This is a genomic window from Streptomyces laurentii, assembly GCF_040635425.1.
GTDB classification, from domain to species: domain Bacteria; phylum Actinomycetota; class Actinomycetes; order Streptomycetales; family Streptomycetaceae; genus Streptomyces; species Streptomyces laurentii.
Genome location: NZ_JBEYHT010000003.1, coordinates 1 through 109,652, shown reverse-complemented (window position 1 = coordinate 109,652; position 109,652 = coordinate 1). Strand labels below are relative to the sequence as shown.

Annotated in this window: 124 protein-coding genes, 4 tRNA genes and 1 pseudogene (1 of these 129 running past the window's edge); 46 read left to right on the top strand and 83 right to left on the bottom strand. The window is 70.6% G+C overall.

Annotated features, from left to right (window positions below):
* Window positions 1–163: the start of a glutamine--fructose-6-phosphate transaminase (isomerizing) gene (gene glmS, locus ABZ693_RS03150; RefSeq protein ID WP_359872723.1), read on the bottom strand. 1,685 nt of this gene lie to the left of the window's left edge; the window shows 163 of its 1,848 coding nt (coding positions 1–163); the start codon lies at window positions 161–163; its stop codon lies off the left edge, out of view.
* A 163-nt stretch (window positions 164–326) separates the two neighbouring features.
* Here glmS and ABZ693_RS03145 point away from each other — a divergent pair, with 163 nt between their 5' ends.
* The 3 genes from ABZ693_RS03145 (at window position 327) to ABZ693_RS03135 (ending at window position 1,980) form a co-directional block, all read left to right on the top strand.
* Complete coding sequence (locus tag ABZ693_RS03145) at window positions 327–548, top strand: type II toxin-antitoxin system RelE/ParE family toxin (RefSeq protein ID WP_359872909.1); 222 nt, start codon at window positions 327–329, stop codon at window positions 546–548.
* The gene (locus ABZ693_RS03140; protein ID WP_359872721.1) at window positions 545–859 is read left to right on the top strand and encodes a helix-turn-helix domain-containing protein; all 315 of its coding nucleotides are present in this window, start codon (window positions 545–547) and stop codon (window positions 857–859) included. The genes ABZ693_RS03145 and ABZ693_RS03140 overlap by 4 nt, the downstream gene beginning before the upstream one ends.
* A gap of 143 nt (window positions 860–1,002) precedes the next feature.
* The gene (locus tag ABZ693_RS03135) at window positions 1,003–1,980 is read left to right on the top strand and encodes a DUF3710 domain-containing protein (RefSeq protein WP_359872719.1); all 978 of its coding nucleotides are present in this window, start codon (window positions 1,003–1,005) and stop codon (window positions 1,978–1,980) included.
* An 83-nt stretch (window positions 1,981–2,063) separates the two neighbouring features.
* Here ABZ693_RS03135 and ABZ693_RS03130 read toward each other — a convergent pair whose 3' ends face one another.
* Window positions 2,064–2,819, bottom strand: a complete 756-nt coding sequence (locus ABZ693_RS03130) for a sensor domain-containing protein (protein WP_359872716.1) — start codon at window positions 2,817–2,819, stop codon at window positions 2,064–2,066.
* Between the two features lie 183 nt (window positions 2,820–3,002).
* On the opposite strand from ABZ693_RS03130, the gene coaA reads away from it, so the two are divergent.
* A complete protein-coding gene (gene coaA, locus ABZ693_RS03125; RefSeq protein ID WP_359872714.1) occupies window positions 3,003–4,049 on the top strand; it encodes a type I pantothenate kinase in 1,047 nt (348 codons plus the stop codon).
* A 115-nt stretch (window positions 4,050–4,164) separates the two neighbouring features.
* On the opposite strand, the gene glmM is transcribed toward coaA, so the two are convergent.
* The 5 genes from glmM to ABZ693_RS03100 all read right to left on the bottom strand — a co-directional run bounded on the left by glmM (window position 4,165) and on the right by ABZ693_RS03100 (window position 10,179).
* Window positions 4,165–5,523 (bottom strand): phosphoglucosamine mutase, encoded by a 1,359-nt coding sequence (gene glmM / locus ABZ693_RS03120; RefSeq protein ID WP_359872712.1) that lies wholly within the window; start codon window positions 5,521–5,523, stop codon window positions 4,165–4,167.
* A gap of 206 nt (window positions 5,524–5,729) precedes the next feature.
* Window positions 5,730–6,242 (bottom strand): 30S ribosomal protein S9, encoded by a 513-nt coding sequence (gene rpsI / locus ABZ693_RS03115; RefSeq protein ID WP_359872710.1) that lies wholly within the window; start codon window positions 6,240–6,242, stop codon window positions 5,730–5,732.
* 41 nt (window positions 6,243–6,283) lie between these two features.
* Window positions 6,284–6,727 (bottom strand): 50S ribosomal protein L13, encoded by a 444-nt coding sequence (gene rplM / locus ABZ693_RS03110; protein ID WP_359872708.1) that lies wholly within the window; start codon window positions 6,725–6,727, stop codon window positions 6,284–6,286.
* 225 nt (window positions 6,728–6,952) lie between these two features.
* Window positions 6,953–8,575 carry an ABC-F family ATP-binding cassette domain-containing protein gene (locus tag ABZ693_RS03105; protein WP_359872706.1) on the bottom strand — a complete coding sequence of 541 codons (1,623 nt, stop codon included), beginning with the start codon at window positions 8,573–8,575 and terminating at the stop codon, window positions 6,953–6,955.
* A 194-nt stretch (window positions 8,576–8,769) separates the two neighbouring features.
* Window positions 8,770–10,179, bottom strand: a complete 1,410-nt coding sequence (locus tag ABZ693_RS03100) for a glycoside hydrolase family 10 protein (protein WP_359872704.1) — start codon at window positions 10,177–10,179, stop codon at window positions 8,770–8,772.
* A gap of 286 nt (window positions 10,180–10,465) precedes the next feature.
* Between ABZ693_RS03100 and ABZ693_RS03095 the strand changes: the two genes are divergently transcribed.
* Entirely contained in the window at window positions 10,466–11,458 is a 993-nt protein-coding gene (locus ABZ693_RS03095) for a hypothetical protein (RefSeq protein WP_359872702.1), read from the top strand.
* On the opposite strand, the gene truA is transcribed toward ABZ693_RS03095, so the two are convergent.
* From truA to ABZ693_RS02935, 32 genes are all read right to left on the bottom strand, one after another.
* Window positions 11,429–12,295, bottom strand: a complete 867-nt coding sequence (truA, locus tag ABZ693_RS03090; RefSeq protein ID WP_359872700.1) for a tRNA pseudouridine(38-40) synthase TruA — start codon at window positions 12,293–12,295, stop codon at window positions 11,429–11,431. The two genes, ABZ693_RS03095 and truA, sit on opposite strands and share 30 nt — an antisense overlap.
* Before the next feature lie 78 nt (window positions 12,296–12,373).
* Complete coding sequence (rplQ, locus tag ABZ693_RS03085) at window positions 12,374–12,817, bottom strand: 50S ribosomal protein L17 (RefSeq protein WP_359872698.1); 444 nt, start codon at window positions 12,815–12,817, stop codon at window positions 12,374–12,376.
* Between the two features lie 165 nt (window positions 12,818–12,982).
* A complete protein-coding gene (locus ABZ693_RS03080; protein WP_003966937.1) occupies window positions 12,983–14,005 on the bottom strand; it encodes a DNA-directed RNA polymerase subunit alpha in 1,023 nt (340 codons plus the stop codon).
* A 162-nt stretch (window positions 14,006–14,167) separates the two neighbouring features.
* Window positions 14,168–14,572: a 30S ribosomal protein S11 gene (gene rpsK / locus ABZ693_RS03075; RefSeq protein WP_006376016.1), complete on the bottom strand. Its 405-nt coding sequence runs from the start codon at window positions 14,570–14,572 to the stop codon at window positions 14,168–14,170.
* 66 nt (window positions 14,573–14,638) lie between these two features.
* Window positions 14,639–15,019: a 30S ribosomal protein S13 gene (gene rpsM / locus ABZ693_RS03070; RefSeq protein ID WP_359872694.1), complete on the bottom strand. Its 381-nt coding sequence runs from the start codon at window positions 15,017–15,019 to the stop codon at window positions 14,639–14,641.
* A 188-nt stretch (window positions 15,020–15,207) separates the two neighbouring features.
* Complete coding sequence (gene rpmJ, locus ABZ693_RS03065) at window positions 15,208–15,321, bottom strand: 50S ribosomal protein L36 (RefSeq protein ID WP_003956441.1); 114 nt, start codon at window positions 15,319–15,321, stop codon at window positions 15,208–15,210.
* Window positions 15,322–15,383: 62 nt separating this feature from the next.
* A complete protein-coding gene (infA, locus tag ABZ693_RS03060) occupies window positions 15,384–15,605 on the bottom strand; it encodes a translation initiation factor IF-1 (protein WP_003956442.1) in 222 nt (73 codons plus the stop codon).
* Between the two features lie 220 nt (window positions 15,606–15,825).
* Window positions 15,826–16,677, bottom strand: a complete 852-nt coding sequence (gene map / locus ABZ693_RS03055; protein WP_359872692.1) for a type I methionyl aminopeptidase — start codon at window positions 16,675–16,677, stop codon at window positions 15,826–15,828.
* Between the two features lie 114 nt (window positions 16,678–16,791).
* Window positions 16,792–17,439 (bottom strand): adenylate kinase, encoded by a 648-nt coding sequence (locus ABZ693_RS03050; protein WP_359872690.1) that lies wholly within the window; start codon window positions 17,437–17,439, stop codon window positions 16,792–16,794.
* Window positions 17,439–18,752 (bottom strand): preprotein translocase subunit SecY, encoded by a 1,314-nt coding sequence (secY, locus tag ABZ693_RS03045; protein WP_359872688.1) that lies wholly within the window; start codon window positions 18,750–18,752, stop codon window positions 17,439–17,441. The genes ABZ693_RS03050 and secY overlap by 1 nt, the downstream gene beginning before the upstream one ends.
* A 214-nt stretch (window positions 18,753–18,966) precedes the next feature.
* On the bottom strand, window positions 18,967–19,422 hold the full coding sequence (gene rplO, locus ABZ693_RS03040; RefSeq protein WP_359872686.1) for a 50S ribosomal protein L15: 456 nt from the start codon (window positions 19,420–19,422) through the stop codon (window positions 18,967–18,969).
* A gap of 1 nt (window position 19,423) precedes the next feature.
* Window positions 19,424–19,606 (bottom strand): 50S ribosomal protein L30, encoded by a 183-nt coding sequence (gene rpmD, locus ABZ693_RS03035; RefSeq protein ID WP_018550611.1) that lies wholly within the window; start codon window positions 19,604–19,606, stop codon window positions 19,424–19,426.
* Window positions 19,606–20,211 (bottom strand): 30S ribosomal protein S5, encoded by a 606-nt coding sequence (gene rpsE, locus ABZ693_RS03030; RefSeq protein WP_005313527.1) that lies wholly within the window; start codon window positions 20,209–20,211, stop codon window positions 19,606–19,608. Before rpsE ends, rpmD begins: the two co-directional genes overlap by 1 nt.
* A 45-nt stretch (window positions 20,212–20,256) precedes the next feature.
* Window positions 20,257–20,640, bottom strand: a complete 384-nt coding sequence (rplR, locus tag ABZ693_RS03025) for a 50S ribosomal protein L18 (RefSeq protein ID WP_359872682.1) — start codon at window positions 20,638–20,640, stop codon at window positions 20,257–20,259.
* 3 nt (window positions 20,641–20,643) lie between these two features.
* A complete protein-coding gene (gene rplF, locus ABZ693_RS03020; RefSeq protein ID WP_359872680.1) occupies window positions 20,644–21,183 on the bottom strand; it encodes a 50S ribosomal protein L6 in 540 nt (179 codons plus the stop codon).
* Window positions 21,184–21,203: 20 nt separating this feature from the next.
* Window positions 21,204–21,602: a 30S ribosomal protein S8 gene (rpsH, locus tag ABZ693_RS03015; protein ID WP_359872678.1), complete on the bottom strand. Its 399-nt coding sequence runs from the start codon at window positions 21,600–21,602 to the stop codon at window positions 21,204–21,206.
* A 223-nt stretch (window positions 21,603–21,825) separates the two neighbouring features.
* The gene (locus tag ABZ693_RS03010) at window positions 21,826–22,011 is read right to left on the bottom strand and encodes a type Z 30S ribosomal protein S14 (RefSeq protein WP_003948630.1); all 186 of its coding nucleotides are present in this window, start codon (window positions 22,009–22,011) and stop codon (window positions 21,826–21,828) included.
* A 5-nt stretch (window positions 22,012–22,016) separates the two neighbouring features.
* On the bottom strand, window positions 22,017–22,568 hold the full coding sequence (gene rplE / locus ABZ693_RS03005; RefSeq protein ID WP_359872676.1) for a 50S ribosomal protein L5: 552 nt from the start codon (window positions 22,566–22,568) through the stop codon (window positions 22,017–22,019).
* Window positions 22,568–22,879 carry a 50S ribosomal protein L24 gene (gene rplX / locus ABZ693_RS03000; RefSeq protein WP_359872674.1) on the bottom strand — a complete coding sequence of 104 codons (312 nt, stop codon included), beginning with the start codon at window positions 22,877–22,879 and terminating at the stop codon, window positions 22,568–22,570. Before rplX ends, rplE begins: the two co-directional genes overlap by 1 nt.
* 2 nt (window positions 22,880–22,881) lie before the next feature.
* A complete protein-coding gene (gene rplN, locus ABZ693_RS02995) occupies window positions 22,882–23,250 on the bottom strand; it encodes a 50S ribosomal protein L14 (RefSeq protein WP_003956455.1) in 369 nt (122 codons plus the stop codon).
* A 133-nt stretch (window positions 23,251–23,383) separates the two neighbouring features.
* Window positions 23,384–23,662 (bottom strand): 30S ribosomal protein S17, encoded by a 279-nt coding sequence (rpsQ, locus tag ABZ693_RS02990; RefSeq protein WP_359872672.1) that lies wholly within the window; start codon window positions 23,660–23,662, stop codon window positions 23,384–23,386.
* Window positions 23,662–23,886 carry a 50S ribosomal protein L29 gene (gene rpmC / locus ABZ693_RS02985; protein WP_030494258.1) on the bottom strand — a complete coding sequence of 75 codons (225 nt, stop codon included), beginning with the start codon at window positions 23,884–23,886 and terminating at the stop codon, window positions 23,662–23,664. The genes rpsQ and rpmC overlap by 1 nt, the downstream gene beginning before the upstream one ends.
* A complete protein-coding gene (rplP, locus tag ABZ693_RS02980) occupies window positions 23,886–24,305 on the bottom strand; it encodes a 50S ribosomal protein L16 (protein ID WP_015035580.1) in 420 nt (139 codons plus the stop codon). Before rplP ends, rpmC begins: the two co-directional genes overlap by 1 nt.
* Before the next feature lie 5 nt (window positions 24,306–24,310).
* Complete coding sequence (gene rpsC, locus ABZ693_RS02975) at window positions 24,311–25,138, bottom strand: 30S ribosomal protein S3 (RefSeq protein WP_356063786.1); 828 nt, start codon at window positions 25,136–25,138, stop codon at window positions 24,311–24,313.
* Window positions 25,138–25,485 (bottom strand): 50S ribosomal protein L22, encoded by a 348-nt coding sequence (rplV, locus tag ABZ693_RS02970; protein ID WP_058848120.1) that lies wholly within the window; start codon window positions 25,483–25,485, stop codon window positions 25,138–25,140. The genes rpsC and rplV overlap by 1 nt, the downstream gene beginning before the upstream one ends.
* A 44-nt stretch (window positions 25,486–25,529) precedes the next feature.
* Entirely contained in the window at window positions 25,530–25,811 is a 282-nt protein-coding gene (gene rpsS, locus ABZ693_RS02965) for a 30S ribosomal protein S19 (protein ID WP_030154697.1), read from the bottom strand.
* Between the two features lie 12 nt (window positions 25,812–25,823).
* Complete coding sequence (gene rplB, locus ABZ693_RS02960; RefSeq protein ID WP_359872669.1) at window positions 25,824–26,660, bottom strand: 50S ribosomal protein L2; 837 nt, start codon at window positions 26,658–26,660, stop codon at window positions 25,824–25,826.
* Window positions 26,661–26,699: 39 nt separating this feature from the next.
* A complete protein-coding gene (rplW, locus tag ABZ693_RS02955; protein WP_282694359.1) occupies window positions 26,700–27,017 on the bottom strand; it encodes a 50S ribosomal protein L23 in 318 nt (105 codons plus the stop codon).
* On the bottom strand, window positions 27,017–27,667 hold the full coding sequence (gene rplD / locus ABZ693_RS02950; RefSeq protein ID WP_359872667.1) for a 50S ribosomal protein L4: 651 nt from the start codon (window positions 27,665–27,667) through the stop codon (window positions 27,017–27,019). The genes rplW and rplD overlap by 1 nt, the downstream gene beginning before the upstream one ends.
* Window positions 27,668–27,671: 4 nt before the next feature.
* Complete coding sequence (gene rplC / locus ABZ693_RS02945; protein WP_359872665.1) at window positions 27,672–28,316, bottom strand: 50S ribosomal protein L3; 645 nt, start codon at window positions 28,314–28,316, stop codon at window positions 27,672–27,674.
* 13 nt (window positions 28,317–28,329) lie between these two features.
* Window positions 28,330–28,638: a 30S ribosomal protein S10 gene (rpsJ, locus tag ABZ693_RS02940; RefSeq protein ID WP_003948644.1), complete on the bottom strand. Its 309-nt coding sequence runs from the start codon at window positions 28,636–28,638 to the stop codon at window positions 28,330–28,332.
* A gap of 535 nt (window positions 28,639–29,173) precedes the next feature.
* Window positions 29,174–30,028, bottom strand: coding sequence for an endo alpha-1,4 polygalactosaminidase (locus ABZ693_RS02935; RefSeq protein WP_359872663.1), 855 nt, complete (start codon window positions 30,026–30,028; stop codon window positions 29,174–29,176).
* 359 nt (window positions 30,029–30,387) lie between these two features.
* On the opposite strand from ABZ693_RS02935, the gene ABZ693_RS02930 reads away from it, so the two are divergent.
* Window positions 30,388–30,963, top strand: coding sequence for a 2'-5' RNA ligase family protein (locus ABZ693_RS02930; protein ID WP_359872661.1), 576 nt, complete (start codon window positions 30,388–30,390; stop codon window positions 30,961–30,963).
* Window positions 30,964–31,223: 260 nt separating this feature from the next.
* On the top strand, window positions 31,224–33,233 hold the full coding sequence (locus tag ABZ693_RS02925) for a PIG-L family deacetylase (protein ID WP_359872659.1): 2,010 nt from the start codon (window positions 31,224–31,226) through the stop codon (window positions 33,231–33,233).
* Between the two features lie 42 nt (window positions 33,234–33,275).
* On the opposite strand, the gene ABZ693_RS02920 is transcribed toward ABZ693_RS02925, so the two are convergent.
* From ABZ693_RS02920 to ABZ693_RS02890, 7 genes are all read right to left on the bottom strand, one after another.
* Window positions 33,276–34,700, bottom strand: a complete 1,425-nt coding sequence (locus ABZ693_RS02920; RefSeq protein ID WP_359872657.1) for a peptidoglycan recognition protein family protein — start codon at window positions 34,698–34,700, stop codon at window positions 33,276–33,278.
* Window positions 34,701–34,964: 264 nt separating this feature from the next.
* Window positions 34,965–35,780: an NshR/TsnR family 23S rRNA methyltransferase gene (gene nshR, locus ABZ693_RS02915; RefSeq protein ID WP_359872655.1), complete on the bottom strand. Its 816-nt coding sequence runs from the start codon at window positions 35,778–35,780 to the stop codon at window positions 34,965–34,967.
* A gap of 249 nt (window positions 35,781–36,029) precedes the next feature.
* The gene (gene tuf / locus ABZ693_RS02910) at window positions 36,030–37,223 is read right to left on the bottom strand and encodes an elongation factor Tu (RefSeq protein ID WP_359872653.1); all 1,194 of its coding nucleotides are present in this window, start codon (window positions 37,221–37,223) and stop codon (window positions 36,030–36,032) included.
* A 146-nt stretch (window positions 37,224–37,369) separates the two neighbouring features.
* Entirely contained in the window at window positions 37,370–39,496 is a 2,127-nt protein-coding gene (fusA, locus tag ABZ693_RS02905) for an elongation factor G (protein WP_359872651.1), read from the bottom strand.
* Between the two features lie 39 nt (window positions 39,497–39,535).
* A complete protein-coding gene (gene rpsG / locus ABZ693_RS02900; protein WP_359872649.1) occupies window positions 39,536–40,006 on the bottom strand; it encodes a 30S ribosomal protein S7 in 471 nt (156 codons plus the stop codon).
* 2 nt (window positions 40,007–40,008) lie between these two features.
* The gene (gene rpsL, locus ABZ693_RS02895; protein WP_003948652.1) at window positions 40,009–40,380 is read right to left on the bottom strand and encodes a 30S ribosomal protein S12; all 372 of its coding nucleotides are present in this window, start codon (window positions 40,378–40,380) and stop codon (window positions 40,009–40,011) included.
* 515 nt (window positions 40,381–40,895) lie between these two features.
* Window positions 40,896–41,327 (bottom strand): helix-turn-helix domain-containing protein, encoded by a 432-nt coding sequence (locus ABZ693_RS02890; RefSeq protein WP_359872647.1) that lies wholly within the window; start codon window positions 41,325–41,327, stop codon window positions 40,896–40,898.
* A gap of 275 nt (window positions 41,328–41,602) precedes the next feature.
* On the opposite strand from ABZ693_RS02890, the gene ABZ693_RS02885 reads away from it, so the two are divergent.
* The 3 genes from ABZ693_RS02885 (at window position 41,603) to ABZ693_RS02875 (ending at window position 42,970) form a co-directional block, all read left to right on the top strand.
* Window positions 41,603–41,911 (top strand): WhiB family transcriptional regulator, encoded by a 309-nt coding sequence (locus ABZ693_RS02885; protein ID WP_359872644.1) that lies wholly within the window; start codon window positions 41,603–41,605, stop codon window positions 41,909–41,911.
* A gap of 130 nt (window positions 41,912–42,041) precedes the next feature.
* Complete coding sequence (locus ABZ693_RS02880) at window positions 42,042–42,743, top strand: hypothetical protein (RefSeq protein ID WP_359872907.1); 702 nt, start codon at window positions 42,042–42,044, stop codon at window positions 42,741–42,743.
* Complete coding sequence (locus ABZ693_RS02875) at window positions 42,737–42,970, top strand: MerR family transcriptional regulator (RefSeq protein ID WP_359872642.1); 234 nt, start codon at window positions 42,737–42,739, stop codon at window positions 42,968–42,970. The genes ABZ693_RS02880 and ABZ693_RS02875 overlap by 7 nt, the downstream gene beginning before the upstream one ends.
* Window positions 42,971–43,040: 70 nt before the next feature.
* Here the strand turns inward: ABZ693_RS02875 and ABZ693_RS02870 are convergent, their stop codons facing one another.
* Window positions 43,041–43,889, bottom strand: coding sequence for an ATP-grasp domain-containing protein (locus ABZ693_RS02870; protein ID WP_359872905.1), 849 nt, complete (start codon window positions 43,887–43,889; stop codon window positions 43,041–43,043).
* A 409-nt stretch (window positions 43,890–44,298) separates the two neighbouring features.
* Here ABZ693_RS02870 and ABZ693_RS02865 point away from each other — a divergent pair, with 409 nt between their 5' ends.
* The 4 genes from ABZ693_RS02865 to ABZ693_RS02850 all read left to right on the top strand — a co-directional run bounded on the left by ABZ693_RS02865 (window position 44,299) and on the right by ABZ693_RS02850 (window position 46,444).
* Complete coding sequence (locus tag ABZ693_RS02865; protein ID WP_359872640.1) at window positions 44,299–44,709, top strand: phage tail termination protein; 411 nt, start codon at window positions 44,299–44,301, stop codon at window positions 44,707–44,709.
* A 229-nt stretch (window positions 44,710–44,938) separates the two neighbouring features.
* On the top strand, window positions 44,939–45,541 hold the full coding sequence (locus ABZ693_RS02860; RefSeq protein WP_359872638.1) for a phage tail tube protein: 603 nt from the start codon (window positions 44,939–44,941) through the stop codon (window positions 45,539–45,541).
* A 154-nt stretch (window positions 45,542–45,695) separates the two neighbouring features.
* Window positions 45,696–45,986 (top strand): hypothetical protein, encoded by a 291-nt coding sequence (locus ABZ693_RS02855; protein ID WP_359872636.1) that lies wholly within the window; start codon window positions 45,696–45,698, stop codon window positions 45,984–45,986.
* Between the two features lie 116 nt (window positions 45,987–46,102).
* Window positions 46,103–46,444: a hypothetical protein gene (locus ABZ693_RS02850; protein ID WP_435842327.1), complete on the top strand. Its 342-nt coding sequence runs from the start codon at window positions 46,103–46,105 to the stop codon at window positions 46,442–46,444.
* 25 nt (window positions 46,445–46,469) lie between these two features.
* On the opposite strand, the gene ABZ693_RS02845 is transcribed toward ABZ693_RS02850, so the two are convergent.
* Window positions 46,470–47,246: a hypothetical protein gene (locus tag ABZ693_RS02845; RefSeq protein ID WP_359872634.1), complete on the bottom strand. Its 777-nt coding sequence runs from the start codon at window positions 47,244–47,246 to the stop codon at window positions 46,470–46,472.
* 249 nt (window positions 47,247–47,495) lie between these two features.
* Here ABZ693_RS02845 and ABZ693_RS02840 point away from each other — a divergent pair, with 249 nt between their 5' ends.
* The 15 genes from ABZ693_RS02840 (at window position 47,496) to ABZ693_RS02770 (ending at window position 60,460) form a co-directional block, all read left to right on the top strand.
* Window positions 47,496–47,693 (top strand): hypothetical protein, encoded by a 198-nt coding sequence (locus ABZ693_RS02840; protein WP_359872632.1) that lies wholly within the window; start codon window positions 47,496–47,498, stop codon window positions 47,691–47,693.
* Window positions 47,694–47,765: 72 nt separating this feature from the next.
* On the top strand, window positions 47,766–48,164 hold the full coding sequence (locus tag ABZ693_RS02835; protein WP_359872630.1) for a DUF3592 domain-containing protein: 399 nt from the start codon (window positions 47,766–47,768) through the stop codon (window positions 48,162–48,164).
* 134 nt (window positions 48,165–48,298) lie between these two features.
* Window positions 48,299–49,285, top strand: coding sequence for a hypothetical protein (locus ABZ693_RS02830; protein WP_359872629.1), 987 nt, complete (start codon window positions 48,299–48,301; stop codon window positions 49,283–49,285).
* Window positions 49,286–49,314: 29 nt separating this feature from the next.
* Window positions 49,315–50,517, top strand: coding sequence for a phage tail protein (locus tag ABZ693_RS02825; RefSeq protein WP_359872627.1), 1,203 nt, complete (start codon window positions 49,315–49,317; stop codon window positions 50,515–50,517).
* Window positions 50,514–51,764 carry a tape-measure protein gene (locus ABZ693_RS02820; protein WP_359872625.1) on the top strand — a complete coding sequence of 417 codons (1,251 nt, stop codon included), beginning with the start codon at window positions 50,514–50,516 and terminating at the stop codon, window positions 51,762–51,764. Before ABZ693_RS02825 ends, ABZ693_RS02820 begins: the two co-directional genes overlap by 4 nt.
* Window positions 51,765–51,937: 173 nt before the next feature.
* Window positions 51,938–52,861, top strand: a complete 924-nt coding sequence (locus ABZ693_RS02815) for a phage distal tail protein (protein ID WP_359872623.1) — start codon at window positions 51,938–51,940, stop codon at window positions 52,859–52,861.
* 56 nt (window positions 52,862–52,917) lie between these two features.
* Window positions 52,918–54,105 carry a hypothetical protein gene (locus ABZ693_RS02810; protein WP_359872621.1) on the top strand — a complete coding sequence of 396 codons (1,188 nt, stop codon included), beginning with the start codon at window positions 52,918–52,920 and terminating at the stop codon, window positions 54,103–54,105.
* A gap of 85 nt (window positions 54,106–54,190) precedes the next feature.
* The gene (locus ABZ693_RS02805; RefSeq protein WP_359872619.1) at window positions 54,191–55,372 is read left to right on the top strand and encodes a hypothetical protein; all 1,182 of its coding nucleotides are present in this window, start codon (window positions 54,191–54,193) and stop codon (window positions 55,370–55,372) included.
* Window positions 55,373–55,571: 199 nt separating this feature from the next.
* The gene (locus tag ABZ693_RS02800) at window positions 55,572–56,717 is read left to right on the top strand and encodes a hypothetical protein (RefSeq protein WP_359872617.1); all 1,146 of its coding nucleotides are present in this window, start codon (window positions 55,572–55,574) and stop codon (window positions 56,715–56,717) included.
* Between the two features lie 11 nt (window positions 56,718–56,728).
* Window positions 56,729–57,859 carry a hypothetical protein gene (locus tag ABZ693_RS02795; protein ID WP_359872615.1) on the top strand — a complete coding sequence of 377 codons (1,131 nt, stop codon included), beginning with the start codon at window positions 56,729–56,731 and terminating at the stop codon, window positions 57,857–57,859.
* The gene (locus tag ABZ693_RS02790) at window positions 57,856–58,485 is read left to right on the top strand and encodes a hypothetical protein (protein WP_359872613.1); all 630 of its coding nucleotides are present in this window, start codon (window positions 57,856–57,858) and stop codon (window positions 58,483–58,485) included. The genes ABZ693_RS02795 and ABZ693_RS02790 overlap by 4 nt, the downstream gene beginning before the upstream one ends.
* Before the next feature lie 37 nt (window positions 58,486–58,522).
* Complete coding sequence (locus ABZ693_RS02785; RefSeq protein ID WP_359872610.1) at window positions 58,523–58,942, top strand: ATP-binding protein; 420 nt, start codon at window positions 58,523–58,525, stop codon at window positions 58,940–58,942.
* Window positions 58,943–59,045: 103 nt separating this feature from the next.
* Complete coding sequence (locus ABZ693_RS02780; protein ID WP_359872608.1) at window positions 59,046–59,957, top strand: peptidoglycan-binding protein; 912 nt, start codon at window positions 59,046–59,048, stop codon at window positions 59,955–59,957.
* Window positions 59,958–59,976: 19 nt separating this feature from the next.
* Window positions 59,977–60,210 carry a hypothetical protein gene (locus ABZ693_RS02775; protein WP_359872606.1) on the top strand — a complete coding sequence of 78 codons (234 nt, stop codon included), beginning with the start codon at window positions 59,977–59,979 and terminating at the stop codon, window positions 60,208–60,210.
* Entirely contained in the window at window positions 60,197–60,460 is a 264-nt protein-coding gene (locus ABZ693_RS02770; protein ID WP_359872604.1) for a hypothetical protein, read from the top strand. Before ABZ693_RS02775 ends, ABZ693_RS02770 begins: the two co-directional genes overlap by 14 nt.
* Before the next feature lie 379 nt (window positions 60,461–60,839).
* Here ABZ693_RS02770 and ABZ693_RS02765 read toward each other — a convergent pair whose 3' ends face one another.
* The 10 genes from ABZ693_RS02765 to ABZ693_RS02720 all read right to left on the bottom strand — a co-directional run bounded on the left by ABZ693_RS02765 (window position 60,840) and on the right by ABZ693_RS02720 (window position 74,113).
* On the bottom strand, window positions 60,840–64,739 hold the full coding sequence (locus tag ABZ693_RS02765; RefSeq protein ID WP_359872602.1) for a DNA-directed RNA polymerase subunit beta': 3,900 nt from the start codon (window positions 64,737–64,739) through the stop codon (window positions 60,840–60,842).
* A 100-nt stretch (window positions 64,740–64,839) separates the two neighbouring features.
* Window positions 64,840–68,322 carry a DNA-directed RNA polymerase subunit beta gene (gene rpoB, locus ABZ693_RS02760; RefSeq protein ID WP_359872600.1) on the bottom strand — a complete coding sequence of 1,161 codons (3,483 nt, stop codon included), beginning with the start codon at window positions 68,320–68,322 and terminating at the stop codon, window positions 64,840–64,842.
* A gap of 547 nt (window positions 68,323–68,869) precedes the next feature.
* Window positions 68,870–69,256 (bottom strand): 50S ribosomal protein L7/L12, encoded by a 387-nt coding sequence (gene rplL / locus ABZ693_RS02755; RefSeq protein ID WP_359872598.1) that lies wholly within the window; start codon window positions 69,254–69,256, stop codon window positions 68,870–68,872.
* A 119-nt stretch (window positions 69,257–69,375) separates the two neighbouring features.
* Window positions 69,376–69,906 carry a 50S ribosomal protein L10 gene (rplJ, locus tag ABZ693_RS02750; protein ID WP_359872596.1) on the bottom strand — a complete coding sequence of 177 codons (531 nt, stop codon included), beginning with the start codon at window positions 69,904–69,906 and terminating at the stop codon, window positions 69,376–69,378.
* A gap of 283 nt (window positions 69,907–70,189) precedes the next feature.
* Window positions 70,190–71,155: an SCO4651 family lipoprotein gene (locus ABZ693_RS02745; RefSeq protein ID WP_359872594.1), complete on the bottom strand. Its 966-nt coding sequence runs from the start codon at window positions 71,153–71,155 to the stop codon at window positions 70,190–70,192.
* A gap of 156 nt (window positions 71,156–71,311) precedes the next feature.
* Entirely contained in the window at window positions 71,312–72,040 is a 729-nt protein-coding gene (gene rplA, locus ABZ693_RS02740; RefSeq protein WP_359872592.1) for a 50S ribosomal protein L1, read from the bottom strand.
* A 79-nt stretch (window positions 72,041–72,119) separates the two neighbouring features.
* Entirely contained in the window at window positions 72,120–72,554 is a 435-nt protein-coding gene (gene rplK, locus ABZ693_RS02735; protein ID WP_359872590.1) for a 50S ribosomal protein L11, read from the bottom strand.
* Between the two features lie 159 nt (window positions 72,555–72,713).
* Window positions 72,714–73,604, bottom strand: coding sequence for a transcription termination/antitermination protein NusG (gene nusG / locus ABZ693_RS02730; protein ID WP_359872588.1), 891 nt, complete (start codon window positions 73,602–73,604; stop codon window positions 72,714–72,716).
* Between the two features lie 44 nt (window positions 73,605–73,648).
* Window positions 73,649–73,936: a preprotein translocase subunit SecE gene (gene secE / locus ABZ693_RS02725; protein WP_359872586.1), complete on the bottom strand. Its 288-nt coding sequence runs from the start codon at window positions 73,934–73,936 to the stop codon at window positions 73,649–73,651.
* Window positions 73,937–74,040: 104 nt separating this feature from the next.
* A tRNA-Trp gene (locus ABZ693_RS02720) sits at window positions 74,041–74,113 on the bottom strand.
* Between the two features lie 259 nt (window positions 74,114–74,372).
* Here ABZ693_RS02720 and ABZ693_RS02715 point away from each other — a divergent pair.
* Window positions 74,373–75,599, top strand: a complete 1,227-nt coding sequence (locus ABZ693_RS02715) for a pyridoxal phosphate-dependent aminotransferase (RefSeq protein ID WP_359872584.1) — start codon at window positions 74,373–74,375, stop codon at window positions 75,597–75,599.
* Between the two features lie 185 nt (window positions 75,600–75,784).
* Window positions 75,785–76,819 (top strand): adenosine deaminase, encoded by a 1,035-nt coding sequence (locus ABZ693_RS02710; RefSeq protein ID WP_359872582.1) that lies wholly within the window; start codon window positions 75,785–75,787, stop codon window positions 76,817–76,819.
* 39 nt (window positions 76,820–76,858) lie between these two features.
* Here the strand turns inward: ABZ693_RS02710 and ABZ693_RS02705 are convergent, their stop codons facing one another.
* Window positions 76,859–77,473, bottom strand: a complete 615-nt coding sequence (locus tag ABZ693_RS02705) for a TetR/AcrR family transcriptional regulator (RefSeq protein WP_359872580.1) — start codon at window positions 77,471–77,473, stop codon at window positions 76,859–76,861.
* An 89-nt stretch (window positions 77,474–77,562) separates the two neighbouring features.
* Here ABZ693_RS02705 and ABZ693_RS02700 point away from each other — a divergent pair, with 89 nt between their 5' ends.
* The gene (locus tag ABZ693_RS02700; protein ID WP_359872578.1) at window positions 77,563–78,195 is read left to right on the top strand and encodes an NAD(P)-dependent oxidoreductase; all 633 of its coding nucleotides are present in this window, start codon (window positions 77,563–77,565) and stop codon (window positions 78,193–78,195) included.
* Between the two features lie 20 nt (window positions 78,196–78,215).
* On the opposite strand, the gene ABZ693_RS02695 is transcribed toward ABZ693_RS02700, so the two are convergent.
* The 6 genes from ABZ693_RS02695 to ABZ693_RS02670 form a co-directional block, all read right to left on the bottom strand.
* Entirely contained in the window at window positions 78,216–79,271 is a 1,056-nt protein-coding gene (locus ABZ693_RS02695; RefSeq protein ID WP_359872575.1) for a UDP-N-acetylmuramate dehydrogenase, read from the bottom strand.
* Between the two features lie 135 nt (window positions 79,272–79,406).
* Window positions 79,407–79,835, bottom strand: a complete 429-nt coding sequence (locus ABZ693_RS02690; RefSeq protein ID WP_359872573.1) for a MaoC family dehydratase — start codon at window positions 79,833–79,835, stop codon at window positions 79,407–79,409.
* Between the two features lie 2 nt (window positions 79,836–79,837).
* On the bottom strand, window positions 79,838–80,290 hold the full coding sequence (locus tag ABZ693_RS02685; RefSeq protein ID WP_359872571.1) for a MaoC family dehydratase N-terminal domain-containing protein: 453 nt from the start codon (window positions 80,288–80,290) through the stop codon (window positions 79,838–79,840).
* A 119-nt stretch (window positions 80,291–80,409) separates the two neighbouring features.
* Window positions 80,410–80,574, bottom strand: a complete 165-nt coding sequence (rpmG, locus tag ABZ693_RS02680) for a 50S ribosomal protein L33 (protein WP_003948671.1) — start codon at window positions 80,572–80,574, stop codon at window positions 80,410–80,412.
* 88 nt (window positions 80,575–80,662) lie between these two features.
* A tRNA-Met gene (locus ABZ693_RS02675) sits at window positions 80,663–80,735 on the bottom strand.
* 42 nt (window positions 80,736–80,777) lie between these two features.
* Window positions 80,778–80,850 (bottom strand) — tRNA-Thr (locus ABZ693_RS02670).
* Window positions 80,851–81,295: 445 nt separating this feature from the next.
* Between ABZ693_RS02670 and ABZ693_RS02665 the strand changes: the two genes are divergently transcribed.
* From ABZ693_RS02665 to ABZ693_RS02655, 3 genes are all read left to right on the top strand, one after another.
* Window positions 81,296–82,630, top strand: coding sequence for an amidohydrolase family protein (locus ABZ693_RS02665; protein WP_359872569.1), 1,335 nt, complete (start codon window positions 81,296–81,298; stop codon window positions 82,628–82,630).
* A gap of 2 nt (window positions 82,631–82,632) precedes the next feature.
* Window positions 82,633–83,289, top strand: a complete 657-nt coding sequence (locus ABZ693_RS02660; protein ID WP_359872567.1) for an NAD(P)H-binding protein — start codon at window positions 82,633–82,635, stop codon at window positions 83,287–83,289.
* Window positions 83,290–83,435: 146 nt separating this feature from the next.
* Window positions 83,436–84,425: a pentapeptide repeat-containing protein gene (locus ABZ693_RS02655; RefSeq protein WP_359872564.1), complete on the top strand. Its 990-nt coding sequence runs from the start codon at window positions 83,436–83,438 to the stop codon at window positions 84,423–84,425.
* A 64-nt stretch (window positions 84,426–84,489) separates the two neighbouring features.
* On the opposite strand, the gene ABZ693_RS02650 is transcribed toward ABZ693_RS02655, so the two are convergent.
* Window positions 84,490–84,571: transfer RNA gene (locus ABZ693_RS02650), tRNA-Tyr, on the bottom strand.
* Window positions 84,572–84,743: 172 nt separating this feature from the next.
* Between ABZ693_RS02650 and ABZ693_RS02645 the strand changes: the two genes are divergently transcribed.
* Window positions 84,744–85,235, top strand: coding sequence for a YajQ family cyclic di-GMP-binding protein (locus ABZ693_RS02645; RefSeq protein WP_359872562.1), 492 nt, complete (start codon window positions 84,744–84,746; stop codon window positions 85,233–85,235).
* A gap of 131 nt (window positions 85,236–85,366) precedes the next feature.
* Here ABZ693_RS02645 and ABZ693_RS02640 read toward each other — a convergent pair whose 3' ends face one another.
* Entirely contained in the window at window positions 85,367–85,921 is a 555-nt protein-coding gene (locus ABZ693_RS02640; RefSeq protein ID WP_359872560.1) for a GNAT family N-acetyltransferase, read from the bottom strand.
* Between the two features lie 11 nt (window positions 85,922–85,932).
* Entirely contained in the window at window positions 85,933–87,207 is a 1,275-nt protein-coding gene (locus ABZ693_RS02635; protein WP_359872558.1) for an NsdA family TPR-like regulatory protein, read from the bottom strand.
* Window positions 87,208–87,395: 188 nt separating this feature from the next.
* Between ABZ693_RS02635 and ABZ693_RS02630 the strand changes: the two genes are divergently transcribed.
* From ABZ693_RS02630 to ABZ693_RS02610, 5 genes are all read left to right on the top strand, one after another.
* On the top strand, window positions 87,396–87,560 hold the full coding sequence (locus tag ABZ693_RS02630) for a hypothetical protein (protein WP_359872556.1): 165 nt from the start codon (window positions 87,396–87,398) through the stop codon (window positions 87,558–87,560).
* A gap of 185 nt (window positions 87,561–87,745) precedes the next feature.
* Entirely contained in the window at window positions 87,746–88,204 is a 459-nt protein-coding gene (locus ABZ693_RS02625) for an NUDIX domain-containing protein (protein WP_359872554.1), read from the top strand.
* A gap of 14 nt (window positions 88,205–88,218) precedes the next feature.
* Window positions 88,219–89,244, top strand: coding sequence for a hypothetical protein (locus tag ABZ693_RS02620; RefSeq protein WP_359872552.1), 1,026 nt, complete (start codon window positions 88,219–88,221; stop codon window positions 89,242–89,244).
* A gap of 143 nt (window positions 89,245–89,387) precedes the next feature.
* Entirely contained in the window at window positions 89,388–89,900 is a 513-nt protein-coding gene (locus ABZ693_RS02615; protein ID WP_359872550.1) for a methylated-DNA--[protein]-cysteine S-methyltransferase, read from the top strand.
* Window positions 89,893–90,516: an alpha-ketoglutarate-dependent dioxygenase AlkB family protein gene (locus ABZ693_RS02610; protein WP_359872548.1), complete on the top strand. Its 624-nt coding sequence runs from the start codon at window positions 89,893–89,895 to the stop codon at window positions 90,514–90,516. The genes ABZ693_RS02615 and ABZ693_RS02610 overlap by 8 nt, the downstream gene beginning before the upstream one ends.
* 88 nt (window positions 90,517–90,604) lie before the next feature.
* Here the strand turns inward: ABZ693_RS02610 and ABZ693_RS02605 are convergent, their stop codons facing one another.
* The gene (locus ABZ693_RS02605) at window positions 90,605–90,874 is read right to left on the bottom strand and encodes a GlsB/YeaQ/YmgE family stress response membrane protein (RefSeq protein ID WP_359872546.1); all 270 of its coding nucleotides are present in this window, start codon (window positions 90,872–90,874) and stop codon (window positions 90,605–90,607) included.
* A 58-nt stretch (window positions 90,875–90,932) separates the two neighbouring features.
* Here ABZ693_RS02605 and ABZ693_RS02600 point away from each other — a divergent pair, with 58 nt between their 5' ends.
* On the top strand, window positions 90,933–92,165 hold the full coding sequence (locus ABZ693_RS02600; protein WP_359872544.1) for an APC family permease: 1,233 nt from the start codon (window positions 90,933–90,935) through the stop codon (window positions 92,163–92,165).
* Here the strand turns inward: ABZ693_RS02600 and ABZ693_RS02595 are convergent.
* The 14 genes from ABZ693_RS02595 to ABZ693_RS02530 form a co-directional block, all read right to left on the bottom strand.
* Window positions 92,131–93,162 carry a barstar family protein gene (locus tag ABZ693_RS02595; protein ID WP_359872542.1) on the bottom strand — a complete coding sequence of 344 codons (1,032 nt, stop codon included), beginning with the start codon at window positions 93,160–93,162 and terminating at the stop codon, window positions 92,131–92,133. The two genes, ABZ693_RS02600 and ABZ693_RS02595, sit on opposite strands and share 35 nt — an antisense overlap.
* Window positions 93,163–93,173: 11 nt before the next feature.
* Window positions 93,174–93,584, bottom strand: a complete 411-nt coding sequence (locus ABZ693_RS02590; RefSeq protein WP_359872540.1) for a YccF domain-containing protein — start codon at window positions 93,582–93,584, stop codon at window positions 93,174–93,176.
* Entirely contained in the window at window positions 93,581–94,444 is an 864-nt protein-coding gene (gene htpX / locus ABZ693_RS02585; RefSeq protein WP_359872538.1) for a zinc metalloprotease HtpX, read from the bottom strand. The genes ABZ693_RS02590 and htpX overlap by 4 nt, the downstream gene beginning before the upstream one ends.
* Before the next feature lie 241 nt (window positions 94,445–94,685).
* On the bottom strand, window positions 94,686–95,156 hold the full coding sequence (mscL, locus tag ABZ693_RS02580) for a large conductance mechanosensitive channel protein MscL (RefSeq protein ID WP_359872536.1): 471 nt from the start codon (window positions 95,154–95,156) through the stop codon (window positions 94,686–94,688).
* Between the two features lie 52 nt (window positions 95,157–95,208).
* A complete protein-coding gene (locus ABZ693_RS02575) occupies window positions 95,209–96,789 on the bottom strand; it encodes an NADH-quinone oxidoreductase subunit N (RefSeq protein WP_359872534.1) in 1,581 nt (526 codons plus the stop codon).
* Window positions 96,786–98,339: a complex I subunit 4 family protein gene (locus ABZ693_RS02570; protein WP_359872901.1), complete on the bottom strand. Its 1,554-nt coding sequence runs from the start codon at window positions 98,337–98,339 to the stop codon at window positions 96,786–96,788. Before ABZ693_RS02570 ends, ABZ693_RS02575 begins: the two co-directional genes overlap by 4 nt.
* A gap of 27 nt (window positions 98,340–98,366) precedes the next feature.
* Window positions 98,367–100,406 (bottom strand): NADH-quinone oxidoreductase subunit 5 family protein, encoded by a 2,040-nt coding sequence (locus ABZ693_RS02565; protein ID WP_359872532.1) that lies wholly within the window; start codon window positions 100,404–100,406, stop codon window positions 98,367–98,369.
* Window positions 100,403–100,795, bottom strand: a complete 393-nt coding sequence (gene nuoK, locus ABZ693_RS02560) for an NADH-quinone oxidoreductase subunit NuoK (RefSeq protein ID WP_359872530.1) — start codon at window positions 100,793–100,795, stop codon at window positions 100,403–100,405. The genes ABZ693_RS02565 and nuoK overlap by 4 nt, the downstream gene beginning before the upstream one ends.
* Window positions 100,795–101,430, bottom strand: a complete 636-nt coding sequence (locus tag ABZ693_RS02555; RefSeq protein ID WP_359872528.1) for an NADH-quinone oxidoreductase subunit J family protein — start codon at window positions 101,428–101,430, stop codon at window positions 100,795–100,797. Before ABZ693_RS02555 ends, nuoK begins: the two co-directional genes overlap by 1 nt.
* Entirely contained in the window at window positions 101,427–102,020 is a 594-nt protein-coding gene (locus ABZ693_RS02550) for a NuoI/complex I 23 kDa subunit family protein (RefSeq protein ID WP_359872526.1), read from the bottom strand. Before ABZ693_RS02550 ends, ABZ693_RS02555 begins: the two co-directional genes overlap by 4 nt.
* Window positions 102,020–102,988, bottom strand: coding sequence for a complex I subunit 1/NuoH family protein (locus ABZ693_RS02545; RefSeq protein ID WP_359872523.1), 969 nt, complete (start codon window positions 102,986–102,988; stop codon window positions 102,020–102,022). Before ABZ693_RS02545 ends, ABZ693_RS02550 begins: the two co-directional genes overlap by 1 nt.
* A complete protein-coding gene (locus ABZ693_RS02540) occupies window positions 102,985–104,181 on the bottom strand; it encodes an NADH-quinone oxidoreductase subunit C (RefSeq protein ID WP_359872521.1) in 1,197 nt (398 codons plus the stop codon). The genes ABZ693_RS02545 and ABZ693_RS02540 overlap by 4 nt, the downstream gene beginning before the upstream one ends.
* Window positions 104,178–104,828: an NADH-quinone oxidoreductase subunit B gene (locus ABZ693_RS02535; RefSeq protein WP_359872519.1), complete on the bottom strand. Its 651-nt coding sequence runs from the start codon at window positions 104,826–104,828 to the stop codon at window positions 104,178–104,180. Before ABZ693_RS02535 ends, ABZ693_RS02540 begins: the two co-directional genes overlap by 4 nt.
* Window positions 104,819–105,223, bottom strand: coding sequence for an NADH-quinone oxidoreductase subunit A (locus ABZ693_RS02530; RefSeq protein WP_435842326.1), 405 nt, complete (start codon window positions 105,221–105,223; stop codon window positions 104,819–104,821). Before ABZ693_RS02530 ends, ABZ693_RS02535 begins: the two co-directional genes overlap by 10 nt.
* 132 nt (window positions 105,224–105,355) lie before the next feature.
* Here ABZ693_RS02530 and ABZ693_RS02525 point away from each other — a divergent pair, with 132 nt between their 5' ends.
* The 4 genes and pseudogenes from ABZ693_RS02525 to ABZ693_RS02510 all read left to right on the top strand — a co-directional run.
* Window positions 105,356–106,510, top strand: coding sequence for a sensor histidine kinase (locus ABZ693_RS02525; protein ID WP_359872515.1), 1,155 nt, complete (start codon window positions 105,356–105,358; stop codon window positions 106,508–106,510).
* A gap of 189 nt (window positions 106,511–106,699) precedes the next feature.
* Window positions 106,700–108,031 (top strand): sensor histidine kinase, encoded by a 1,332-nt coding sequence (locus tag ABZ693_RS02520; protein ID WP_435842325.1) that lies wholly within the window; start codon window positions 106,700–106,702, stop codon window positions 108,029–108,031.
* A gap of 268 nt (window positions 108,032–108,299) precedes the next feature.
* Window positions 108,300–108,959 carry a LuxR C-terminal-related transcriptional regulator gene (locus tag ABZ693_RS02515; RefSeq protein ID WP_359872899.1) on the top strand — a complete coding sequence of 220 codons (660 nt, stop codon included), beginning with the start codon at window positions 108,300–108,302 and terminating at the stop codon, window positions 108,957–108,959.
* A gap of 483 nt (window positions 108,960–109,442) precedes the next feature.
* Window positions 109,443–109,652, top strand: a pseudogene (locus ABZ693_RS02510) (2-oxoacid:acceptor oxidoreductase subunit alpha); the annotation flags it as partial.

Below are 109,652 nucleotides of genomic sequence, written 5' to 3'. Positions count from 1 at the left end.
CCAGGTTGACGAGCTTTCCGGCCTTCTTCGCGGCGGCGAGCCCGCCGTCACTGAGCACCGCGACCCCGGCCGAGTCGTAGCCGCGGTATTCGAGCCGCTTCAGACCGGCGACGACCACATCGAGCGCCGACTGCCCGCCGGCGTAACCCACGATTCCGCACATGTCGGCACCTTACGGCGGACCACCCCGAATCGGGTGGAACGCACACGGAGGCCCACCCGTACCGGGCCGGTTCGGCGCAGCCGCACGACCGGGCACCGGCCCGGGCGGACCGAGTCGGGCACCGGCGAACCGACGCCGCCGTCGCCGCGCCTGAAGTCCGCTTCTGGAGCTCCGCTTCGACATCGACGGCAACGCCCAGCGCATCACCTACTGGATCGCGCCCGGCCGCCGCATCGTGCTTCTGACAGTGTTCAGGAAGGCCAGAATGTGCGAGACCGCGCCGCTGGAACGCACGCGTACCGCCCAGGCCCTCCACGAGGCCCACCCCGAACCAATCGCCGAACACGCCGTCCGTAGCCGCGACATCAAGGAGGAACCGCGATGAACCACGCCGAGTGGAAGACCCGCCGCCACCGCAGACTCCTGGGCGAAGCGGCAGAGGAAAACCCCGAGTACGACCGCCTCTACGAAGAGGCCGAACTGGCCCACGACCTCGGCCAGATGGTCTACGACCGGCGCACCGCTCTCGGCCTGTCGCAGGCCGAACTCGCCCATCGCTGCGGCATGCAGCAGCCCCAGATCTCGCGCATCGAAGGCGGTGGCACTGTCCCCACCATCCCCCTGCTGCGACGCCTCGCCCGCGCCCTCGACGCCGACCTGACGATCAACCTCACCCCTCACGGCAACGCCGCCTGAACGAACACCCGGGAATTCCGGAGCGGAGGCGCTTGGCGGCATGGTGCACGCCTTGCCGGATCGGATGACGAGGAAGTGGTGGGGTGAACAGCGTTCGCAGGTCCGCGAGGCAAAAGCTGGACGAGTTCCGCAGTCAGGGAAGCTTGTCCTCCGGCCCGCCGGAGGACAGCGGCTGGGACAGCCCGGGAGGAAGTCCCGGCCCGGCAAATGTCCTGCTCTTCGCGGTCAAGGCCGTGCTGCGGTTGCGCCAGGAGGCGGGGGCCGATGTCCAGGAGGTGCTGAGCGCGGTCGCCGGTGGCGCTTCGGAGCGCTCCGACATGGAGACCCTCGTCCGCGCGCTCGGCGGCGACATGGCCGCCGCTCGCGCGCTGGACTGGCTCGGGACCGGCCCCCTTGAGTCCGTGGTGGCCCTGCTCGACGCCCTGATCCGACTGGCGGGCCTGCGCGAGGAGGAGATCGACGAACTCCTCGTCCACGCCCAGTCGCTCGCCGACGAATGGGCACAGGCGGGAGGAGGGCTTCTCCCGGGGCTCCGTGGCATCGAAACGGGTCCGTGGGACGAGTCGGAACAGGGCGGCCGGCACGCAAAGGGCCTGCTCGATCTCGGCGGTCTGAGGATCCCGGACGATCCGGGCCTCGACCTCCGGATGGACAGAGGCGGAACTCCGCCCCGGCTCTGGGGCGTCACCCTTGTCCGCGGCAAGGAGACCGCACTGCAGCTCCAGGCGTTCCGCTCGCCGGATGGACCGCAGTGGGCGGACACCAGAGCTCGTCTCGCGCGGGACATACGCGCGCGGGGCGGCGAGGCCACGGAGTGGGCCGGCCGGCTCGGTCCAGAGCTGAGGTGCGTGATTCCCACCGAGGGGCCGGACCTGCGCAGGCGCCGCATGCCGGTTCTGATGCTGGGCTGCGACGGGCCGAACTGGCTGCTGCGGGGCGTGGTGACGGGGACGGACGCGGAGTCGGGGAACCCGGATTCCTGGGTCTACTCGTACGTCGAACGCGTCGTCGTCGTGCCGTCGTACGTACCGCCGTCGGCGGCCTCGCCGTCGGCGACGGACTTCGGGTTCGCGCTCCTCCGCCCGGCCGACGGCCCCATCCCGCTGCGCATGCCCGGGTGACACGAGGCAGAAAGAACGGGCCTCCGGCGGAGTGATCCGCCGGAGGCCCGTTCGCGCGTGCGGCCGAACCGGAAGAGCCGCGATCAGCCCAGCTTCTTCGCCTGGGTGTCGATGATGACCTGCGGCTGCTCCTTGACCTCGCCCGTGATGCTCAGCGTGGCGAAGGTCGCGAGGTTGTTGCCCTTGCGGAGGACGGCGAGCTTGGTGAGGAAGGGCTCGCCCTCCATGTCGCGGGTGACCGTCCAGGCCAGGGCCTCGTCGCCGGCGGTCACGGAGTCGGCGGCGACCTTGTTGATCTTGCTCTTCACGCCACCGGTGATGATGGTGAAGCCGCCCGTGCAGGACTCGCCCGCGGCCTTGAGGGAGGCCAGCGCCTTCTCGGCGCCGTCGGCGTCGTAGGAGCCGAGCGCCAGGGAGGTCACCGGCGCGCCGAGGGCGGCCATGGGGTCGGTGCCCTTCGTCGGGATCTCGACGGCCTTGCGCTGCGCCGTGGCGCCCGGGGTGCCCGTGGAGACGGCGGTCAGGGCCTCGGCCAGCGGCTCGCACTCCGGCTTGTCGGAGGAGACGGCGTCGGCGGCCAGGCTCTCCCCCGCCTTGAACTTCTGGACCTTGTGCCCCTTGAGGTCCGTCTGCTCGACGATCAGCTTCTCCAGCTCGGCCGCCGACAGCGCCTTCGCGTTCGGGTCGGCCTTGGGGGCGGCGGAGGCGGACGCGGGGGCGTCGGTCTTCTTCGCGTCGTCCTTGGCCGGCTTGTCGCTTCCGCCGCAGGCGGCGAGCAGCAGCGCGAGGGATCCGGCGGCGGTGGCGGCGGCGGTACGGCGGAGCAGGGTGCGGGGCATCGATCGACTCTCGGTTCGACTGTGTGATTCCTGTGAGGAGCTTATGGACGACACGCATCCTCTTGTCCGTGTACGGACGGTTCGGTACAAGATCGAGATCCGCACGGGGCCGTTCGGCACCCCGCGCCGCCGAGTGACCCACCCCACGCCCCGCCCGGGCCGGAGAGCCGGGACAATGTCCGGGTGATCGATTCTCCGTCCGGAAGCGCCAACGGGACCGTCCAGGGGACCGCCCGCGAGACAGCCCCCGGTAAGACCTCCGGCACCGGCGCGCCCTCGCGCCGGACCTCCGAGGCGACGCCGTACGTCGACCTCACCCGCGCCGAGTGGAGCGCCCTGCGCGACAAGACGCCGCTGCCGCTGACCGCCGAGGAGGTCGAGCGGCTCCAAGGCCTCGGGGACGTGATCGACCTCGACGAGGTGCGGGACATCTACCTGCCGCTGTCCCGGCTGCTCAACCTGTACGTCCAGGCCACCAGCGGCCTGCGCGGGGCTCTGAACACCTTCCTCGGCGAGCGCGGCGAGCAGCGCGGCACGCCCTTCGTCATAGGGGTCGCCGGCTCCGTCGCCGTCGGCAAGTCCACCGTGGCCCGCCTCCTCCAGGCGCTGCTCGCGCGCTGGCCGGAGCACCCGCGGGTGGAGCGGATCACCACCGACGGGTTCCTGTACCCGATGGAGGAGCTGAAGGCGCGCGGCCTGATGTCCCGCAAGGGCTTCCCCGAGTCGTACGACCGGCGCGCCCTCACCCGCTTCGTCGCCGACATCAAGGCGGGCAAGGAGGAGGTCACCGCGCCCGTCTACTCGCACCTGATCTACGACCGGGTGCCCGACGAGCAGCTGGTCGTGCGACGTCCCGACATCCTCATCGTGGAGGGCCTGAACGTCCTCCAGCCGGCCCTGCCCGGCAAGGACGGCCGCACCCGGGTGGGTCTCGCCGACTACTTCGACTTCTCCGTGTACGTGGACGCGCGCCCCGAGGACATCGAGGGCTGGTACCTCAACCGGTTCCGGAAGCTGCGTCAGACCGCGTTCCAGAACCCCGACTCGTACTTCCAGCGCTACACGCAGGTCTCCGAGGAGGAGGCCCTGGAGTACGCCCGCACCATGTGGCGGACCATCAACCGGGTGAACCTGCTGGAGAACGTGGCGCCGACCCGGGGCCGGGCCACGCTGGTGGTGCGCAAGGGACCGGACCACAAGGTGCAGCGGCTGAGCCTGCGCAAGCTCTGACCGGAGCCGGACGCCCCACGCGGACCCGGCATAGGACAGGTCCCCCGGGCCCATGGAACGGGTGCGGGGGACCTGTCATATGCCTGTACGTCGGTACGTGCCCTGGCGCCCGGCCTCAGCCCAGCGCGGCCTTCACCGCGTCCGCGAGCCGGCCCGCCACCGCGCCCGCCTGCTCCGTGTCCGCGGCCTCGACCATGACCCGCACCAGCGGCTCCGTGCCCGAGGGGCGCAGCAGGACGCGGCCGGTGGAGCCCAGCTCGCGCTCGGCCTCGCCGACGGCCTGGGCCAGCTCGGCGGAGGTGGACACGCGCGACTTGTCGACGTCCGGCACGTTGATGAGGACCTGCGGCAGCCGCTCCATCACGCCGGCGAGCTCCGCGAGCGGCTTGCCGGTGGCGGCGACCCGGGCCGCGAGCATCAGACCCGTCAGGGTGCCGTCGCCCGTGGTGGCGTGGTCGAGCACGATGACGTGGCCGGACTGCTCGCCGCCGAGGGCGTAGCCGTGCTCCTTCATGGCCTCCAGGACGTAACGGTCGCCGACCGCCGTCTGGACGAAGTGCAGGCCCGCGCGCTCCATGGCGAGCTTGAAGCCGAGGTTGGACATCACCGTGGCGACGACCGTGTCGCCGCGCAGCGTGCCGGCCTCGCGCATGGCGAGGGCGAGGACGGCGAGGATCTGGTCGCCGTCGACCTCGTTGCCGGCCGCGTCGACCGCGAGGCAGCGGTCGGCGTCGCCGTCGTGGGCGATGCCGAGGTCGGCGCCGTGCTCGACGACGGCGGCCTTGAGCAGGTCCAGGTGGGTGGAGCCGCAGCCGTCGTTGATGTTGAGGCCGTCGGGCGAGGCGCCGATGGTGACGATCTCGGCACCGGCGCGGGTGAACGCCTCCGGCGACACCCAGGCGGCGGCGCCGTGCGCCTCGTCGAGGACGATCTTGAGACCGTCGAGGCGGTTGGGCAGGACGGCGACGAGGTGGGCGACGTACTTGTCGAAGCCCTCGTCGTAGTCGCGCACCCGGCCGACGCCCGCGCCGGTGGGCCGGTCCCAGGGAGCGCCGGTGCGGTGCTCCTCGTACACGGCCTCGATCCGGTCCTCCAGGTCGTCGGCGAGCTTGTGGCCGCCGCGCGCGAAGAACTTGACGCCGTTGTCGGGCATCGCGTTGTGCGAGGCGGACAGCATCACGCCGAGGTCGGCGCCGAGCGCGCCGGTGAGGTACGCGACGGCCGGGGTGGGCAGCACGCCGACCCGGAGCACGTCGACGCCCGCGCTGGCGAGGCCGGCGACGACCGCGGCCTCCAGGAACTCGCCCGAGGCGCGTGGGTCGCGCCCCACCACGGCGGTCGGCCGATGGCCCTCGAAGGTGCCCGCTTCGGCGAGCACGTGCGCGGCCGCGACCGACAGGCCGAGTGCCAGCTCAGCCGTCAGGCCCGCGTTGGCCACGCCACGCACGCCGTCCGTGCCGAAGAGTCGTCCCACAGCTGTCCTCCGAAAGTGCTCCGAAAATGCGATGCCCTGACCGGCTGATGCCCGCTTCCGCATCCGAACCGTTCAGAAGGTGCCCAGGTTCGCGCCCAGGTGTGTTCCCAAGACTATGAAACAAAGGTTTGGAAAAGCCGAACGCCCCGGCGGCACGGGAGTGCCGCCGGGGCGCGCGGACCGGCCGAGCAGGCCGAGCAGGCGATTTAGCGCTTGCTGTACTGCGGAGCCTTACGGGCCTTCTTGAGACCGGCCTTCTTCCGCTCGACCGCACGGTCGTCACGGGAGAGGAAGCCGGCCTTCTTCAGCGGGCCGCGGTTGTTCTCGACGTCGGCCTCGTTGAGGGCGCGGGCCACGCCGAGGCGCAGGGCGCCGGCCTGGCCGGACACGCCGCCACCCGCGATGCGGGCGATGACGTCGTAGCGGTTGTCGAGCTCGAGCACCTTGAAGGGCTCGTTGACTTCCTGCTGGTGCACCTTGTTCGGGAAGTAGTCCTCGAGGGTGCGACCGTTGATCTTCCACTTGCCGGTGCCCGGAACGATCCGGACGCGGGCGATGGCGTTCTTGCGACGGCCCAGGCCGGCGGCCGGCTGCGGGTCGCCGAAGCGGGAGGCGAGGGACTCGGAGGTGTACTCACCCTCGAAGGCCTCGGTCTCGGTCGTGTACTCCTCGACGCCGTCGAACTCTTCGATGGTCGTCTCGGGGGTGGTCTCGGCCACGATGCTCCTCAGATTCTTTTCGTCTTAGGGGGTGGCCGGAACTACTGCGCGACCTGGGTGATCTCGAACGGAACCGGCTGCTGGGCAGCGTGCGGGTGGTTCTCGCCCGAGTAGACCTTCAGCTTCGAGATCATCTGACGGCCCAGGGTGTTCTTGGGGATCATGCCCTTGATGGCCTTCTCGACGGCCTTCTCAGGGTTCTTCTCGAGCAGCTCGTCGTAGCGCATGGAGCGCAGACCACCCGGGTAGCCAGAGTGGCGGTAGGCCATCTTCTGGGTCTTCTTGTTACCCGACAGGTGGACCTTGTCAGCATTGATGATGATGACGAAGTCGCCCATGTCCATGTGGGGGGCGTAGACGGGCTTGTGCTTGCCTCGCAGGAGGTTCGCAGCCGTCGTCGCGAGACGACCCAGGACGACGTCCCGCGCGTCAATGATGTGCCACTGGCGAGTGACATCGCCGGGCTTGGGGCTGTACGTACGCACTTCGTAGCCTTCGCTTCTTCAGTGGATGGAGTCCAGACACGCCTGAAGCGATCATGCAGCTGGGGCCCGCACTGCCGGGTCATCGCCCGTATGCGAGCCACTGGTAACTGCTCCAGGGAACCTGCGCAGGCTCCTTCGCATGAGAACGACGAAGCCACTACGCATAACAGACCGCAACACTACCCGCGCCACCCCCGACGGTTCAAATCGAGCGGAAGCGCCAGGTCAGCGTGCCCGCTCGACCCGCCGCTCGTCCCACACCGGCTCGCTCGTCTCCCGGACGACCCCGTCCGAACCGAAGACCAGGTAGCGGTCGAAGGAGCGGGCGAACCAGCGGTCGTGGGTGACCGCGAGGACCGTGCCCTCGTAGGACTCCAGGCCGTCCTGGAGGGCCTCCGCCGACTCCAGGTCCAGGTTGTCCGTGGGCTCGTCCAGGAGCAGCGCGGTGGTGCCGGCGAGCTCCAGGAGGAGGATCTGGAAGCGGGCCTGCTGGCCGCCGGAGAGCTTCTCGAAGGGCTGGTCGCCCTGCCGCTCCAGCTCGTAGCGGCGCAGGATGGACATCGCGCCGCCGCGGTCCTTGGCGTGCTCCGTCCACAGGATGTCGACGAGCGAGCGGCCGAAGAGCTCGGGGTGCGCGTGGGTCTGGGCGAAGTGGCCCGGCACGACGCGCGCGCCCAGCTTCCAGGCACCCGTGTGGGCCACCGACTCGTCGCCCGCGAGCAGCCGCAGGAAGTGCGACTTCCCGGAGCCGTTCGAGCCGAGGACGGCCACCCGCTCGCCGTAGAAGATCTCCAGCGAGAACGGCTTCATCAGGCCGGTGAGCTCCAGGTTCTCCACGGTCACCGCCCGCACGCCGGTCCGGCCGCCGCGCAGCCGCATCCGGATGTCCTGCTCGCGCGGCGGCTCCGGGGGCGGGCCCGCCTCCTCGAACTTCCGCAGCCGGGTCTGCGCCGCCGCGTACCGCGAGGCCATCTCGTGGCTGACCGCGGCCGCCTGCCGCAGCGTGAGCACCAGCTTCTTCAGCTGCGCGTGCTTCTCCTCCCAGCGCCGCTTCAGCTCCTCGAAGCGCGCGAAGCGCTCCCGCCTCGCCTCGTGGAAGGTGTCGAAGCCGCCGCCGTGCACCCAGACGTCCGAGCCGCCCGGGCCCGGCTCCACGGCCACGATCTTCTGCGCGGCGCGGGACAGCAGCTCCCGGTCATGGGAGATGAAGAGCACGGTCTTGCGGGTCTCCCGCAGCCGCTCCTCCAGCCAGCGCTTGCCGGGGACGTCCAGATAGTTGTCCGGCTCGTCGAGCAGCAGCACCTCGTCGTTGCCGCGCAGCAGGTACTCCAGGACCAGCCGCTTCTGCTCGCCGCCGCTGAGGGTGGTCACCTGCCGGAACTGCGCCTTGTCGTACGGGACGCCCATGGCCGCCATCGTGCACATGTCCCACAAGGTCTCGAACTCGTACCCCTGCGCCTCCGCCCAGTCGCTCAGCGCCTGGGCATATGCCATCTGAGCGGCCTCGTCGTCGACCGTCATGATGCGCTCCTCCGCCGCGTCGACCGCCTTCGCGGCCTCCCGGATGCGCGCCGGGGCGACGGAGACCAGCAGGTCGCGGACGGTGGAGCCGTCCCGTACGGAGCCGACGAACTGCGGCATCACGCCGAGCCCGCCACTGACGGTGACGGTGCCGCCGTGCGGCTGGAGCTCGCCGGCGATCATCCGGAGCAGCGTGGTCTTGCCGGCGCCGTTGGCGCCGACCAAGGCGACCACCGCGCCCTCGCCGACCCGGAAGGAGACGTCCCCGAGCAGGACCCTCCCGTCCGGCAGGTAGTACTCCAGATGTGCGGCCTCGACATGTCCCATAGGGGGCATTGTCACCGCCCGCGCGGCCCGATCCCAACCAAATATGCCCGACCTCATATCCGCGGACCCGGCGACGGACCCGCGTCGGCCCTCCGGCGGACCGACAGCGGACCGACGGCGGACCGACGGCGGCCGACCCCTCGGCATATGCCGCCGAAGGGCCGGCCGGACCCGTCACACCCGCGCTTCCCGGGTCAGGAGGCCGTGCAGGCGCCCACCGCGGGAGGCGTGGCGTCCGTGCTGGTGACCGTGAAGCCGAAGCTGGTGGAGGCCCCGGCCCCGACCGAGCCGTTGTGGGCCGCGTTCGTCACCGTCACCACGTTCCCGCTGGTGGAGCCGGTCCCGTTCCAGACGGTGGAGACGGTCTGCCCGGACGTGAAGGTCAGCGGCACCTTCCAGCCGCTGATCGCCGCGCCGCCGGCCGTGATGGTGACCGTGCCGTTGTACCCGCCGTTCCAGGACTGCGCCGTGGTGTACGTCGCCGTGCACGACTTGGTGCCGCCGGGCGGAGTCGTCGGAGGCGTCGTGGGAGGAGTCGTGGGGGGCGTGGTCGGCGGTGTCGTGGGCGGGGTGGTGCCGCCGTTCAGCACGTCGAGGACCGAGGTGTACGCGGGCTTCTTCTGGTACGAGCCGTCGAAGAGCAGCGGGGTGCCGCTGGAGCGCCACGAGTACTTGTCGGTGACGCCCCACACGGTGATGCCCGTGCAGCGGGTCACCGCGAGGCAGCCCCGGACCACGGTGGCGTAGTTGTTCGCCTGCGCGGTGCCCGACCCCTCGATGTCCAGCTCGGTCAGCTGCACGTCGACGCCGAGGTCGGCGAAGCGCTGCAGGTTGGCCTGGAAGTCGGAGGGCACCGGCGAGTTGGGGTTGAAGTGCCCCTGGAAGCCGACGCAGTCGATCGGCACGCCGCGGGTCTTGAAGTCCTTGACCATGTTGTACACGGCGGTGGACTTCGCGTTGACCCCGTCGGTGTTGTAGTCGTTGTAGCAGAGCTTGGCCGCGGGGTCGGCGGCCCGCGCGGTGCGGAACGCCTCCTCGATGAAGCCGTTGCCCAGCTTGTCCTGGAACGGCGAGCTGCGCCGGGCGCCGCTGGAGCCGTCCTGGAACGCCTCGTTCACCACGTCCCAGGCGGCGATCTGGCCCTTGTAGTGGGTCATCACCGAGGTGATGTGGTTGTTCATCGCCGTCCGCAGCTCGTCGGCGCCGAGCGAGCCCACCCAGCCCGGCAGCTGGGAGTGCCACACCAGGGTGTGCCCGCGCACCTGCATGTTGTGGCTCTTGGCGTGGGTGACGATCTTGTCGGCGTTGGTGTACGAGAAGCTGCCGCGGTTCGGCTCGACCGCGTCCCACTTCATCTCGTTCTCGGGCGTCACCGAGTTGAACTCCGCGTTCAGCGTGGCGGCGTAGTCCGTCTCGCCGAGGTGGTTGTTGGCGACGGCCGTACCGAAGTACCGGCCCTTCGCCGACGCGGCCGCGCCGAGGCTGCTCGCCGCCTCCGCCGTACCGGCCAGGGCGACGACCGCCCCGCCGGCGGCCAGGGCACTCGCGGTCCCGACGACGAGTGCCTTTCTCGCGGCCGTATGCCATAAGGCCTTGATGCTCATCGACTTGCGATCCTTCCGCTCGTTGGGGGGTGGAGCAGGATCGAACGAGCAGCGGACGACTCCGAGCGATACCCCGCCCGAAACTTTCGATAGGAAGAATCCATGCCGGGCGGCGCTCACCGCTGCGAACGCAGAAATTAGCGAAACAGAGGGGACGCTGGCGCCACCCTGAGCATTCTTTGTTACGAAACTCTGCCGAAAGTTTCGAGCACGGCGAGGTCCCGAGGATGTCCCGGTACCGCCCGCTCAGCCGATCCGCCGTGAACGCGGTATTAGGATGCGCCGCATGAGCTTTGGGGGGCCTCAGTGGCCGCAGCAGGGCCCGGGACAGCAGCCGTACGGGCAGGGGCAGGGGCAGGGGCAGCAGGGATACGGGCAGGGGCCACAGGCGTCACCGCCCCCGCAGCCCCCGTGGCAGCAGCCTCAGCAGCAGCCGGGGGCGTTCCCGGGCGCGCCCGCCGCACAGCCCGCCCAGCCCGACGGCACCCCGGACTGGGGCGCCCTCGCCGACGCGTCGAACGCCCGTTCCCGCCGCAAGCGCCGGCTGATGATCGGCGGCGGCGCGGTCGCCGCGCTCGCCGTGGGGGCCGTCGTCGCCACCGCGATCGTCGCCACCAACAAGAGCAACGACGAGGCCAAGAACGGCGGCACCACCGCGACCGGCCCGGCGACCCCCTCGGACACCACCACCCCGTCGCCGGCGTTCTCCTCCGTCGCCCCGCTGCCGCCGCCGAACCCGCGCGACTACATCTCCGACGAGAAGAAGGACACGGCGCCGCTGTCCGCCGAGGGCCTGTTCCCCGGCAAGAAGCTGACCATGAGCGGCCGCGTCTACCTCAAGGGGGCGACCGCCTCCACCACGAACTGCGCCGCCGTCACGGTCGGCGGCCTCGGCTCGGCCCTCGCGGACAACGGCTGCACGCGCGTCCTGCGCGCCACCTACGTCAAGGACGGCGTCGCCGTCACCGTCGGCGTGGCCGTCTTCCCCACCGAGAAGCAGGCCACCCAGGCGAAGAAGCAGGCCACCGGCGGCATCGCCACGCTCTCCGGCGCCGGCGTCGCCGACTTCTGCCACGCCACGGTCTGCCTGCGGCGCACCAACGCGATCGGCCGCTACGTCTATCTCACCCAGGCCGGCTTCCAGAACGGCCGCAAGGTCACCTCCGGCGACCAGGCCGTCTTCCAGACCAGCGGCGACCTGGGCACCTTCGCCTTCAACCAGATCTACGCCCGCGGCAAGAGCCAGGCCTCAGCAGCAGCCCGCGCTCCCGGGGAGTGACCGCTTGTTGCGCGCCTCCCGGCTGCGGGTGGCGAGCAGCTCGTCGGCCGGGTAGCCGACCTCTTCGAGGGTGAGGCCGTGCGGCCGTACGACGTGCACGGCCGAGTCCCGTACGCCCGCGGCCAGCACCTTGCCGGGCCACTCCACCGGCCGGTGCCCGTCACCGACGAACAGAAGGGCGCCCACCAGCGAGCGCACCATGTTGTGGCAGAAGGCGTCGGCCTTGACCGTGGCCTCCAGGATCCCGTCGGAGCGGCGCTCCCAGCGCAGCTCCTGCAGGGTGCGGATGGTGGTGGCGCCCTCGCGCTTCTTGCAGTACGCGGCGAAGTCGTGCTCGCCGACGAGGTGCTCGGCGGCGGCGTTCATGGCGTCCATGTCGAGGGTCCAGTCGTGCCACAGCACATGGCCGCGCAGCAGCGGGTCGACACCGCCGGGGTGGTCGGTGACCCGGTACGCGTACCGGCGCCAGATCGCCGAGAACCGGGCGTTGAAGCCCGCCGGCGCCTCCTCGGCCGACCAGATCCGCACATCGTGCGAGAGCCGCCCGGCGAGCCGCCTGAGCAGCTTCTCGCGGTGCTCCTCCCACAGCGCGCCCGGCAGGTCGACGTGCGCGACCTGGCCGCGCGCGTGCACCCCGGCGTCCGTACGGCCGGCGACCGTCAGCTCGTACGTCTCGGTGGAGCGGGTGACGGTACGCAGGGCGTCCTCGATCTCGCCCTGGACGGTGCGCTGCCCGCGGGCCTGCTTGGCCCAGCCGGAGAAGTCCTTGCCGTCGTACGACAGGTCGAGCCTGACCCGTACGAAACCGTCCGCTACCTCGTCGCTCACGCCGTCCATCCTCTCAAAACCCGGTATACGCGGAACGGGCCCGCACCCCGAAGGGTGCGGGCCCGCCCACGAGATCGTTCAGAACGCTCAGGCGTCCTGCGCGGCCTCGTCGGCCTCCTTGACGGCGCGCTTGGTGGCGGCCTCGGCCTCGGCGACGGTCGCCTTCTTGGCGATCTCGCCCTCGACCAGCTCGATCACGGCCATCGGGGCGTTGTCGCCACGACGGTTGCCGATCTTGGTGATACGGGTGTAACCACCCGGACGCTCCGAGTAACGCGGGGCGATCTCGGTGAAGAGGGTGTGGACGATGCCCTTGTCGGTGATCGTCTGCAGCACCAGGCGACGGTTGTGGATGTCGCCCTTCTTCGCCTTGGTGATCAGGCGCTCGGCGACCGGACGCAGACGGCGGGCCTTGGCCTCGGTCGTCGTGATGCGGCCGTGCTCGAACAGCGCCTTCGCCAGGTTGGCGAGGAGCAGCTTCTCGTGAGCGGCGGAACCGCCGAGGCGGGCACCCTTCGCGGGACGCGGCATGGTGTTTCTCCTAGGTGTCTGCCCTGGCCGTATGAGGTACCGGGGTCAGTATCCGAGCAGGCGGTTACCTGTCGGAGACCCGCGCTCCCGAAGGAGCGCGGGGAACCGCGGGGCCGGCCGAAGCCGGCCCGCGGCGCGATCGGGACGGGCCGTGAGGCCCGGCGATCAGTACTGCTCGGTCTCGACGAAGCCCGCGTCCGCGTCGTCGTCGGCGCCGAAGGCGTCGGCGGCGGCGGTCGGGTCGAATCCGGGCGGGCTGTCCTTGAGGGCCAGGCCCATGCCGGCCAGCTTCGCCTTGACCTCGTCGATCGACTTCGCACCGAAGTTGCGGATGTCGAGCAGGTCGGCCTCGGAACGCGCCACGAGCTCACCCACGGAGTGGATGCCCTCGCGCTTGAGGCAGTTGTAGGAGCGGACCGTGAGCTCCAGCTCCTCGATCGGCAGCGCCAGGTCGGCGGCCAGGGCGGCGTCCGTCGGGGACGGACCCATGTCGATGCCCTCGGCGTCGATGTTCAGCTCGCGGGCGAGACCGAACAGCTCGACCAGGGTCTTGCCGGCGGACGCCATGGCGTCACGCGGGCGCATGGCCTGCTTGGTCTCGACGTCGACGATGAGCTTGTCGAAGTCGGTGCGCTGCTCGACTCGGGTCGCCTCGACCTTGTAGGTGACCTTCAGCACGGGGCTGTAGATGGAGTCGACCGGGATACGGCCGATCTCCTGGCCCACCTGCTTGTTCTGGACGGCGGAGACGTAGCCGCGACCGCGCTCGACGGTCAGCTCCATCTCCAGCTTGCCCTTGCCGTTGAGCGTGGCGAGGACCAGGTCGGGGTTGTGCACCTCGACACCGGCCGGCGGGGCGATGTCGGCGGCGGTGACCAGACCCGGGCCCTGCTTGCGCAGGTACATCACGACCGGCTCGTCGTGCTCCGAGGAGACGACCAGCTGCTTGATGTTCAGGATGAGGTCGGTGACGTCCTCCTTGACGCCCGGCACGGTGGTGAACTCGTGCAGGACACCGTCGATGCGGATGCTGGTGACAGCAGCGCCGGGGATCGACGAGAGGAGCGTGCGGCGGAGCGAGTTGCCGAGGGTGTAGCCGAAGCCCGGCTCCAGCGGCTCGATGACGAACCGGGAGCGGAACTCGTCGACGACCTCTTCGGTCAGCGACGGACGCTGAGCGATAAGCATGTCTTCGTTTCCTTCAGTCGTGGACGCCCACTATTTGACGTCCGCTGATACTGCAAGGGTACGGGCGGCACCGCCCCATGGGAGCCGTACCGCCCGGACACTCGAGAACGCACAGGTGCGTCCGCTGCGGCCTGACCGCGAGGTCAGGTCCTGACCACAGGGTCAGACGCGGCGGCGCTTCGGCGGACGGCAGCCGTTGTGCGGGGTGGGGGTGACGTCCTGGATCGAGCCGACCTCGAGGCCGGTGGCCTGGAGGGAGCGGATCGCGGTCTCACGGCCGGAGCCGGGACCCTTGACGAAGACGTCGACCTTGCGCATGCCGTGCTCCTGCGCGCGGCGAGCGGCCGACTCGGCGGCCATCTGCGCGGCGAACGGGGTGGACTTGCGCGAGCCCTTGAAGCCGACGTGGCCGGCGGAGGCCCAGGAGATCACGTTGCCCGCGGGGTCCGTGATCGAGACGATCGTGTTGTTGAACGTGCTCTTGATGTGCGCGTGGCCGTGAGCGACGTTCTTCTTTTCCTTGCGGCGCACCTTCTTGGCAGCGCCCTGACGACCCTTGGGGGGCATCTCTTACTCCTACGGGAGGTGGTCGGTCCTACAGCGAAGACCGCTTGGTCAAGCGTCCGCTGAGGACTACTTCTTGCCCGGCTTCTTCTTACCGGCGATGGCGCGACGCGGGCCCTTGCGGGTACGAGCGTTCGTGCTGGTGCGCTGGCCGCGGACGGGCAGGCCACGACGGTGGCGCAGACCCTGGTAGCAGCCGATCTCGACCTTGCGGCGGATGTCGGCGGCGATCTCGCGGCGGAGGTCACCCTCGGTCTGGAGGTTGGCGTCCACGTACTCGCGGATCTTGACGAGGTCTTCCTCGGCAAGGTCGCGGACACGGATGGACTGGTCCACGCCGGTCGCGGCGAGGATCTCCTCGGACCGGGTACGCCCGATGCCGAAGACGTAGGTGAGTGCGACCACCACGCGCTTTTCGCGCGGGATGTCAACACCGGAAACGCGTGCCATTCAATGGCTCCTGTGTTCTCGGGGGTCTGCTGCAGAACCGCTCCCGGCTGCCGTATCAGGTACAGGTCGGGTCCCCGGCCCCCGCCGGAGGTGCCGTCAGCCGTGGATCACGACCGGACGGGTTCTGCGTATGTACGTGTTGCTATGCGTCGCGCGAAGACTGCGAGATGCAGGTCGGTCGGCGTGCGTCAGCCCTGGCGCTGCTTGTGGCGCAGGTTGTCGCAGATGACCATGACCCGGCCGTGGCGGCGGATCACCTTGCACTTGTCGCAGATCTTCTTGACGCTCGGCTTGACCTTCATGGGATGTGAGGTTCTCCGGGTCAGTGCCATCACCCGCGCGCGAAGCGGGGTGCGGGCAAGATCTACTTGTACCGGTAGACGATCCGGCCACGCGTCAGGTCGTACGGAGACAGCTCCACGACGACCCGGTCGTCCGGAAGGATACGGATGTAGTGCATCCGCATCTTGCCGGAGATGTGCGCGAGGACCTTGTGACCGTTCTGGAGTTCCACCTTGAACATGGCGTTCGGCAGGGACTCGATCACGGTGCCCTCGATTTCGATGGCACCTTGCTTCTTGGCCACGCTTCGCCCTTCGAATCGGCTACCTTGATCGACTCTCGCCGCCGTGTGCGGACACACGGGTATACGAGAGCCGACGCGTCAGTCTACGCCAGCCGCCAGGAAAACACGAATCCGGACAGTCTGCCCCAAGCGGAAGATCGTTACGCGGAGCTTCGCGGAACTCCCGCGCGGCGGGATCCCGGCCCCGCCGCGCCGTCGGTCCGCCGTCGGTCCGGTCCCGCTACGCCAGCGGGTCCGGCGCGGCGGTGACGCCCAGCTCCGCCAGCTTCGCCTTGCCGCCGTCCACCGCGGTCAGGACCAGCGGGCCCTCCTCGGTGAGGGCGATGCTGTGCTCCCAGTGCGAGGACCAGGTGCCGTCCGTCGTGATGACGGTCCAGTCGTCGGCGAGGACCTCGGTCCTCGGGGTGCCGAGGGAGACCATCGGCTCGATCGCCAGGCAGAAGCCGGGGACCAGCTTCGGGCCCTTGCCGCGCTTGCGGGCGACGTAGTTCAGCAGGTGCGGGTCCATGTGCATCTCGGTGCCGATGCCGTGGCCGCCGTAGTCCTCGATGATCCCGTACCGGCCGAGGCTGTGGTCGCCCACGGCCGGCCGCGGCTGGCGCTTGATGTACGACTCGATCGCCCGGGAGACGTCGACCAGACGGGCGCCGACGCGCATGGCGGCGATGCCGGCCCACATCGACTCTTCGGTCACCCGCGACAGCTCGATCAGTTCCGGTGCGTGACCGGTGCCGACGAAGGCGGTGTACGCGGCGTCGCCGTGCCAGCCGTCGACGATCGCGCCGCAGTCGATGGAGATGATGTCGCCGTCCTTGAGGACGGTCTTCTCGTCCGGGATGCCGTGGACGACGACCTCGTTCACCGAGGTGCAGATGGTGGCGGGGAAGCCGCCGTACCCGAGGAAGTTCGACTTCGCCCCGTGGTCCGCGATCACCTTGCGCGCGACCTCGTCCAGGTCCCGGGTGGTCGCGCCGGGCACGGCCACCTCGCGGGTCGCCGCGTGGATGGCCGCGACGACCAGCCCCGCCTCGCGCATCTTCGCGATCTGCTCGGGGGTCTTGATCTGCACCATCGTGGCCGCGGCCTTTCCTTCGGGAAACAAGGGGTCGGAACAACGATACGGCCGCGGTGCCCCCTCGGGGGAACCGCGGCCGTATCGCACCAGCCGGCCGGAGCCGGCGGGCGGTTACTTCTTCAGGGCTTCCATGGCACGGGCCGTGACCTCGTCCACCTTGCCGAGCGCCGAGATCGTCGCGACCAGGCCCTGGGCCCGGTAGTAGTCGATGATCGGCTCGGTCTGCTTGTGGTAGACCTCCAGGCGACGGCGGACCGTCTCCTCGGAGTCGTCCTCGCGCTGGAAGAGCTCGCCACCGCAGACGTCGCAGACGCCCTCGGTCTTCGGAGCGTTGTACGTCACGTGGAACACGTGCGCGGAGTCGTTGCGGCAGATGCGGCGGCCCGCGATCCGCTTCACGACCTCGTCCTCGGGAACCTCGAGGTCCAGGACCGCGTCGAGCTGCATGTCCTCGGCCTTGAGGGCCTCGTCCAGAGCCTCGGCCTGGGCCACGTTGCGCGGGAAACCGTCGAGCAGGAAGCCGTTGACGGCGTCCGGCTGCTCCATGCGGTCCTTGGCCATCCCGATGGTGACCTCGTCGGGCACCAGATCGCCGGCGTCCATGAACGCCTTCGCCTTCAGGCCCAGCTCGGTGCCCTGCGAGATGTTGGCACGGAACAGGTCACCCGTGGAGATGTGCGGGATGTCCAGGTTCTTGGCAAGGAACGCGGCCTGCGTTCCCTTGCCGGCCCCGGGCGGTCCGACGAGGACGATTCGCATCAGCGGAGGAACCCTTCGTAATTGCGCTGCTGGAGCTGGCTCTCGATCTGCTTCACGGTCTCGAGACCGACACCCACGATGATGAGGATGCTGGTGCCACCGAACGGGAAGTTCTGGTTCGCACCGCCGAAGCCCGCCAACGCCATCGTCGGCACAAGAGCGATCAGACCCAGATACAGCGAGCCCGGCCAAGTGATCCGGTTGAGCACGTAGCTCAGATACTCGGCAGTAGGTCGACCAGCCCGGATACCCGGGATGAAGCCACCATACTTCTTCATGTTGTCGGCGACTTCCTCGGGGTTGAACGAGATCGCCACGTAGAAGAAGGCGAAGAACACGATCAGAAGGAAGTACGCGGCGATGTAGTAGGGGTGGTCACCCTTGACGAAGTGCGCTTCGATCCAGGTCTTCCAGCCGGCCGTCGAGTTCGAGAACTGCGCGACGAGCGCCGGGATGTAGAGCAGCGACGAGGCAAAGATGACGGGAATCACACCCGCCTGGTTCACCTTGAGCGGGATGTACGTGGACGTTCCGCCGTAGGAGCGGCGGCCGATCATGCGCTTCGCGTACTGCACCGGGATCCGGCGCTGGGCCTGCTCGACGAAGACGACGAGAGCCACCATCACGAAGCCGATGAGGATGACGGTGCCGAACTCGATCCAGCCCTTGGCGAGCTTGCCGCTGGTCTTGATGGCCCACAGGGCGCCGGGGAAGCCGGCCGCGATCGAGATGAACATCAGGATCGACATGCCGTTGCCGATGCCGCGGTCGGTGATGAGCTCACCGAGCCACATGACCATGCCGGTGCCCGCGGTCATCGTGATGACCATGGTGACGGTGGTGAAGATCGAGTTGTCCGGAACGATCTGGTTCGCGACCGAGCAGCCGCTGAAGAGCGAGCCGGTACGGGCGGTGGCGACGAGACCGGTGCCCTGGAGGATGGCGAGGGCGACCGTCAGATAACGCGTGTACTGCGTGATCTTGGCGGTGCCGGCCTGACCCTCCTTCTTGAGGGCTTCCAGGCGCGGGATCACGACGGTCAGCAGCTGCAGGATGATGCTCGCCGTGATGTACGGCATGATGCCGAGCGCGAAGATGGTGATCTGCAGCAGGGCGCCGCCACTGAACATCTGCATCAGACCGAGCAGGCCGCCGGACTGCGCCTGGTCGATGCACAGCTGCACGTTCTTATAGCTGACACCCGGAACCGGGATGTGCGCGCCAAGTCGGTAGATGACAATGATGGCGAGTGTGAAGAGCAGCTTCTTGCGCAGGTCAGGCGTCTTGAACGCCTGGGCGAACGCGGTGAGCACGGTGCCTCCTGCGACCCCCGCGCACGTGCGTCAGAGGTGACGGTCTTGAGGTTCGACTGGATATGGATCCATCCACAGCGCACACGGGCATACCGCACGCACTCTAGACAGTGGACGCCACCTTACCGGCGACCATGGCCCCCTAGGAACGACCAACCGGGGATGCCCCTTTTGAGGAGCATCCCCGGTCGGATGTTCAAGCCATCGAGTCGTCTCAGACGAGCTCGGTGACGGTGCCGCCCGCGGCGGCGATCTTCTCCTTGGCGGAGCCGGAGACGGCGTCGACCGTCACCTGCAGCGCCACGGAGACCTCGCCCTGGCCCAGGACCTTGACGAGCTGGTTCTTGCGAACCGCACCCTTGGCGACCAGGTCGGCCACCGTGACCTCGCCACCCTGCGGGTAGAGCGCGGTCAGCTTGTCCAGGTTCACGACCTGGTACTCGGTGCGGAACGGGTTCTTGAAGCCCTTCAGCTTCGGAAGACGCATGTGGAGGGGCATCTGGCCACCCTCGAAGCGCTCCGGAACCTGGTAACGGGCCTTCGTACCCTTCGTACCACGACCAGCCGTCTTACCCTTCGACGCCTCACCACGACCCACACGGGTCTTGGCGGTCTTGGCGCCCGGGGCGGGACGGAGGTTGTGGACCTTCAGCGGGTTGTTCTCCGCCATGTCAGTCGACCTCCTCGACCGTCACGAGGTGGCGGACGGTGTGCACCATTCCGCGGAACTCGGGGCGGTCCTCCTTGACGACCACGTCGTGCAGGCGCTTGAGCCCGAGCGAACGCAGCGTGTCGCGGTGGTTCTGCTTGCTGCCGATGTACGACTTCGTCTGCGTGATCTTGAGGCGAGCCATTACGCACCCGCCCCGGCACGCGCACGGAGCAGAGCCGCGGGGGCGACGTCCTCGAGGGGCAGACCACGGCGAGCCGCGATCTCCTCGGGACGCTGCAGGCCCTTGAGGGCCGCCACGGTCGCGTGCACGATGTTGATCGCGTTGTCGGAGCCGAGCGACTTCGACAGGATGTCGTGAACGCCGGCGCACTCGAGGACGGCGCGCACCGGGCCACCGGCGATCACACCGGTACCGGGGGAAGCCGGCTTGAGCAGGACGACGCCCGCGGCCTTCTCGCCCTGGATCGGGTGCGGGATGGTGCCCTGGATACGGGGGACCTTGAAGAAGTGCTTCTTGGCCTCCTCAACACCCTTGGCGATGGCGGCCGGCACCTCCTTGGCCTTGCCGTAACCGACACCGACGGTGCCGTCACCGTCGCCCACCACGACCAGCGCGGTGAAGCTGAAGCGACGACCACCCTTGACAACCTTGGCGACGCGGTTGATCGCGACTACGCGCTCAACGTACGCGGTCTTCTCGGCGGCGGCAGCGCCACCGTCGCGGCCCTTCCGGTCCCGCCGCTCGCCGCCACCGGCACCGCTGCCGCGGCGCTGGGGTCCAGCCATTGGATTACCTCTCTCTGTTACGTCCGTTAGTCCCGGAACCGGGGCTTAGAACTTCAGCCCGGCTTCGCGGGCGGCGTCAGCCAGAGCGGCAATGCGCCCGGCGTACCTGTTGCCACCACGGTCGAACACGACGGCCTCGACACCGGCGGCCTTGGCGCGCTCGGCGACCAGGGCACCGACCTGCTTGGCCTGCGCGGACTTGTCGCCCTCGCCACCGCGGACGGAAGCGTCCAGGTGGGACGCCGACGCCAGGGTGTGACCCTTGAGGTCGTCGATGACCTGGGCGGTGATACCGCGGTTCGAACGCGTCACGACGAGGCGCGGACGCTCCGCCGAACCCGACACGCTCTTGCGGATGCGCAGGTGACGACGCGCCTTGGCAGCGCGCTTGTAAGCATCGCCCTTGGCGATCTTGACACCGTATGCCATGGCTTACTTACCAGCCTTTCCGACCTTGCGGCGGATGACTTCGCCCGCGTACTTGACGCCCTTGGCCTTGTACGGGTCGGGCTTCCGCAGCTTGCGGATGTTCGCGGCGACCTCGCCGACCTTCTGCTTGTCGATGCCCTCGACCGAGAACTTGGTCGGCGACTCGACCTTGAAGGAGATGCCCTCGGGCGCCTCCACCAGGATCGGGTGGCTGTAGCCGAGCTGGAACTCCAGGTTGGAGCCCTTCGCGGCCACGCGGTAACCGACACCGCTGATCTCGAGCGCCTTGATGTACCCCTGGGTCACACCGGTGATCATGTTGGCCACCAGCGTGCGGGACAGGCCGTGGAGGGCCTTGTTCTGACGCTCGTCGTTCGGGCGGGTGACGTTCAGAACGCCGTCCTCACCCTTAACGATCTCGATCGGCGCGGCGACGGTGTGGGTCAGGGTGCCCTTGGAACCCTTCACCGTGACCGTGCGGCCCTCGATGGTGACGTCCACGCCGGCGGGAACCGTGATGGGGAGCTTGCCGATACGCGACATTGCTTTTCCTCCGTTCCCGACTACCAGACGTAGGCGAGGACTTCCCCACCCACGCCCTTCTTCTGAGCCTGCTGGCCGGTCAGGAGACCGTGGGACGTGGAGATGATCGCCACGCCCAGGCCGCCGAGAACCTTCGGCAGGTTGGTGGACTTCGCGTAAACCCGGAGGCCCGGCTTCGAGATCCGCTTGATGCCCGCGATGGAGCGCTCACGGTTCGGACCGAACTTCAGGTCGAGAACGAGGCTCTTGCCGACCTCGGCGTCCTCGACCTTCCAGCCGGTGATGAAGCCCTCCTGCTGGAGGATTTCCGCGATGTGCGACTTGATCTTGCTGTGCGGCATCGCCACGGTGTCGTGGTACGCCGAGTTCGCGTTACGCAGACGGGTGAGCATGTCTGCGATCGGATCAGTCATGGTCATGAATTGGCCTTCGGCCTCTCTCGCCGGGGTTTCCTGGTGCGCCATCCCTCTCCCCGATCCGAGACGGGGCGGGTGCGGTGCGGTGGACCTACGGCGTAGTAAGTCGTAAGGGCGGCGGACGCCCAACCCTTCAAGCCTACGGCATGAAAGGGAGGGCCTCCACCAGCCCACTGCTTACCGAGAGACTCCGGTCATTCACCAACGCCCAGAGGGCGAAGGGGAATTACCAGGAGCTCTTGGTCACGCCCGGCAGCTCGCCACGGTGAGCCATCTCACGAAGGCACACGCGGCACAGGCCGAACTTGCGGTACACGGAGTGGGGGCGACCGCAGCGCTGGCAGCGGGTGTACCCACGCACACCGAACTTGGGCTTGCGGGCAGCCTTCGCGATGAGAGCCTTCTTCGCCATCTCGCTTACGCCTCCTTGAACGGGAAGCCGAGGTGACGCAGAAGGGCACGGCCCTCGTCGTCGTTGGTCGCCGTGGTCACCACGGTGATGTCCATACCCCGGACGCGGTCGATCTTGTCCTGGTCGATCTCGTGGAACATGACCTGCTCCGTGAGACCGAAGGTGTAGTTGCCACGGCCGTCGAACTGCTTCGGGGACAGGCCGCGGAAGTCGCGGATGCGCGGCAGCGCGAGCGACAGGGTGCGGTCCAGGAACTCCCACATGCGGTCGCCACGGAGCGTGACGTGGGCACCGATCGGCTGACCCTCGCGCAGCTTGAACTGCGCGATGGACTTGCGGGCCTTGGTGACGGCCGGCTTCTGACCGGTGATCGTGGTGAGGTCGCGGATCGCGCCGTCGATCAGCTTCGAGTCACGGGCGGCGTCGCCGACACCCATGTTGACCACGATCTTGACGAGGCCGGGAATCTGCATGACGTTCTCGTACTTGAACTCGTCACGCATCTTGCCCGCGATGTCCTCGCGGTACTTCGTCTTCAGACGCGGAGTGGTAGCCATCAGATGTCCTCACCCGTGCGCTTGGCAACGCGAACCTTGTTGCCGTTGTCGTCGAAGCGGTAACCGACGCGGGTGACGACCTTCTTGCCGTCCTTCTCCACGACGAGCTGAACGTTGCTCACGTGGACCGGGGCCTCGGTGGTCACGATGCCACCGGCCTGGTTCGGGCCGGCCTTCGTGTGCTTCTTGACCCGGTTGACACCCTCGACGAGGACGCGGGACTCAGTCGGGAAGGCCGCGATGACCTTGCCCTGCTTGCCCTTGTCCTTGCCGGTGATGACCTGGACCAGGTCGCCCTTCTTGATCTTCATGCTTACAGCACCTCCGGCGCGAGCGAGATGATCTTCATGAACTTCTTCTCGCGCAGCTCACGGCCGACCGGGCCGAAGATACGGGTGCCGCGAGGGTCGCCGTCGTTCTTCAGAATGACGGCGGCGTTCTCGTCGAAGCGGATGTACGAGCCGTCCTGACGGCGACGCTCCTTGACGGTGCGAACGATGACCGCCTTGACGACGTCACCCTTCTTCACGTTGCCACCGGGGATCGCGTCCTTGACGGTGGCGACGATGACGTCACCGATGCCCGCGTAGCGGCGACCCGAGCCACCGAGAACACGGATGCAAAGGATCTCCTTCGCACCAGTGTTGTCGGCAACACGAAGTCGCGACTCCTGCTGGATCACGTCTATCTCCTGATTGTCTGCCGGTTCCCGGCGGGGGCCTCACTCACGTGGGGCCCCTGCCGAGCCTGGCGGAACGATTCCTAGGGAGTCCCCCTAGGAGGGATTGCTTACCTTCGTACTTCCCTGACGGGAATTACTTGGCCTTCTCGAGGATCTCGATGACACGCCAGTGCTTCGTGGCGGACAGCTTGCGCGTCTCCATGAGGAGGACGCGGTCGCCGACGCCGGCCTGGTTCTGCTCGTCGTGAGCCTTGAGCTTGTTCGTACGGCGGATGATCTTGCCGTACAGCGCGTGCTTGACGCGGTCCTCAACGGCGACGACGACGGTCTTGTCCATCTTGTCGCTGACGACCAGGCCCTCACGCACCTTGCGGGCGTTGCGCTCGTTCTCAGTCACGTTGTTCTCGCTCATCAGGCGTTCTCCACCGTCTCAATGCCGAGCTCACGCTCGCGCATGAGGGTGTAGATACGGGCGATGTCCTTGCGGACCGCCCGCAGACGGCCGTGGTTCTCGAGCTGGCCCGTCGCCGCCTGGAAGCGGAGATTGAACAGCTCTTCCTTGGCCTCGCGGAGCTTGGCGACAAGCTCCTCGTTGCCCAGCTCGCGCAGCTCGGACGCCTTGGTACCGGCCGACATCACAGCTCACCTGCCTCGCGCTTAACGATCTTGCACTTCATCGGCAGCTTGTGAGCCGCACGAGTCAGAGCCTCACGCGCGATCTTCTCGTTCGGGTAGGACAGCTCGAACATCACCCGACCGGGCTTGACGTTCGCGATCCACCACTCCGGAGAACCCTTACCGGAACCCATGCGGGTCTCGGCAGGCTTCTTCGTGAGCGGGCGGTCCGGGTAGATGTTGATCCAGACCTTGCCGCCACGCTTGATGTGGCGGGTCATCGCGATACGCGCGGCCTCGATCTGGCGGTTGGTCACGTAGGCCGGGGTGAGGGCCTGAATGCCGTACTCGCCGAACGCAACCTGCGTGCCACCCTTGGACATACCGCTGCGCTTCGGGTGGTGCTGCTTGCGGTGCTTGACCCTACGGGGGATCAGCATTTCGGTCAGGCCTCCGTTCCGGTGCTCTCAGCAGCCGGAGCGGCGGCGGCCTCGGCCTTGGGGGCCTCGGCAGCGGGAGCCTGCTGCGGCTTGCGACCGCGACCGCCACGCTCGCCACCACGGCCACCGCGGGCCGGGCGGTCAGCGCCGCCACGGGCCGGACGGTTGCCGGCGCGGGCAGCGGCGTTCTCGGCGCGGACCTCGGCGATGTTCTTGACGTCGCCCTTGTAGATCCAGACCTTCACGCCGATGCGGCCGAAGGTCGTCTTGGCCTCGAAGAAGCCGTACTCGACGTTCGCGCGCAGCGTGTGCAGCGGCACACGACCCTCGCGGTAGAACTCCGAGCGGGACATCTCGGCGCCGCCGAGACGGCCACCACACTGGATCTTGATGCCCTTGGCGCCGGCCTTCATGGCGGACTGCATGCTCTTGCGCATGGCCCGACGGAAGGAAACGCGGGAGGACAGCTGCTCGGCGACGGCCTGGGCCACCAGCTGAGCGTCGACCTCGGGGTTCTTGACCTCGAGGATGTTCAGCTGAACCTGCTTGCCGGTCAGCTTCTCCAGCTGGCCACGGATCTTGTCGGCCTCGGCGCCGCGGCGGCCGATGACGATGCCCGGGCGAGCGGTGTGGATGTCCACGCGGACACGGTCACGGGTGCGCTCGATCTCAACCTTCGAGATGCCGGCGCGCTCCATGCCGGACGTCAGCATCCGACGGATGGCGACGTCTTCCTTGACGTAGTCCTTGTACAGCTTGTCGGCGTACCAACGCGACTTGAAGTCGGTGGTGATGCCGAGCCGGAACCCGTGCGGGTTTACCTTCTGGCCCATTACCGGGTTCCTTCCTTGCTGCTGACGACCACGGTGATGTGGCTGGTCCGCTTGCGGATCCGGTAGGCACGGCCCTGGGCACGCGGACGGAACCGCTTCAGGGTCGGGCCCTCGTCGACGTACGCCTCGCTGATGAACAGCGAAGAGGCGTCCGAGTGGTCGTAGTTGTGCGCGGCGTTGGCGATGGCGCTGTCGAGCACCTTGCCGACCGGCACGGAGGCTGCCTGCGGAGCGAATCGCAGAACAGCCTGAGCCTCCGTGGCATCCATGCCACGGATCAGGTCCACCACGCGGCGGGCCTTCATGGGCGTGACGCGGATGTACCGCGCCTGGGCCCTGGCTTCCATGGTTGTCCCTCTCAGTTACTTACGTGTCTGAATGCGATCCGCTACTAGCGGCGCTTCGACTTCCGGTCATCCTTGACGTGACCCCGGAAGGTACGCGTCGGCGAGAACTCGCCGAGCTTGTGCCCGACCATCGACTCGGTGACGAACACCGGGACGTGGGTCTTGCCGTTGTGCACCGCGATCGTGTGACCCAGCATCGCCGGGATGATCATGGAGCGACGGGACCAGGTCTTGATGACGTTCTTGGTACCGGCTTCGTTCTGGGCGTCCACCTTCTTGACGAGGTGGCCGTCGACGAAGGGTCCCTTCTTGAGACTGCGCGGCATCTAAACCCGCTCCTAGCGCTTCTTGTTCGTCTTGCGGCGGCGGACGATGTACTTGTTCGAAGCCTTCTTCGGCGAACGAGTACGACCCTCCTTCTGACCCCACGGGGAGACCGGGTGACGACCACCGGAGGTCTTGCCCTCACCACCACCGTGCGGGTGGTCAACCGGGTTCATCGCCACACCGCGAACGGTCGGGCGGACGCCGAGCCAGCGCTTGCGGCCGGCCTTGCCCCAGTTGATGTTCGACTGCTCGGCGTTGCCGACCTCACCGATGGTGGCGCGGCAGCGGGCGTCGACCAGACGGATCTCGCCAGACGGCATGCGGAGGTGGGCCATCGTGCCCTCCTTCGCGAGCAGCTGCACGGAGGCACCTGCGGAGCGGGCGAACTTGGCGCCACCGCCGGGACGGAGCTCGATCGCGTGGATCGTGGTACCGACCGGGATGTTGCGGAGGGCCAGGTTGTTGCCGGGCTTGATGTCGGCCGTGGGGCCGTTCTCCACCCGGTCACCCTGCGTGAGGCCGCGCGGGGCGATGATGTAGCGCTTCTCGCCGTCCGCGTAGTGGAGCAGCGCGATGCGGGCGGTGCGGTTCGGGTCGTACTCGATGTGAGCGACCTTGGCCGGCACGCCGTCCTTGTCGTGACGACGGAAGTCGATCACGCGGTAGGCGCGCTTGTGGCCACCACCCTGGTGACGGACGGTCACACGACCGGTGTTGTTACGGCCACCCTTGCTGTGCAGCGGGCGGACCAGCGACTTCTCCGGCGTGGACCGCGTGATCTCGACGAAGTCGGCGACGGAGGCGCCACGGCGTCCCGGCGTCGTCGGCTTGTACTTGCGGATACCCATTTCTCAGTCCTCGTCCGATATCGGACGACTCGACCGCCGTTAGGCGGTCGGGCCGCCGAAGATGTCGATTCGGTTGCCCTCAGCAAGGGTCACGATGGCGCGCTTGGTGTTGGCGCGCTTGCCGAAACCGGTGCGGGTGCGCTTGCGCTTGCCCTGACGGTTGATCGTGTTGACCCCGGCGACCTTGACCGAGAAGACCGCCTCGACGGCCTGCTTGATCTGGGTCTTGTTGGCGGTGGGCGCGACGATGAACGTGTACTTGTTCTCGTCGAGCAGCGCGTAGCTCTTCTCGGAGACAACCGGCTTGACGAGGATGTCGCGCGGGTCCGTGAAGGTCTTGCTGGTGATCTCGGCCATCAGGCTTCGTTCCCCTCAATGTCAGCGGCCTTGGGGCCAGACACGAAGGACTCGAGGGCGGCCTGGGTGAAGACCACGTCGTCGGATCGCATCACGTCGTACGTGTTCAGCTGGCCCGGCTCCAGGATGTGCACCTGGGGCAGGTTGCGGGCGGACAGCCACGCGGCCTCGTCCGAGCGCTCGACGACCAGGAGCACGTTCTTGCGCTCCGAGATCTTGCCGAACAGCGTCTTGGCGGCCTTGGTGGACACCGCACCCTCGACCACGCCGGAGACGACGTGGATGCGGGAGTGGTTCGCCCGGTCGGAGAGGGCACCACGCAGGGCGGCGGCCTTCATCTTCTTCGGGGTCCGCTGCGAGTAGTCACGCGGCACGGGACCGTGCACGACGCCACCACCGGCGAACTGCGGGGCGCGGGTCGAACCCTGACGGGCGCGGCCGGTGCCCTTCTGGCGGTACGGCTTCCGGCCACCACCACGAACCTCGCCACGCGTCTTGACCTTGTGCGTGCCCTGACGGGCGGCGGCCAGCTGCGCGACGACGACCTGGTGGATCAGCGGGATGCTGATCTTGGCCTCGAAAATCTCGGCCGGGAGCTCGACGGTCCCGGTCTTGTCGCCGGAGGGCGACAGAATGTCAATGGTGCTCATATCCTCAGGCCCCCTTGGCCGCGGTGCGGACCAGGACGAGGCCGCCGTTCGGACCAGGAACTGCGCCCTTGATGAGGAGCAGGCCCTTCTCCGCGTCAACGGCGTGAACGGTCAGGTTCTGGGTGGTCACACGCTCGTTACCCATGCGACCGGCCATGCGCATGCCCTTGAAGACACGGCCCGGGGTGGCGCAGCCACCGATCGAGCCGGGCTTGCGGTGCACGCGGTGCGCACCGTGGGAGGCCTTGCCACCACGGAAGTTGTGGCGCTTCATGACACCGGCGAAGCCCTTGCCCTTGCTCTTACCGGTGACGTCGACCTTCACGCCGGACTCGAAGACCTCGGCGGTGATCTCCTGGCCGAGCGTGTACTCGGAGGCGTCAGCGGTGCGGAGCTCCACCAGGTGGCGGCGCGGGGTGACGTCGGCCTTGGCGAAGTGACCCTTGAGGGGCTTGTTCACCTTGCGCGGGTCGATCTCGCCGAAGGCGATCTGGACCGACTCGTAGCCGTCGCTGTCGTTCGTGCGGACCTGGGTCACGACGTTCGGACCGGCCTTGACGACGGTGACCGGGACGACACGGTTGTTCTCGTCCCAGACCTGCGTCATGCCGAGCTTCTCGCCCAGGATGCCCTTGATGTTCTTAGCCATCTCGCGCGTCACCTCAGAGCTTGATCTCGATGTCGACACCAGCCGGCAGGTCGAGACGCATGAGCGAGTCGACGGTCTTCGGCGTGGGGTCGAGGATGTCGATGAGGCGCTTGTGCGTGCGCATCTCGAAGTGCTCGCGCGAGTCCTTGTACTTGTGCGGCGACTTGATGACGCAGTACACGTTCTTCTCAGTGGGCAGCGGCACCGGGCCCGCGACCGACGCACCGGTACGAGTCACCGTCTCGACGATCTTCTTCGCCGAGGAATCGATGACCTCGTGGTCGTAGGCCTTGAGCCGGATGCGGATCTTCTGTCCCGCCATGGCTACTTCGTAGTCCTGTCTGTTGTCTTAACGCTCTGGTACCCGCCGGGCTGTGTCCGCGCTAGGCGCGAGCACCGCTCCTCCTCCGACCCACGCGGTCGGGCGTGTCGCACTCCCTCTACGAAGAAATCCCTAGGGATTTCCCAACCAAGGGGGTGCGGTCCCTGTGACCGCGGTTCGGGGGTGTAACACCCACCGGGCGCCTGGCTGGTACCCCGCTTACGCTTCCCGGAAGATTCCCGTACGTCCGCCCCTCATGAGGGACGACGAGTACTGTGGGACTCGCTTCCGGTCCTCCCGGCGGGAGGCGCGCAGCATCGGCACTCAACCGAGCAACCCCGCCAGTCTGCCATACGGCCCCACCGGACCGCCAATCGGGTCGAAGACTGTACCCCACGTCACGAGCGCCTACACACACAGGCGCGTCCGCGCGACGCACGGTGGCCGTGGGACGGGTGACGGGGCGGGGGCAGCGTGTGGGCATATGCCGGAGCGTCGTACGGACGCCGTCCCGCGCCCCTCTCTCACAGGTCGGCTACGGGTCGGCGCACGTCGCGCGCGTGTAGCCCTCGTCGTCCGGGGTGACGAGGTCCAGGTCCCGACGCACGACGGCGAGCTCGTCGCCCCACCCGTCGCAGGCCCGGCGCATCCCCTGGGCGGTGTACTCGATCACCAGCACGCGATCGCCGAAGGCCCGGGTGTATGTGCCGCACTCCTCGTACTGGCCGCACTCCTCCACCACGGCGAAGTCGAAGCCGACCCGCTCGCGGTCCTTCGCGAGCTCCGCGGTGTTCTTCTGGCCGATGGCGAGGCCCCGCGCGTGCGCGTGCGCGGCGAGCAGGGACGCGAAGGCCTCGGCGTCCGCCGCGCTCAGGAGACCGTCGGGGACGCGCGTGTAGGTGTCGTAGTTGTCGGGTTCCACCGCGTCGAAGCCCTTGTCCGCGCAGGAGTCGATCCAGGCGTTCACCCGGCGGGCGACGCGCTCGCGCTTGCCGGCGGTGCCGATGTCGAGGACGGCCTCGTCCCAGTCCTTGTCGACGACCACGTCTCCCGCGCTGTCTCGCAGCAGCAGGTCCGGGTCCCACTCGTCCTCGGCCCCGGGCTGGGCCTGGAAGGCGTTGACGTAGCAGACGTTGTACGCGCCAGGGGCGGGTGAGGCGGTGTGGTCACGGACGACGACGCCGACGCCCTTCGGCGGGGTGTAGGCGCCGCCGAGCTGGTAGTCCAGGCCGGCGTGCGCGAGTGGCGGCACGCTCGCCGAGGAGGGGGAGGAGGGGGAAACGGCGGTGTCCCGCTGGCCGGCCACGCCGCCGCAGGCCGTCAGGAGAGGGGCCGCCGCGGCGACGAGGATCAGGGCCGCCCGGGACGGCAGGGCCGGGGGGAAACGCATGGCGGTACTCCGCGACACAAGGGGGCATGTCCCCGCCTCGGACGCGGCAGGTCCTGGCGACACGGTCCGGACTGGCGGCGCGGGGCCGTTCTCACCGGCTGGGCATACCTCTCGCCGGCGGGTCACCGCCGACCGTTCATGAACGTAGAGCAGCCAAAAAGATCATGTCAAAGCGGCGCCCTGACGGGCACGCGCGCGATGGTTCCATGCTCCGGTGGCACCGCGGCCTCCGGCGTGATTCCTCCTTTCGGAGGACAGTGTCGATCAGGTGCACGAGACGGTGCCGCGGTCCCGGGGCAGCCCGTCGAGGTCCCGAGTCCATTCCGCGTCGGTACGGGTGAGTGATCGACACTGGAGGCATGGGGTACCCGGACATCGATCCGACGTTCCGGACCGCGCTCGCCTGGCTGCCGCCGGACCGGCTGTGGCCGGGGATCCAGGCGGTCCGACGGGTGCACGACCGGCAGATCCGGCGCTGGCCGCCGCACGTCAATGTCGTGTACGGGTTCGTGCCCGAGGCCGACTTCGGGCGGGCGGTGCCGCTGGTCGCGGACGCGCTCGCCGGCTGCCCGCCGTTCGAGGCGCGGCTCGCGGGGGTGCGCTGGTTCCGGCACCGGTACGACGCCACGGTCTGGCTCGACCCGGCCGCCGCGGGCCCGGAGCCGTGGACGCGGCTGCGCGCGGCGCTGGCGGAACGGTTCCCGCACTGCGCGGACCCTCGCCCGTACACCCCGCATCTGTCCCTGGGCCGCAGCCGCGAGCCCGCCCTCCTCGCCGCCGAGTGCGCCGCGCTGCTCGGCACGGCCACGGTCCGGGTGGACGAGCTGGTGCTGCTGGCCCGGCGGGGCGACGGGCCGATGCGGGTGCGGGTGGCCGTCCCCCTGGGCGGCTTCCCGCCGCTCACTCCCGGGAGTGAAGGAGACCCGGCCCGCTGAACCCCTCTCCCGGAATTCCCGTCTAGTGCTGCGACCGGGAAGGTTTGCCGGGTGGCTCGCGGCGTCCGGTGCGGTGCATCGCAAGGCGGAGAATCGCCCTCGTACTGGATGTACTTGGGTGATGCGACAACGCGGCGAGGTGCCGTGCCGGGCGTCGCGAGCAAGGTGAACCTTTCCGGTCGCAGCACTAGCCGGACGCACAGGGCATCGGCGCCCGACCAGCGCCGGCGCGGCACGCTCACGGGGGGACCGAGGACCAGGTGGACAACCGAACAGTGGCGCGGCGCACGCTTCTCGCGGGTGCCGCCGGTGTCACGGCGGCCGCGGCCTCCGTGACGCTCGCCGGATGCTCCGTACCCGTACCGCCGCCGGCCGCCCGGTCCGCCGATCCGGCGCCGGGCCGGCCCATCGCGGCGGGCGGCCGGGCACTGCTCCTGCAGGTCGCGGCGCACCCGGACGACGATCTGTACTTCATGAACCCGGACACCCAGCGGCTGCTGGACGCCGGGGTGCCGGTGGTCACGGTGTACGTCACGGCCGGCGAGCACAACGGCAAGAACGGGGTCGCGGGCATGCCGCCCGCCAAGCCCGACAAGGCCGCCTACTCCGCCGCCCGTCACCAGGGCCTCCGGCAGGCATATGCCGAAGCGCTCGGCCTCGACCGGTTCACCCCCTGGAAGCGGCGGACCGTCGGACTCGCCGCCGGGCGGCACGCGGAGGCCGACACCCTGGAGCACGCGGGCCGCCGGGTCGAGCTGGTCTTCCTCAACCTGCCCATGCACACCCCCCACCGCTCCATGGCCGTCCCGGCCCTGTGGGAGGACCGCGCGCTCGAACTGACCACCCACCTGTCCGCCGGCTCCCCCGTCACCCGCTCCGACACCTACGACCACGACCGCCTGGTCGAGGTGCTCGCCGGGCTGTTCGCCACGTACCGGCCGACCGTCGTGCACACCCTCGACCCGGACCCCGACATCCAGCACGGCAGCCTCGCCTCCGCGCAGCGCGACAGCGAGCAGCCCGGCTACTCCGACCACGGCGACCACACCGCCGTCGCCTGCTTCGCCTGGGCGGCGCTGCTGCGCTGGGTGGCCGACGCGACCGCCGGGGGCGGGCCGGTGCCCGCGTTCACGACGACGGCGTTCCGCGGCTACTACAACCGGCACTGGCCCAAGAACCTCCCGCCGCGCGTCCTCGCCGAGAAGGCCGCCCACCTGGTGCCGTACGGCGGCGACCCGGCCTGGGACTGCGGTGATCCGTCCGGCTGCGGCGACTACGGGCAGGGCGGGAACCGGCCGCTGTCCAACCGCAAGGGCTGGGTGCGCGCCACCCACCACCGCTGGCCCGGCGCCCGCCCGGTGCTCGCCGCCGAGCGGGACGGGCGGCTCACCGCGTACGGGGTGCTCGGGCTGCGGGTGGCCCGCTGGCGCGAGACGGCGCCGGCGTCCGGGGTGTGGGGCGAGCCCGAGGACCTGGGCGGCGGGCCGCTGGTGCCCGCGCTCGGCTCGGCGACGACGGCCGACGGGCGGCTGCTGCTCTTCGGGGTGCGGATCGCGGCGCTCACCGGGCGCGGCGGGCCGGACCGGCGCGAGGTGATGCTGCTCGAACAGCGGTCCCCCGGCGGCCCGTTCGACGCGTGGCGGGGGCTCGGCAATCCGGAGCGCGGGGACGACCGGGGCCGCCGCATCGGCGCGCCGGTGGCGGTCGCCGCACCGGACGGGCGGGTGCGTCTGTTCGTACGGAACGCGGACAAGGGCGTCTCGGCCCGGATCCGGTCGGCCGAGGGCCGCTGGGGGCCGTGGCGGACGCTGCCCGAGGCCGGCGACGACATCCAGGACGGGCTGACGGCGCTGGTCGACGGCGCGGGCCGGACGCATCTGCTGGCGGCGGGCCGGACGGCGGTACGGCACTGGGTGGACGGCGCCCTCGCCGCGCCGCTGCCCCTGTCGGGTGATCCCGTCGCGGCGGTCCCGGGGCCCGGGCCGCGGGACGTGGCGGTCTACTACCGGGCGCCCGCCGAGGGCCGGCTGCGCGTGACGCCGGGGTCCGGGGCGGCGCCGGCCTTCGAGGGGTACGGCGGGCTCGCCGCGGCCCCCGGCCCGGTGCTGCTCGGCCTGGACCCGCGCGGCCGGGTGCAGCTGCGGCACGGGGACCGGCTGTCCGTCCGTACGCGCGGGGTGACGGCGGTCGGGGACCCGGTACTGCACCCGGGCGGGGCGCTGGCGGTCGGCATGGGCGCGGACGCCCGGCCCTGGCTCTGGCGCCCCTGACCGTCCTCAACCCACGGGAACCATCAGGACCTTGACCGTACGTCAGAAACGAGGAAGGAAGGCCTCGTACCGGCCGCCGGAGGACAGCGGACCCACCGCGCCCGCGGCCCCGGCCCCTCCCCCGGCTCCGCCCCCGCTGCCGGTGCCCTCGTCGGCGGCGGCGTACGCGCGGATCGTGGCCAGCTGGCCGTAGAGGCCGTCGCCGGGGCAGGCGGTGGCGAAGCCGTCGCGGTGGCCGGAGATCGTGTCGAAGGAGTACGTGTCGCCCTCCACATAGCCGCGCCCGCCCGCCGTCTGCGAGGCGCCGGCGGTCAGGGTGGTCCGGCCGCGCGGGTCGACCCCGTACTGGCCGAGCTTGTACGCGATGATCCGCGCGACCGACGCGAGGGCGGCGCGCGGCGCGCCCTCCCCCGTGTAATCGCCGATCACGGCGACGCCGGTGGTCTGGGCGTTCCAGCCGTAGGTGTGGGCGCCGTGCACGGGCTGGTCGACGCCGCCCTTGCGGCCCTCGTAGATCGTGCCGCACTTGTCGACGAGGAAGTTGTAGCCGATGTCCCGCCAGCCCTCGACGCGCACGTGGTAGTCGAGGATGCCCTGGATGATCGTCGCGGACTGGGCGCAGTCGTACGGGCGGCTGTCGGTGTGGTGGACGAACGCGGCCTTGATCCGGCCGCCGGGCAGGTAGATCGCGGGCTCGGTGACCTCGGACTCGTCGGCGCCCCACTGGGCCCGGGTGACGACCCGGGGGCGGGCGGCGGTGGACCGCGGGCCGGGGTCGCCGGGCGGGGTGGTCGGGGAGTCGTCGGCGGCGGGCCGGCCGCCCGGGTCGCCGTCCCGCCTGGCTCCGCCCTTCCCGCGCTTCCCGCTCCCGCTCTTACTGCTCTTAATGCTCTTACTGCCCTTACTGCCCTTACTGCTCTTACCGATCCCGCTCTTCCCGCTCCCGCCCTTCCCGCCACCGCGCCCTCGGCCGCCGTCGCGCTGGGCGTCGGGGATCCGCGGGTCGACCAGGTTCACCTTGAGGCCGGCGGGCAGCGGCTCCTTCCCGTGGGCGCCGGCCACCCGCGCCTCGACACCGTCGGAGGGGCCGACCCACAGCGGCTCGGTGGAGCCGGGGCCGCCCGGCCGCTCGCCGTCCAGGCCCGCGGGGTGCCGCTCCAGCTCGGTCCAGCCGGACCAGGCGCCGGTCACCAGGTCGCGGGTGCGGACCTCGATCGGGCCCGTGACCCGGGCCCGGGGGTCGGTCCAGGTGACGCCCAGGAGCTGGAACGGCCGGGTGCTCTGGCGGGCGAGGACCGCGTCGCCCCTCCCCCGCTCGGTCAGGCCGAGCGCGCGGATCCCGCCGGTGAGGTCGTGCCCGGGTTCGGCCCCGGGAGCGGTCCCGGGAGCGGCGGCGGCCTCGCCGGCCACTCCGTACGCGGCGGCCTGCGGGGTCAGGACCAGGGCGGCCGCGAGGGCGGCGCCCACCGCCGCACGCCGGACCCGGGCGTCCGTCCCCCGACGCGTCCGCACTCGCGCCGGCCTGCCTCGCGTCCCTCGCGTCCCTCGCGTACGACCCACCGCTGTCACCATGCCTCCACCGCTCGACCGGCCCACGCCTGATGTGCGCGCATGTTACGGGACGTCAGATAGCGGACGAACGGGACGCGAGACGACGCGGGCCCGCCGTCCCACGAAGGGAGGCGGGCCCGGGAGCCGTACGGACGCGGCCGGAACGCGCGAGGCGGCCGCTCAGCCGCGCGGGGCGGCGGAGAGGTTGCGGCGGGCCCGCCCGTGCAGGGCGATGCCGGCCGACACCGAGACGTTGAGCGACTCGGCGGCGGGGTTCATCGGGATGGACACCGACTCGGTGGCGACCCCGGCGAACTCGCCCGACGGGCCGGTCTTCTCGCTGCCGAACACGAGCACGAGCCGCTCGTCGATGCCGTCGAGCTCTCCGATGGACAGCTTGCCGTCCGCCTCGAAGACCACGGGCCGCATCCCGCCGTCACGGAAGAAGGCCAGCGCCTCGTCGCGCGTCGCGAGCACGATCGGCAGGGAGAACACGTAGCCGCGGCTGGCGCGGATGAGCCGGCGGTCCGCGATGGTGCCGAGGCCGCTGTCGACCAGGACGATGCCGGCGGCGCCGAGCGCGAACGCGGTCCGCACGATGGCGCCGATGTTGCCGACGATCTTCACGCCGTCGAGCAGGACGACATCGCCGGAAAGGCTCTCCAGGTCGGCGAAACGGCCGGCCGGCGGAACCTTCGCGATACCGAAGACCTTGGGCTTCTTCTCGGTCTTGAAAACCTGATTCGCGACCGCGGCGGAGAGCAGCCGCACCCGAATTCCGCGCTTTTCGCAGGCGGCGAGCAGATCACCCGGGAACGGCACGGTGTCGAGACCGTAGACCTCGGTGAACTCGACCCCGGCGCGGATGCTCTGCGTCAGGGGCTCGATGTCCTCGATCAGCACCGTTCGCACGACGGACCGGGAATGCTTGGTCACATCGACGATGCGCTGCACCGCGGGGTCGGAACGGTCGACAATAACGTCAAGATTGGCCACGACGCAGACGGTAGCACAGGCAATGTGACCGATTCGGACGCTTTCCGGAGGCCGGGACGGCACCTCGCCCCCGAATTGTTTTCCCGGGGAAACCCGCCATTTCCCATTCCCGCGCGCCCGGGAAATCCGCCCCGCCGGCCGCCGCCGGGTACGACAAAGGGCCCGTACGACCGGAGTCGTACGGGCCCTTCGCGTGATTCGAGCGCTCCTTCGGAGCGACCCGGTCAATCAGCCGTCAGGCAAGCGGACTTACTTGACGATCTTGACGACCTGGCCGGCGCCGACGGTCCGGCCACCCTCACGGATGGCGAACTTGAGGCCCTCCTCCATGGCGACCGGCTGGATCAGCTGGACGTTCATGGAGGTGTTGTCGCCCGGCATGACCATCTCGGTGCCCTCGGGGAGGGTCACGACGCCGGTCACGTCCGTGGTACGGAAGTAGAACTGCGGGCGGTAGTTGTTGAAGAACGGGGTGTGACGGCCACCCTCGTCCTTCGACAGGATGTAGGCCTGGGCCTCGAACTCGGTGTGCGGGGTGACCGAACCGGGCTTGATGATGACCTGGCCGCGCTCGACGTCCTCGCGCTTGATGCCACGGAGGAGCAGACCGACGTTCTCACCGGCCTGGCCCTCGTCGAGCAGCTTGCGGAACATCTCGATGCCGGTGACCGTGGTGGTGGTCTTCTCGGTCTTGATGCCGATGATGTCGACGGTCTCGTTGACCTTGAGGACACCACGCTCGATACGACCGGTGACGACGGTGCCACGACCGGTGATCGTGAAGACGTCCTCGATCGGCATCAGGAACGGCTTGTCGACGTCACGCTCGGGCTGCGGGATCGACTCGTCGACGGCCTTCATGAGGCCGAGGAGCTTCTCGCCCCACTCCTTGTCGCCCTCGAGGGCCTTGAGCGCGGAGACGCGGACGACCGGCAGGTCGTCGCCCGGGAACTCGTACTCGGTGAGGAGCTCACGGACCTCGAGCTCGACGAGCTCCAGGATCTCCTCGTCGTCCACCATGTCGGCCTTGTTCAGGGCGACGACGATGTACGGAACGCCGACCTGGCGGGCCAGGAGCACGTGCTCCTTGGTCTGCGGCATCGGGCCGTCGGTGGCGGCGACCACGAGGATGGCGCCGTCCATCTGGGCAGCACCGGTGATCATGTTCTTGATGTAGTCGGCGTGACCGGGGCAGTCGACGTGCGCGTAGTGACGCGACTCGGTCTGGTACTCGACGTGCGCGATCGAGATCGTGATACCGCGCTGGCGCTCCTCGGGAGCCTTGTCGATCTGGTCGAACGCCGAGGCCTCGTTCAGCTCCGGGTACGCGTCGTGCAGCACCTTGGTAATGGCGGCCGTGAGGGTCGTCTTACCGTGGTCGATGTGACCGATGGTGCCGATGTTGACGTGCGGCTTAGTCCGCTCGAACTTCGCCTTCGCCACTGGGGTCCTCCTGTGGAGTGGTTCTGAACGCCTTGCTTCATCGGCGCCAGGATGATCTTTGCTGGGGTGCCGCCCGCCGGGGATGTTCCCTTCCGGGTCCTTCCCCGGCGGTCGGTGTCAAGCCTAAAGCGTGGAAACGCGGAGCGTTACTCGCCCTTGGCCTTCGCGATGATCTCCTCGGCGACGTTCCGCGGAACCTCGGCGTAGGAGTCGAACTGCATCGAGTAGCTTGCGCGACCCGAGGTCTTGCTGCGGAGGTCTCCGACGTAGCCGAACATCTCCGACAGGGGCACGAGGCCCTTCACGATGCGGGCACCGTGACGCTCCTCCATGGCCTGGATCTGGCCACGGCGGGAGTTGATGTCGCCGACGACCTCGCCCATGTAGTCATCGGGCGTGGTGACCTCGACGGCCATCATCGGCTCGAGGAGCACGGGCGACGCCTTGCGCGCGGCCTCCTTGAAGGCCTGCGAACCGGCGATCTTGAAGGCGAGCTCGGAGGAGTCGACCTCGTGGTAGGCACCGTCGAGCAGGATGACACGGACACCGGTCATCTCGTAGCCCGCCAGGATGCCGAACTGCATGGCCTCCTGCGCGCCCGCGTCCACCGAGGGGATGTACTCCTTGGGGATGCGGCCACCGGTGACCTTGTTCACGAACTCGTACGAGGCCTCGCCGGCCTCGATCGGCTCGATCGCGATCTGCACCTTGGCGAACTGACCGGTACCACCGGTCTGCTTCTTGTGGGTGAAGTCCACGCGCTCGACGGCCTTGCGGATCGTCTCGCGGTACGCGACCTGCGGCTTGCCGACGTTCGCCTCGACCTTGAACTCGCGACGCATACGGTCGACGAGGATGTCGAGGTGAAGCTCGCCCATACCACCGATGATGGTCTGGCCGGTCTCCTCGTCCGAGTGAACCTGGAAGGAGGGGTCCTCCTCCGCGAGACGCTGGATGGCGACACCCAGCTTCTCCTGGTCACCCTTGGACTTGGGCTCGATCGCGACCTGGATGACCGGCGCCGGGAAGTCCATGGACTCCAGGATGACCGGCTTCTTGTCGTCGCACAGCGTCTCACCGGTGGTGGTCTGCTTCAGGCCCATGACGGCGACGATGTCGCCGGCGCCCACCGAGTCGATCTCCTCACGCTTGTTCGCGTGCATACGGTAGATCTTGCCGATGCGCTCCTTCTTGCCCTTCACGGAGTTCAGCACCGCGGTGCCGGCCTCCATGCGGCCCGAGTACACCCGGACGAAGGTGAGCTTGCCGAGGTGCGGGTCGCTCGCGATCTTGAACGCGAGGGCGGCCAGCGGCTCGTCCTCGGACGGCTTGCGCGTGACGACGACCTCGGCGTCCTTGACGTCGTGGCCCTCGATGGCCTCGACGTCGAGCGGCGAGGGGAGGAAGCGCACGACGGCGTCGAGCAGGGGCTGAACGCCCTTGTTCTTGAACGCGGTGCCACAGAACACCGGGGTGACCGTGGTCGACTCGGCGGAACCCGAGGCGATCGTGATGCGACGGACGGCCGCGTAGAGCTGCTCCTCGGTGGGCTCGGTGCCCTCGAGGAAGAGCTCCATGAGCTCGTCGTCGTTCTCGGCGACACCCTCGAGCAGCTTGCCGCGGTACTCCTCGGCGAGCTCCTGCATGTCGGCCGGGATGTCGACGATGTCGTACATCTCGCCCTTGCTCGCGTCGGCGGACCAGACGAGAGCCTTCATGCGGACGAGGTCGACGACGCCCTGGAAGTCGGCCTCGGCACCGATCGGGAGCTGCATGACGATCGGGGTCGCGCCGAGGCGCTCGTCGATCATGCCCACGCAGCGCAGGAAGTCGGCACCGGTGCGGTCGAGCTTGTTGACGAAGCAGATACGCGGAACGCCGTAGCGGTCCGCCTGACGCCAGACGGTCTCGGACTGGGGCTCGACGCCGGCCACGCCGTCGAACACGGTGACAGCACCGTCGAGCACGCGCAGCGAACGCTCCACCTCGACGGTGAAGTCGACGTGACCCGGCGTGTCGATGATGTTGATCGTGTGATCGACGTCCTCGAGCGGCCAGTGGCAGGTGGTGGCAGCAGACGTGATCGTGATGCCACGCTCCTGCTCCTGCTCCATCCAGTCCATCGTGGCGGCGCCGTCGTGGACCTCACCGATCTTGTACGAAACGCCGGTGTAGAACAGGATCCGCTCGGTGGTGGTCGTCTTGCCCGCGTCGATGTGGGCCATGATGCCGATGTTGCGCACCTTGGCCAGGTCAAGCGAAGTGGTAGCCATAAGGCTTCAGTCTTCTCTCGGTCTCGATGTGGGTTGCGACTACCAGCGGTAGTGCGCGAAGGCCTTGTTGGACTCGGCCATCTTGTGCGTGTCCTCGCGCTTCTTGACCGCAGCACCGAGGCCGTTCGAGGCGTCGAGGAGCTCGTTCATGAGGCGCTCGGTCATGGTCTTCTCGCGACGGGCGCGGGAGTAACCGACCAGCCAGCGCAGCGCGAGGGTGGAGGCACGACCCGGCTTGACCTCGATCGGCACCTGGTAGGTGGCGCCACCGACACGGCGGGACTTGACCTCGAGGGACGGCTTGACGTTCTCGAGAGCGCGCTTCAGCGTGATGACCGGGTCCTGGCCGGTCTTCTCACGAAGACCCTCCATGGCGCCGTACACGATGCGCTCGGCGGTGGAACGCTTGCCGTCCAGCAGGATCTTGTTGATCAGCGAGGTGACAAGAGGAGAGCTGTAGACCGGGTCGATGATGACCGGGCGCTTCGGGGCGGGGCCCTTACGAGGCATTCTTACTTCTCCTTCTTGGCGCCGTAACGGCTGCGAGCCTGCTTGCGGTTCTTGACACCCTGGGTGTCAAGCGAACCGCGGATGATCTTGTAACGAACACCCGGCAGGTCCTTCACACGGCCACCACGCACGAGCACGATGGAGTGCTCCTGCAGGTTGTGTCCCTCACCCGGGATGTAGGCCGTGACCTCGATACCGGAGGTCAGACGCACACGCGCGACCTTACGGAGGGCCGAGTTCGGCTTCTTCGGGGTGGTCGTGAACACACGCGTGCAGACGCCGCGGCGCTGAGGGGAACCCTCGAGTGCGGGCGTCTTGTTCTTCTCGACCTTGTCCTGCCGGCCCTTCCGGACCAGCTGCTGGATCGTAGGCACTACTTCTCCGGTTTCTGTGTGCCGTTCGTCAAACTAACCTGGAACGTCACCGACCCACGCGGTCGGGTGTGTCGAATCACGCGGACCCCCGCCGAGGGCGGAAAGGTGCGGATCACGGTGGCCGGTCTCGGAACCTTGTGTGCGGTTGAGGACACGCACACGGCTCCGGGCACACCCCAGGCACAAGGCATGAGCGTACCTACCGCATGGACTCCGGTCAAAACAAATGCCCACGCGGGCGGCCCCCCGCGCCACTGGCCGAAACGACGGCCCCGAACAGGCCCGGGGAGAGCCTTCCCGAGAGGGCCCGTACGGGCCTGGAGGGGTCCGTACGGGCCCCGGGGCGGGGCGAGGGCGGCGGATCCCCTGGGAGGCGCCACCGGAGCGGGAGGCTCCGGGGCGGCGATCCGGGTCCGGCGCGGTCCCGGCCGGGTCCCGTCGGGTGCCGCCGGGCACCTCCCGGCCTCGCGGATCGGTCCTGGGCCGCCTCGCGGATCGGTCCTGGGCGGTGCGGGTCAGTCCTGGGCGGCGCGGCGGGCGTCGGCCCCGTCCACCTCCGGGTCGAGGAACTGGTTGACGACCTTGACGAAGACGCCCATCCGCTCGTCGGGAACGCCGAGCCAGCGCGCGAAGTCCTCCATGGTCGGCTGCCAGTCGCCCGGCGGCAGCAGATCCGCGGCGAGCGGCAGCTCCTCCGGGGTCACCCGCCCGGACCGGATGAGCATGTCGCGGACCGACACCCCGAGAAGCGGGGCGATCCTGCGCATGGTCTCCAGGTCGGGCATGCTCTGCCGCTGCAGCAGCCGGGTCACGGCGGCGCGGTGCACGCCGGCCTCGTCGGCGATGCGCGACTTCCCGCCACCCCGGGGGCTGTCGATGTCGTAGCCGCGCGCTCGCATCAGACCCTCGACCCAGGCCGCGAACTCGTCGAGCCCTTGAGTGCTCATGTGTCCTGCTCCCTCACTCCCCCACCCTTCGGGCCCCTTACTTTAGCGTGCTTGCGCGCACAGAATTACGTGCTTTCGAGCACGCAATCGTGACGAACCAGTGAAGAAATCCGGAAGAGCGTCAGGTAGGGCACAAGCGGGGCGAGCCGGAGTGCGCCCGAAGTTGGTTGCGCGCTCGCACGCAACGTGTCTAGTGTGCTCCGCGCCGCACTCGTCGGCCTCCCGCCTCCCGGCCCCCGGCCCCTGGCGGAGGCCCCGGACCGTGGAGAACCTCCTTGCAGCAGCCCGACACCTCCCCCTGGCAGGCCACCGCCGCGTGCGCCGGCCTCTCCCCGACCGTCGTCTTCTCCCGGCGCGGCACCGAGGCGGCCCCGGCCCTGCGGGCCTGCGCCGTCTGCCCCGTGAGCCGGGAGTGCGAGGCGACCGTCGCCCCCGCCGAGAGCTGGTTCGACGGCGTCTGCGCGGGCCGCCTGTGGCGCAACGGGCGGCCGGTGCGGCCCCGCCGCCGGCGCGGCGAGCCGGCCGAGACGCCCGCCGGCCCCGCCCCGAGCCCGCTCGCCACCGCGGGAGGCGGCCGTGGCTGAGCGACGACCCGAGACCACTGCGGGAGACGGCGTGGCCGAGCGACCCGAAATCACTGCTGGACGCGGTGTGGCTGAGCGACGCCCCGAGACCGACGCGGCGCCGAGCGGACCGCCGGCCTCCGAGCGGGTGATGCGGGACCTCGCACTGTGGGCCGCCTCCCTCGTACGCCAGTTCCCCGAGCTCGCCGAGGAGCTCGCGCCCGGCCGCCGCGGCCCCGCCCCGGCCGTGTCCACCGCCCCGCGCCCCGGACAGGACGAGCTGATCCGCGCCGAGCGGCGCGAGGCGCTGCTGCTGGAGCAGCGGCACGGCCTGGTCGTCCCCGGACACGGCGCCGCGCCCATCCGGCTGCACGTCTCCGACGCCATCCGCGACATCACCGACGGCGTGGTGGAGCTGGAGGAGGCGGTGTGCGCGCGGCTCGGACGGCCCAGGCCGCGCCGGGCGGCGGTCGTCGAACGGCTGCGCCGGATCGTCGGTCTGCGGGACGCGGTGGCCGCGCACCCCGTACTGGCCCGGCACGTACGGGACGAGATCCGCCGCATGGCCCGCCGGTGCGCCCGGACGCTGGGCGACGCGGAGACGATCGTGCGGGTGGCGGGGCGCTGCCCGTGGTGCGACTCGGTGTCGCTGCGGGCCTTCCCGGACCGGCGGGCGGTGCTGTGCGTGAACCCGGCCTGCCTGTGTACGGACGCGGCGTGCGGCTGCCAGGACGACCCGGCCTACCGGCACCTGTGGCCCGAGGAACGGTGGGCGGAGCTGGCGGACGCGTCGGGGGCCCGTACCGACGAGATCGAGGCGGCGATGGACGACACGAAGGAGACCTCATGCTGAGTCCGACCGCGCTTTCCCGGCCGACCGCCGTGCCCGCCCTGATCCCGGGCCCGCTGGCCGCCGAGGAGGCGGGGGTCGCCCCGGCGACCATCCGGAAGTGGGTCCAGCTCGGCCACCTGCGGGCGGCGGGGAAGGCCGGCCGGGCGCAGCTGTTCCGCCTGGAGGACGTCTTCGCGGCGGAACGCGCGGTGCGCGGTCGGCCCGGTCCCCGTACCCGTACCGCCTGAGCTCGACGAACACACGCACGACGAAGCGCCCCACGTCTCGGACGAGAACGAGACGTGGGGCGCTTCGTCGTCATGCCGCGAGGAACGCGTGCAGCGACTCCGTGAGGTCGGCGACGAAACGATCCCGCACGGGCTCCGGCACCCGGTCCAGGGAGAGATACGGGTTGAGGTCCTCCAGCTCGACGAGGAGGAGCCCGCCGTCCCGGGTCCGGCAGGCGTCGACGCGCTGGACGCCGTGGTCGAGGGTGTTCCAGTCGACGAAGCGGCGGGCGAAGCGCACGTCGTCCTCGGTGGCCTCGTACGGCTCCAGGACCCAGCGCTGCCCGGGGTCGGGGGCGTACAGCGCGTACTGGAAGCGGTCGTCCACGAAGTAGAAGGACACCTCGTGGACGAAGTCGACGCGGGGCTGGACGAGGAGCGCGCCGCCGCCCCCGCGGTCGGAGCCGTCGCGCGGGTCGGGTACGTCGAGCTCGTCGAGTCCGGCCAGTTCCCCGTACGGCAGGAAGCGCAGCCCGATGGAGTCGGCGCCGGCCTTGGGCTTGACCGCGTACGTCTCGGCGGCGGGCAGCCGGTCCAGGTGCGCGGAGCGGTCGACGGTGGGGATGACCGGGTAGCCGGCGGCGGTGAGGTCGAGCAGGTACTGCTTGCCGGCCATGTCGCCGCGCCCGTGCACGGGGTTGTAGACGCGGACGCCGCGCGCGGCCGCCTCGGCGCGGAAGGCGTCGTGGGCGTCCTGGTAGTGCAGGACGGGGCCGCTGTTGCGGACGATCACGGCGTCGAAGCCGTCCATGAGGGCGGCGGCGTCGCGCGGGTGGCACAGGGCGAGGTCGAAGTCGGCGCGGAGGCGGGCGGTGAGGCCGATGTCCTCGTCGCAGTAGCGCCGGCCGCGGGCCGGGTAGGCGAGGTCGGTGACGAACAGCAGGCGCGGGCGGCCGGCGCTACGGGCGGCGGAGACGGAGGGGGCGGTGGGGGCGGTGGGGGCGGAGGCGGCGGGGGCGGGCGATATGGCGGGCACGGGCGGCTCCTGGGTCGGCGCGACGGATGACGGTCGCCGGGCGGGCGGCCCACTATCCGGCCTCTGAGCTGGGCTTTCAAGGCCCGGGCGGGGATCGCGGCGATCACTCGGGAGGCCACTTTCCCCAATTAGTTGCGTGCGCGCACGCTCCCTGTCACAGTTGGTGCAGCGGCGGAGCTGCGCCCGCAGGACGGGCGGCGGCTTCGCCGTTCGCCGTCCGGGCGCCGCTCCGCGCCCTCGCCCCTCCCCCGCGTCGAGCGCCCCGGGCGGCACCCCGTACCGCCCCTTCCCTCCCCCTCTCCGAGGAGCAGTCATGACCACTCCCCCGAGTGCGTTCCCGGACGTCGAGAAGCTGGTCGTCGACGTCCTCAAGGCCGACCCGGCGCTGGCCGGCGCCACGGTCGCCGTCCAGGCGCCCGCCGGTTTCGACGGCACGCAGAACGCCGTCCTGGTCAACCGCCGCGGCGGCGCCTGGATCGGCGACCTGCACCTGGACAAGCCGCTGATCGAGTTCGAGGTGTACGGCCCGACGAAGAGCGCGGCCCACGTCCTCGCCAACGCGGCCCGCAAGGCCCTGCTCGACAAGCTGGGCCAGCGGATCGGCGCCAATCTCGTCCAGGACGCGGAGGAGATGGACGGCCCGCGCTGGATGCCCGACTACCTCTACCGGGGCGCCCACCGCTACCTGTGCGTCATCCAGCTCGCTCTGACCGTCGCCCCGTAGCCCCGTAGCCCCAGAGCCCCGTAGCCCCGTGGATCGCGGAGCCGCGCAGCTTGTAGCTCGTGGCTCCGTAGCCGCCTCGCCGGCGCGGCCGCCGCCCGCGGCAGGCCGTACGGCGCGCACCACCCCACAGACCAGGCCTCGCCGGCCCCTCCGGCGGGGCCTTCGCCGTACCCGGAGCCGCCCTGGCATCCGGGGCGGCTCGCCCTCTCACCCAAGGAGAAACCCCACCATGGCAGGAAACAACGCCGCCGAGATCCGCGTCGCCGGAACCGGCAAGCTCTACGTGGCCAAGGTCGGCACCAAGGTCCCCGCCTTCGGCACCGGCATCCCCTCCGCCGACTGGACGGACTGGACCGACCTCGGCCTCACCACCGGCGACGGCGTCACCTTCTCCAAGAAGGACAAGCTGGAGGCCGTCGACTCCTGGCAGTCGGTCTCCCCGGTGCACTACGTCTACTCCGCCCGTGACCTCTCGCTGAAGTTCAGCATGCTCCAGTTCAACGAGGAGACGCTGCCGTTCTTCATGGGCGGCGGCGCGGTCGAGCAGTCGCCGACCGGGTCGACCGGCACGTACAAGTACGAGATCGCCGAGCGTCCGTACGTGGACGTCCGCGCCCTCGGCCTGGAGTTCACCGACCTCCCGGCCGGCAGCTCCACCCCGGTCACGTACCGCTTCATCATCCCGCGCGGCCAGGTGACCGCCTCCGACGACATCAAGCTGGCCCGCAAGGCGGCGTCCACCCTGGGCATCACCTTCAGCGCCATGTCGAACGGTGACGGCGCGCCGCTGGCCACCTTCCTCATGAAGGACGGCCAGTACGCCGCGAGCTGACCCCTTCCCGGGCGGGGGCGGGGCGGCGACCGTCGTGCCGCCCCCGCCCGGGGCCCGCACCACCCGTACCAGCGGCACCACCCGCACCAGTGGCACCACCCTCTCCTCTCTTCACGCACGCACCTCACGCACTCGGACACAGGAGTACGCACCCATGGCCCGTTTCGACGTCAACGCCGCTCGCGCCCAGCGCCAGGAGGCCTCCGGCCGCAACTGGAGCTTCGAACTGGACGGCGAGACCTACACCCTCCCCACCGAGCTCTCCCGCGCGACCGCGAAGGCGCTGCGCAAGCTCGACGACAACGACGTGGACGGGCTGCTCGAACTCCTGATGGGCGAGGCGCAGTTCGTCCGCTTCGAGCAGCACGACATCACCATGCAGGACGTCGCCGCCATCCTGGAGGCCTACGGCAAGGAGACCGGGCTCGGCCTGGGGGAAGACTGAGCCTCGTCGAGTTCGTCGACGAACACGCCGAGGCACTCGAGGCGGACCTGCTCCGTCACTACGGCACCGACCTGCTCGACTGGCACCGCGGCACGCTGTCCAGCCGGCGCCTGTCGGTGCTGATCAAGAACCTGCCGAACGACAGCGCCGTGCTGCGGGAGCTGCACGGCGAGTCGGCAGACTGGTCGGTCGGCGACCATCTGCTGGCGGCGGCGGTGGACCATCTGGCCGTCGCCAACTGGATGTTCGCCTGCGTCAACACCGGCGAGGACGACGACCCGCCGGAGCCGCCGCAGCCGGTGCCGCGTCCAGGGACGGGCTCCGGCTCGGACGGGGACACGGACGCGGACGACGAAGCCGAGAGCGGCAAGGGTGAGGCCGAAGCCGGCGCGACCGCCTCGTCGGCGACCACCGGCGGGGCGGTCACGCCCGTCGCCCTCGCCCGTTTCTTCGGCTGAACCGCACCCCCGGAGCCCGTTCCCATCAGGGAGCGGGCTCCGGGGGCACTTCCTGCGCTCGCTCCTCCAGGGCCCTGGCCCGGTCGGAGAGCCGGCGCCCCCTGCCGCCCGCGCGTCCGTCCGGTTCGCCGGCCTCGGCCTCGCGGCGGTCGGCGCCGGCCTGCCCGGGCACGCTGTCGAGCGGCGGCACGATCGGCCGCCCGCCCTTGCCGCGCATCACTTTCCGTACCGGCTGGGGAGGGGAGCGGCGGGCCCGGCTCTCCTGGGCGGTGACCCGCGCCTCGGGCTCCGGCCCGGGGCCGGGGCCGGAACTGGCTTCTGGCTCGGCCTCCGGTACGGAGTCGCCCTCGGCGCGCCGTTCGAACATCTCGCGCTCCCGGCGGACCCGCTCCTCGGCGCGCAGGACGGCGGCGGGCGGTTCGAGCAGCCGGGCGAAGGGCAGGGTGATGACCCGGGCGCCGTCGGGGTTGTCGGCGTTATCGGCGTTGCCGGCACGCCGCTGCGGCTGCCGGATGCCCCGCGCGTCGGCCTGGCCCTGCGCGTACGCGTCGGCGACACGCTTCTCGTACTCGCGGCGGATCCGGGGCAGTTCGTCCGACACGGCCTCGGCCCAGCCGGCGGTGAAGGCGGCGGCCTCCCGCCGGTCGATCTCGCCGCGCGGCAGGACGACGAGGTCCTCAGGGGCGTACCCGGCGACATGGACGAGCTCGGCGACACGGGCGAAGAGATGAGGCAGGTCCGGATGGGCTTCGAGCCAGTCGATGACCTGTTCCCGCCGGCCGGCGCCCGGCTCCGATTCCATGCGTCCGCACTGCCTTCCAACCCCCTGGGGTCCCCACGCGCCCCTCGCGCCCCTCGCCCCCCGACTGTGTCAGGTCCAGGGAACGCGCCCTCCAGACTACCTGGGTCGAACACAGGCCGTGATCGAGGTTCAACCCCTCTGGAACGGCCCTCGTCAGACGCCCTGTCAGGCGTTTCATGCTCGACAAATCTCGAACCCTTACTCGACAATGCTTCGCACGCACGTTCGATTTTCGGAAGGCAGGGCACCATGACGTCTCAGACCGGGGGAAGTCGCTCGGGGAACACGCTCCACGACCGCGTCGACGCGTTGCTCCGCGGTCCCGGCCCCCTCGACAAGCGCGCGCTGCTCGCCACCCTCGACGCCGAGATCGAGGCTCGCGAGATCCACGCGTACACGGCCGGCTGGAACGATGCCCTGGCCGAGGCCCGCCGCAAGCGGGCCTGACCCACAATTCCGCGGGCGAGCCTGAGCGCCTCCTTCCGCCTGCCGCCGCCCCTCCGCACGGAACCGGCCCCTATGGTGGGACGACCGCGACTGGACACCCTGGCCGTCCCACCGCCCGAACGCCTCGCGGACCCCGACGCCGGCGACGCCGGGCGTCACCACTCCGGTCCGTTCGCGCGCGATCAGGAGATCCACGGTTCATCAGAACCGCGCCATTTCCCCGTGGTCGAGTTCACCGTCCCGGGCAGCACCACGATCACGGTCGAGGCCAGGACGGGAACCTCGGACTCGGCGGGCCTTCGCCCGGGGACAAGCATCGGCATCGTCTACGACCGCCGGAAACCGGAGGTCGTCGTCATCGACTCCCTCGATCCCGGGTTCACGTCGTTCGGCACCATCGCCGCCATCCTCGTCCGTGCGATCGCGGCGGCCTGCGCCGTCACCGAACTCGCGCTCGAAATCACCGCCTGAGGCGACCGGCTTCAGGCTCCACGCGACCGGCCCCGACAGCCGAACCGCTCTTCCTCAGTACGAGCCCCTGCCGAAGCTCTTCCGGCAGGGGCTTTCAGCGCTTGGCCGCACTCGGCCAGAAGCGGAGCGAACCCATGCACCCAGCAGAGCCGTCAGGAGGAGAGGCGACACTCAACTCCCTCTCCGCTCAGGTCAGCCAGACCAACAGCACCGTCAACGAGATCAAGAGCAAGCTCGAAGGCGACATCTCCTCGAAGATCGCCGACATCCACAAGGAGGCCACCAAGGCCCCCGTCACGGAGTGGCTGGAGGCCGCCGGACTGGGCGGCGTCGCGGCCGGCGTCGAGAAGATCAAGGAGGGCGAGGGCTTCAAGGTCTTCGCCCCGTACTTCGCCTCGGCCCTCTCGGGCCTTCTGATCCCCGCCATCGGCCTCCTGATGCTGGCCAACTTCAGGAACTTCCAGCGGTTGCTCCAGGGCGGGATCCTGAACGGCGTCTCCAGGATCACCGGCGGCCGTTTCGCCCGTAACCAGATCCTGGCGATGAACGACAACGGGACCTTCCCCCGCCTCCAGGACCGTGACCAGGTCCGAACCCGCGAGGAATCCGCCGGCGGCCTGGGCTCCCTGGCCAACCCGCCGGCCGCGTCGACGCTCCAGCCGCTGCGCGACGCCCTCGCCGACCTCAACCCGAAGATCGGGGAGTTCAACCGCGAGGTCCGGGAACTGCCGAACGCGCGAAGCCTCGCCAAGACGGCAGACAGCATCGAGAGGATCAAGGCCGCCGTCACCGGCGTCGACGCCTCCAAGATCACCCAGACCGCGAGTGCGCTGAATCAGTTCGATCCGGGCAAGATCCCGGACCCTCGCAAGCTCGACAAGGTCAACAAGGCCATGAACCAGGCCGACCCCAACAAGATGCAGCAGGTGGCGAAGGCCGGAGGCAAGCTCGTCGGCGCTCAGCGGCACCTCGACCCCGAGCGCTGGCGGCAACTCCCCAAGGCCGCCACCCTCTCCTCCGCCGCCAAATCCGCCGAGCGGCTGGCCAAGGCGGGCGGTCAGGTCGCCCAGGCGTTCAACAGCCTCAAGAACGCGGCCCGCGACGCCGCCGCCGCGATCTGACCCATCCCACCCCCGGAAGGAGGTAACCCATGTCTCTCACCAGTTCCGTGAAGAAGGCGTCCGACACCCTGCGCAATCTCAAGACCCAGGCGTCCGGCGCCGCCGCCGACGTCAGGAAGGTCGGGGACGCCGGGAACTCGGCGTCCGGTCAGCTGAAGAACCTCAAGAGCAACGCGCAGACCTCCAGCACCCAGCTCAAGAGCCTGAAGACCGCCTCGGACAACGCCGAGAAGGCGATGACCAAGGCCGGCAGGACCGGCGAGTCGGCCGGCACCAAGCTCGGGAAGTACGAGACGGGCGCGGGCAAGGCGTCCAAGGGCCAGGACAAGCTCAACAAGTCGATGAAGGGCAATCTGCTCGCCCGGCTGCTCGAACTGTTCATGCCGCTCATCGAGAAGGTCGTCGAGATGGCGACCCGGTCGAAGACGATGCAGAACGTCATCAAGAAGGCGTTCGACGCGATCAAGGTCGTGATCAGCGCCGTCATGAAGGCCATCGGGCCGATCATGAAGAAGGCCGGCGACCTGATCAAGACCGTCTGGAACGGCATCAAGTCGGCCGTCTCCACCGTGGTCAAGGCGGTCGCGACCGTCATCAAGACCTACGTGAACATCTGGAAGACCGTCATCACCACGGTCATGAAGGCGATCAAGACGGTCATCAGCACCGTCTGGAACGGCATCAAGTCCGTGATCACCCCGGTGATCAACTGGGTCAAGAGCGCCATCCCGAGCGCCTTCCAGGCCGTCAAGGACAAGATGTCCTCCATCTGGAACGGCCTGAAGGACATCGCGTCCCGGGCGTTCAACGGCATCAAGAGCGGCGTCTCCGGCCCGATCAACGCCGTCATCGGCCTGATCAACCGGATGATCGGCGCCCTGAACCGGGTCAAGGTCAGCGTCCCCGGCTGGGTGCCGCTCGTCGGCGGCAAGACCTTCGGCGTCAGCATCCCGACCATCCCGATGCTCGCCACCGGTGGTGTCGTCATGCCCCGCAACGGCGGTGTCCCGGCGATCCTCGCCGAGGCCGGCGAGGCCGAGGCCGTGCTCCCGCTCTCCAAGCTGGACCGGCTGCTCGCCGTCACCGCCCGCCGCGCCCGGATGCAGGCGCAGATGCAGGCGGGCCAGGGCATGGGCGCCGGGCTGCACATCGAGCACTACCACGCGTCCAAGGGCAGCGACCCGCAGTCCACCGCCGACGCGCTGATGTACCTGGCGAAGGCACGCGGATGAGTGCCGCCGCCGCTTTCCGCAACCCGTTCCAGGGTGTCGAACCGGTCCTGTCGACGCTGCGGCGCGGTCTCGGGGACGCGAGCGGCGCGCTGACGCGGATCAAGGACGACGCACGGCGGGCTTCCGGCGGTATGGACAAGCTCGTCGACGGACTGCGTACGGCCGCCTCGTCCGTACGGGCCGTCGGCCGTGACGCGTCCGGCGCCGCCGGCCCCGTCCGCCGGATTCAGCGGTCCAAGGCGGCGAACGGGTTCCGGAAGCTCGGGACCGTGGCGGGCAAGGCGGGCGTCGTGGCCGGGCTGCTCGCCGGGCCGGCCCTCGGCATGCTGCTGGACCTGCTGCTCCCGCTGCTGCCTTTCGCGGACACCATCACCAAGCTCATGAGCACGTACGGCACGGTGATGGAGGTCGCGTCGGTCGCCATGACCGGCGTCAACCTGGCGATGAAGAGCAGCCCGCTCGGCTTCCTCGCCGGCATCCTGGTCCCGGTCGCCGCCTGGCTCATCGAGTACGCCGTGAACACCGAGACCGGTCAGCGCGTCATCAGGCAGGTCTTCCAGCAGGCCCTCAAGGGCTTCCAGTCCGTCTGGAAGTTCCTCCAGCCGGTGATCAAGCTGCTCGGCACCGTCATCGGGACGTACTTCAAGGGCTACCTCACCGTGGTCACGACCGTCCTGAAGGTCCTCGTCACCGCGATCGACGGCCTCACCCACGCCCGCTCCACCGTCACCTCCGCCGTCAACGCCCTGCGCGGCATCGCGTCGCGCACCATCGGCGGCATCAAGAGCGTGATCCATCCCCTCCTCTCCCTCTTCACGGACAAGATCCCCGGCTTCTTCCGGCACGCCAAGGACGCCGCGGGCAAGGCCCTGAACGGCATGGGCGAGCTGGTCAAGGGCGGGCTGAACGCGGTGCTCGGGGTGGTGAAGGGGCCGATCAGCGGGCTGGTCGCGTTCGCCAACTGGATCATCGACGGGCTCAACAAGCTCAGCTTCAACCTTCTCGGCAAGCACTTCGGCGTCGACATCCCCAAGCTGCCGATGCTCGCCGACGGCGGTGTCGTCTTCCCCGGCGCCGCCGACGCCCCGCGCATCGATCCGCTGGCCGTCCTGGAGAGCCGGCGCGTCCCGGCGATCACCGAGGCGCCCCGGCCGCCGCACCGGATCCGGGACTTCCACGAGGACCCGGGGGCCGGCCCCCGGTCGACCGCCGAGGACCTGCTGTTCCTCGCCGGCGCCCGCTGCTGACACCCACCTGGCCGCCCGGCCGCCCGGCACCGCCGGCACCCACCGCCGACGCCCACCCGGCACCTCTGCGTCTCGCCCGGCACCCCCGCGCCCCCGCGTCCCGCCCCGCCCCGCCCCGCCCCGCGCCGCGCCGACCACCACCCACCCGCCCTCAGAAGTGAGGTGACGGCCCCATGGCCGAGAACACCCCCGGCTACGCCGGAAACAGTTACACCGCCGACCTCGCCCCTGGCTCGCTCATCACCCAGGACGGGCAGATGCAGTGGGCCGGCCTGCTCATCGGCCCCGGCACCCCCTTCGCCGTGGACCGCTCGGGTCTGTCCGGCTGGGAGGACCTGCCCGAGTACGACTCCTCCGACGCCGACCGGCCCACCTCGCACGGCGCCTGGCCGGGCTCGCGCTACGCCAAGCCGCGCAAGGTCGGCGGCACGATCGTCCTGATGCCCGAGTTCGACGGCGTCCCCGAGGCCCTGCGCGCGCTGCGCCAGTCGCTCGCCCTCCTGGACGAGGAGCGCTGGCTGACCGTACGGCTGCACGGCGAGCTGCTCGCCGTACGCGCCCGGATCGCCCAGCGCGTGGTGCCGGCCGACCAGGGCTTCGCCACCCAGGGCAGCTCGCGCATGTCGATCCAGTGGCTGGCCTCCGACCCGCGCCGCTACGTCGTCTACGAGCAGTCCGCGTCCACCACCGCCCCGCAGCCGGAGACCGGCCTGAACTGGCCGCTGGCCTGGCCGCTGGACTGGGGCCGGGCCCAGTCCACCGGCGACGCCGTCGCCGAGAACACCGGTTCCGCGGCCACCCACCCGGTGATCGTCTTCCGCGGCCCGTGCTCCATGCCGACGGTCACCGAGCGGGTCAGCAAGCGCCGGCTGCGGTACGCGATCGACCTGGCCGCCGGCGACGAGCTGGTCGTCGACACCGCCGCGGGCACGGTCACCCTCAACAACACCGCGTCCCGCCGCCACACCGCGATGGCGGACTCCAGCCCGGAGGAGCTGTTCCTGCTCGAACCGGGCCGTACGGAGCTGGCGTTCCGGCCCGACGGTGCCACCCCCGACGCGCTGATGACGGTGCGCTGGCGCAGCGCCGAGTGGTGACCGGGGCACCCGGTGCGCCGAAGTCCCCTTCCCCATCCGACCGTTGAGGTGACCACATGACCGTACGGGCCGCCTGGCTCCAGTCCTCCGGCCAGACCCGCGAGGACACCCGGATCGCGCTGTCCGCGCTGCTCACGCCCAACGGGCAGAGCGCCTCCGAGACCCCGCTGCGGTCCCGCCCCGGCATCGTGCCGGGCGGGCTCGCGCTGACCGGCTCCGGCGCGATGAGCTGTGTGATCGGCACCGGCCGGGCCGTCGTCCAGGGCAACGACACCGCCCAGGGCGCGTACATGCTCGCGGTGACCGCCCCCGAGACGCTCACGCTCGCGGACGGCGACCCGCAGTACGGCCGGATCGACCTGGTCGAGCTGGCCGTCCTCGACGACACGTACGACAAGAGCGGCCGGACCGAGGCGGTGATCCGGCTGGTCAAGGGCCTGCCCTCGGCCACCCCGGCGGCGCCGGTGTCCGGCCCCGGCAGCGCCTTCCCGCTGTACACGATCGCGGTGCCCGCGGGCACCTCGGCCGGTACCGGGGGCATCGCCTGGCAGACCGCCGTCACGACGATGCACTACCCGATGACGGCGCTCGGCGGGATCATGCCGACCAGCGGTTTCAAGGGCGCGTACGTCGGCCAGTACCGCGACGTCTCCGGTCTGCTGCAGCGCTGGGACGGCTCGACCTGGATCTCGTACCCGAAGCCGATCGGCGGCATCGCCCCGCACGGGGCCGCGACGACCGGCTCGTACACCGGCCAGTACCGCGACAACGCCGGCATCCTCCAGCGCTGGGACGGCGCGGCCTGGCAGTACGCCGAGGGCAAGGCCACGATCCTGTTCAGCGCCTCGCAGACCACGATGCAGAGCGTGCCGGCGAGCACCTGGACGCCGATCACCCTCAACTACGTCGACATCGACGACTTCACCGGCTGGAACGGCACCGACAGCTTCGTCGTCCCGCGCACCGGCTGGTGGCGGGTGACCGGCCGGGTCACCTGGAACGGCGACGCGACGACCGGCGTACGCGGCGCCCGGATCGTCGTCGGCGGTGTCGGCGTGCCCCGGCTGACCTGGATCGGTCCGGCGTCGACCGGCGCCGTCACCGTGGGCGGCGAGGGCCTGCTCAAGCTCACCGCGGGCAACGTGGTGCAGCTCTCCGGCTACCACAACCACACCGCGGCGGTCCGCACGCTCGGCGGCTCCGGCTACTACAGCAACCTGTCCGCGCAGTGGATCAGGTCCTGAGCCGCCCCCTCGCCCCGCCTCACGCCCCTCACCCCGCCTCGCCCCGCAGCCACCCCCTCCCCTCCCTCCTCACCTGGAGAACTCCATGAATCTGCGCAGCAGTTGGGTCGCCGAGAAAGGCCAGACCCGCGAGGACACCCGGCTCACCCAGACGCCGACGACCATGATCAACCCGGTCCAGGTCCGCTCCGGGATCATCCCCGGCTCGTACGACGGCCAGTACCGGCTGGCCGGCTTCTGGATGACCGGCGCCTCCGCCATGACGGCGACCGTCTCCGAGGGCCGCGCCGTCATCCAGGGCGACATCTCCCAGGGCGTCTACCCGGTCACCCTGCCCGCCTCCGAGCAGGTCACCTTCTCCACCGGCGACGCCCAGTACGGCCGCGTCGACCTGGTCACCCTGCGGATCTACGACCACCTCTACGACGGCAGCAACCTCAACGAGGCGCGGATCGAGGTCATCCAGGGCCTGCCGGCCCCGACCCCGAAGGCCGCGGCCGTCCCGCCGCGCTGCCTGCCGCTTTACGAGGTGCTGGTCCCGGCCGCCGCGAGCGCGGGCAACGGCGGCATCCCCTGGAACACGTCCCTGAAGGACCTGCGCACGCCGGTCGTCGCGGTCGGCGGCATCCTGCCGGTCGAGAACGCGGTGCTGCCGGGCGCCCACCCGGGCCAGTACCAGGACACGGCGAACAACCAGTTCCAGCGCTGGGACGGCGGCAAGTGGGTCGCGTACCCGGAGGCGGTCGGCGGCGTGGTCCCGAGCTCGGCCTCGACCGCGCAGGGCAGTTACGTCGGCCAGTACCGGGACGGCACCAACGGCGAGCTGCAGCGCTGGAACGGCAGCGCGTGGGCGGCGGCGTTCCGCGGGCCGTACTACAACGACTTCAGCGACGCGGGCAACACCAAGTCGACCGCGTACACCCCGACGCTGCTCGGCACGACCAGGACCCCGTTCACGGTGACCTTCACCGCCCCGGCGTCGAAGGCCGTGGTCGTGAACTTCGGTACCCGGATGCGTTCGAACAAGGACACGTACGCGTACATGGCGCTCCAGCTCACCCAGGGCGCGACGGTCGTCCAGGACCCGAACGACGACTACGCGGCGGTCGCCGCCGCCGACAACTTCGTCTCGGTGGCGACCCACCGTCGCCTGTCGGGGCTGACGCCGGGCGCCACCTACACGCTGACCGCCTGCTTCCGGGTCTACACCGCCACCGTCAGCGCCGAGTTCGACAACGTCTTCATCCGCGTCGACGCCCAGTACTGACCCGGCCTCAAGGCCACCGGCCACCCGCCACCGGTCCGCACCGAGAGCAGGTCCCGGCCCCGGCCCGACCGGACGGTCCCGACCCCCGGCCTCACGCCCCGGGTCCCGACCGTCCGGTCCCCGCCGCTCCCCGCCAGTGCCCGGCCCTCGTCCTCTCCCCCGGCCGACCGCCCTTCCCAGGAGACTCCAGGAGATCCCCATGCCCGTACGCTCCGGCTGGCTGCTGCCCACCGGTCAGACCCGACAGCACACCCGTATCACCGACATCGGCGCCACCACCCCCGTCAACCCGCTGGGCGTCCGGTCCGGCATCCTGCCCGGCTCGTACGACGGGAAGTACCGGGTCAGCGGCCTGTCGGTGGCCGCCGCCGGCCCGATGACGGCCATCGTCTCCCACGGCAGGGCCGTCATCCAGGGCACCACCACCGAAGGCGCCTACCCGGTCGCCCTCGACGAGGACCTCACGCTCACCTTCGCCGACGGCGACGCGCTCAACGCGCGCGTCGACCTCGTCGTGCTCCGCGTCTACGACAACGACACCGACACGCCCGGCAGGTACGAGGCCGGCATCGAGATCGTCAAGGGCGCCCCGGCGGCCGCGCCGGTCGCCCCTGCCGCCCCGGCCCGCTCGCTGGCCCTGGTGGCGGTGAAGGTGAAGGCGGGAGCGTCGGCCGGCACCGGCGGCATCGACTGGACCGCCACGGGCACCCTCACCGACCTCCGTGCGACGACCGTCGCGTCCGGCGGCATCCTCCCCGTCTACAACAACGGCGGCGTGCCGGGCGCCTACCCGGGCCAGTACCAGGACAACGACAACGCCCACTCCCTCCAGCGCTGGGACGGCGCCGCCTGGATCCCGTACCCGAAGGAGATCGGCGGCATCGCGCCCAGCGGCACGGTCACCGCCGGCAGCTACCCGGGCCAGTACCGGGACTACAACGGCGGGCAGCTCCAGCGCTGGAACGGCACCGCCTGGGCGGCCTACCAGCCGCCGGTGGAGAACGAGACCACCACCAGCGGCGCGACCGCCCTCACCGGCTGGACGCTGAACTACTTCACCGCCCGGCGCACCAAGAGCGGTCTGTGCAGCATGAGCGTCAGCGTCACCCGCAACGGCGCCAAGATCCCCATCGACACCACCGGCCACCTCCCCGACGAGTCGCTGCTCACGCTGCCCGCGGGCTGGCGCCCGGCGATCGACATGGAGGCCGTCGCCTCCGACGGCTACGGATCGGGCGCGGCGCTCGTCCACACCAACGGCCAGATCGAACTGCGCACATGGAGCACGGGCGGCTCCTTGGAAGCCAACCGCAACATCCGCGTCTCCGCCACCTACGTCCTGTAAGGAGGCCCGCCATGGCACTCGACACGCCCTACCGGGCCATCTTCTGCGATCTGCTCACCGACCAGACGCTGGACATCCTGCCGCTGCGCGACGTCCAGTTCGACGACTTCATCGGCAAGTCCGGCTCGCTGTCCGGTACCGTCCCCATCCCCGACAAGGCCATCGCCGAGCGGGTCAAGAAGGTCCGCGAGGGCCGCACCGCCGTCTATCTGGAGCGCGGCGGCGACCTGTGGTGGGGCGGCATCGTCTGGACCACCACCCTGCAGTCCAGCGGCCGGGGCGTGCTGACCCTCGGCATCCAGGCGGCGACCTTCGACTCGTACGCGAGCCGCCGCCGGATCCGTACGGACATCACGTACACCACCCCGACCGACCAGCTGGAGATCGCTCGCCGGCTGTGGCGCGAGCTCGACTCCCAGAACCACCCGGGCGCCCCCGCCGGCGAGGAACCGCGCCGGCTCGGCATCGCCTTCGGCGACGAGACCTCCGGCGTGCTGCGCACGGCGAGCTGGCGGCCCGGCGACGAGACCGTCTACCTGGAGGCACTGAACCAGCTCGCGGGCCTGGAGAACGGGTTCGAGCACCAGATCCTGGTCTACCGCGACCCGGTCAGCGGCGCCCGCGTCAAACAGCTGCGGCTCGGCTGGCCCCGGATCATCACCGGCGCCACCGACCTGCTCTTCGACCGGCCGGGCGTCATCCTGTCGTACTCCTTCCCGTACGACGCGACCCGCGGCGGCACCACCGCCGTGGCCCGCGGCGCGTCCGTGAACTCCAACGCGGCGGCCGAGTCCCGGCCGCTGTTCTCCAGCCAGCAGACCGCCACGGACCTGCTGGTGGACGGCTGGCCGCTGCTCGACCTGTCCTCGGACCACAACGAGATCACCGACCAGCTCACGCTCGACGCGCTGGCGGGCGCGGAGCTGAACCAGGCGCGCGGCGCCGTCGTGATCCCGGAGATCAGCATCCACCTCGGCGGGATCGTCCCGCCGCAGCTCCTGGGCCGCGTCGCGCGCATCCGCATCACCGACGAGTGGTACGCGCAGGGCCTGGACGCCCGCTACCGGATCGTCGGCGTCAAGGTCACCCCGCCGGAGCGCGGCCGGCCCGACACCGCCGACCTCTACCTCGAGGAGGCATGATGCCCCAGCTGCCCGAGGACATCATCGACCGGCTCAACCAGATGGAGAGCCGGCTCAAGGCCCTGTCCACGGCCGTCAACACCCGCCCGGCGCTCAACCAGGTGGCGAGCGGCCAGTTCACGGTCCTGCGCACCAACACCGACCAGAGCACCTCGCCCGTCCTGCTCATGGGCGGCAGCGACCCGAAGGTCACCCGGCCGGTCATCCGCATCTTCGACGGCTACAGCCACGAGATCTTCGCGGACGACATCCTGACCGGCGGCCTCGCCCGGCCCTGGCTGCAGATGCTGCCGCCGATGGACCAGAACCAGGTCCGCTGGCCGCAGACGACGAGCGGCACGTTCACGATGATCGCCCAGTCGTTCAACCCGATGTGGCAGCCGCGGATGCGGCTGACGATGTACACCCGGGCGTCCAGCGGCGCGACGGGCCAGGTGAAGGTCCTCGTCAACGGTACGCAGTTCGGCCCGACGGTCACCGCCGGCTCCACGTACGACTTCACGGGCGCGCTGCCCGGCGCCATCCAGACCAACTTCTCCAAGACCGTCACGGTCGAGATCCACGCCATGGCGACCGGCGGCACGGTCTACGCCCAGCCCGTGATGATGCACGGCATGCAGACCTGACCGCCGCCCGCCACCCGACCATCCGGAGGGACCTCCCATGAACACCGACCCCACCCAGCCCTGGGGCGTGGCGATCGACTACGCGGGACGCGGCCTCGTCACCGAGGGCGGCCACGTCCTGCGCATCCACCTCTACGACAACAGCATCGGCGGCCTGACCGGCCCGGACCCGATCACCGGCGAGTACCCGACGGTGTACGTGGCCGCGCAGCTCACCGAGTCCGGACCGGGCGACGTCGTGCTGCGCGGCGACGGCCTGAGCCTGGTGAACGGCGAGGGCGGCCGGCCGGTCGTGCCCGACCCGACGGCCGTGCCGCGGGCCGTCGAGGCGGCTCTCGCGGACTTCGAAAGCCGCCGCGCCGCGTACGAGGCGCTCTGCGCCACCTGGACCCCGACCCCGCCGACCGAGCCGAGCGAGCCGGCCGAGCCCGCCGACCCGGCCGGCCCCGCCGCGTAACCCCACCCCCGTCACCCACCCCCGTCACCCGCCCGCGTCACCCGCCCCGTGCCCTCCACCCGGCCGGGGCTTTTCCATGCCCATATCCCGCCCGGAGGACCAGATGGCATCCCCCCTCTCCGCGGACCGGTTCGCCGCCGCGCTCCGCGCCGAAGGCGTCACCGTCGTCGAACACGACGGCTGGCGCACCCACAACCGCTCCGGCCACGGGGCCTGGGGCCCGGTGGCCGGTGTGATGATCCACCACACCGTGTCCACCGGCACCGATGGCACGGTCCGGATGTGCCACGACGGCTACGCCGGCCTGCCCGGCCCGCTGTGCCACGGCGTCATCGCCAAGGACGGCACCGTCCACCTGATCGCCAACGGCCGCGCCAACCACGCGGGCGGCGGCGACCCGTCCGTCCTCCAGGCCGTGATCACCGAGACGTACGGCGACCGGCCCCCGGCCCCGCGCGCCCACGAGGGCAGCCCGGGGGCCGTCGACGGCAACGCCCACTTCTACGGCTTCGAGTGCGTCAACCTCGGCGACGGCACCGACCCCTGGCCGGCCGCCCAGCTCGACGCCATCGAACGCGTCTCGGCGGCGCTGTGCCGGGCGCACGACTGGGGGGCCAAGTCCGTGATCGGCCACTCCGAGTGGTCGGACTGGAAGAACGACCCGCGCGGCTTCGGCATGCCGGGCCTGCGCGAGCGCGTCCAGAAACGCCTCGGCAAGGCCCCGGCGCCCAAGCCGGCCGCCCCCGCCACTCCCCCGTCCCCGCGCCTCCAGCCGTTTCCCGGCGCCGCCTTCTTCACGGCGAAGCCGTCGTCCCCCCTCGTCACGGCGATGGGCCGCCGGCTGATGGCCGAGGGCTGCGGCCGCTACCGGGTCGGCCCGGGCCCGCGCTGGACCGAGGCCGACCGCCAGTCGTACGCGGCCTGGCAGCGCAAGCTCGGCTTCACCGGATCCGACGCCGACGGCTGGCCGGGCCGCGCCTCCTGGAACGCGCTGAAGGTCCCGTACTCCGCGTAACGCAAAAGGAGAACCACCCATGTCCGAAGCCGCGAAGCGCACGGCCCGCACCGTGCTGCAGACCGCCGTCGGCATCGCCGTCGTCCTGCCCGGCGCGGTCGACGCCGCCGGGCTGCCCGAGACCCTGCCGTGGGTCGCCGGCGCGCTCGCCGCCGCCGGCGCCCTCACCCGGGTGATGGCGCTGCCCGCCGTCCAGAGTCTGCTGCCGGGCTGGCTGCGCACCGCACCGGGGGCCGCCGATGACCGAGGCTGACCCGAACGACCCGGTCGCCGTCGCCGTGGAACTGGAACGCCTCCGCGGCACCCTCGAAGCCGGCTTCGCCCGCGTCGACGGCTCCCTGGCCCTGCTCGTCCAGCGCAGCGACCAGACCGACAAACAGCTGGCCGACCACGAGTCCCGCCTCGACGCCCTGGAACGCACCCGCTGGCCCCTCCCCTCGATCGCCGCCCTGACGGCGACGGCGGGCCTGGGCCTGGCGCTCTGGGAGATGACCGCCCGCTGAAAACGTCCGAACGGAAGGCCCCACCGACGGTCAGGGGCCGACAACGCCGACCCTCACCCACCTCCCTCCTCCCACCCCGCGGGCGGAAGCACGGCGGACGACGGACGGGAGCGGGGGACGGGGAGGGGGTCGACGTTCGAAACGTAGAGCGTGATTTGTGGCGCGGGACAAGAACCCGCATCCCTCACGGCACCAGCACCGCGCCGTAAATCATGCAGTGCAGAACGCGACCCCCTCCCCGGCCCCCGCGTACCCACCCACACACCTCAGCGAGCCCGCCGCCCCCACGACCGCACCCCCCATCCCCTGAACCCGCACCCCCCCCAAACGCCGCGAGGCGGCACCCCCAAAGGGGCGCCGCCTCGCGGTGTCGCACTACTTACTGGTTGTACGGACCGTAGTCGTAGTCCTCCAGCGGAACGGCCTGGCCGGAGCCCGAGCCGAACGGCGAGTAGTCGATGTCGTCGTAGCCGACGGCCGAGTACATCGCGGCCTTGGCTTCCTCGGTCGGCTCGACCCGGATGTTGCGGTAGCGGGACAGACCCGTACCGGCCGGGATGAGCTTACCGATGATGACGTTCTCCTTGAGGCCGATCAGGGAGTCCGACTTGGCGTTGATCGCCGCGTCGGTCAGGACCCTGGTCGTCTCCTGGAAGGAGGCCGCCGACAGCCACGACTCGGTGGCCAGCGACGCCTTGGTGATACCCATCAGCTGCGGACGGCCGGAGGCCGGGTGGCCGCCTTCCTGGACCACACGACGGTTCTCGGTCTCGAACTTCGAGCGCTCGACGAGCTCGCCCGGCAGGAGCTCCGCGTCGCCGGACTCGATGATCGTCACGCGGCGCAGCATCTGCCGGATGATGATCTCGATGTGCTTGTCGTGGATCGACACGCCCTGCGAGTTGTAGACCTTCTGGACTTCGCCGACCAGGTGGACCTGGACCGCGCGCTGGCCGAGGATGCGCAGCACGTCGTGCGGGTTGGTGGCACCCACGGTGAGCTTCTGGCCCACCTCGACGTGGTCGCCCTCGCCCACGAGCAGACGGGCACGCTTCGAGATCGGGAACGCCGTCTCGTCGGTGCCGTCGTCCGGGGTGACGACGATCTTCTTGGTCTTCTCGGTCTCCTCGATGCGGACGCGACCGGCCGCCTCGGAGATCGGGGCGACACCCTTGGGCTGCCGCGCCTCGAAGAGCTCGACGACACGGGGCAGACCCTGGGTGATGTCGTCACCGGCCACACCACCGGTGTGGAAGGTACGCATCGTCAGCTGGGTACCGGGCTCACCGATGGACTGGGCGGCGATGATGCCGACCGCCTCACCGATGTCGACCAGCTTGCCGGTGGCCAGCGAGCGGCCGTAGCACATGGCGCAGGTGCCGACGGCGGACTCACAGGTCAGGACCGAGCGGGTCTTGACCTCCTCGACGCCCGCGTTGACGAGCTGGTCGATGAGCACGTCACCGAGGTCGACGCCGGCCGGGGCCAGCACCTTGCCGTCGACGACGACGTCCTCGGCGAGGCAGCGCGCGTACACGCTGGTCTCGACGTCCTCGGTCTTGCGCAGCACGCCGGTCTCGTCCTTGCCGGCGATCTTCAGCTTGAGGCCGCGCTCGGTGCCGCAGTCCTCCTCGCGGATGATCACGTCCTGCGAGACGTCCACCAGACGACGGGTCAGGTAACCCGAGTCGGCGGTACGCAGGGCGGTGTCGGCGAGACCCTTACGGGCACCGTGCGTCGAGATGAAGTACTCGAGGACGGACAGACCCTCGCGGAAGGACGCCTTGATCGGACGCGGGATGGTCTCGTTCTTCGCGTTCGACACCAGACCACGCATACCCGCGATCTGCCGCATCTGCATCATGTTTCCTCGGGCACCCGAGTCGACCATCATGAAAATGGGGTTGGTCTTGGGGAAGTTCGCGTTCATCGCCTCGGCGACCTCGTTGGTCGCCTTGGTCCAGATCGCGATGAGCTCCTGCGTGCGCTCTTCCTTGGTGATCAGACCGCGCTCGTACTGCTTCTGGACCTTCTCGTCCTGCGCCTCGTAGCCCGCGACGATGGCCTTCTTGGCCTCGGGGACGACGACGTCGGAGATGGCCACGGTGACACCGGAGCGGGTACCCCAGTAGAAGCCGGCCGCCTTCAGGTTGTCGAGCGTCGCCGCCACGATGACCTTGGGGTAGCGCTCCGCGAGGTCGTTGACGATCTCGCCGAGCTGCTTCTTGCCGACCGAGTAGTCGACGAAGGGGTAGTCCTCGGGCAGCAGCTCGTTGAAGAGCGCACGGCCGAGCGTGGTCTTCAGACGGAAGCTGTCACCCTGCTGCCACTGCGGCTCGCCCTCCTCGGCGACCGGGGGAACCCAGCCGCGCGGCGGAACGGTGCCGATCGGGAAGCGGATGTCGACCGCGGACTGGAGCGCCAGCTCGCCGCCGTCGAAGGCCATGGTCGCCTCGGCCGTGGAGCCGAACGCGCGGCCCTCGCCCTTGGTGTCCCGCAGCTCGCCGTCGGTGGTGAGGAAGAACAGACCGAGGACCATGTCCTGGGTCGGCATCGTCACCGGGCGGCCGTCGGCCGGCTTGAGGATGTTGTTCGAGGACAGCATCAGGATGCGGGCCTCGGCCTGCGCCTCCGCGGAGAGCGGCAGGTGGACGGCCATCTGGTCACCGTCGAAGTCCGCGTTGAACGCGGTGCAGACGAGCGGGTGGATCTGGATGGCCTTGCCCTCGACCAGCTGGGGCTCGAAGGCCTGGATGCCGAGGCGGTGCAGCGTGGGCGCACGGTTCAGCAGAACCGGGTGCTCGGCGATGACCTCTTCGAGGACGTCGTACACGACCGTGCGGCCGCGCTCGACCATCCGCTTCGCCGACTTGATGTTCTGCGCGTGGTTCAGGTCGACCAGGCGCTTCATCACGAACGGCTTGAAGAGCTCGAGCGCCATGGCCTTCGGCAGACCGCACTGGTGCAGCTTGAGCTGCGGGCCGACGACGATGACGGAACGCGCGGAGTAGTCCACACGCTTGCCGAGCAGGTTCTGACGGAATCGACCCTGCTTGCCCTTCAGCATGTCGCTGAGGGACTTCAGCGGACGGTTGCCGGGGCCCGTGACCGGGCGACCGCGACGGCCGTTGTCGAAGAGGGCGTCGACCGCCTCCTGGAGCATCCGCTTCTCGTTGTTCACGATGATCTCGGGGGCACCGAGGTCGAGCAGACGCTTCAGACGGTTGTTGCGGTTGATGACACGGCGGTACAGGTCGTTGAGGTCGGAGGTCGCGAAGCGGCCACCGTCGAGCTGCACCATCGGACGCAGGTCCGGCGGGATGACCGGCACGCAGTCGAGAACCATGCCCTTGGGGCTGTTCGCGGTCTGCAGGAACGCGGAGACGACCTTGAGGCGCTTGAGCGCACGGGTCTTCTTCTGGCCCTTGCCGGTACGGATGATCTCGCGGAGCTTCTCCGCCTCTTCCTCCAGGTCGAAGGACTCGAGGCGCTTCTGCAGCGCCGCGGCGCCCATCGAACCGTCGAAGTACGTGCCGAAGCGGTCACGCAGCTCGCGGTAGAGCAGCTCGTCGCCCTCGAGGTCCTGGACCTTGAGGTTCTTGAAGCGGGCCCAGACCTCGTCGAGGCGGTCGATCTCGCGCTGCGCGCGGTCGCGCAGCTGCTTCATCTCACGCTCGGCGCCCTCGCGCACCTTGCGGCGCACGTCGGCCTTGGCACCCTCGGCCTCGAGCTCGGCCAGGTCGCCCTCGAGCTTCTTGGCGCGGGCCTCCAGGTCGGAGTCGCGACGGTTCTCGATCTGCTGACGCTCGACGGAGACGTGCGCCTCCAGCGAGGGCAGGTCGCGGGTGCGGCGCTCCTCGTCGACGAACGTGATCATGTACGCCGCGAAGTAGATGACCTTCTCGAGGTCCTTCGGGGCGAGGTCGAGCAGGTAGCCAAGGCGCGACGGGACGCCCTTGAAGTACCAGATGTGGGTGACGGGAGCGGCGAGCTCGATGTGGCCCATCCGCTCACGGCGCACCTTGGCGCGGGTGACCTCGACGCCACACCGCTCACAGATGATGCCCTTGAAGCGGACACGCTTGTACTTGCCGCAGTAGCACTCCCAGTCCCGGGTCGGACCGAAGATCTTCTCGCAGAAGAGTCCGTCCTTTTCGGGCTTCAGGGTGCGGTAGTTGATGGTCTCCGGCTTCTTGACCTCGCCGTGGCTCCACTGACGGATGTCGTCAGCGGTGGCCAGACCGATCCGGAGCTCGTCGAAGAAGTTGACGTCGAGCACTATGCGTCAATCCCTCTCAGGGTTGTAAGGCTGTGGGGTCTGATACGGGGGTCTTGGGGCCGGCGGGGGGACCATCGCTGATCCCCCCGCCGGACTCCCGTCAGACCTCTTCGACGCTGCTCGGCTCGCGCCGGGACAGGTCGATGCCGAGCTCCTCCGCTGCGCGGAAGACGTCCTCGTCGGTGTCGCGCATCTCGATGGACATGCCGTCCGAGGACAGCACCTCCACGTTGAGGCACAGGGACTGCATCTCCTTGATGAGCACCTTGAAGGACTCGGGGATGCCGGGCTCAGGGATGTTCTCGCCCTTGACGATGGCCTCGTAGACCTTCACGCGGCCGGTGACGTCGTCGGACTTGATCGTCAGCAGCTCCTGGAGGGCGTACGCGGCGCCGTAAGCCTCCAGCGCCCACACCTCCATCTCACCGAAGCGCTGACCACCGAACTGGGCCTTACCACCCAGCGGCTGCTGGGTGATCATCGAGTACGGGCCGGTCGACCGGGCGTGCAGCTTGTCGTCGACCAGGTGGTGGAGCTTGAGGATGTACATGTAGCCGACCGAGACCGGCTCCGGGAACGGCTCGCCGGAGCGGCCGTCGAACAGGCGCGCCTTACCGGTCGGCAGGACCATGCGGTCGCCGTCGCGGTTCGGGCGGGTGTTCTCGAGCAGACCCGCGAGCTCGTCCTGGCGGGCGCCGTCGAAGACCGGGGTCGCGACGTTCGTCCGCGGGGCGACGTCGTCGGCGCCGATCGCCTGGAGGCGCTTGGCCCACTCCTCGCCGAGGCCGGAGACGTCCCAGCCCTGGCTGGCGAGCCAGCCGAGGTGGATCTCCAGGACCTGTCCCGGGTTCATTCGGGACGGGACACCCAGCGGGTTGAGGATGATGTCGACCGGGGTGCCGTCCTCGAGGAAGGGCATGTCCTCGATCGGGTTGATCTTGGAGATGACACCCTTGTTGCCGTGACGGCCGGCGAGCTTGTCACCGTCGGTGATCTTGCGCTTCTGGGCGACGTAGACGCGGACCAGCTGGTTCACGCCCGGGGGAAGCTCGTCGCCCTCCTCGCGGTCGAAGACGCGGACACCGATGATCTTGCCGACCTCGCCGTGCGGGACCTTGAGCGAGGTGTCACGGACCTCACGGGCCTTCTCGCCGAAGATCGCGCGGAGCAGGCGCTCCTCCGGGGTCAGCTCGGTCTCGCCCTTCGGGGTGACCTTGCCGACCAGGATGTCGCCGGCGACGACCTCGGCACCGATGCGGATGATGCCGCGCTCGTCGAGGTCGGCGAGGACCTCCTCGGAGACGTTCGGGATGTCCCGGGTGATCTCCTCCGGGCCGAGCTTGGTGTCACGGGCGTCGACCTCGTGCTCCTCGATGTGGATCGAGGAGAGGACGTCGTCCTGCACGAGGCGCTGCGACAGGATGATCGCGTCCTCGTAGTTGTGACCCTCCCACGGCATGAACGCCACGAGCAGGTTCTTGCCCAGCGCCATCTCGCCGTTCTCGGTGGCGGGACCGTCGGCGAGGACCTGGCCCTCGATGATCCGGTCGCCCTCGTTGACGACGACCTTCTGGTTGACCGAGGTGCCCTGGTTCGAGCGGGAGAACTTGTGCAGGCGGTACGTGTTGTACGTGCCGTCGTCGTTGGCGACCGTGATGTAGTCCGCGGAGAGCTCCTGGACCACACCGGCCTTGTCGGCCTTGAGCACGTCGCCGGCGTCGGTGGCGCAGCGGTACTCCATGCCGGTGCCGACGAGCGGGGCCTCCGACTTGATGAGCGGAACGGCCTGACGCATCATGTTCGCGCCCATGAGGGCACGGTTGGCGTCGTCGTGCTCGAGGAACGGGATCATGGCGGTCGCGACCGACACCATCTGGCGCGGGGAGACGTCCATGTAGTCGACGTCGGCCGGCGGCACGTAGTCGACCTCGCCGCCGCGGCGGCGGACCAGGACGCGGGGCTCCGTGAACTGGAGCTCCTCGTTCAGGGTCGCGTTCGCCTGGGCGATGACGAAGCGGTCCTCTTCGTCGGCGGTGATGTAGTCGACCTCGTCGGTGACCTGGCCGTCGACGACCTTGCGGTACGGCGTCTCGATGAAGCCGAACGCGTTGACGCGGCCGTACGAGGCGAGCGAACCGATCAGACCGATGTTCGGGCCTTCGGGGGTCTCGATCGGGCACATGCGTCCGTAGTGGGACGGGTGCACGTCTCGGACCTCGAAGCCGGCCCGCTCACGGGACAGACCACCGGGACCCAGCGCCGAGAGACGACGCTTGTGCGTCAGACCCGACAGCGGGTTGTTCTGGTCCATGAACTGCGACAGCTGGCTGGTGCCGAAGAACTCCTTGATGGAGGCGACGACCGGCCGGATGTTGATCAGGGTCTGCGGCGTGATCGCCTCGACGTCCTGGGTGGTCATGCGCTCGCGCACGACGCGCTCCATACGAGCCAGACCCGTGCGGACCTGGTTCTGGATGAGCTCGCCGACGTTGCGCAGACGACGGTTGCCGAAGTGGTCGATGTCGTCGGTCTCGACGACGATCTCCCGGCCGGACTCGCCGATCGTCTCGGTCTCGCCCGCGTGGAGCTTGACCAGGTACTTGATCGTGGCGATGACGTCGTCGGTGGTCAGGACACCGGCGTCCAGCGGCTCGTCGGCCCCGAGCTTCTTGTTGACCTTGTAGCGGCCGACCTTCGCGAGGTCGTAGCGCTTCGGGTTGAAGTACAGGTTCTCGAGCAGCGTCTGGGCGGCCTCGCGCGTCGGCGGCTCGCCCGGACGGAGCTTGCGGTAGATGTCGAGCAGCGCGTCGTCCTGGCCCTGGGTGTGGTCCTTCTCCAGGGTGGCGCGCATGGACTCGTACTCGCCGAACTCCTGCAGGATCTGCTCGGTGGTCCAGCCGAGGGCCTTCAGGAGGACGGTGACGGACTGCTTGCGCTTGCGGTCGATACGGACACCGACCATGTCGCGCTTGTCGATCTCCATCTCCAGCCAGGCACCCCGGGACGGGATGATCTTGGCGGAGAAGATGTCCTTGTCGGACGTCTTGTCGATGGAGGAGTCGAAGTAGACGCCCGGGGAGCGGACGAGCTGCGACACGACGACACGCTCGGTGCCGTTGATGACGAAGGTGCCCTTGTTGGTCATGAGCGGGAAGTCGCCCATGAAGACCGTCTGGGACTTGATCTCGCCGGTCTCGTTGTTCGTGAACTCCGCGGTGACGAAGAGCGGGGCACCGTAGGTGAAGTCCCGGTCCTTGCACTCGTCGATCGAGTTCTTCGGCGGCTCGAAGCGGTGGTCGCGGAAGGTCAGCGACATCGACCCGGAGAAGTCCTCGATCGGGGAGATCTCCTCGAAGATCTCCTCCAGACCGGACTTCCTGGGGACGTCCTGTCCCGACTCGAGGGCGGCCTCGACACGAGCCTTCCAGGCGGCATTGCCGAGCAGCCAGTCGAAGCTCTCGGTCTGGAGCGCGAGGAGGTTCGGAACCTCGAGGGGCTCCTTGATCTTTGCAAAGGAGATGCGCAGCGGGGCGGTGCTGGCACCGTTGTTCATATTGGTCGAGGCGTTGCGCGAGGCGGCCAAGAGGGGGTCCTTCCGAGGGCTCGGACTCACTGCGCGCGTACCGGTCCCCCACGGAGCGACGCGGACGGAAAACCCTGGAATGGTCAAAAGGCCAGGTCAGGGGCTTTCGGCCCACGATGCTGTTGCGAGAGTATGCCCCTGGTGACGGGCAGGGGGCAGCTAACAGGCAGCGCAAAGGGTCAGTGTAGCCACTTGGCCCACTGATGTCCAGGGCGAGTTCTTCGCGACCCTCGTAGTTCTCAACTCCGCGCTACACCTCGCGCCGTACGGCGCACCTCGATACTGCCCAATCGGTCGTCGATCCATGCCTCGGAAACGGATCCTTGTGACGACGCGTCCTGAGAATTGCGCGCTCCGTGCGGTTCGTCAAGGCCCCCGCCTCTGCGCGGCGCACGGCGATGATCACCATACTCCGCTTCCGGAGACCCTCACGACCACCGCCGCGCGTCTCCGGGAACGCCGAAAGGCGACCACCCGTATGGATGATCGCCTTTCGTACCGCCGGCGTTACACGTCAGCGGTGAAGAGTCGCTTCAGCGACGAGAAGTCACTTGACCTCGACGGACGCGCCAGCGGCCTTGAGGGACTCGGCGGCCTTGTCAGCGGCCTCCTTGTTGACCTTCTCCAGGACCGGCTTCGGGGTGCCGTCGACCAGGTCCTTGGCCTCCTTCAGGCCGAGGGAGGTCAGCTCGCGGACGACCTTGATGACCTGGATCTTCTTGTCGCCGGCGCCGGTGAGGATGACGTCGAACTCGTCCTTCTCCTCGACGACCTCGGCGGCACCGCCGGCGACGCCGCCGGCCATCATGACCGGCGCGGCAGCGGCGGCGGTGACGTCGAACTTCTCCTCGAACGCCGAGACGAACTCGGCCAGCTCGATGAGGGTCATCTCCTCGAACTGCGCGAGCAGCTCGTCCTTGGTGAGCTTCGCCATGGTGGGCGATCCTTCCACTAATTCGGCAGGTGCCGGATGTACATGTAAGGCGGGCATGCGTGCGGCCCGCTGCGACCCGCTCCGCCTAGGCGGCGGTACGGATCATTACGCGAGCCGAATTACTCGGCACCGCCCTGCTCGGCCTGCTTGGCGCGCAGCGCGTCCACGGTGCGGACGAGCTTCGTCGGCAGCGCCTGGAAGAGCGAGGCAGCCTGAGACTGCTTGCCCTTGAAGGCACCGGCCAGCTTGCTGAGCAGAACCTCGCGGGACTCGAGGTCCGCAAGCTTCTTGACCTCGTCGGCGCTGAGCGCCTTGCCGTCAAGGACGCCGCCCTTGATGGTGAGGTTGGGGTTCTCCTTGGCGAAGTCACGCAGAGCCTTCGCCGACTCCACCGGGTCACCGGTGATGAAGGCGACCGCGGTCGGACCAGTGAACTGGTCGTCCAGCGCGGTGATCCCGGCCTGGTTGGCCGCAATCTTGGTCAGCGTGTTCTTCACCACGGCGTACTGGGCGTTCTCACCGAGCGAACGACGCAGCGTCTTGAGCTGCGCGACGGAGAGACCCCGGTACTCGGTCAGCACTGCGGCGTTCGAGCTGCGGAACTGGTCCTCCAGCTCGGCCACCGAGGCAGCCTTGTCGGGCCTTGCCATAAGCGTTGGCCTCCTTCCGGGTGATGGGACCGCGCGGAAGGGACTGGACAAAACAAAACGCCCCGGGCGCAGGCGCACGGGGCTCAGCTCGACCGAACCGACGAACGGTTGGGGAACTCATCCACAGTCACCTGCGCGGGTCGTTCGCATCACTCAGCGAATCCTTCGGCCTCCGCACCCTGACGGGCGCAGTGACGACCAGCGGTCTTTGGCTTCCTGGGAAGAGTACGCGACGGGGTCGGCCGGGGGCAAATCGGCCCCCGACCGCGGGTCGGCCCCCGGCTCAGCCCTGGGCGGCGTCCGCCCCGGCCTCGCCCTCCCCGGCGTTCTCCATGAGCTTCTTCATCATCTCCTGGAAGTCCAGGGTCTCCCCGGCCGGCGGCGGCGTGACCTCGGCCTTCGTGCCGTAGTCGGAGTAGAAGGCGGTGACCTTCAGGCTGCCCTGGGGCATCGCCATGCCGACGAGCATCTTGGCCGGGTAGCCGTCCTTGTCGACCCAGACCTCGGTGTCGTAGGACTTCAGTCCGGCCGTCTTCATCGTCTCGAGGAGGGCCTTGCGGTCCTTCTCCGGGACGACGTCGAGGTTCTTGTTGGCCTTCATCATCTCGTCGACGGTGACCGAGCCCTTGTAGTGCTCGGTGTCGGTGCCCTTGATCTTCTCCGGGCCGACGTGCTTGATGCCGCGCGCCTGGAGGAGCACCGCGAGCTGCTGCGCCGGGTCCTGGTTGGAGCCGCTCATGTTCGCGGTCATGGCCTTCAGGGACGCGTTGCCGGACTCCTTGGCCATGGCGGCGAAGTCCATCTTCATCCAGGTCTTGCCGCCGAACTGCTTGGCCATCTCGGCGCCGACCTCGGTGTACATGACGTTGTCCCGCATGATCATGCGGATCTTGCCCGGCATGCCGCCCTCGGCCGCGCCCGCGCCGGCCCCGGCGAGCATGCCGCCCTCCATCGTCACGTCCATGACGGTCGGGTCCCAGCCCTGCACGCCCGACATGGTCGTGGTGCCGTCGGCGGCGCCCGTGCCGGTCATCTCCATCGTCATGGTGAACTTGGCGGCCTTGGCCTCCGACGTCTTCTTGAAGGCCGCCGTGATGGCCTCGGTGACGTCGCCCGCGCCCTGCGCGGCGGCCTTGCCCGCCGTCTTCCCGGCGGACTTGGCGTCGCCGTCCTCGCAGCCGGCCACACCCGTGACGACGACGGCGGCCGTGAGCGCGACGCCCGCGCGCTTCCATGCGGAAACGGTCATGTATCCCACCCCTTGTGCGTGATCTCGAATGCCCCTTACAGCACCGTAGCCCACCGCACCGACAAAGGACGGGCAAAAAAACGCCCCCCGGACCTCGGAGAGGTCCAGGGGGCGTTCTCAGGACGCTGGAGCCGCGAGGGCTCCTGAGCCGGTGGCTCAGACCGCGGCCGGGTCCTCCTCGACGAGGAGGTTGCGGGTGCGGTTCGAGTCCAGCGGGATGCCGGGGCCCATCGTGGTGGCGAGGGCGGCCTTCTTGATGTAGCGGCCCTTGGCGGCGGACGGCTTCAGACGGAGGATCTCCTCCAGCGCCGCACCGTAGTTCTCCACCAGCTTGGTGTCGTCGAAGGACACCTTGCCGATGATGAAGTGCAGGTTCGAGTGCTTGTCGACGCGGAACTCGATCTTGCCGCCCTTGATGTCGTTGACAGCCTTGGCGACATCGGGGGTGACGGTGCCGGTCTTCGGGTTCGGCATGAGACCACGCGGGCCGAGGACACGGCCGAGGCGGCCGACCTTGCCCATGAGGTCCGGGGTGGCGACGACGGCGTCGAACTCGTTCAGGCGGTTGCCCTTGGAGATCTCGTCGATGAGCTCGTCGGAACCGACGATGTCGGCGCCCGCGGCGATCGCGGCCTCGGCACGGTCACCGGTCGCGAAGACCAGGACCCGGGCGGTCTTACCGGTGCCGTGCGGAAGGTTCACGGTGCCGCGGACCATCTGGTCGGCCTTGCGCGGGTCGACACCCAGGCGGAAGGCAACCTCGACGGTCGCGTCGAACTTGGTGCTGGCGGTCTCCTTGGCCAGACGCACGGCCTCGAGCGGGGCGTAGAGCTTCTCCCGGTCGATCTTCGCGTCGGCAGCGCGGAGAGACTTGCTGCGCTTCACTTCTGCTCCTGTGTGTTTCAGGTGTGGAGTCGTGGTGCGGGCCGGCGCTGGCCCTACCACTGGGGATCACAAGGGGTGATCAGCCCTCGATCGTCACGCCCATGGAACGGGCGGTGCCGGCGATGATCTTCGCGGCAGCGTCCAGGTCGTTGGCGTTGAGGTCGGGGAGCTTGGTCGTGGCGATCTCGCGGACCTGCGCCTCGGTGATCTTGGCGACCTTGGTCTTGTGCGGCTCGCCGGAGCCCTTCTCCACACCAGCGGCCTTGAGGATCATCTTGGCGGCCGGCGGAGTCTTGGTCACGAAGGTGAAGGAACGGTCCTCGTAGACCGTGATCTCCACCGGGATGACCCAGCCACGCTGCGACTCGGTCGCGGCGTTGTAGGCCTTGCAGAACTCCATGATGTTGACGCCGTGCTGACCCAGCGCGGGGCCGACCGGCGGAGCCGGGTTTGCGGCACCGGCGTTGATCTGGAGCTTGATAAGCCCCGTGATCTTCTTCTTCTTGGGAGGCATTGCTCTCTCCGGGTCCTAGTGAGAGTTTCCAGCCGATCCGTCCGGTCATCCGGACGGAGGCATACCGCACAACGATAACGGGTATAGCTGCGCGGCCAAAAACCGAGCAGGTCAGAGCGGCTGCGAGAGCCACTCTGACCTGTCCGGAAACCTGTGGGGTCAGTTCTTCTGGATCTGGTCGAAGCTGAGCTCGACCGGGGTCTCGCGACCGAAGATCTCGACGAGGCCCTTGACCTTCTTCGAGTCGGCGTTGATCTCGTTGATCGTGGCCTGGAGGGTGGCGAAGGGGCCGTCGGTGACGGTGACCGAGTCGCCGACCTCGAAGTCCAGGACCTCGACGGTGACCTTGCGGGCCGGAGCCGGCTTGCCCTCGGCCTCGGCGGCCTCGCGGGCGGCCTTCTCCTCGGCCTCGGGGGCGAGCATCTTGACGATCTCGTCCAGGGTCAGCGGGTACGGGTCGTAGGCGTTGCCGACGAAGCCGGTGACGCCCGGCGTGTTGCGGACGACGCCCCACGACTCGTTCGTCAGGTCCATACGGACGAGCACGTAGCCGGGCAGCTTGTTCTGCCGGACGTTCTTGCGCTCGCCGTTCTTGATCTGGACGATCTCCTCTTCGGGGACCTCGGCCTGGTAGATGAACTCCTCGACGTTCAGCGAGACGGCACGCTGCTCGAGGTTGGCCTTCACGCGCTTCTCGTAGCCCGCGTAGGTGTGGATCACGTACCACTCGCCGGGCAGGCCGCGCAGCTCGTCACGGAGGGCGGCGACGGGGTCGACCGGGGCGGCGGGCTCGGCCGCCTCCTCGGTCTCGTCCTCATCCTCGGTCTCGACGTCGGCCTCAGCCTCGGCCTCGGCCTCGTCGGACTCGTCCTCATCCTCGGCCGACTCGGCGTCCTCGTCGGACTCCGCGTGGACGGCGGCGTCCTCGGCGTCCTCGGCGGCCTCGGCGTCAGCAGCCTCGGCCTGGTCCTCGTCGGCCGCCTCGACGATGTCCAGCTCGTCCTCGACGGACTCGGACTCGAAGGCGTCGTTCAGGTTCGCGTCAGACACGGTGGCTGCTTCTTCCTGCGATACAGATGGGGTGGAACAAAAAGTCAGCCGAAGACGTACTTGACTGCTTCCTGGAATCCATAGTCAATCACGGTCACAAGGCCGATCATGATGACGACGAAGACAATCACCACGGTGGTGTACGTCGTCAGCTGGCCGCGCGTAGGCCAGACGACCTTGCGGAGTTCGGCGATGACCTGCCGGTAGAAGAGCGCGAGACGGCCCAGAGGGCCCTTCTTCCCGCGCTTGCCGCCCTTACGGGACTTCTTGCGAGTCTCCGGTGCGGCATCCTCGGCATCAGGCATGTCGATGGAGCCCACGGCGTCCGTCACGATCACTCACCTGATTCCGGGTAGGCCGTGCCGCGCCCGGAATGGAGCCGCACGGCGGTGCAATGAAGTACGTACATGCGCACACAGCCTGGCGGTGTGTGTAGCAGGGCCGGAGGGACTTGAACCCCCAACCGCCGGTTTTGGAGACCGGTGCTCTACCAATTGAGCTACGACCCTTTGTGGCTTCCCCAACCTACCCCATCGTGCGATGTGGTCGGTGCGGGCCAACGAGCAGTGAGTGTACGTGGTGAAGAGCCCCACGTCGAACAGGAAGCGCGCCGACCTGCCCGCACGCCCGCCGGAGCCGCCCCGCAAGGGCCGGAGGTACACCCCCGTACGGGCCGTATGTAACCCCCGTACGACCGGGAATGACCATTCCTGTCCACTGCCTGAAACCGTTGCGCCGGGCTTCGGCGGCGTCTGCAACGATGGCCGTATGAGCGCTGCTACCTCTCCCACCGAGCGCCGGGTCTCCGCCCGCGTCGGTGCGATCTCCGAGTCCGCGACCCTCGCCGTCGACGCCAAGGCCAAGGCCCTCAAGGCCGCCGGGCGCCCGGTCATCGGTTTCGGCGCGGGTGAGCCCGACTTCCCGACGCCGGACTACATCGTCGCCGCCGCCGTCGAGGCCTGCCAGAACCCCAAGTACCACCGCTACACCCCGGCCGGCGGCCTGCCCGAGCTGAAGGCCGCCATCGCCGCCAAGACGCTGCGCGACTCCGGCTACGAGGTCGAGCCGTCCCAGGTCCTCGTGACCAACGGCGGCAAGCAGGCCATCTACGAGGCGTTCGCCGCGATCCTCGACCCGGGCGACGAGGTCATCGTCCCGGCCCCGTACTGGACCACGTACCCCGAGTCGATCCGGCTCGCGGGCGGTGTCCCGGTCGAGGTCGTCGCCGACGAGACCACCGGCTACCGGGTCTCGGTGGAGCAGCTGGAGGCGGCGCGCACGGAGCGGACCAAGGTCGTCCTCTTCGTCTCGCCCTCCAACCCGACCGGCGCCGTCTACAGCGAGGCCGACGCCGAGGCGATCGGCCGCTGGGCCGCCGAGCACGGCCTGTGGGTCCTCACGGACGAGATCTACGAGCACCTGGTCTACGGGGACGCGAAGTTCACCTCGCTGCCCGCGCTGGTGCCCGAGCTGCGCGACAAGTGCATCGTCGTCAACGGTGTCGCCAAGACGTACGCGATGACCGGCTGGCGGGTGGGCTGGCTGATCGGCCCGAAGGACGTCGTGAAGGCCGCGACCAACCTCCAGTCGCACGCCACCTCCAACGTCAGCAACGTGGCCCAGGTCGCCGCGCTGGCCGCCGTCTCCGGGAACCTGGACGCGGTCGCGAAGATGCGCGAGGCCTTCGACCGCCGCCGCCAGACCATCGTGCGGATGCTCAACGAGATCGAGGGCGTCTACTGCCCGACCCCCGAGGGCGCGTTCTACGCGTACCCGTCGGTCAAGGAGCTGCTCGGCAAGGAGATCCGCGGCAAGCGCCCGCAGACCTCGGTCGAGCTGGCCGCCCTGATCCTCGACGAGGCCGAGGTCGCGGTCGTCCCGGGCGAGGCCTTCGGCACCCCTGGCTACCTGCGGCTTTCGTACGCGCTTGGCGACGAGGACCTGGTGGAGGGCGTGTCCCGCGTCCAGAAGCTCCTCGCCGAGGCGCGCGACTGACACTTCACACCACCTACAGATATCTGTACGTGAGGCGGCGGAGTCAACGCCACCCACCTGGTGCCGTCACTAGGTGGTCCGGGCCCCTGGTTCTCCGGAACCAGGGGCCCGTTTTTACGTTCTAGCCAGGTCCCGATCGGGGAAACGGACTGTTCTCGTCCATCCGGCTGCGGCAATATCGGCCAATGGAACACCCACACCGCGATCTCAGCACCCTCCCCAAGGCCCATCTGCACCTGCACTTCACCGGGTCGATGCGCCCCTCCACGCTGCTCGAACTGGCCGACAAACACGGGGTCCACCTCCCCGAGGTGCTGCGCGGCGGGACTCCCCCGAACCTACGGGCCACGGACGAGCGCGGCTGGTTCCGCTTCCAGCGCCTGTACGACATCGCGCGCTCCTGCCTGCGCGAGCCCGAGGACATCCAGCGGCTGGTGCGCGAGGCCGCCCAGGAGGACGTCCGGGACGGGTCCGGCTGGCTGGAGATCCAGGTCGACCCCACCTCGTACGCGCCGCTGCTCGGCGGTCTGATCCCGGCCCTGGAGATCATCCTGGACGCGGTCGACGCGGCCGCGCGGGACACCGGGCTCGGCATGCGCGTGGTGATCGCGGCGAACCGGATGAAGCACCCGCTGGAGGCGCGCACCCTGGCCCGGCTGGCGGTGCGCTACGCCGACCGGGGTGTGATCGGCTTCGGCCTGTCCAACGACGAACGGCGCGGCATGGCCCGCGACTTCGACCGCGCCTTCGCCATCGCGCGCGAGGGCGGCCTGCTCGCGGCCCCGCACGGCGGCGAGCTGACCGGTCCCTCCTCCGTACGGGACTGCCTGGACGATCTGCGCGCGGCCCGGGTCGGGCACGGCGTGCGGGCCGCGGAGGACCCCCGGCTGCTGCGCCGGCTCGCGGAGCGGCAGGTGACCTGCGAGGTGTGCCCCGCGTCCAATGTCGCGCTCGGCGTGTACGACAAGCACGAGGACGTCCCGCTGCGCACCCTCTTCGAGGCCGGCGTTCCGATGGCGCTCGGCGCCGACGACCCGCTGCTGTTCGGCTCCCGGCTCGCGGCCCAGTACGGGATCGCCCGTAGGCACCACGAGTTCACGGACGCCGAACTGGCCGAGCTGGCCCGGCAGTCGGTGCGGGGCTCGGCGGCGCCGGAGGACGTCCGGAAGAAGCTGCTGTCGGGGATCGACGACTGGCTGGCGGCACCGGTCGCCGTCTGACGTGCGCGGAGGCGCGGACGCAGGCCACGCGCGCGTACGTCAGCCGTTGCCGCCGCTCCAGCCGATGCCGCGCGTCACGGTGCGGGCGAGGGAGCGGGCGAAGTCGTCGACCGGCTGGGGTGGCCTGCCGTCCGCCGTCATCTCGTAGGCGAACGCGCGGTGGACGCAGGCGCCGAGGAGGAGGGCGGCGGCGGCCTGGCAGTCGGCGTCGGCGGCGATCCGGCCGTGGGTCTGCTCGGCGCGGAGGTACTCCGTCAGGCCCTCGATCGGCCGGTGCGGGCCGGCGCCGAGTTCGCGCAGGCCCTCCTCGTGGCGGGCCTTGAGCCGGGGCTCGGCGTAGAGCGACGCGGCCATGGGGAAGGTCTGCTCGTAGAAGAGGGCGGCCCGGCGGGCGATCTCCGTCAGGTTCTCCTCGACACTGCGCCCCTGAGGGTCGACGGCGAGGGTGCCGAGGAGGCCGCCCAGTCGCGGCAGCCGTTCGTTGAGGACGGTGACGAACAGCTCTTCCTTCGACGGGAAGTACTTGTAGAGCGCCGCCTCCGAGCAGCCGGCCGCCTTGGCGATCTCCTTGGTGGTCGTCCGGGCCAGGCCGGCCGTGCCCATCAGGTCGTGGGCGGCGTCGATGATCCGGACCCGGGTCGGCTTCTGGTCCACGAGGACTCCCGAAAACGCTTGACGGTGAGTGAGTGCACACTCACCCTAGTGGTGAGTGAATACTTACTCATCCCCTGGGAGGGTGCGACATGAAGCTCACCGTCTTCGGCGCGACCGGTGGCATAGGCCGAGAGATCGTCCGCCAGGCCCTCGACGCGGGCCACGAGGTCACCGCCGTCGTCCGCGATCCTGCCCGGTTCACGGTCACCGGGCCGCGCCTCGACGTCCTCCGCTCCGATCTGTCCGATCCGGAGTCCTTGCGGGCCACCGTGGCCGGCCGGGACGCGGTCCTGTCCGGTCTGGGCGCCCGCGGCCGCGCGGACGCGGGCGTCACGACCCGGCTGACCCGCGCGGTCCTGCGCGCCATGGAGACCGCCGGGACCCGCCGCCTCCTCGTGGTCAGCGCCGCGCCCGTGGGCCCGGTGCCGGACGGCCAGGGCCTCCTGGACAAGGCGGTGCTGGCCGTCGTCGGCTCGCTGCTGAAGGACGTCTACGCCGACCTGCGCGAGATGGAGGCGGAACTGGCGGCGAGCGGCACCGACTGGACCTCCGTCCGGCCGCCCCGGCTGACGGACAAGCCGGTCACCGGCCGCTACCGGCGCGTGGTCGGCGGCAATCCGCCGCACGGCCGGACGATCGCGCGCGCCGACGTGGCACACGCGATGCTGGCGATGACGGACGACCCGGCGACGGTGCGCCGGGGCGTGGGCGTCGCGTACTGACCGCGGCGGGGCTCGGCGGGTCAGATCTCGACGCCGACGGTCACCGGCTCGTTGACGAGGGTGACCCCGAACGCGTCCCGCACCCCGGCGACGACCTCGCGGGCGAGCGCGAGCAGGTCCTCGGTGGTGGCCTCGCCCCGGTTGGTGAGGGCGAGGGTGTGCTTGGTGGAGATCCGGGCGGGCCCGGAGCCGTACCCCTTGGTGAAGCCGGCCTTGTCGATGAGCCAGGCGGCGGAGGTCTTGGTGGCGGAGGCGCCGACGGGGAACGCGGGCGCCTCGGCGTCCGGGCCGAGCCGCTCGGCGACGCGCTCGCGGAAGGCCGCGAACTCCTTGTTGCCGAGGATCGGGTTGGTGAAGAAGGAGCCGGCGGACCAAGTGTCGTGGTCCTCGGGGTCGAGGACCATGCCCTTGCTCGCGCGCAGCTTCAGGACGGTGTCGTGGGCGTGCGCGAGCGGCACCCGCTCCCCCATCCCGACGCCGAGGGCGCGGGCGGTCTGCTCGTACGCGACGGGGGCGGAGAGCCCCTCCGCGTCCTCCAGCCGGAAGCGGACGCGCAGCACCACGTAGCGGTCGGGCCGCTCCTTGAAGAGGCTGTGCCGGTACGAGAAGCGGCACTGCTCGTTGGTGAGCGTGACCGTCGCGTCCTCGTGGGTGTCGTAGGCCACGACTTCGGTGAGGGCGGCGGACACGTCCTGTCCGTACGCGCCGACGTTCTGCACGGGCGTGGCGCCGGCGGAGCCGGGGATGCCGGCCAGGCACTCGATCCCGGCGAGCCCGGCCTCGACGGTCCGGGCCACGACGTCGCTCCACACCTCGCCGGCCGCGACCTCCAGCGTCGTCCCGTCCAGGGCGAAGCCCCGGGTGGCGATGCGGAGCGCGGTGCCGTCGAAGCCCTTGTCGCCGATGACCAGGTTGGAGCCGCCGCCGATGACGAGCAGCGGGGTCCCGGCCGCCTTGGCCTCACGGACCGCGGCGATCACCTCGTCGTCGGTGGTGGCCGTGACGAGCCGGGCGGCGGGCCCGCCGAGCCGGAAGGTGGTCAGGGGCGCGAGGGGGGTGTCGTGGAGTACCTGCACGCGCACAAGAGTACGTTCACCCGGCTCGGCGGCCCGGGTGCGGCACCGGGCACGGCGGAGCCCCGGCGCCGTCGGGCACCGGGGCTCTCGTCCGTACGAGACGGGGTGGAACAGGAGGGGCGGGGCGGAACGCGCTCAGCCGAGCTGGACCACGGCCCGGGACATGCCGAGGACCTTCTGGCCCGCGCTCATGGCGAGGAGGTCGACCCGGACCCGCCGGTCGTCCAGCTTGGCGGCCACCTTCGCCGAGACCTCGACCACGGCGCCCCGGCCGTCGTTCGGGACGACGACCGGCTTGGTGAAGCGGACGCCGTACTCGACGACGGCGGCCGGGTCGCCGGTCCAGTCGGTCACGACGCGGATCGCCTCGGCCATGGTGAACATGCCGTGCGCGATGACGTCCGGCAGCCCGACCTCCTTGGCGAACTTCTCGTTCCAGTGGATGGGGTTGAAGTCACCGGAGGCGCCGGCGTACCGCACCAGCGTGGCGCGCGTCACGGGAAAACTCTGGGCGGGCAGCTCGGTGCCGACCTCGACCTCGTCGTAGGCGATCTTCGCGGTCACGGTCAGGCCTCCTCGGGGGCGCGGGACACGATCTTGGTCCAGGCGGTCACGACGTGCTCGCCGGCCTCGTCGTGGACCTCGCCGCGGATGTCCAGGATGTCGTTCCCGGCCAGCGACTTCACGGCCTCGATGGTGGTGGTGACCGAGAGGCGGTCGCCGGCCCGCACGGGGCGGGTGTAGGCGAACTTCTGGTCGCCGTGCACGACGCGGCTGTAGTCGAGACCCAGCTGCGGGTCCTCGATGACCTGCCCGGCGGCCTTGAACGTGATGGAGAACACGAAGGTCGGCGGCGCGACGACGTCCGGGTGACCGAGGGCCTTGGCGGCCTCCTGATCGGTGTACGCGGGGTTGGCGTCCCCGATCGCCTCGGCGAACTCGCGGATCTTCTCGCGGCCGACCTCATACGGCGGGGTGGGCGGATAGGTCCGCCCCACGAAGGACTGGTCGAGCGCCATGGCCTCGGACCTCCTGATCTGGTGCGCGATCTGGTGCGTACTGCCGTACTGCCGAGTAGGGCAGTACAAACGACACGAGGCCGCCCCCGAAGTGGGGGCGGCCTCGTGATCGAGCCTGGTTAGCGCGTCTCGCGGTGCGCGGTGTGCGCGTTGCAGCGCGGGCAGTGCTTCTTCATCTCAAGACGGTCCGGGTTGTTGCGCCGGTTCTTCTTGGTGATGTAGTTCCGCTCCTTGCACTCCACGCAGGCCAGCGTGATCTTCGGGCGGACGTCGGTGGCAGCCACGTGAGTGCTCCTTGACGGACGGATAAACGGATGAACGCAGAAAAGAGTAGCCGATTGCAGGACCGACCCTACAATCGGCTACTGGGTGTAGCGGTGACCGGACTTGAACCGGTGACACAGCGATTATGAGCCGCTTGCTCTACCGACTGAGCTACACCGCTTTGATGTTCTGGATCCGTCCGAGGACGGACCCTTCCCACCAGAGCCCCAATACGGAATCGAACCGTAGACCTTCTCCTTACCATGGAGACGCTCTACCGACTGAGCTATTGGGGCGAGCGAGGAAGACATTACACGGTCCTGAGCCCATCACCCAAATCCGTTCTCGCAGGCCCCGGCGGGGCGAGGCGGGAGAAGGACGCGGGGCGGGAGGGGCCTGGTCGCCGCCCGGTTTCCGGCCGGGCGCGGGCCCTCGCGGCGGGGCCTTCGCCACCGCCCTGGGTGCTGCCCAGGGCGCCGCCTCGGCAGCGCCCGGACCGCCGCCCGGACCGCCGTCGCGCGCGCCGCGCGCCACCGCGTACGCCCCCCACCCCCGTACGCCACACGTGCCCTCCTCGGTACGTCGCGTGCGTTCCTCCCCGGAGGCGGCCCCGGGCGGCCCTAGGCTCGGGGCCCACCACGCTGCGTGATCTTGGTCCTGGCCCGGGGCCCCGGCCGTGAGTCCGGGGCCCCGGCCCTCCTCCCGCGGCGTGGTCCTGGCGAGCCGGCCGTGAGGAGCCCCGTGTCAGCCGACAGCAAGCAGCCCCGGCAGCCGCCGCCCTCGCCCGACGAGGGCCGGGCCGCGACGGGCGCCGCCGCATCCGCCTCGCTGCTGCTCCGCAACGCGCGGCTGACCGACGGCCGCACGGTCGACGTCCGGCTGAGCGGCGGCCGGATCGAGGCCGTGGGCACCGCGGGGAGCCTCGGCCACACGGGCGGCGCGGGCGCCCGGGTGGACCTGGCCGGCTATCTGCTGCTGCCCGCGCCCGCCGAGCCGCACGCGCACCCCGACACGGCGCTGACCGCCGACCTGGCCGACGGCCCGGCCGCCCCCGGCTCCGTCCCGTACGGCGCCGAGGAGATCCAGCGGCGGGCCACCGAGGCGGCGCTGCTCCAGCTCGGGCACGGCGCGACGGCGCTGCGCGCCCATGTGCGGATCGGCGACGGCCGGGGGCTCGGTCCGCTGGAGGCGGTGCTCCAGGCCCGGAATTCCCTGCGCGGCCTGACGGACCTGGCGGCGGTCGCCGTGCCCCGGCTGCTGACCGGGACGGCGGGCGCCGACGGGCGCGCGCTGCTGTGGGACGCGGTGGCGACGGGCGCGTCGGTGCTCGGCGGCCGCCCGGAACTGGACCCGGACCCGAACGGCTACGTCGAGCTGGTCCTGGCCCTCGCCGCCGAGCACGGCCGCCCGGTGGACCTGCACACCGACGGGAACGATCCGGCTTTCCTCGCCCGGCTCGCGGCGATGGCCGCGGGCGTGCGGGCGGGGGTGACGATCGGGCCGTGCGCGGGGCTCGTCCGGCTGTCCGGCGAACGCGCCCGGCGGACCGCGGACCGGCTCGCCGCGGCCGGGGTGAACGTGGTCTGCCTGCCCCAGGGCGGCTGCGCGGCGGCCGGCACGCGCGGCACGGCGCCGGTGCGGCTGCTGCGGGCGGCCGGGGTGCGGGTCGCGGCGGGCGGCGGGGCGCTGCGGGACGTGTGCAATCCGGTGGGGCGGGGCGACCCGCTGGAGGCGGCGTACCTGCTGGCCTCGCTGGACGGGGTGGCGGAGCGGGCGGCGTACGGGGCGGTGAGCGCGGACGCGCGGGCGGCGATGGGGCTCGCGGAGGTACGGGTGGAGGCCGGCTTCCCGGCGGAGCTGCTCGCGGTGCGGGGCGCGCGGCTGGCGGGCGTGCTGTCCCAGGCGTACAGCCGGATCGTGGTGCACCGCGGGCGGGTGGTGGCCCGGACGAGCGCGGTACGGGAGTACCGCGACTCGGCGGCGGCGCTCGACCTGCCCCGGCAGGCGGCCCGGCCGGAGCGCCCGGACCGGCCCGACTCGACGGGCCCGGGCGGGCCGGGGGCCGTACGGTCGTGAGTATGCGCGTAGTCATCGCTGGAGGACACGGACAGATCGCCCGGCGGCTGGAGCGGCTGCTCACCGCGGGCGGACACGAGCCGGTGGGCATCGTCCGCCGGCCCGAGCAGGCCGAGGACCTGCGGAAGGACGGGGCCGACGCGGTCGTGCTCGATCTGGAGTCGGCGACCGTCGGGGAGGTCGCGGCGGCCCTGCAGGGCGCGGACGCGGCCGTCTTCGCGGCGGGCGCGGGCCCGGGCAGCGGCGTGGACCGCAAGGACACGGTGGACCGGGCGGCGGCGGTCCTCCTCGCGGACGCGGCCGAACGGGCGGGAGTACGCCGCTTCGTCATCGTCTCGTCGATGGGCGCGGACGCGCGGCACGAGGGCGACGAGGTCTTCGACGTGTACCTGCGGGCGAAGGGCGCGGCGGACGACGACGTACGCGGGCGCCGGACCCTCGACTGGACGGTGCTGCGGCCCGGCATGCTGACGAACGACGCGGGCAACGGCCTGGTCCGCCTGGAGGCCCGCACGGGCCGCGGGCCGGTCCCCCGCGACGACGTGGCCGCGGTCCTCGCCGAGCTCCTCGACACGCCGGCGACGGCCGGCCTGACCCTCGAACTGGTCTCGGGTTCGATCCCGGTCTCGGTCGCGGTGAAGGACATCGCGGGCAACTGACCTGCCAGGCAGGTCTCTTGGAGGCGGCCCCTACCCTTCGTCGGCCTGATGCGCTGGGATGGCGCGTCATGGGATCACGTACGAACGCCCGGGCGCGTACGCGGAGTCGGGGACGCCGGCTCCCGCGCGATCCGGCAATCACGGCCGTGGTGCTGGGAGTTCCGGTGCTGCTCGGCCTCGTCCTGCTGGTGCTCGGGCCGCTCACCTGGGTGGTGGCCGGTGACCCGGTGCGCGGCCTCCGGGGCAAGGAGCAGGTGGACGCGCTGAACGCCACGCGCCAGACCGTGCTGGCCGCCACGGGAGGCGTGGTCGTCGCGCTCGGTCTGGCGTACACCGCCCGGACGTACCACCTGTCGCGGCGCGGGCAGGTGACGCAGCGATTCGGCGCCGCCGTCGGGCAGTTGTCGTCCGAGAAGCCGGAGGAGCGGCTGGGCGGGGTCTTCGCCCTGGAGCACATCCTGGCGGAGTCCCCGCAGGAGCACGCGACCGTGGTGACCGTGCTGGCGACGTACGTGCGCGAGCACACGCGCCGCGGGCCCCGCGCCCTCCTCGCGCCGCCCGACCCGGAGGCGGACTGGGAGGCCGCGCTCCCCGGCTGGGGCACCGAGCCGGCGGCCGATGTCCGGGCGGCCATGGACGTCCTCGCCCGCCGTCCCGACCGGCCCGAACCCCGGCGCCTCGACCTGCGGGACGCCCATCTCGTCGGGCTGCAGATGCGGGAGTTCGAGTTCGACACGCGCCCGCGCCTCACCCGGATGTTCCTGACCCGGGCGGACCTGCGGCGCGCCGATCTGCGGGGTGTCGACCTGCGGGGGTCGATCCTCAACGGCGCCGATCTGAGCGCGGCCCGGCTGCACGGCGCGAAGCTCGCCGGGGTGGGGTTCTCCCGGGCCAGGCTCTGCGGCGCGGGCCTCGACGGGGCCGACCTCCTCGGGGCGGAGTTCGACGGGGCCGATCTCCGGGAGGTGACCGGCCTCACGGCGGCTCAGCTGTCGGGCGTCGTCGTCGACGACGCCACCGTCCTGCCCGAGGACCTCGCGGCGGACCCCTGGGTCCGGGCCCGCAAGGCCGCCTGTCTCGCCTGGCGGGACGCGCACGGCCCGCTGTCGACACCGCCGCCGACCCCGGCTCCCTGAAGGCAGGTACAGCAGAACGGCCCCTGATCCGCGTTTCCGCAAATCAGGGGCCGTTCCATCCATGTGGCGGCGCCAGGATTCGAACCTGGGTAGGCAGAGCCGACGGATTTACAGTCCGTTCCCATTGGCCACTCGGGCACACCGCCATGGGATTTCGTTGCTTCGGAGCCGCTTTTCGGCCGTGCTCCCCGGCAACGAGGTAAACAATACCTGATCCCACGGGGTGCTCCGCCACCGGATTGATCACGGGTCCGCGGCGGTCTGGGTGGCTACGCTTTGTGCCGTATCCGCAAGCATCCGAGCAAGGAGCCTCACCTCATGGCCGACTCCAGTTTCGACATCGTCTCCAAGGTCGAGCGGCAGGAGGTCGACAACGCCCTCAACCAGGCCGCGAAGGAGATCTCGCAGCGCTACGACTTCAAGGGCGCCAACGCCTCGATCTCCTGGTCGGGCGAGAAGATCCTCATGCAGGCGAGCGGCGAGGAGCGGGTCAAGGCGATCCTCGACGTCCTCGAGTCCAAGCTGATCAAGCGGGGCATCTCGCTGAAGTCGCTGGACGTGGAGGGCGAGCCGCAGCTCTCCGGCAAGGAGTACAAGCTCTTCGCCTCCATCCAGGAGGGCATCTCCCAGGAGAACGCCAAGAAGGTCGCCAAGATCATCCGCGACGAGGGCCCGAAGGGCGTCAAGGCGCAGGTCCAGGGTGACGAGCTGCGCGTCAGCTCCAAGAGCCGCGACGACCTCCAGGCGATCATCTCGCTGCTGAAGGGCCAGGACTTCGACTTCGCCCTCCAGTTCGTGAACTACCGCTGAGCAAGCGAGCCGACCGCACAGACGCGGTCAGGCTGAGCGCGCAGGGCACAACGGGGGCACATCATCGAGGACGGCCTCGACGGCGGCCCCCGTTGTGTCCTGCTCGTCCGGCCGCAGGAGTGCGTACGCGCTCAGCGCAGATCGAGCACCATCACGTCGTAGAGGTCCGCGTCTGCCCACGGGCGCGCCTCCCCGATCTTCCGGTACCCCCAGGCCCGGTACGCGGCCACGGCCGCCTTGCTGTCCGGGTGGACGTTCAGCAGGACCCTCTCGGCGTCGGTGCAGTCGAGCAGCGTCTCGTGCAGGCGCCGCGCGATGCCCTGTCCGCGCCACGGTCCACGTACGGCGAGTTCCATGAGCCCGAAGGTCCGCCGGCCGTCCTCGCGGCGCACGTCTTCGGAGACGGGCCGGGTCAGCTGGTCCCACCACCGCGTGTCGGGGCCAAGCGGGTAGCCGTACGTCATGCCGACCGGCTCGCCGTCCGAAGTGCTCGCGAGAGCGCTGCGGAAACCGGCCTTGCGCGCCTGGGAGCGGAAGCGGCGGAAGGCCGCTGTGACCTGCTCTTCGGTCTCGCTGTAAGGCGGTTCGGCAAACACGTCGGCGTAGACCAGGCGGAACAAGTCCTCGGCCGCGGCGGTGGCGGGCCCGTCGAGCCGGTCGACAGAGACTCCCTCGGTCCGAGTCATTCGGTGCCTTCTCACACGGTCTCGTGAATGCGCGCCGCGCACTCGCGGGCGGCCGGGCTGTCGATCGCTCCGGCCGCCCTCTGGAAATCACGCATCTTGCCCAGCAGACGGGGCGACGAGATGCCGCCCCAGGTGTCCAGAACGCCACCCACCTCGGCACATGCCTCGTCGACCTCACCAGCGGCAAGCAGCACATCTGCGAGTCTGACGCGGTACGAGGCACTGTTCCGGGCCAGTCCGCCCCCGATCCCCCGGGCAGCCGCCCGCAGGAACGGCACGGCGCGTTCGGGCCGCCCGGCCCGCACGTACATGTCCGCCGTGGCGTAGTCGACTTCGAACGGGCCGACGAACCGAGCCCAGTTGGGCACCTCGGCATCCGCGTCCGCACGCCCCTGGTGGCTGACGGCCCGGCTCAGGGCACGGCGCGCCCCGGAAAGGTCTCCCGTGTGGGTGGCCACGTTCGCGTCCCGCAGCGCGATCACCAGGTACACCGTGTGCCCGGCACCCGCGCGCATGGCGAGCCGGTAGGCGTTCTCGACTGCGCTCGCGGCCTCCCACGTGCGACCTGCCTTGATGGCGAGGAGTACCAGCGTCTCCAGCACGGAAACCTGCAGAAGTGGATCGTCGACGAGTTGCGCCGCCGTGAGGGCTTCCACGCAGGCCGTGCGTCCCTGGTCGATACGCCCGCCGTCATAGCCGTACCACGCCTGGTGACCGTGCAACTCGGCGAGCATCGTCTGCAGCTCACGACCGATACGGCTGGTGTACGAGGCCGTTCCAAGGGCACCCGTGATCTCGCCCTCGATGCGGTGCGCCTGTGTCATGGCCGGCCCGCTGCCCGCTGTGTGGTCGGTCCGGTACAAGCCGTCGAGCCTCACGCGCAGTCGGGCGATGTCGGCCGCGCCGACCCTCGGGCCCGGCCGCGCAGGAACGAGGGCAGCCGCGGCGAGCACCCCGGCGTCGGCGACGAATGTCCTCCGCTTCACCCCTCCAGGGTCACCTGGCGCCTTCACCCCTCCAGGGTCACCTGGCGCCTCGGGAGCCGTCACGCGATGAGGAGGAACCTCGAACCCCATCTCGACCAGCGGAATGCCGAACATCGTTTCCAGCACCAGCTGCTGGCCCGGGTGAGGAAGCGGCGGGGGCGACTCCTTCTCCCAGCGCCGGATCTGTCGCACGCTCACTGACGCGGCGACGCCCAAGCGTCCTGCCTCTTGGGCGAAGGCTTTCGCGAACGACTCCTGCGTATGCCCGGCCGCGCGTCGTAACTGCGCCAGTCTGCTCACGACCCTGCCTACCACTCGTGCGGCTGCCTTTGCTCCTCACCGTAGCGCCGTGGCCCCGCACGGGAAGGCGAAAACGTCCGCCCAAACGTCCGGTCCGTCTTTGCCCGTCGGGCCCTCCGAAACTGTGCACTGGTTCAGCACTGCTGCGACACCCGTACTGGGCTGGGGAAAGGACCCGTGCTGTGGGCATGACGATTCGTGTGTACGACGTCGACCGGAAGACCGGCAACGTCGTACGAGAGCGGGGCCGCCTGACCGCCGGCTTTGGCGGCGAGCGGGCCGCGCCCCTGCTCACCAGCGCGTATCCCCCATGCCGATGCCCCCGCTGCCGGATGAAGCCGGACAGGCAGTGAGGCACCTGTCGGCGGTCATGCTGCGGGGCTGGCCTGGGGGCAGCCGTGGTCGACCCTGAGCCGGCCATTGGCACCTCCGCTCGTCACCGTGTCACTGGCCCGATCAGCGGCGTTGGACAGTCCCCGGACAGCCGCGGACGTGGCCGCCCCCGGCCGCAGCCCGGCACCCATGAAAGAGGCACGACATGAAACGACTGATCGCCCGGCTGTGGCGCATCATCCGCGGCCCCATGCAGTGGTGGGTGCTGTGGATCGCGCACGCCAAGTTCATGGTCGGCGTGACCGGCGTCGTACGCGACGACGCGGGACGCGTCCTGCTGCTGCGCCACCGCATGTGGCCCGAGGGGCGGCAGTGGGGGCTGCCGACCGGTTATGCGATCAAGGGCGAGGAGTTCGGCGCCACGGTCGTACGAGAGGTACGTGAGGAAGCCGGGCTGGAGGTCAAGGCCGGCCGGCTCGTGCACCTGAAAAGCGGATACAGACTGCGGATCGAAGTGGCGTACGAGGCCACTTTGATCGGCGGCGATCTCAAGATCGACTCGTTCGAGATCCTGGAGGCACAGTGGTTCTCCCCGGACGAACTGCCGGAAGGCGTGCAGGAATCGCACCGATCCCTGATTCGGGGGCAGACACCCCTCGGCTGACTGGCATCCCCCGCTTGCTGGCTCCCCATGAGCACCTGTCCGGGGAGGCTGACGCGATCGCCCTCGCCGCCAAACTGGCCGAGCTGCGCAGCAGCACGACCGACCTCGCCGGCCAGCACCCCCAGGTGACGTTCCGGCCGCTTCCCCGGGTACTGGCCGCCTGGCGCACGGCTGGACTGGAGATCCGCCCCTTTCACGACGGGCTCGCGCTACTGCGGACGCGGTACGCCACTCTCGGGCTGAGTCGGCTACTGCCCCTCGATCGCGTCATGGTCGGTATCCGCTCCGAGCGGGAAGGGGCGTACGGCGGATTTCACCACCCGAACCAGGGGTACCGGCACCTGCAAATGCGGGCCCTGATCACGGTTGCCGGGTCACTCGCGTCCGGTCTACCGGAGGACCCCGAACTGGCGGCGCTCGATCTCCTGCGGGCGTACGCGCACGACTGCCTTCACTACGGCTCGTTCCGCAGCTACCAGCTGCGGGGAGACGAGATCGTACGGACGCAGTACGGCGTGAACTTTCGCCGCCACGACGGGCGCACCTACTCCGCGCCCGACCTCGCCGGCTCGCTCACGACGCGCAATCTCGGCGTGGTCATGGAGGGCGCGTGTGATCACGAGGCGCGCACCCTCACCCGGCGGATTGCCCGCTGCCTGGGGATCACGCGCCCGGCAGGTATGGCGGCCTACGTCTTCCGAGACGTGACCGGCACTCTCACGGCCGCCGATACGGCCGCGCTCTCCCGATCCACTCACCGTGTCGCGCACGGCCTCACCGAGCCGGCACGGACGTTTCTGGAGTCCATTGGGAAGTACCAGGAAGACGTGAACGCCCGTTACAGCCGGTTTCTTGCCGACGTCGGCCGCGACGAAGCAGCCGATCTGCACGCCACCATGCTCCGGGCGACGCTGTCCGGTTCCCTCACTGGACTCTCCGCCTGGCTCGACCGCCGCCACGGCCCCCGATCGTTCCCCTCGCTCTTCCTGAATCCGCGCTACCCGTCGCGCCGGGTCCGTCCCACACCCCCGACAACCTGACCGGGCCCCAGTGAGTTCCTTACGTTGACGCAGGTCAGAGGGTCGAGCGGCCCCGCCCCTGCCCCCGTGGCGCGCAGCACCCGCGAGGGTGGTGTCCGAAAAGCGCCAGCCGGGGGTGGGGGCGGGGCCGCACACTGGAGGGCATGAGGACGAACGGGATGCTGTACACCCGCATCGACGGGCCGCTCGGCGCGATGCTCCTGGTGGGGCGGGCCGGCGGTGACGGGCGGGTCGCGCTGCGGTCGCTGTCGCTGGAGGGGCAGAAGGGCGGCGCCGAGGTCGAGGAGGGCTGGGTCCGGGCGGACGCGGCGTTCGAGGAGATCGCCGGGCAGCTCGGCGCGTACTTCGCCGGCGAGCGGGACGGCTTCGACATCCCGTACGACGAGACGTACGGGACGGAGTTCCAGCGGCGTGTGTGGCGGGCGCTGGAGGAGATCCCGTACGGGACGACCGTCTCGTACGGGGAGATCGCCGGCCGGGTCGGGGCGTCCGGCGCCGGGGTACGGGCCGTGGGCACCGCGATCGGGCGCAATCCGCTGCTCGTGGTGCGGCCGTGTCACCGGGTGATCGGCGCGGACGGGAGCCTGCGGGGCTACGCGGCCGGGCTGCCGCGCAAGCGGGCGCTGCTGGAGCTGGAGAGCGACGGCGGTGCCTGAAGGGCTGTTTCCGCGCGAGCGGTCCGAGCCCGCGCCCGGGGCGGTGCACGTGCCCGGGTGGCTGCCGCTGGAGCGGCAGCGTGAACTGGTCGAGGCCTGCCGGGAGTTCGGGCGGGGACCGGTGGCGTACGAGTCGACGGTCCTGCCGGGCGGCGGGGTGATGTCGGTGCGCTCGCTGCATCTCGGACGGCGCTGGGTTCCGTACCGCTACCTGGACGGGGTCGCCGTCGAACTGCCGGACTGGCTCGTCGAGTTGGGGCGGGCCGCGCTGGTGGAGGTGTACGGCCGGCACCGCGGGTACGCGCCCGACACCGGGCTCGTCAACTTCTACGGCGACGGCGCGCGGATGGGGATGCACCAGGACAGGGAAGAGCGTTCACCCGCTCCGGTGGTGTCGGTGAGCCTGGGTGACACGTGCGTGTTCCGGCTCGGGAACACCGAGGACCGCGGCCGGCCGTGGACGGACGTGGAGCTGGCGTCCGGGGACCTGTTCGTGTTCGGCGGCCCGTCGCGGTTCGCGTTCCACGGCGTGCCGAAGGTGTACGCGGGGACGGCCGAGCCCGCGCTGGGACTGCGCGGGCGGCTGAACATCACCCTGCGCGAGACGGGGCTCTGAGCGCGGGCCCGAACGGCCCGGCGCCGGGGCTCAGCGGCCCAGCGGGTGCCGGACGACATCCGGGTGCGTCGTCTCCCGTCCCGCGGGCTCAGCGTTCGCGCGAGTTGCCGAACAGGAGGCGGTAGCCGATCAGCAGCACCAGCGAGCCGCCGATCGCCGAGAGCCAGGTCGCGGTGTCGAAGAAGTCGCGGGTGATCGGGCGGTCCAGGAAGCGGGCCGACAGCCAGCCGCCGAGGAACGCGCCGACGACGCCGATGAGGGTCGTGCCGAGGACGCCGCCCGGGTCGCGGCCGGGGAGCAGGACCTTGGCGATGAGGCCGGCCAGCAGGCCGAGGACGATCCATCCGATGATGCTCATGTCCGGTAAGACGCCCTGGGCCGCCGGGACGGTTGCCCGCCCGCATAGGGTGCGGCGCATGACACAGGATCTGCGCCGCACCCTCGGGGTGTTCGACGCCGTCGTCATCGGGCTCGGCTCGATGCTCGGCGCCGGAATCTTCGTGGCGCTCGCCCCCGCCGCCCGCGCGGCCGGACCGGGGCTGCTGCCGGCGCTGGGGATCGCCGCCGTCGTGGCGTACTGCAACGCCATGGCCTCGGCGCGGCTCGCGGCCCGCTATCCGGCCTCGGGCGGCACGTACGTCTACGGGCGGGAGCGGCTCGGCCCCTTCTGGGGCTATCTGGCGGGCTGGGCCTTCGTCGTCGGGAAGACGGCGTCCTGTGCGGCGATGGCGCTGACGGTCGGGTCGTACGTGTGGCCCGCGTACGCGCACGAGGTGGCCGTGGCGGCCGTCGTGGCGCTGACCGCCGTCAATTACGGGGGTGTGCGGAAGTCGGCGTGGCTGACGCGGGTGATCGTGGCGGTGGTTCTGGCCGTTCTCGCCGCGGTCGTGGTGGCCGCCGCCGGGGCGGGCCGGGTGGAACGGCTCGCGCTGGCCGGGGACATTCCGGCGGGCGGGGTGCTCCAGGCGGCCGGCCTGCTGTTCTTCGCGTTCGCCGGGTACGCGCGGATCACCACGCTCGGCGAGGAGGTACGCGATCCGGAGCGGACCATTCCGAGGGCGGTGCCGATCGCGCTCGGGATCACGCTCGTCGTGTACGCGGCGGTCGCCGTGACCGTGCTCGCCGTTCTCGGCCCGGCGGCCCTGGCCGGCTCCGGCGCGCCGCTCGCGGACGCGGCGCGGGCGGCGGGCGCGTCCTGGCTGGTGCCGTTCGTGACGGTCGGCGCGGCCGTCGGGGCGCTCGGGTCGCTGCTCTCGCTGATCCTCGGGGTGTCGCGGACCACGCTCGCCATGGCCCGGGACGGGCATATGCCGGCCCCGCTGGCCGCCGTCCACCCCCGTTTCCAGGTGCCGCACCGCGCGGAGCTCGCCGTCGGCGCGGTGGTGGCCGTGCTGGCGGCGACGGTGGACGTACGGGGCGCGATCGGCTTCTCGTCGTTCGGCGTGCTCGTCTACTACGGGATCGCCAACGCCTCCGCCTGGACCCTGACCCGGCGCGACCGGCCGCTCGCCGTCCTCGGCCTGGCCGGCTGCGCGGCGCTCGCGTTCGCGCTGCCGCCCGCCTCCGTGCTCGCCGGGACCGGGGTGCTGGCGGTCGGCGTGGTGGCGTACGCGATCAGGCGAGGACGACCCGGGTCCCTCCGGCTCTGAGGCCGTCCACCAGCTCCTGGAAGGTGGCCGGGCGGGACGGGCCGAGGAGCGGGGTGACGCCCAGGCAGGCCCGGGCGATGTCGGCGTGGCGCCAGACGAGGGTGCGGCCGGAGAACTCCGCGCCGAGCGCGCGGGGGTCGCTGAAGGGAAAGGCCCGGCCGGGGCCGTGGACGGCCTCCGTCACGGCGCAGACGAAGCCGTCGAGGTCGGTGACGTCCCGCCCGTCGATCTCGTACGTGGCGCCGGGGGCGGGTTCGGGCAGGTCGTACGAGCGGCCTTCGGCCTGGTTGCGCCACTCCTCGCGGGCCGCTCCGGTGAAGCGGCGCCAGATGCCGGGCTCGGCGGGCATGCCCGGTCCGTCGAACACGTCCCAGACGGCGCGCCGCCCCGGCGGTATCAGCCCGGCGCGCGGAACGGCGACGCTGATGTCGACCAGGCTGTGGTGGGTGGCGGAGCGGCCCCAGCCGGTGACGCGGACCGTCTCGCCGTAGTGCCGCACACCGCCCGTCCGCCAGAGGACCTGGTAGCGGACCGGGCCGAACTCCTCCGCCCCGGCGGCGAGCGCGTCGCGCAGCGCCCCGCGCGGGGAACAGCCGGTGAACGTCACCTCGGTGTGGGTGCGCTCCTCCGGCTCGGGCGGCGAGACGCGGACCACGTTGCCGCAGGGCACGGCGTCGCCGCCGACGCCCGCGAACAGCGGGATGCCGTTCGCCTCGATCGTGACGACGTCACCGCGCGCGCCGCGTACCCGTACGCCGTCGAAGCTCCGAAGCTCCCCGTCCACCGTACGGACACGAAGGGCGCCGAACGGCGCGGCGCCCTCCACCACGGCCTCGGCGACCGCCCGGGCCAGGTCGCCGCGCGGCTCGCAGCCGCGCAGCTCGTACACGACCCGGGGCGGCGCGGCGGGCTCGGCGTAGAGGCCGGTCACGTCCGCGCAGAACGCGACGACCCGCGCCCCCTCGGCGGCGACCAACGCGTACCGCGGCTGCTCCATGAAGACAGGCCCTAGTAACGGGCCTGGTGGCTGTAACCGCCGAAGGGCTGGTCGGTGGGGACGATCTCCTTGCCCAGCGGCAGCAGGGAGACCGGGATCATCTTGAAGTTCGCGATGCCCAGCGGGATGCCGATGATCGTCAGGCACAGCGCGATGCCGGTGGTGATGTGGCCGAGGGCCAGCCACCAGCCGGCGAGGATCACCCACAGCACGTTGCCCACGCAGGACGGCGCGCCCGCGTCGCGGCGGTCGACGACCATGCGGCCGAAGGGCCACAGGGCGTAGACGCCGATGCGGAAGGCGGCGAGGCCGAAGGGGATGCCGATGATCGTGACGCAGAGCACGAGACCGGCCAGCATGTAGCCGAGGAACATCCAGAATCCGCAGAGGATCAGCCAGATAACGTTCAGGATCGTTTTCACGGGCGTCGACCTGCCATCTGTTCGAGCCGGGCGATGCGCTCGGCCATCGGCGGGTGGGTGGAGAACATCTTCGACAGCCCCTGTCCCGGCCGGAAGGGGTTGGCGATCATCATGTGGCTCGCCGTCTCGATCCGCGGCTCGGGCGGCAGCGGCAGCTGCTTGGTGCCCGCCTCCAGCTTGCGCAGCGCGCTGGCGAGGGCGAGCGGGTCGCCGGTGAGCTGGGCGCCGGAGGCGTCCGCCTCGTACTCCCGGGAGCGGGAGATCGCGAGCTGGATGACGGAGGCGGCGACCGGGCCGAGGATCATGATCAGCAGCATGCCGAGCAGTCCGGGGCCCTCGTCGTCGCTGGAGCGGCCGACCGGGATCAGCCAGGCGAAGTTCACCAGGAACATGATCACCGAGGCGAGCGCGCCCGCGACCGACGAGATCAGGATGTCCCGGTTGTAGACGTGGCTCAGCTCGTGACCGAGGACGCCGCGCAGCTCGCGCTCGTCGAGGATCGCGAGGATGCCCTCGGTGCAGCACACGGCCGCGTTGCGCGGGTTGCGGCCGGTGGCGAAGGCGTTGGGCGCCTGGGTGGGCGAGATGTAGAGCCGGGGCATGGGCTGGCGGGCCTGGGTGGAGAGCTCACGGACCATCCGGTAGAGCGCGGGGGCCTCGAACTCGCTCACGGGGCGGGCGCGCATCGCGCGCAGGGCCAGCTTGTCGCTGTTCCAGTACGCGTACGCGTTGGTGCCGAGAGCGACGACGAGCGCGACGATCAGTCCCGTACGCCCGAAGAAGCTGCCGATGAGGATGATGAGGGCGGAGAGCCCTCCGAGGAGGACCGCTGTCCTCAGCCCGTTGTGCCGGCGGTGCACGGTACGCCCTCCAAGTGGTGCGGCAGGGGAACCCTTGTTCGGTGAATCCTGGATCCACTCTCCAGTGGACCCTTCTCTCCTGGTCAACGCCAGGCGGAGAGCCCGGGTTCCCCGGCGCCCGCGAACGCCGTACGGTCCGTACGGGTGAGGCGGCGGGAGCCGTACGGGGCACGGGAGGCGACCGCCGTACGGCCTGGGGTGCCGCCGCCGTACGAAGCGAGGGTCTCCGTACGGCCGAAGGTCAGCGGGCCGCCGGGACCGCGATCTTCTCCAGGCCCGCCTTCGCCAGCGCGGCGGCGACCGGCTCGACCTCGCTCGTGCAGTGGCCGCAGCGGGAGGCGATGGCCGGGATCTCGGTGAAGCAGCGCGGGCAGTCGCGCTTCTCCGCCTTCGGGTCGGCCGCCTCCTCCTTGGCGAACTTCGCCTGGATCTTCGCCATGGGGACGACGAAGAGGAAGTAGAGGACGGCGGCGGTGACGGCGAAGGCGATGGTGGCGGCGATGGCCAGGCCGTACGGGAAGACGGTCTCGCCGACGGTGAAGCTGGCCTCGCTGAAGTCGCCGACGGAGCCGGTGGCCAGACCGATGAGCGGGGTGATGAACGCCTTGCTGAAGCCGGTGACGACGGCGGTGAACGCCGATCCGACGGCCAGACCGATGGCCATCGACACGACGTTGCCACGGAGGATGAAGTCCTTGAAGCCGGTCAGCACGGGGTCGCTCCTTGAGATGAAGTGCGTGGGGGTACGAGGTGGGGGGGGAGGGTCAGAACAGGCCGATCGCCGCGAAGCGGAGGGCGAACTGCGGGTATCCCGACAGCACGACGCCCGCGACGGCGGTCAGCGCGAGAGCCAGGGTGATCGGGGCGGGGACCCCGCGGCGCGCCACCACCGGGACCGGTGCGGGCTCGCCTTCCGGGGTCCGGAAGAGCAGGGCCGTCCACCGCAGGTAGTAGGCGAGGGCGATCACGACGTTGACGCCCATGATCACGGCCAGCCAGCCGAGGCCGGCGTCGACGGCCGCCGAGAAGACGGTCACCTTGGCGAAGAGGCCGATGATACCCGGGGGCAGACCGGCCAGGTTGAGCAGGAAGAAACCGAGGGCGAGGGCGGCGGCCGGACGGGCCGCGTACAGGCCGCGGTAGTCGGTGATCCGGTTCTCGGGATGGCTGCGGGCCACCAGGACGGTCACGGCGAAGGCGCCGAGGTTCACGGCCGCGTACATCAGGGCGTAGGCGACGGTCGCGCCGATCTGGTCGTCGCTGGAGTACGCGGCGGCGGCGATCGGCACCAGGAGGTAGCCGGCCTGGCCGACGGAGGACCAGGCGAGCAGCCGGACCGCGCTCCTCGCGCGCGTGGGGTCCTGGCGCAGGGCGGCGAGGTTGCCGACGGTCATGGTGAGCGCGGCGAGGACGGCCAGCGCGGGCCCCCATACGTGCGCGTACGAGGGGAAGGCGACGACGGTCACCAGGATGAGGCCGGTGAAGCCGACGGCCTTGCCGACGACGGAGAGGTAGGCGGCGACGGGCAGCGGGGCGCCGACGTAGGTGTCCGGCACCCAGAAGTGGAAGGGCACGACCGCCGTCTTGAAGGCGAAGCCGACGAGCGTGAGGACGACGCCGGCCTGGGCGAGAATGTGCAGCTGGCCGGGCACGTCGTCGAGGCGCTGGGCGATCTCGGTGAGGTGGAGGGTGCCGGTGGCGGCGTACACGAAGCTCGCGCCGAGCAGGGTCACGGCGGTGGCGGTGACCGAGGACAGGAAGAACTTGAGCGCGGACTCGCTGGACATCCGGTCGCCGCGGCGCATGCCGACGAGCGCGAAGGCGGGCAGCGAGGCGACTTCGAGGGCGACGACGAGGGTGGCCAGGTCGCGGGAGGCGGGCAGCAGGGCGGCGCCGGCGGCGGACGAGAGCAGCAGGAACCAGTACTCGCCGGCCGGCAGCTTGCCCCGGCGGGTGTCGGCGTGCGAGAGCAGCGCGGTGACGAGCGCGCCGGCCAGCACCAGGAACTGGATGACCAGGGTGAAGGTGTCGGCGGTGTAGCTGCACGCGCGCGCGTGGGTGCCGGCGGCGGCCGCGGCGGCGTCGGTGAGGCAGAAGGTCTGCCGGTCCCCGGCGCGCAGCGGCAGGAGGAGCGCGAGCGCGGCGGCCAGGCCGGCGGTCGCGGTCCAGCCGAGGAGGTGTTTGCGGCCGGCCGGGAGGAAGAGGTCGGCGACGAGGATCGCGACGGCGACCACGACGGTGAGCAGGGGCGGCGCGATGGCCGCCCAGTCCACGGTCTGGACGAGGCTGGGGGCGCCCGCGGCCAGGGGGCCCGTGGCCGGCGCGGCGGTCACGTTGAGGATCACGGCTTTCCTCCCGCGAGGAGCTGCTGGACGGCCGGGTCGGTGAGGCCGAGGAGGACGGCGGGCCACAGTCCGGCGAGGACGGTGAGGGCGGCGAGGGGGGTCCAGGCGGCGAACTCGTACCCCTGGACGTCGGCGAGCGCGCTCTCCCCGGCGGGCCGGGGGCCGCCCATGCACACCCGGCGGACGACGAGGAGCAGGTACGCGGCGGTGAGCAGGGTGCCGAAGGCGCCGACCGCCATGCAGGTGAGGAAGGCGGGGCGGCTGAGTCCGGCGGCCGGGTCGAACGCGCCGAACAGGGCGAGCATCTCGCCCCAGAACCCGGCGAGGCCGGGCAGGCCGAGGGAGGCGACGGCGGCGAACGCGACGAGCGCGCCGAGGCGGGGGGCGCGGCCGTAGAGGGCGGCGCCGGTGGCCCCGGCGAGGGTGTCGAGGTCGGCGGTGCCGTAGCGGTCCTTCACGGCGCCGACGAGGAAGAAGAGCAGGCCGGTGATGAGGCCGTGGGCGATGTTCGCGAACAGCGCGCCGTTGACGCCGGTGGGCGTCATGGTGGCGATGCCGAGGAGCACGAAGCCCATGTGGCCGACGGAGCTGTACGCGATGAGCCGCTTGAGGTCGCCCTTGTTGCCGGGCTTCACCAGGGAGAGGCAGGCGAGGGATCCGTAGATGATCCCCGCGACCGCGAAGGCGGCGAGGTACGGGGCGAAGGTGCGCATGCCGTCGGGCGTGACGGGCAGCGCGATGCGCACGAACCCGTACGTGCCCATCTTCAGGAGCACGCCGGCGAGGAGGACGGAGCCGACGGTCGGGGCGGCGGTGTGGGCGTCCGGGAGCCAGCTGTGCAGCGGCCACATCGGGGTCTTCACGGCGAGCCCGAGACCGATCGCGAGAACGGCGATGACCTGCACCGACGTGGTCAGTCCGCGGCCGTTGTCGGTGGCGAGTGCCACCATGTCGAACGTGCCCGCCTTCAGGCCCACGAGGAGCAGCCCGAGCAGCATGACGACGGAGCCGAGCACCGTGTAGAGGACGAACTTCAGGGCGGCGGCCCGGCGGTTCTCGCCGCCCCAGCGGGCGATGAGGAAGTACATCGGGACGAGGACCGTCTCGAAGGCCAGGAAGAACAGCACGAGGTCGAGGACCGCGAAGGTCGCGAGGGTGCCGGATTCGAGGACGAGGAGCAGGGCGACGAAGGCCCGGGGGGACGGGCCGGCCGGGGGCTTGAAGTACGAGTAGAGCGCGCAGAGGAAGGTCAGCAGCGCGGTCAGGAGCAGGAGGGGGAGGGAGATGCCGTCGACGCCGAGGTGGATCCGTACGTCGAGTGCCTTGATCCAGGTGACGTCGGTGGTGGCCTGCATCGCCTGGGGGCGGTCGTGGTCGAAGCCGAGGGCGAGGACGATCGCGGCCAGCAGGATCACGCCGGTGACGGTGACGCCGTGGCGCAGCACGGCCTGCTCGGGTGAGCGGCCCTTCAGTCCGGGCGGGGCGGGCAGGAGAGCGGCCACGGCGCCGAGGAACGGGCCGGCGACGATCAGTGCCAGAAGGATCTGCATCACGGGTTCGCTGATATCGATCACGGGTCACGCTCCGGCGGCGGCGTTGGCGAGGGCGACGGCGACGATCGCCAGGACGACGGAGCCGGCGAGCAGGGCGCCGAGGTAGGTCTGGACGTTGCCGGTCTGGGCGCGGCGGACGAGCCACCCGAGGCCCTTGGCTCCGCTGCCCGCGCCGCTCACGTACGTCTCGACGACCTCGCGGTCCAGGAAGCGGACCAGCGTGGCGGCGGCGAGGACGGGGCGGACGAACAGCGTCCGGTAGGCGGCGTCGAGGCGGAAGCCGTCGACGGCGGGCCGGTACAGCGGGCCGAGCAGGGTGCGGCCGGGGTCCGGGTCGTGGTCGGGGGCCGGGTGCGGCAGGTCCAGGGCCTCCGCCTCGACCTGGCCGGCGTCGGCGTCGGGGTGGGGCACGTGCGGGACGGGCGGGGCGGACGGGGCGGTACGGGCCTGTGCCGCCGCGGTCGCCCGGGCGGTCCCGGCCGCCCGGGCCGCCTTGGTGACGAGCGCGTGCCAGGTCGCGTACGTGACGGCGGCGCCGACGACGGCGAGGCCGGTGCCGAGGACGGCCGTGGTGAGCGTCGGCATGAGCGAGGGTCCGCCGAACCAGTCGCCGAGCCGGGGCGCGGCGAGCCCGAGGGCGAGCGACGGCACGGCCAGCACCCACAGGACGGTGGTCATGGCGACCGGCTGGCGCCCGTGGTCGGGGGCCTCGGTGCCGCGCCCGCGGAAGGCGAGCAGCCACAGCCGGATCGCGTACGCGGCGGTGAGCAGGGCCGTCAGGAGTCCGGCGACGAGCACGATCCAGCCGGCCACGGCGGGCGCGCCGCCCGCCCCGCCCGAGGTGGCGGTGTGCTCGGCGGCGACGAGGACGGCTTCCTTGGAGAAGAAGCCGGCGAACGGCGGGATCGCGGCGAGCGCGAGCAGGCCGATGGTCATCGTCCAGTACGCGTCCGGGACGCGCCGGGTCAGTCCGCTCATCCGGGACATGGCGGTGAGCGAGTTGGTGCCGGCGGCGTGGATGACCGTACCGGCGGCGAGGAACAGCAGCGCCTTGAAGGCGCCGTGCGTGAGGAGGTGGAAGACGGCGGCGGCCCGGTCGCCGACGGCGAGGGCGCCGGCCATGTAGCCGAGCTGGCCGATCGTCGAGTAGGCGAGGACCCGCTTGATGTCGTCCTGCGCGAGCGCGGCGAGCGCCGAGCCGGTCATGGTGAGCGCGGCCATCACGGCGAGCACGGTCAGCGCGGCGGCGGAGGCGGCGAAGACCGGCAGCAGACGGGCGGTGAAGTAGATGCCGGCGGCGACCATGGTGGCCGCGTGGATGAGCGCGGAGACGGGGGTCGGGCCGGCCATCGCGTCGGGCAGCCAGGTGTGCAGCGGGAACTGCGCGGACTTGCCGGCCACGCCCGCGAGGAGCAGCAGCGCCACCAGGGTCGGGTGGTCGAGGCCGCCGCTCGCGACGGCGCCGAGCACCCCGGTGATCCGGAAGGTGCCCGCGTCGGCGGCGAGCGCGAACAGCCCGATCAGGAACGGCACGTCGCCGAGCTTGGTGACGAGGAAGGCCTTCAGGGAGGCCGCGCGGGCCTCGGGGGTCTCCCAGTAGTGCCCCACGAGGAAGTACGAGCAGATGCCCATGATCTCCCAGCCGACGAGCAGCACCATCAGGTCGCCGGAGTAGACGACGAGCAGCATCGCGGAGGTGAAGAGGGAGACGAGCGCGGCGTACGAGGGGTAGCGCGGGTCGTGCCGGAGGTAGCCGGTCGAGTAGATCTGCACGCAGGTGGCGACGACGCCGACCAGGACGGCGACGAGCGCGGCGAAGCCGTCGATGTGCAGGGCCAGATCGATCGGGACCGAGCCGGTCGGGGTGAGCCGGGTCGCGGCGTCGATCGCCGCACCGCCGCCCTGCCGTACGGCGACCAGGACGGCGAGCACGGCGGCGGCCAGGGCCGGCAGGACGGCCAGGGGGCGGACGAAGCCGGGGGCGGTACGGCCGAGGAGCAGGCCGGCGGCCGAGCCCAGGAAGGGCAGGAGGGGGACGAGGACGGCGAGGGTGGTGGTGGTCACGCGGTGGCCTCGGCCTTCTCGCCGGTGGACGACGGGTCGGCGGACGACGGGTCGGCGGACGGGGAGCCCGTCGCGGGGGTGGGGCGCTCGGCGGTGTCGCGGAGCCGGTCGACGTCCGCGGTGCCGCGGTTGCGGTAGACCATCAGGACGATCGCGAGGCCGATGCCGATCTCGGCGGCGGCGATGGCGATGACGAAGAGGGTGAGCGCCTGGCCGGCGTGCAGGGTGTCGCGGAGCCAGACGTCGAAGGCGACCAGGTTGAGGTTGACCGCGTTGAGCATGAGCTCGACGGACATCAGGACGAGGATCGCGTTGCGGCGGGCGAGGACGCCGTACAGGCCGATGGAGAAGAGGAGGGCGGCGAGGACGGCCGGGTAGACGAGATGCATCAGCGGGTCTCCTCGGCGGCTTCGCCGGATTCGTCGGTGTCCTCGGTTTCCTCAGGGGCCTCGGTGTCGGTGTCGTCTTCGGGAGACTTCTTCCGGGACAGGACGATCGCCCCGACGAGCGCGGCGAGCAGCAGCACGGACAGCGCCTCGAAGGGCAGCACCCAGTGCCGGAAGAGGAACCGGCCCGACACCTCGGCGGAGCCCTGCGCGGGTCCGTCGAGGCCGATCCACGTCGTACGGAACGCGTCCACGACCACCCACACCAGCGCCGCCGCGGCGGCCAGTGCCACGGCGGCGGCGACGGGCCGGTTGCCCGAGTCGGCGTCCGGGGAGCGGCCGACGGGGGCCCGGGTGAGCATGAGCCCGAAGAGGAGGAGGACGACGACCGAACCGACGTAGATCAGCACCTGCACCCAGGCGATGAACTCGGCGGTCAGCAGCAGGTACTCGACGGCGAGCCCGCCGAGCGCCACGACCAGCCAGAGCGCGGCGTGCACGAGCTGCTTGGTGGTGACGGCGACGAGGGCCGCGCCGAGGGTGACGAGGCCGACGAGGAGGAAGACGGCCTCGACGCCGGTGGGGGAAAGGAAGCCGTGGGCGGTGGCCGAAGCGGCGAGGGTCCGGGCCAGGATCACTGTCCCTCCTCCTCGCGCCGAGCGGCCTCGGCCTGGGCGGCTGCCTCGGCCTCGGCTGCCGCATGGGCCTGGGCCGCCGCCTTGTCGGCGGCCTTGCGCGCCGCGGCGATCTCCTTCGGCTCCTCCGCGCGCGGGTCGAGCGCGGGCGGCTCCGGGACGGTCCACATCCACTCGCGCAGCTTGTCGCGCTCGTGCGTCAGTTCCTGGATGTCGGTCTCCGCGTACTCGAACTCGGGCGACCAGAACAGCGCGTCGAACGGGCACACCTCGACGCAGATACCGCAGTACATGCAGAGCGAGAAGTCGATCGCGAAGCGGTCGAGGACGTTGCGGCTGCGCTCGCGCCCGCCGGGGGCGGCCGGCGGCACGGTCTCCTTGTGGGAGTCGATGTAGATGCACCAGTCGGGGCACTCGCGGGCGCACAGCATGCAGACCGTGCAGTTCTCCTCGAACAGCGCGATCACCCCGCGCGTGCGGGGCGGCAGCTCGGGCTGCGCCTCCGGGTACTGCAGGGTGACGCTCCTGCGCGTCATGGTGCGCAGGGTGACGGCGAGGCCCTTGGCCAGACCGGATCCGAACACGGGTGCCATCAGCTGATCGCCACCTTCACGATGCCGGTGAGCGCGATCTGCGCGAGCGCGAGCGGGACGAGGGTCGTCCAGGCGAGCTTCTGGAGCTGGTCCTCGCGCAGCCGGGGGTACGAGACCCGCAGCCAGATCACGACGAACGCCAGGACGGCGGTCTTGAGCAGGGTCCACAGCCAGCCGAGGCCGTCGGCGCCGAACGGGCCGTGCCAGCCGCCGAGGAAGAGGACGGTGGTCAGGCCGCACAGGACGACGATGCCGGCGTACTCGGCGAGCAGGAACAGCGCGAAGCGCAGCCCGGTGTACTCGGTGTACGCGCCGAAGATGATCTCCGAGTCGGCGATCGGCATGTCGAACGGCGGGCGCTGCAGCTCGGCGAGCCCGGCGACGAAGAAGACGAGCGCGCCGACGATCTGCCAGGGCACCCACCACCACTCGAACGAGTCGAGGATGCCGGGCAGCGAGAGCGTCCCGGCCGCCATCGCGACGGACGCGGCGGCGAGGAGCATGGGCAGTTCGTACGCGAGCAGCTGCGCGGCGGTACGGAGCGCGCCGAGCAGCGAGTACTTGTTCGCCGACGCCCAGCCGGCCATCAGGCTGCCGAGCACACCGACGCCCATGACCGCGAGCACGAAGAAGATCCCCGCGTCGATCACCGCCCCGACCGCGCCGTCGCCGGGGCCGATCGGGATCGCGAGGAGGACGAGGAGGTACGGGAGGAGGGCGACGGCCGGCGCGAGCTGGAACACCCGCCGGTCGGCGTCGGCCGGGACGATGTCCTCCTTCTGCGCGAACTTCACCCCGTCCGCGACGAGCTGCGCCCAGCCGTGGAACCCGCCCGCGTACATGGGGCCGAGCCGGCCCTGCATGTGGGCCATCACCTTGTGTTCCGTCTGTCCGACGACGAGCGGCAGGACGAGGAACGCGACGAAGACGGCGAGCAGGCGGAGGACGACGTCGAGTACGTCGGTCACGCGGGATCGCCTCCGTCGGATTCGGTGTCGGGGGTGGGCGGGGTCTCGGGCGGGGTCTCGGGCGGAGTCTCGGACGGGGTCTCGGGCGGGGTTTCGCTGTCCGGCTCGGCGGCCTTCCCGGGCGCCTTCTCGGGGGCCTCGGCGCCCTCGTCGAACGCCGGGCGGGCGTGGTGCCAGGGGGCGTCCGCGCTACGGGTACGGGGTCCGGGCTCCGGTTGCGGTGCCCCCTCGTCGACGGTCCCGCCCTCGCGCTGACTGGCGGACCCGCCGCCCGCGCTCCGGTTCCGGCGCGGACCGGCCGGAGGCGCCGGCGGCTCGACGGCAGTGGTCGGCTCGGACGGTTCCGGCCGCTGGCTCGCCGAACCGCCGCTCGCGCTGCGCGCCCGGCGCGGACCCGCCGCGGGGGTCTCCGTACCCTGCTGGCTCGCCGAGCCCTCGCTCGCGCTCCGCGCGCGCCGCGGGGCCACGGCCGGGGTCTCCCCCTCGCCCTGCTGGCTCGCCGACCCGGCGCCGGCCGTACGCGTACGCCGCACCGGCCGTTCACCGGCGGCACCGGCCCCCGCACCCGCGCCGCGCGCCGCGCGGGCCGGGGCGGGCGGGAGCTGGCCCTTCAGCGGACCCCATTCGTTGGGGTCGGGCACGCCCGGCGGCAGCATCTGACGGCGCTTCGGGGCGTTCGGGTCGTGGGACTCGCCGGGCTCCTTCGCGCCGGGCCACGCCTTGGCGACGCGCGCCGCGAGGACGAAGCCCTTGCGCAGCGGATGGCCCTCGAAGGTCTCCGGAAGGAGCAGGTGGACCAGGTGCGGGTGATCGGTGAAGGTCACCCCGAACATCTCGTACGTCTCGCGCTCGTGCCAGGCCGCGCCCGCGTAGACCTCGACGGCCGACGGCAGCGACGCCGCCTCGTGCGGCACCGTCGTCCGCAGCAGCAGGCGCCGGACGCCGCCCGGTCCGACCGAGGCGACGTGCGCGCAGACGCGGAAGCCCGCGCCCGGTTCGTCGACGGCGCTCAGCCAGTCGAAGAAGGTGAGGCCGAGCTTGTCGCGGGCGATCTCCAGGGCGGCGATCCACGAGCCGGTCGGCACGTCGACGGTCAGCAGGTCGTACCCGCGCTGGGCCGCGGCCTCCTCGCCGAAGAGCTCGGTGACCGAGTCCGGCAGGGCGTCGAAGGCGTTCTCGTCGTAGCCGTTCACGCGCTGCCTCCCGGCGTCGGCGGGGTGCCGCCCGGCACCGGCGGGTCCACCCGGGGGCTGGTCAGCTGGGTGACGGACGCGCCGCCGCCCGCGCCGTACCGCGCGCCGAGGTTCTCCCGCGCGATCTTCTCCTGGAGTTTGAGGATGCCCTGGAGCAGCGCCTCGGGCCGCGGCGGGCAGCCCGGCACGTACACGTCGACCGGGATGATCTGGTCGACGCCCTTCGTGACGGAGTACGAGTCCCAGTACGGGCCGCCGCAGTTCGAGCAGGCGCCGAAGGAGATGACGTACTTCGGCTCGGGCATCTGCTCGTACAGCCGCTTCACCGCCGGCGCCATCTTGTCCGTCACCGTGCCGGAGACGATCATCAGGTCGGCCTGGCGCGGGCCCGGCGCGAAGGGGATCACGCCGAGGCGGATGAAGTCGTGACGGGCCATCGAGGCGGCGATGAACTCGATGGCGCAGCAGGCGAGGCCGAAGTTGAAGACCCAGAGGCTGTAGCGGCGGCCCCAGTTCAGGACCACCTTCATCGGCTCGGGGGCGAGACGGGCCAGCGCCCCGAGCTTCGGCTCCGGCAGCGGGACCGGCGCGGAGGCCGGGGCCGCCCCTTCGATCGGGGTCGTCTCCGGAGTGGGGGTCACGTCCATGCCAGGACGCCCTTCTTGTACGCGTAGAGCAGTCCGACGGCGAGGAAGCCGAGGAACACGAACATCTCCACCAGGGTCGTCGCCCCGTATCCGGGCGCGGCGAAGACCGTCGCCCACGGGAAGAGGAAGATCGAGTCGACGGCGAAGATCACGTAGAGGAAGGCGTAGACGTAGTAGCGGACCTGCGTGTGGGCCCACCCCTCCCCCACCGGGTCGACTCCGCACTCGTAGGTGAGGAGTTTCTCGGGGGTCGGTACGACGGGCCGCAGCAGACGGTTCGCGCCGAACGCGATCGCGACGAAGAGCACGCCGACCACCGCCAGCAACCCGACGACGGAGTACGTCTGAAAGTAGCCCGCCGCGACGACGGTCGGTCCTGACACGTCCGCGTCCACCCCTCGATCTCGGTGTCTGCCCTTTTTTCTACGGACGCTGAGTCTAGGGGTTCTGGTGGGGATAGCCCCCCTTCGCTCCCGCCCACCTCCCCCATGGCAGGACGGCTCGCGCGGCAGGCAAGCTTGGGTCTTATGACCGAGCACACCGACACCTCGCCTCCCCCCGTGCGCCTCGCGTACGGCCGGCACACCTGGAAGGAGGTCGCCCACCTCCTCGGCAATCTCCCGTACGCGCTGGTCGGGTTCGTGTACGCCGTCGCGACGGTCTCGGTCGGCGCCGGCCTGTCCGTGACGATCATCGGGGCGCCGATGCTCGCGCTCGCCCTCTCCGGGGCACGGGTGCTGGGCCGGGCCGAGCGGGCCCGGGCGCGGGGGCTGCTCGGGGTGCGGGTCGCCGAGCCGAGCCGGCTGCCGCACCATGGCGGTCTGCTCGGGGCGCTGTGGGCGCAGCTCGCGGATCCGGTGGCGTGGCGGACTCAGCTGTATCTGTTCGTCCGGCTGCCGTGGGGCATCCTGACGTTCGCGGTGACGGTGGTGTCGCTGCTCGTGCTGTGGCCGCTGCTGCCGTTCCTGGTGCGCGGCATGGCGAACATCGACCGGTCGATGGTGCGCGGGCTGCTGTCGCCGTCCGACGAGCTGGAGCGGCGGATCGCGGAGCTGGAGTCCGACCGGGGTGTGGTCGTGGACACCGCCGCCGCCGACCTGCGCCGCATCGAGCGGGATCTGCACGACGGCGCCCAGGCCCGGCTGGTGGCGCTCGCGATGGGGCTCGGGCTCGCGAAGGAGCGGCTGCTCGACGATCCGGAGAAGGCAGCCGTGATGGTCGACGAGGCGCACGGCGAGGTGAAGCTGGCCCTCCAGGAGCTGCGCGACCTGGCCCGGGGCATCCACCCGGCCGTCCTCACCGACCGCGGACTCGACGCGGCGCTCTCGGCGATCGCCGCGCGCTGCACCGTCCCCGTGACGGTGGACGTGGACCTGCCGGCCCGGCCGGCCGACGCGATCGAGGGCATCGCCTACTTCACCGTCTCGGAGCTGCTCCAGAACGTGTCCAAGCACTCGCGCGCCCGCCAGGCGTGGGTGGACGTGTGGCGGACGGACGACCGGCTGATGCTCCAGGTCCGGGACGACGGGGTCGGCGGGGCGCGGCTGGACGGCGGTACGGGGATGGCGGGGCTCGCGGAGCGGCTGGACGCGGTCGACGGGGTGTTCGCCGTGAACTCGCCGGAGGGCGGGCCGACGACGGTGACCGCCGAGCTCCCGTGGCGCGACCGCCCGCGCGCCTGACGCCTTCTCGTGTGCTCGGCGGCCCCCGCCCGGTCCTCACCGGGCGGGGGTTTCGTCGTCCCCGCGCCCGTTCCACTTCGGCGTATCCGGCGTACGCCCGCGCGCGCCCCGCCCCTCGTACGCGGGTGGGGATAACCCCCCTCCCGAGACGCCCACCCGCCTCATGGCCCCGACCCCCTCCCGACCGGGATGGTGGAGTCACCATCCAGCAGCGCGAGAAACGGATCCCCGATGGCCGTCTCCTCTTCTCTCCCCGCCGGCGTCCGCGCCCCGTTCGAGGGGCGTACGTGGCGTGCGGTCGGCTACGTCCTGACCGGCTTCCCGCTGAGCATCGCCTTCTTCGTGCTCGCGGTCACCTTCCTCTCCACCGGTGCCGGGCTGCTCGTCACGTTCCTCGGCATCCCGGTCCTGGCCGCCGGGCTCGCCGCGTGCCGGGGCATCGGCGTGCTGGAGCGCACGCGGGCGCGCACGCTGCTGGATCTGCACGTACGGGCGCCGGAGCCGGCCCGCGGCCGGACAAACAGCCCGATGGCGTGGATGGTCGCGACGCTGAAGAGCGGGGCGTCGTGGCGGCACCTGCTGTACTGCCTGCTGCACTTCCCGTGGGCGGTGTTCACCTTCGTCATGACGGTGACGCTGTGGTCGGTGTCGTGGAGCCTGGTCACGTACCCGCTGTGGAAGTGGGTGTTCCCCGTGTACCTGGGGCAGGACGGCATCCAGCTCTTCGGGGACGGGACGCACGGCGTCTACGTCGACAACCCGTTCGAGGTCGGCGTGACCGTCGCCGTGGGTCTCGGCCTCGTCTTCCTCTCGCCGTGGGTGCTGCGGGGTCTGGTCGCGGTCGACGGGGTGATGGTCTCGACGCTGCTCGGCCCGTCGCTGCTCGCCTCGCGGGTGACGGAGCTGGAGTCGGACCGGGGCGTGGTCGTCGACACCGCCGCCGCCGACCTGCGCCGCATCGAGCGCGAGCTGCACGACGGCGCGCAGGCCCGGCTCACCTCCCTCGCCATGGACCTGGGGCTGGCGAAGGACCGGATCGTGGACGACCCGCTGACCGCCGCCGCGATGGTCGACGAGGCGCACGGCGAGGTGAAGCTGGCCCTCCAGGAGCTGCGCGACCTGGCCCGGGGCATCCACCCGGCCGTCCTCACCGACCGCGGACTCGACGCGGCCCTGTCGGCGGTGGCCGCCCGCTGCGCCGTCCCCGTGACGGTGGACGTGGACCTGCCGGCCCGGCCGGCGGCCGCGATCGAGGGCCTCGCCTACTTCACGGTCTCCGAGCTGCTCCAGAACGTCTCGCGGCACGCGCGGGCCAAGCGCGCCTGGGTGGACGTGTGGCGGACGGACGACCGGCTGATGCTCCAGGTCCGGGACGACGGGGTCGGCGGGGCGGTCCCGGCCGGCGAGCGCGGGCTGGCCGGGCTGATGGAGCGGCTGGACGCGGTCGACGGGGTGCTCGCCGTCGACTCGCCGGCGGGCGGCCCGACCACGGTCACCGCCGAACTCCCCTGGCGCGACTGAGTACGGCCGAGCACGACCGGCACCGCCGAACCCGACCGGTTCCGCCGAGCACGACCGGCGCCGCTGAACCCCACCGGTTCCGCCGCGCCCGCCGGACCCGTCCGAAACTCCCCCGCCTGAACCTCCCCCGTCCCCTCCGCGTCCCTCCCCCTGCGATGCTGGACACCGCTCAGCACGCAGTGGGAAAGACCTGAGGGGACGAAACGACATGGGGCCGATGGGAACGGGCGGGGGCGCCGGTGCGGCGGCGAACGGCGGCGCGGACAGCGTGCGGGTCGTCATCGCCGAGGACTCGGTACTGCTCCGGGAGGGCCTGACCCGCCTGCTCACCGACCTGGGCCACGAGGTGGTCGCGGGGGTCGGCGACGCCGAGGAGCTGCTGAAGACGGTGGCCGCGCTCGCGGACCGGGCCGAGCTGCCGGACGTCGTCGTGGCCGACGTGCGGATGCCGCCGACCCACACCGACGAGGGGGTGCGGGCGGCGGTGCGGCTGCGCCAGGACTACCCGGGGATCGGGGTGCTGGTGTTCTCGCAGTACGTGGAGGAGCGGTACGCGACGGAGCTGCTGGCCGGGTCCAGCACGGGCGTCGGCTATCTGCTGAAGGACCGGGTCGCCGACGTCCGCGATTTCGTGGACGCGGTCGTACGGGTGGCCCGGGGCGGGACGGCCCTCGACCCGGAGGTCGTGGCGCAGCTGCTCGGCCGCAGCCGCCGGCAGGACGTGCTGGCCGTGCTGACCCCGCGCGAGCGCGAGGTGCTCGGCCTGATGGCGGAGGGACGCACGAATTCGGCCATCGCGAAGCAGCTCGTGGTGAGCGACGGCGCGGTCGAAAAGCACATCGGCAACATCTTCCTGAAGCTGGGACTGTCGCCGAGTGACGGGGATCACCGCCGGGTCCTCGCCGTGTTGACGTACTTGAATTCCTGACGAGATCCGCTGATTCCCGCCACAGCCCGGCACTTCCGGCCGAATCCGCGCGATCCCGGCCGGGAAGTTCGGGTTTCCCGGGGCTTTCCGGCCGCTTCCGTCCCTCCCACCGGCCCCTCACGTCCCTGACGCCCCGTCACCCACACCCCGCCGGACCTGGGATGGACCGGCGGCACCGCCCCGCCGCCGCTCGGGACCACCTCACGGCCGGCCGCTCACGGGGTACGGGCCGCCGCCGGTCCCCGTACCGCTCCGGCCGCGTACGGCGCACCACCCCACTCCGGACGAATGGCGCATAACCGACGTCTCAAAAGAAGGTCCATGATGCGGGAAGTCCCCGGAAGGACCCCCTCTCGGACGTAGGCTGATCTCCGGGACGGACGGCCCAGGCCGGTCGCCCCCCGAGCCTTCTCCGCCGTAGCGCCGAGGAACACCGAGGCACCCCGGCGGAGATCACCCTTGCCGCCAGGGAGGTCCAGTCCAGTGACCAGCCAGGTCAGCAGCGAGGCCGGCGAGGCCCTGGTCGGGGAGCAGCGCAGCGCCCCGGCGACGGCCGAGCACGGCTCCGCGAAGGAAGTGCGCCGGCTCGACCGGGTGATCATCCGCTTCGCGGGTGACTCCGGCGACGGCATGCAGCTCACCGGTGACCGGTTCACCTCGGAGACGGCGTCCTTCGGGAACGACCTCTCCACG

Coding starts and splice junctions, on each gene's coding strand:
- ABZ693_RS02935 (WP_359872663.1), bottom strand. CDS start 30,028: ATGCGTTTCCCCCCGGCCCTGCCGTCCCGGGCGGCCCTGATCCTCGTC.
- ABZ693_RS02865 (WP_359872640.1), top strand. CDS start 44,299: ATGACCACTCCCCCGAGTGCGTTCCCGGACGTCGAGAAGCTGGTCGTC.
- ABZ693_RS02810 (WP_359872621.1), top strand. CDS start 52,918: ATGACCGTACGGGCCGCCTGGCTCCAGTCCTCCGGCCAGACCCGCGAG.
- ABZ693_RS02700 (WP_359872578.1), top strand. CDS start 77,563: ATGAAGCTCACCGTCTTCGGCGCGACCGGTGGCATAGGCCGAGAGATC.
- map (WP_359872692.1), bottom strand. CDS start 16,677: ATGGTGCAGATCAAGACCCCCGAGCAGATCGCGAAGATGCGCGAGGCG.
- ABZ693_RS02845 (WP_359872634.1), bottom strand. CDS start 47,246: ATGGAATCGGAGCCGGGCGCCGGCCGGCGGGAACAGGTCATCGACTGG.
- rplV (WP_058848120.1), bottom strand. CDS start 25,485: ATGGAAGCCAGGGCCCAGGCGCGGTACATCCGCGTCACGCCCATGAAG.
- nuoK (WP_359872530.1), bottom strand. CDS start 100,795: ATGCATCTCGTCTACCCGGCCGTCCTCGCCGCCCTCCTCTTCTCCATC.
- rplJ (WP_359872596.1), bottom strand. CDS start 69,906: ATGGCAAGGCCCGACAAGGCTGCCTCGGTGGCCGAGCTGGAGGACCAG.
- ABZ693_RS02875 (WP_359872642.1), top strand. CDS start 42,737: ATGCTGAGTCCGACCGCGCTTTCCCGGCCGACCGCCGTGCCCGCCCTG.
- rpsE (WP_005313527.1), bottom strand. CDS start 20,211: ATGGCTGGACCCCAGCGCCGCGGCAGCGGTGCCGGTGGCGGCGAGCGG.
- ABZ693_RS02640 (WP_359872560.1), bottom strand. CDS start 85,921: ATGACTCGGACCGAGGGAGTCTCTGTCGACCGGCTCGACGGGCCCGCC.
- ABZ693_RS02710 (WP_359872582.1), top strand. CDS start 75,785: ATGGAACACCCACACCGCGATCTCAGCACCCTCCCCAAGGCCCATCTG.
- rpmD (WP_018550611.1), bottom strand. CDS start 19,606: ATGGCTCGCCTCAAGATCACGCAGACGAAGTCGTACATCGGCAGCAAG.
- rpsM (WP_359872694.1), bottom strand. CDS start 15,019: ATGGCACGCGTTTCCGGTGTTGACATCCCGCGCGAAAAGCGCGTGGTG.
- ABZ693_RS02775 (WP_359872606.1), top strand. CDS start 59,977: ATGTCCGAAGCCGCGAAGCGCACGGCCCGCACCGTGCTGCAGACCGCC.
- ABZ693_RS02825 (WP_359872627.1), top strand. CDS start 49,315: ATGTCTCTCACCAGTTCCGTGAAGAAGGCGTCCGACACCCTGCGCAAT.
- rplE (WP_359872676.1), bottom strand. CDS start 22,568: ATGGCTACCACTCCGCGTCTGAAGACGAAGTACCGCGAGGACATCGCG.
- ABZ693_RS02800 (WP_359872617.1), top strand. CDS start 55,572: ATGCCCGTACGCTCCGGCTGGCTGCTGCCCACCGGTCAGACCCGACAG.
- rplL (WP_359872598.1), bottom strand. CDS start 69,256: ATGGCGAAGCTCACCAAGGACGAGCTGCTCGCGCAGTTCGAGGAGATG.
- rplQ (WP_359872698.1), bottom strand. CDS start 12,817: ATGCCGCGTCCCGCGAAGGGTGCCCGCCTCGGCGGTTCCGCCGCTCAC.
- rplB (WP_359872669.1), bottom strand. CDS start 26,660: ATGGGTATCCGCAAGTACAAGCCGACGACGCCGGGACGCCGTGGCGCC.
- ABZ693_RS03080 (WP_003966937.1), bottom strand. CDS start 14,005: ATGCTTATCGCTCAGCGTCCGTCGCTGACCGAAGAGGTCGTCGACGAG.
- rpsS (WP_030154697.1), bottom strand. CDS start 25,811: ATGCCGCGCAGTCTCAAGAAGGGACCCTTCGTCGACGGCCACCTCGTC.
- ABZ693_RS02745 (WP_359872594.1), bottom strand. CDS start 71,155: ATGACCGTTTCCGCATGGAAGCGCGCGGGCGTCGCGCTCACGGCCGCC.
- rpsK (WP_006376016.1), bottom strand. CDS start 14,572: ATGCCCCCCAAGGGTCGTCAGGGCGCTGCCAAGAAGGTGCGCCGCAAG.
- rpsG (WP_359872649.1), bottom strand. CDS start 40,006: ATGCCTCGTAAGGGCCCCGCCCCGAAGCGCCCGGTCATCATCGACCCG.
- ABZ693_RS02790 (WP_359872613.1), top strand. CDS start 57,856: ATGATGCCCCAGCTGCCCGAGGACATCATCGACCGGCTCAACCAGATG.
- ABZ693_RS02880 (WP_359872907.1), top strand. CDS start 42,042: ATGCGGGACCTCGCACTGTGGGCCGCCTCCCTCGTACGCCAGTTCCCC.
- ABZ693_RS02830 (WP_359872629.1), top strand. CDS start 48,299: ATGCACCCAGCAGAGCCGTCAGGAGGAGAGGCGACACTCAACTCCCTC.
- ABZ693_RS02525 (WP_359872515.1), top strand. CDS start 105,356: ATGACCGAGCACACCGACACCTCGCCTCCCCCCGTGCGCCTCGCGTAC.
- rplF (WP_359872680.1), bottom strand. CDS start 21,183: ATGTCGCGTATCGGCAAGCTCCCCATCACGGTTCCCGCCGGCGTGGAC.
- ABZ693_RS02855 (WP_359872636.1), top strand. CDS start 45,696: ATGGCCCGTTTCGACGTCAACGCCGCTCGCGCCCAGCGCCAGGAGGCC.
- ABZ693_RS03100 (WP_359872704.1), bottom strand. CDS start 10,179: ATGAGCATCAAGGCCTTATGGCATACGGCCGCGAGAAAGGCACTCGTC.
- ABZ693_RS02715 (WP_359872584.1), top strand. CDS start 74,373: ATGAGCGCTGCTACCTCTCCCACCGAGCGCCGGGTCTCCGCCCGCGTC.
- ABZ693_RS02615 (WP_359872550.1), top strand. CDS start 89,388: ATGAGGACGAACGGGATGCTGTACACCCGCATCGACGGGCCGCTCGGC.
- ABZ693_RS02595 (WP_359872542.1), bottom strand. CDS start 93,162: ATGGAGCAGCCGCGGTACGCGTTGGTCGCCGCCGAGGGGGCGCGGGTC.
- rpsC (WP_356063786.1), bottom strand. CDS start 25,138: ATGGGCCAGAAGGTAAACCCGCACGGGTTCCGGCTCGGCATCACCACC.
- ABZ693_RS03105 (WP_359872706.1), bottom strand. CDS start 8,575: ATGGGACATGTCGAGGCCGCACATCTGGAGTACTACCTGCCGGACGGG.
- ABZ693_RS03130 (WP_359872716.1), bottom strand. CDS start 2,819: ATGCCCCGCACCCTGCTCCGCCGTACCGCCGCCGCCACCGCCGCCGGA.
- ABZ693_RS02550 (WP_359872526.1), bottom strand. CDS start 102,020: ATGGCACCCGTGTTCGGATCCGGTCTGGCCAAGGGCCTCGCCGTCACC.
- rplW (WP_282694359.1), bottom strand. CDS start 27,017: ATGGCCGAGATCACCAGCAAGACCTTCACGGACCCGCGCGACATCCTC.
- ABZ693_RS02600 (WP_359872544.1), top strand. CDS start 90,933: ATGACACAGGATCTGCGCCGCACCCTCGGGGTGTTCGACGCCGTCGTC.
- rplR (WP_359872682.1), bottom strand. CDS start 20,640: ATGGCATACGGTGTCAAGATCGCCAAGGGCGATGCTTACAAGCGCGCT.
- rplP (WP_015035580.1), bottom strand. CDS start 24,305: ATGCTGATCCCCCGTAGGGTCAAGCACCGCAAGCAGCACCACCCGAAG.
- ABZ693_RS02570 (WP_359872901.1), bottom strand. CDS start 98,339: ATGCAGATCCTTCTGGCACTGATCGTCGCCGGCCCGTTCCTCGGCGCC.
- rpsH (WP_359872678.1), bottom strand. CDS start 21,602: ATGACCATGACTGATCCGATCGCAGACATGCTCACCCGTCTGCGTAAC.
- ABZ693_RS03095 (WP_359872702.1), top strand. CDS start 10,466: ATGAGCTTTGGGGGGCCTCAGTGGCCGCAGCAGGGCCCGGGACAGCAG.
- ABZ693_RS02835 (WP_359872630.1), top strand. CDS start 47,766: ATGGTGGGACGACCGCGACTGGACACCCTGGCCGTCCCACCGCCCGAA.
- ABZ693_RS03050 (WP_359872690.1), bottom strand. CDS start 17,439: ATGCGAATCGTCCTCGTCGGACCGCCCGGGGCCGGCAAGGGAACGCAG.
- ABZ693_RS02770 (WP_359872604.1), top strand. CDS start 60,197: ATGACCGAGGCTGACCCGAACGACCCGGTCGCCGTCGCCGTGGAACTG.
- fusA (WP_359872651.1), bottom strand. CDS start 39,496: ATGGCTACCACTTCGCTTGACCTGGCCAAGGTGCGCAACATCGGCATC.
- ABZ693_RS03140 (WP_359872721.1), top strand. CDS start 545: ATGAACCACGCCGAGTGGAAGACCCGCCGCCACCGCAGACTCCTGGGC.
- rpmJ (WP_003956441.1), bottom strand. CDS start 15,321: ATGAAGGTCAAGCCGAGCGTCAAGAAGATCTGCGACAAGTGCAAGGTG.
- ABZ693_RS02795 (WP_359872615.1), top strand. CDS start 56,729: ATGGCACTCGACACGCCCTACCGGGCCATCTTCTGCGATCTGCTCACC.
- ABZ693_RS02785 (WP_359872610.1), top strand. CDS start 58,523: ATGAACACCGACCCCACCCAGCCCTGGGGCGTGGCGATCGACTACGCG.
- ABZ693_RS02660 (WP_359872567.1), top strand. CDS start 82,633: ATGCGCGTAGTCATCGCTGGAGGACACGGACAGATCGCCCGGCGGCTG.
- rplX (WP_359872674.1), bottom strand. CDS start 22,879: ATGAAGATCAAGAAGGGCGACCTGGTCCAGGTCATCACCGGCAAGGAC.
- rpsJ (WP_003948644.1), bottom strand. CDS start 28,638: ATGGCGGGACAGAAGATCCGCATCCGGCTCAAGGCCTACGACCACGAG.
- ABZ693_RS02685 (WP_359872571.1), bottom strand. CDS start 80,290: ATGGCGCTCGACCAGTCCTTCGTGGGGCGGACCTATCCGCCCACCCCG.
- rpsQ (WP_359872672.1), bottom strand. CDS start 23,662: ATGAGCGAGAACAACGTGACTGAGAACGAGCGCAACGCCCGCAAGGTG.
- ABZ693_RS02890 (WP_359872647.1), bottom strand. CDS start 41,327: ATGAGCACTCAAGGGCTCGACGAGTTCGCGGCCTGGGTCGAGGGTCTG.
- rplD (WP_359872667.1), bottom strand. CDS start 27,667: ATGAGCACCATTGACATTCTGTCGCCCTCCGGCGACAAGACCGGGACC.
- ABZ693_RS02605 (WP_359872546.1), bottom strand. CDS start 90,874: ATGAGCATCATCGGATGGATCGTCCTCGGCCTGCTGGCCGGCCTCATC.
- ABZ693_RS02520 (WP_435842325.1), top strand. CDS start 106,700: ATGGTGGAGTCACCATCCAGCAGCGCGAGAAACGGATCCCCGATGGCC.
- rplC (WP_359872665.1), bottom strand. CDS start 28,316: ATGGCTAAGAACATCAAGGGCATCCTGGGCGAGAAGCTCGGCATGACG.
- ABZ693_RS02535 (WP_359872519.1), bottom strand. CDS start 104,828: ATGGACGTGACCCCCACTCCGGAGACGACCCCGATCGAAGGGGCGGCC.
- ABZ693_RS03010 (WP_003948630.1), bottom strand. CDS start 22,011: ATGGCGAAGAAGGCTCTCATCGCGAAGGCTGCCCGCAAGCCCAAGTTC.
- ABZ693_RS02805 (WP_359872619.1), top strand. CDS start 54,191: ATGAATCTGCGCAGCAGTTGGGTCGCCGAGAAAGGCCAGACCCGCGAG.
- ABZ693_RS02630 (WP_359872556.1), top strand. CDS start 87,396: ATGACGATTCGTGTGTACGACGTCGACCGGAAGACCGGCAACGTCGTA.
- rplO (WP_359872686.1), bottom strand. CDS start 19,422: ATGGCGGAGAACAACCCGCTGAAGGTCCACAACCTCCGTCCCGCCCCG.
- ABZ693_RS02930 (WP_359872661.1), top strand. CDS start 30,388: ATGGGGTACCCGGACATCGATCCGACGTTCCGGACCGCGCTCGCCTGG.
- rplK (WP_359872590.1), bottom strand. CDS start 72,554: ATGCCTCCCAAGAAGAAGAAGATCACGGGGCTTATCAAGCTCCAGATC.
- ABZ693_RS02820 (WP_359872625.1), top strand. CDS start 50,514: ATGAGTGCCGCCGCCGCTTTCCGCAACCCGTTCCAGGGTGTCGAACCG.
- ABZ693_RS02645 (WP_359872562.1), top strand. CDS start 84,744: ATGGCCGACTCCAGTTTCGACATCGTCTCCAAGGTCGAGCGGCAGGAG.
- truA (WP_359872700.1), bottom strand. CDS start 12,295: ATGGACGGCGTGAGCGACGAGGTAGCGGACGGTTTCGTACGGGTCAGG.
- rpmC (WP_030494258.1), bottom strand. CDS start 23,886: ATGTCGGCCGGTACCAAGGCGTCCGAGCTGCGCGAGCTGGGCAACGAG.
- ABZ693_RS02860 (WP_359872638.1), top strand. CDS start 44,939: ATGGCAGGAAACAACGCCGCCGAGATCCGCGTCGCCGGAACCGGCAAG.
- ABZ693_RS02780 (WP_359872608.1), top strand. CDS start 59,046: ATGGCATCCCCCCTCTCCGCGGACCGGTTCGCCGCCGCGCTCCGCGCC.
- ABZ693_RS02840 (WP_359872632.1), top strand. CDS start 47,496: ATGACGTCTCAGACCGGGGGAAGTCGCTCGGGGAACACGCTCCACGAC.
- ABZ693_RS02625 (WP_359872554.1), top strand. CDS start 87,746: ATGAAACGACTGATCGCCCGGCTGTGGCGCATCATCCGCGGCCCCATG.
- ABZ693_RS02815 (WP_359872623.1), top strand. CDS start 51,938: ATGGCCGAGAACACCCCCGGCTACGCCGGAAACAGTTACACCGCCGAC.